Here is a 112,541-nt window from a genome sequence, read left to right on the forward strand (position 1 = left end):
TGCACTACGCGGAGCTGGCCCGGCTGCTGGCCTGGGCGGCTGTGGACAGCGGTTTCACGGGCCCGCTGAACGCCTGCTCGCACGGCGCGTACGACGTGTACGAACTGGCGGCGGCGGTCGGTCGGCGGGCCGGGCGGGAGCCGGTCCTGCGGACCGTGGCCCCCGGCTCGCCCGCCTCGCCCTTCTCCTTCGACCGGCACTACGCCATGGACAACTCCCGTGCGGAGAAGCTGGGTTTCGGCTTCTCGAGCACGGCGGACTGGCTGCCGGGGGCGGTGGACGAGACCCTGGCCGCCCTGGTCTGACGCCGGGTCAGGGGCGGTCGAGCCCCCAGGTCTGCAGGAGGAAGGGGCGGCCCTTCTCCTCGCCTTCGATGAGCGGTACGTCGAGCAGCCGGAAGCCCGCCTTGCGGGCCACGGCCGCGCTCGCCGCGTTCTCGGCCTCCAGCTCCAGGACCACCCGGTCGGTGCCGAGCTCCCCGAAGGCGTACGCGGCCATGACCCGTACCGCGCGCGCCGCCAGTCCGCGGCCGCGGTGGGCCGGGCCGACGGTGTAGCCGAGCTCGGTGCCCTCGGGGGAGCGCCGCAGCATGATCTCGCCGAGGGGCTCGCGGCCGTCCTCGGTGACGGCGAGCAGGACCGTGGAGCCCTCTGCCCGCAGCGTGCGGGCGCGCGCGAGGCGGGTCCGGGCCGCCTCCGCGTCGAAGGGGGTGACGATCGGGGTCCAGTGGGCGGTGTCGGGGTCGTCGAACAGGGCCGGCATCGCGGGCAGGTCCGCCTCCGTCCAGTCGCGCAGGACGAGACCCTCCCCGGTGAGTTCGATCCGGTCGGGGAACGCCGGGTGCGCTGCGTGCGCGGGCGCCCCGGGGGTGGGGGACGGTGTGCTGGACATGCGGTGGGACCTCCCTGGCCTGGCCGGACCGGCGCAGGATATCCCGGGCGGCGGGCCCGCGGCCGGGAGTTTCGGTCCCGCTTCAGGGCCCGGCCGCCGCGGCGGGGACGGCTCAGTCCGGGGCGTCGGCGTAGGGGCCGAGGAAGCGGAACCCGTCGGCAACGGCGCGGTAGAGGAACGACGTCTTCCGGTGTTCGAGCACATGGGTCTCCGGGCCGAACTGGAGCCGTTTGGCGACGCCTTCGTACGGGATGCGGAACATCCGCAGCCCGAGTGCGGTGCGGCTCGTGCCCTCCTCGTCCAGCCCGGTGAGGGCGGTGGCGAGCAGGCCGGCCGCGTCGTGGGCCTCCGCGGCCCAGCGGGCGGGCGCGGTCCCGTGGGCCTTCCGGTACGCGGCGGTGAACCAGGCGGCGGCCGGCACTGCGGCGGGATCGGAGAACACGGCGCTGAACAGCCAGCCCTCGGCGGCCCGGCCCGCGCCGGCGCGGAAGGCCGGCTCCATGACCTGCTGGACGGTGATGCGCGGCCCGGTGAACCCGGATGCGGCCAGCGCCAGGGCCAGCCGGGCGCCGCGCTCGGGCGAGGTGCCGGAGTACACCACCGCCTCGGCGCGGGCCGCACGCAGCGCGCGCACGGCCTCGTCGATCCCGGCGCCGTCCGCGCCGAGGCGGTGGACCGTCAGGGTGCCCCCGGCAGGAGGTGCGGTCTCCAGGGTGCCGGTGAGGGTGCGGGCGATGCGGCCGCCCCCCGGGTCGTGGACCACGGCGGTGCGCAGCTTGCCGGGGGCGCCCCCGCGGCTGAGGCGGTGGATGACGCCCTCGGCGTAGGCGTTGTCGCCCGCCCGGGTGGGGCAGACGGTGTCGAGTTGGACCGCGGTGAGGGCCGTGCCGTCCACGGAGGCGAAGACCACGGGCAGCCTGGTCTCGACGGAGACCGCGGTGACGGTGTCGGCGGCGCCCTGCCAGGTGGGTCCGATCAGGGCCAGGACCGCCGGGTCGGCGGCGAGCCCGCGCGCGGTGCGTTCGGCGAGGGCCCGGTCCCCGCGGTCGTCGGCCACGCGCAGGCGCAGCCGGAAGGCCGTGTCCGTACGGGCGTTGTGGCGGTCGACGGCGATGCGGGCGCCGCGCTCGTGGGCGAGTCCGGCGGCCCGGCCGGGGCCGCTCAGGTCGGCCTGGAGGGCGAGGGTGCGCACGGGCAGCGTGCGCGGGGTGCCGGAGGCGACGCCGGTGCCGTTGCCGGCGCCCGAGGAGCGGGGCCGGGTGGCGAACCAGGCCACGGGGGCGGCGACGGCCGCCAGTGCGGTGGCGGCGAGCAGGGCCCGGCGGGCCGGGCGGACGGGGGCGGCGGCGGGGGCGGCGGTGGGCAGTCCGGCCAGGTACCCGGCGGATCCGGCGCCGCCCCCGGTACGGGAGCCCGTACCGCCGCCCGGGGCGCGGGTGGGGTCGGGGGCCGGGAGGTCGAGGGCCCGGGCGGAGCGCTCGGCGATGAGGCGGGGCAGGGCGGGCGGGAGCCAGTCGGGGCCGGGTTCGCCGCGGGCGGCGAGGACGGCGCGCAGTTCGGGTGCGGTGGGGCGCTGGTCCGGGTCCTTGGCGAGGCAGGCGCGGACGGGGCCGGCGAGTTCCGCGGGGAGCCCGGTCAGGTCGGGGTCCTCGTGGACGGTGCGGAAGACCACGGCGGCCGCGTGCCCGGTGCCGAAGGGGCCCCGGCCGGTGGCCGCGTAGGCGAGGACGCAGCCGAGGGCGAAGAGGTCGGCGGCGGGGTCGGTGCCGGGGCCGCCGGTGCGGGCCTGTTCGGGTGCGAGGTAGCCGGGGGTGCCGACGACGGCGTCGGTGGCGGTGAGGGCGGTGGCGCCGGCGAAGCGGGCGATGCCGAAGTCGATGAGCCGGGGGCCGTCGAGGGCGAGGAGGATGTTGCCCGGTTTGACGTCCCGGTGGACGAGGCCCGCGGCGTGCACCTCGGTGAGGGCCTCGGCGAGGCGGATGCCGAGGACCCGTGCGGTCGGTGCGGGCAGCGGACCGTACCGGGAGACCGCCTCGGCGAGCGAGGGGGCTGGGTAGAAGGCGGTGGCCAGCCAGGGTTCGCGGGCCTCGGGGTCGGCTCCGACGATGTGGGCGACCCAGGGTCCGGCGAGCCGGCCGGCGGCCTCGGCCTCGCGCCGGAAGCGGGCGCGGAAGGCGGGGTCGGCCGCGTACTCGGCGCGGATGACCTTCAGGGCGACGAGGTTCCCGGCGGGCGAGCGCCCGAGGTAGACGGTGCCCATGCCGCCGGAGCCGAGGCGGCCGAGCAGCCGGTGCCCGGCGACGGCGGAGGGGTCCGCCCCGGTCAGCGGCCGCACGGACGGCCCATGCTGTGACCGGAGGGGTTCGCCGGGAGGCTCGCGGCGTCGGGTGCGGTGCATCGCGGGGCGGAGGACCGCCCTCGCGCCGGGCGTATCCGGGCGGCTCCGAGGACGCGGCGGGGTGCCGTGCCGGGCGGCGCGAGCCGGTGGCCCCTTCCGGTCACGGCACTAGCCCTTGGCGGGCGGGCTCTGCGGGACCGGCCCGGCGTAGGCGATCCGGCCGTCCCGGACCCGGTGCAGGAAGGAGGTGACGCCCTTGACGCGGCCCTCCCCGTCGAAGGCGTACTCCTTGACCAGTCCGCGGTGGCCGTCCCTGCGCAGGGCGGTGAGCAGTTCGGCGCGGGTGGGGCGGCGGCCGCCGCGGGCGGCTGCGGCGAGCCCGGCGGATACGAACTGGGCGAGGTCGTACGCCTCGGCCGTCCAGACGGCGGGGGCGGTGCCGTACTCGGCGCGGTGGGCGCGGGCCACGGCGGCGACCTCGGGGGCCTCGGGGCCGGTGTAGGGGGCGAGGAAGCACCAGCCCTCGGCGGCGGGGCCCGCGGCGGTGAGGAACTCCGGTACGGCGACGAGGTACTCGGCGGCGCGCGGGCCGCGGAAGCCCTGGGCCGCGAGAGCCCGGGCGGCCTCGGCGGCGCCCTGCGGGGTGCCGGTGTACAGGAACCCGTCGATGCCCTGGGCGAGCATGTCCCGTATCACCGGCGCGAGTTCGTCCTTGCCGCGCGGGACCACCCGCGGGTAGGCCCTGGCCTGCGGGACGAAGGCGTTCACGACGCGGTCGGAGAGGAAGGCGGTCTGCCAGGCGTCCGTGTCCCCGTCGCGGTCGCAGAGGACGCCGAGGGTGCGCACGCCTTCGTTGACGACGAGTTGGACGTTGATGGCGCCGATGTGGGTGCCGGAGGGCGGGCAGGCCTGGAAGAAGGAGCTGCGGTCCGCGACGCCGAAGACGGAGGCCGCGGCGGAGGCGGTGAGCAGGGGCAGGGAGGCCTCGGCGTACTGCTCCAGGACGGGCAGGACGGAGGGGTTGGCGGTGGGCCCGATGACGGCGAGCACGTCGGGGTCGCGGATCAGGGCGGCGGCCGCGACGGCGGCGCGGTCGGCGCGGCCCTGGTCGTCGGCGGTGCGCACGGAGAGGCTGAACGGCCTGTCCTTGCGGGAGTTGAAGGCGGCCGCGGCCAGCCGCAGACCGCGCTCCTGGGCGCGGCCGGCCGCGCGGCCGGGCCCGGTCAGGTCGGCGTGCAGGCCGATGGTCCAGCGGCGGGGCGCGGGGCCGGGGGCGGCCCGGCGGGGGGTGCCGTCCTCGCGCAGGGCCAGCCAGGCGGCCGTACCGCCGCCGGCGGCGAGCAGGGCGGCACCGCCCGCGAGGGCGAGGAAGCGGCGCCGGCCGGGGCGGGCGGGGGCGGCGGGTCCCGCTTCGCCGCCCGCGCCCCCTACGCCCCCTGCGCCCCTGTCCGCGAGGGTGTCCTCGATGCCGGGCAGGGCGAGCAGCAGGGCGGCGCGCGCGGCGATGGCGGCGACGACGGGGTCGGGCAGCCAGTCGGAGCCGCCGGGGACGTCCTCGGCGAGCCGCTCGCCGACCTCTTCGGCGGTGGGCCGGTCCGCCGGGTCCTTGGCCAGGCAGGCGCGCAGCACGGCGAGCAGCCCGGGGTCGAGGGGGGCGCGGGCGCCGGGCTCCGCCGGGGTGAGGTCGGGCTCGTCGTGGACGGTGCGGTAGAGCAGGGCGTCGACGGCTCCGGTGCCGAACGGCGCGGCGCCGGTGGCCGCGTGGGCGAGCAGGCAGCCGAGGGAGAAGACGTCGCCGGCGGGGCCGACGGGCCGGCCGGAGGCCTGCTCGGGCGAGAGGTAGCCGGGGGTGCCGATGACGGCGTCGGCGGCGGTGAGGGCGGTGTCCTCGCCGCCGCGGGCGATGCCGAAGTCGATGAGCCGCGGCCCGTCCAGGCCGAGGAGCACGTTGGCGGGCTTCACGTCCCGGTGGACCAGGTCGCGGGCGTGGAGCACGGACAGGGCGCGGGCGAGCGCGGAGCCGAGTACGCGGGTGCTGTGCAGGGGCAGCGGGCCGTGTGCGGCGACGGCCTCGGCGAGGGAGGGGCCGGGGACGAAGGCGGTGGCGAGCCAGGGTTCGGGGGCGTCGGGGTCGGCGCCCATCACCTCGACCACCCAGGGGCTGCGGACCCGCGCGGCGAGGGCGGCCTCGCGGCGGAACCGGGCGCGGAAGTCGGCCTCGTCGGCGTGCTCGGCGCGGATCACCTTGACGGCGGCGAGGGCGCCCTCGGCGGTCCGGCCGAGGTAGACCACGCCCATTCCGCCGGAGCCGAGGCGGCCGAGCAGGCGGTACCCGGCGATGCGGGAGGGATCGGAGGGGAGGAGGGGTTCCATCAGCCTGCCCTGCCGATCTCGTTGCGGGCGCGCTGCATCATCCAGGTGAGCCCGTAGGCTCCGGGCTGCTGGAGGTCGTCGCGGACGATGCCGGAGGAGCCCTTGAGGGCGATGGCGACGGTGACGGGCCCGTACTGGGCCTGGGTCCAGGTGTACGGGTGCGGGCCGCCCTCGCGGGTGCCGTGGAAGTTCCCGTACTCCGTGAAGGTGTCCTCGGTGGTGCGGTTGGTGTACTCGCCGCCCTGGAGGGTGGTGCCGAAGAGGTCCTTGACCTGCTGGTCCGCGCGCAGTTGCTGGTCGGGGCAGCGCATGACCTCCTCCATGGAGCGGGCGATCTCCCAGGCGGACTCGGCGCGGGTGCGGTGGACGGTGACGGTGGCGCTGATCTGGACGGCCCCCTTGCCGTCGGCGGCGGGGATGTGGAAGTACCGGCTCCCGGTGGCGAGGACGTCGGCAGGCGGCGCCCCGGTCTGCCAGACGCAGTCGCGGTCGAGGTACGGCATGATCCCGGGCGCGCTCTCGTACGGGGTGCTCGGCACCACGTCGGGGCCGATCATCTGCGCGGTGGCGATCACCTTGGCGAGCAGCGCGCGGGCCGCGGCGGGATCGCGGGGCACCTTCGCCTCGTCCACGACCGGGAGCGGGATGAGCCCGGTGGAGCCGGGGGCGGGCGGCGACTGGCCGGCGCCCGGCACGGCGGAGGGGGCGGGGGACGCGGGCCCGCTGCCCGACGGGGACGGCGCGGAGCGCTCCGGGGCGGAGGTGCAGGCGGCCAGCGCGGCGAGGGCCGCGAGGGAGACGGCCGCGGCCAGGGGGGCGCGGGCGGGCCGCGTACGGATCAACCGGGGTGCGTACGGACGGAGTTCGCTCGGCCCGGCTCCGGGTAATGCGGATTCGCGTGAGCCGGTGTCACGCGCTCCGGCCTGACACGACCGGGCTACGGGCTTGGAGCGCGGGCCCGCGGAAGTGCCCTCCGCGCCGCGTCTGTTGTATTCGTGACCCCCCACGGCGCCGATGCTAGCGGCGCGGCGGCGCCCGCGCGGGGAATCCCGCCAATCCCCCGAAGGCGGCCGATACGATCTTCGGGCCGCGCCCCGGGCCTGCGGGGACGTACCCCGCGCGGGCCGCGGCCGGGGCGGCCGGGTACGTACAGCGGCCCCCGCACCGGTCGCGCCGGGACGGCAGGCGGCACGTGGCACGTGGCAAGTGGCAGGCGAGGCACGGGGACGGAGCATGGAGATGGTGGACGGCGTGGCGTACCCGGGTGACCCGGACCGCACGGGAGCGGCGGGGGCACCCGCCGGGCCGCCCGGGCCCCTCGTGGACACGGCCTGGCTCGCCGCCAGGCTCGGCTCCCCCGGCCTGGTGGTGCTGGACGCCTCCGTCGGGGCCCACCGCGGCACGGACCGCCGGATCCCGGGGGCGCGACCCTTCGACATCGACGGGGCGCTGTCCGACCACGGTGCGCCGGTCCCCCACACGATGCCCGCGCCCGGCGCCTTCGAGGAGGAGCTGCGGGCCCTGGGGGTCGACGGCGGCGACACCGTGGTCGTGTACGACGCGGCGGGGGTGTACTCGAGCGCCCGCGCCTGGTGGATGCTGCGCGCCATGGGCTTCGACGGCGCGGCGGTGCTGGACGGGGGGCTGCCCGCGTGGTGGGCGGCCGGGCTGGCGGTGGAGCCGGAGCCGGCCGCGTACTCCGGGCCCCGCGGCGGGTTCACCGCCCGGCCGCGGCCCGGTCTGCTGCTCGGCAGCGGTGCGGTGGCGCGGGCGCTGGCCGATCCGGCGGCGGCCGTGCTGGACGCCCGTACCCGCGGCCGGTACGCGGGTACCGAGCCCGAGCCCCGTGCGGGGCTGCGCGGCGGCCACATGCCGGGTGCCCTGAACCTGCCCTTCGGTGAACTCCAGGACGGCGGGGGCCGGATGCTCCCGGCCGGGCGCCTGCGGGAGCTGTTCGGGGAGCGCCTCGGGGCGGGTCCGGAGCGGCTGGTGTTCAGCTGCGGCTCCGGGGTGACGGCCTGCGTGCTGGCCCTGGGCGCCGTGCTCGCCGGGTACGGGGAGGAGCAGCTGGCGGTGTACGACGGCTCGTGGAGCGAGTGGGGACGGCCGTCGGAACTGCCCGTCGCACGGGGCACCGAACCTCTGGGCGGGGCGCCGGAGTCCGGTGCGGCTGGCGGGGCTGCGGCGGCCGGGGTCTCCGGTGCCGGACGGTAGCGGCGGCGGGGCCGGGCGCGGTGGGCCGGTAGTGGTGGTGATGGGCGTCTCGGGCACGGGCAAGACCACCGTGGGCCGGCTGCTCGCGGTTGCGCTGGGCGTGCCGTACGCCGAGGGGGACGCGTTCCACCCCCCGGCGAACGTGGCCAAGATGGCGGGCGGCACCCCGCTGGACGACGCGGACCGCGCCCCGTGGCTGGACGCGGTCGGCCGCTGGGCCCGCGGGCGGGCGGGGTGCGGCGGGGTGGTGTCGGCGTCCGCGCTGAGGCGCCGCTACCGCGACCGGCTGCGGGCCGCGGACCCGGACCTGGCCTTCGTCCACCTCACGGGCGAACGGGCCCTGATCGAGTCCCGGATGGCCGCGCGCAGCGGGCACTTCATGCCCGTGTCGCTGCTCGCCTCGCAGTTCGCGGCACTGGAGCCGCTGGGCGCGGACGAGCCGGGCGTGGCGGTGGAGGTGTCCGACGCGCCGGGCCGGGTCGCGGAGCGGGCCCTCGCGGGGCTGTACGCGGCGGGGCTGCTGCCGGACCCGCCCCCGGATCCCCACTGACCCGACCGGTCCCGTTGCGACCCGCGTCCCCCGGTCTTGTTGCAGCCCGGCCCCGTCGCCGCCTGCCCCCGCAGCAGCCCGGCCCCGTCACCGCCCGACCCCGCCCCGTCCCGGCCTGACCCGCCCGGTGCCCGTGCGGCGCAGGCCGACCCCGTCCCGGATCGGTACCCGCCCGGCCCCGGGCGACCGGGATCGTGCAGACTCGGGCCAGCCCGGCCCGGTCCGGCCCGGTCCGCTCAGGATTCCGGGGTGCGCGGGAGGCGCAGGGCCTCCGGCGGGGCGCCGTCGATGCCCGAGGTGTCGGCGGTCTCCCGATGCACAGTCAGGCGTCGTTCCCGGGGCGGGACACGCTCACCTTCGGGTGACCGTCCGCACCTGCGGCCGGAAGGGCCGCAAGGGTGGCTTCATGATCACTTCCGTACTGCGCCGTCGCGCCCTCTTGTTCGCCACGGCCCTGGCCGCCGCCCTGCTGCCCTCCGCCGCGGATGCCGCGGCCACCTCGGCGGGGTCCGCGGCACCCGCCGCGTCCGCCGCCCCCGGCGCCGCGCCCTCCGCCGCGCGGGCCGCCTCCTTCGCCGCGCGGGCGGCCGCCGCGGCCGCACCGGCCAACTCCTGCCCCCGCGTCCACGACCACCTGTTCGCCGCCGCCGATCTGCGGGTCGAGCTGGACCGGGTCACTCCCTCGCCCTCCTGGCGGATCAACTGCAAGCAGCTGTACCGCGCGGACAGCCGCCCGCCCGCGGTGGTGTTCGAGGAGGGTTTCCTGCCCCGGGACACCGTCGGCGGACAGTACGACTTGGAGCAGTACGTCCTGGTCAACCAGCCCTCGCCGTTCGTCTCCACGACGTACGACCACGACCTGTACAAGACCTGGTGGAAGAGCGGCTGGAACTACTACGTCGACGCCCCGGGCGGAATCGACGTCAACCACACCATCGGCGACACCCACCGGTGGGCCTCCCAGGTGGAGGTGGCGTTCCCCGGCGGGATCGCGCGGTCGTTCATCGTCGGGGTGTGCCCGGTGGACAAGGTGAAGAAGACCGAGGTCATGGCGGAGTGCGTGGACAACCCGCACTACCGGCCCTGGCGCGAGACCTACCCCGGCTGACCCGGCGGCCGCCCGGCCCGGTGGGCCGAGGCGAGCGCCGCGGTCTCGGGGAACCGCGGTACGCAGCCGGTGCCGCCGTTCCCCGAGACCGAGAGGGAGGCGGCGGCCGCGGCGTAGCCGAGGGCTTCGGGCAGGGGGTCGCCCAGGGCGAGGCGGGCGGCGGCCGTGCCCGCGAAGCAGTCCCCGGCCCCGGTGGCGTCCACCGGGGCCGGGTTGGGGGGTACGGGCAGGCTGCGGACGCGCTCGCCGTCGTGGAGCAGGACGGACGCGGCCCCCGCGGTCACGGCGACGGCCCGGGCTCCGAGGGCGAGGCCGCGGTCGGCCGCGGTGCGCGGGTCCCGGGTGCCGAGGAGCGCGGTCGCGTCGGCGGGGCAGGAGAGTTTGAGCAGGTCGGCGTACGGGGCGAGACGGGCGAGGAGGTCCGCGGCCGGAGCGGGATCCGTGAGCCGGGCGCGGTAGTTGGCGTCGTAGACGAAGCGACCGCCCGCGCGGGTGACGGCCGCCGCGGCGGCGAGCACGGCCTGTCGGCTGTCCGGGGACAGGGCCCCGGTGATCCCGCTGGTGAGCAGGCAGCGCGCCTGTGCGAGGAGGGGGTCCCACGCGGCGACGTGCGCGGGCGAGAGCGTCGAACCGGCGCTGCCGGTGCGCCAGTAGACGAACTCCCGGTCGCCCTCGGTGTCGGGGGCGAGGAGGTAGGCGCCGTTGGGGCGGGGGGCTGTACGGACGGCGGTGACGTCGATGCCGAGGGCCGCGGCGCGGGCCAGCAGGGGGCGGCTCAGCTCGTCCTCGCCGACGACCGCGAGGAGTGCGGTGCGCGCGCCCGCCGCCGCGGCGGCCGCGGCGGCGTTCAGCGCGTCCCCGGAGAAGGAGATCCGCGCGGCGCTCCCGCCTCCCGCCCCGCCCCACGGGCCCTCGGTCAGCACTTCGACGAGCACCTCCCCGAGCACGAGTACGTCGTACCCGTCCCGGCGGTCCCGGCCGGCGGGGCGGGCGGCGCCGGTGGGGCGGGCCTGTCCGTGGACCTGTCCGCAGGCATGTCCGTCCGCCGCCCCTCCCGGGCGGTTTCCCGCCGCCCCTCCCCCGCCCGTGTCCGCGCTCACCGGGCGTCACCCCCGCAGGCCGGGACGCCGCCCGGTTCCGCCAACTCGGCTACCAGTGAGGCCAGTTCGGCCGGGTCCTCGGGCAGGCCGGAACCGACGCCCACCGCGTCGGCGCCGGCCGCCAGCCAGGTGCGGACCTCGTCCGGCGCGATGCCGCCGGTCGGCACGAGGAGGGCCCGCGCCGGCAGGACGGCGCGCAGCGAGCGCAGGTAGTCCGGGCCCACGGCGTGGGCCGGGAAGACCTTCGCCGCGCCGCGTCCGGCCGCTGCCGCGACCTCCCCGGGGGTGAACCCGCCCTCGATGAACACCGCCCCGCGCCGGGCCGCGTACGCCCGCACCCCGGGGGCGGGGAAGGGCGAGACCAGGAAGGCGGCGCCCGCGTCCAGGGCCCGTTCGGCCTGGTCGGCCGCGGTCACCGTGCCGAGCCCGATCAGCGCGGGTCGCCCGGCGGGGTCGGTGAGCAGGGCCGCCCGCGCGACGGCCCCCTCCCACCCGGGGGTGGAGGTGGTGAGCTCGACGGCCCGGCACCCGGCGGCGAGGAACCCCTCGGTACGGGCCACCGCCCGGTCGGCGTCCGCACTGCGCAGCACCGGCAGCAGCCGCTGCGCGGCCAGCACGGCGTACGGGTGGCACGCGGCACACCGCACCCCGGACCCGCCGCCCGCCGTCCCGCCACCCGCCGGCCCACGGCCCCCCGGACCCGGATCCGCACCCGGCACCGCTCCCGAACCCGCACCTGAATCTCGACCCGCACCGGGCTGACAGGGCACGACCCCTCCCCACTTGTTCCACGTAATGGAACTCGGTACTGCGTAACGGAACGAACGCGAGTCATGACTGTACTCGCGCAGGGCGAAGCGGTGTCAAGGCCGCCGCACAGCGCGGGGGTTCAGGCGTCCGTACGCCCCCGGAAGGTGCGGCGGTAGTCGCGGGGCGGGACGCCCACGCGGCGGGTGAAGGGCGGGCGCAGGGAGACGGAGGAGGCGAAGCCGCAGCGGACCGCGATCTCGTCCACCGGGAGGTCGGTCTCCTCCAGCAGGTGCTGGGCCGCCAGGACGCGCTGGTCGAGGAGCCAGCGCAGCGGGGTGGTGCCCGTGGCCCCGGCGAAGCGGCGGGCGAAGGAGCGCTCCGACATCAGGGCGAGGGCGCCCATGGCCCGTACGGTCCACGGGCGGTCCAGTTCGGCGAGGACCCGCTCCCGGGCCAGCGCGAGCGGGTCCTGCGCGTCCGCGGCCTCCGGGACCGGGGAGGGGATGAACTGCCCCTGCCCGCCGGCCCGGAAGGGCGCGGTGACCATGGCGCGGGCGATGGCCGCCGCGGCCTGCTGGCCGTGGCCCGAGCGGACCAGGTGCAGGCACAGGTCGATGCCCGCCGCCACCCCCGCCGAGGTCCAGATCCCGTCGTCCTCGGTGAACAGCACCTCCGGCCGGACCTCCGCCGCCGGGTGGCGGCTCGCCAGCCGGGCGGCGAGGGACCAGTGGGTGGTGACGGTCCGCCCGTCGAGCAGCCCGGCGTCCCCGAGGACGAACGCGCCCGCGCACAGGGAGGCGAGCGGGATCCCGCGGGCGTGGACCTCCCGGAGGGCGTCGAGCAGGCCGGGGGGCCGGGCGGCGAGCGGGTCCGCCACCCCGGGTACGAGCACGAGGTCACAGTCGAGGAGGGCGTCGAGCCCGTGGTCGGGGATGCGCTCCAGCCCGCCCGCGAGCCTGACCCGCTCCCCCGCCGGTCCGCAGATCCGCAGGTCGAAGCGGGGGCCGCCCAGCGCCGTCGACCTCTCGGCCCAGACCTCCCCGATCACCGCGTAGTCGAAGGCGCGGATCCCGTCGAACACCACGCAGCCGACCGTGCGGAACGCCTCGATACCCATGGCGGGAATCTATCGATCGGCGGCGGTCGGGACGGTCACGGCCCCCGCCCGCGGCGCCACAGGATGGGCGCATGACGAACACCAGTGCATTCGACGCCCCCCTCGCCCTCGACTCCGACGCGGTCCTCGTGCTCGTCGACGTCCAGCAGGGCTTCGACGACGCGGACTACTGGGGAGAGCGCGACAACCCCGCCGCCGAGAAGAACATCGCCGCCCTGGCGGCCGCGTGGCAGGAGACCGGCCGCCCGGTCGTGATCGTGCAGCACGCCTCCGGGTCCGGCCCGCTGGAGCCCGGCACGCCCGGTTTCGCGCTCAAGCCGGAGGTCGCGGACGTCCGGGCCGACCTGCGCGTCACCAAGCAGGTCAACAGCGCCTTCTACGGCACCCCCGACCTGCACGCCTGGCTCCGGGAGCGCGGCGCCCGCCAGGTGGTGGTCGCCGGGATCATGACCAACGTGTGCAACGAGACCACCGCCCGGATGGCGGGCAACCTCGGCTACGACACCGTCTTCCCGCTCGACGCGATGCACACCTTCGGGCTGACCGGCCCGGACGGGGTCACGATCTCCGCCGCCGACCTCACCCGGGCGACGGCCGCGACCCTGCACGCCATGCGGTTCGCGAAGGTGGTCACCACGGACGCGGTGCTCGCGGCAGCCGTGTAGCGGCGGGGCCGGGGGTGCGGGGCCCGGCGGCGGTGCGCGCCGCAGATCACCCCTCGGCGCGGCCGGCCGCCCCCAGCTGCGGGGGTACGGCGGCCCGCAGGGCGGCCGCGGCGGCCCCGACGGCGGGGTGCGCGGCGGCGCCGCTGCGAAAGGCGATCCGGGTGCGCCGCCGGATCGGCAGCCGGGCGAACCGCACCCCGGACACCGGCTCCGCCAGGCCGAGCTGCGGGACGAGGGCGACCCCCTGACCGGCCGCCACCAGGGCCAGGACGGTGCCGAAGTCATCCACCTGGTGCCGGACCCGGGGGCTGAACCCGGCGGCCTGGCAGGCCCGTACGGTCATGGCGTGGCACAGGGTGCCGGGGGTGGCGGTGATCCAGGGGGCCTCCCGCCAGCGGGCCAGCCCGCCGACCCCGGCGTCCGGGCCCCCGTCCGTACGGGACCCGTCGCCCGTTGGGGACCCGTCGGCCGTACGGGACCCGTCGCCCGTACGTCCGCCAGGGCCGGCCCCTCCGCCCTCGCCCGACTCGCCCGCCCCACCCGCCCCGCTCGAACCACCCGCCCCCGCGAGGGCCTCCGGGGCGGCCAGGTACAGCGGTTCGGCGAAGAGCTCCCGGCTCTCCAGCCCCGGCTCCTCCGGGAACGGCACGAAGTCGTAGACGTGCACCAGCGCCACGTCCAGCTCCCCCGCCCGCAGGGCGTTGCCCACGGCGGCCGGGTCGGTCTCGGAGACCATCGGCTCCAGCGCCGGGTGCCGCTCGGCCAGGTCCGCGAGGGCGGCCGGTACCAGGGCGCGGGTCGCGCTCGGGAAGGCCCCGATGCGCAGCGGTCCGGCCAGTCCGCGGCGGGCCTCGGCGAGTTCGGCCGAGGCCTGCTCCAGACGGGTGAGGACGGCCTCGGCGTGCCGGACCAGGTTCCGTGCGGCGGGGGTGAGGGTGACGCGGCGGCCGGTGCGCTCCAGCAGGGGCAGGCCGGCTTCCCGTTCGAGGGCGCTCAGCTGCTGGGACACCGCCGACGGGGTGAAGGCGAGCGCTTCGGCGACGGCGGCGATGGTGCCGCGCAGGGCGAGTTCGCGCAGCAGGCGCAGGCGTCGTACGTCGAGCATCAGCTCAGCTTACGCCCAGCACGAGAAAGGCGAACTGGACCTGAGGTACGGCCCGCTGCGACCGTCGTTCCCATGACCCACACGACTCGGGGGCTCCCCCCGCACGGGATCCGCGTACCGCTCGACGGGATCCACGTACCGCTCGTCACCCCCTTCGAGGCCTCGGGGCGGGTGGCGTACGCGGCCCTGGAGGCCCTGGCCCACGAGGTCCTGGACGCGGGCGCCGCCGGGATCGCCGCCCTGGGCACCACCGCCGAGGCGGCCGCCCTCGAACCGGACGAGCGCGAGGGCGTGCTCGACGTCTGCGACCGGGTGTGCCGGGAGCGCGGCGCAGTGCTCCTCGCGGGGACGGGCGGGAGCGACACCCGGTCGGCGGCGGCGGCGCTGGCGCGCCTGGAGCGGTGGCCGGCGGTCTCGGCGGCGCTGGTGACCGTGCCCGCCTTCACCCGGCCCTCGCCCGCCGGGGTGGTCGAGCACTTCCGGCACCTCGCGGCCGCAGCCCCCGTACCGCTGGTCGTCTACCACATCCCGTACCGGACGGGGCTGCCGCTGGACGCCGCGGCCCTGCGGGCCGTCGGCGCGCTGCCCGGGGTCGCGGGGACGAAGTACGCGGCGGGGCTGGACGAGCAGGCGGTGGGGCTGCTCGGGGAGCTGCCGGACGGGTTCGCGGTGCTCGCGGGGGACGACGTGTTCCTGTCCCCGCTGCTGGCCCTGGGGGCGCGCGGCGGGATCCTGGCCTCCGCGCACCTGGCCACGGACCGCTTCGCGGAGCTGTACGCGGCCTGGCGGGACGGGGACCCGGGGCGGGCCCGGCCGCTGGGGCACGCGCTGGCGCGGCTGTCGGGCACGCTGTTCGCCGAGCCGAACCCGACGGTGCTGAAGGCCGTCCTGCACGCACAGGGCCGGATCCCCACCCCGGACGTGCGGCTCCCGCTGCTGCCCGCGGGTGCGCGGTCGCGCGACGCGGCGCTGCGGATGCTGGCGGAGCTCCGGCCCGCGCCCGTACCGGCCTGAGGCCGGGGCTGTACCGGCTTGAGGCCGTGCCGACTTGAGGCTGTACGGGCCCCGGAGCCGTACGGGCCCGCCACCGGACCCTCGCTCCCCCGGCCCGCTACCCGGCCGCGCCCCGGCCGGAGCCCGGACCGGACCCCGCGTCCGCGGCCGCCTCGGACTCGGCGGCCGCGTCGAGGGCCGTGGTGAGCCGGTCGAGGCGGGCCTGGAGCTCGCGGATCTCGGAGATCTCGAAGCCCGTGGACCGGGCGATGCGCAGCGGCACCTCCTCGGCGCGCGAGCGCAGGGCCGCGCCGGGGTCCGTCAGGGAGATGCGGACCGAGCGCTCGTCCTCGGCGCTGCGCTCGCGGCGCACCAGGCCCGCCGCCTCGAGCCGCTTGAGCAGCGGGGAGAGGGTGCCGGAGTCCAGGCGCAGCCGACGGCCGAGCTCCTTGACGGGGAGGGTGCCGTGCTCCCACAGGGCCAGCATGACCAGGTACTGCGGGTAGGTGAGGCCCAGGTCCCTGAGGACCACGCGGTAGAGGCCGCCGAAGGCGCGCGTGGCCGCGTTCAGGGAGAAGCAGACCTGGCCGTCCAGGCGCAGGAAGTCCGGCGCGGAGCCCCCGGCGGGTACGGCTCCGGAGACGGGGTGCGCGGGGTGCTGGGTCATGGGACCAGGGTAACCCGCGAGCCATTTAGTTGTGCACAACTGAATTGTGTGCTTCATTAGTGGGGCGGCGCCGATCCCGCCGCCCGGGACACCCCGGACCCCACCGCGAGAGGAACACCTCCGATGGACGCCCTGTACACCGCTGTCGCCACCGCCAACGGCCGTGAGGGCCGCGCCGTCAGCTCCGACGGCCAGATCGACCTCGCCCTGGCGATGCCCCCGGCCCTGGGCGGCAGCGGCCTGGGGACCAACCCCGAGCAGCTCTTCGCCGCCGGGTACGCGGCCTGCTTCGCCAGCGCGCTGGGCCTGGTCGGCCGGCAGGAGAAGGTGGACACGAGTGAGGTCTCCGTGACCGCCGAGGCCTCCATCGGCAAGGACACCGACGGCGGCTTCGGCCTCGCGGTCACCTTGCGCGTGGAGCTGCCCGAGGAGCTGCAGGGCGAGACCGGCGAGCTGCTGGTCAAGAAGGCCCACCAGGTCTGCCCGTACTCCAAGGCCACGCGCGGCAACATCCCGGTCGAGCTCGTCGTCGAGTAGGCGTCGAGCAGTCGCCGGGCGGTACCGGGGCCCGTACGGCTCAGGCGGAGGCCAGCACCGTTTCGACGGTGTCGGCCTCCGCCGCCGTCTTGTCCGGCCGGTAGCGGACCACGCGGGCGAAGCGCAGGGTCACCCCGGCCGGGTAGCGCGAGGAGCGCTGGAGCCCGTCGTAGGCGATCTCCACCACCAGTTCCGGTCGCACCCGCACCACGTACCCGTCGTCGGACACCGCCAGCGCGCCGAGCTGCTCCGTCTGCTCGCGCAGCACCGCGTCGGTGAGCCCCTTGAAGGTCTTGCCCAGCATCACGAACCCGCCGTCCGCGGCCCGCGCGCCCAGGTGCAGGTTGGACAGCAGACCGGTGCGGCGGCCGTGGCCCCATTCGGCGGCGAGCACCACCAGGTCGAGGGTGTGGACCGGTTTGACCTTCAGCCAGGAGCGTCCGCGGCGGCCCGCCGTGTACGGCGAGTCCAGGGACTTCACCACCACCCCCTCGTGCCCGCGCCGCAGGGTCCGCGCCCAGAACTCCCCCGCCTGCGCGCCCTGGTCCGCATCCTGCGGGTCCGTGACGGTGAACCGGCCCACCCGGGCCTCCTGCGGCACCAGCCGGTCGAGGACGAGGTGCCGTTCGGCCAGCGGCAGCGCGAGCAGGTCCCGGCCCTCCGCGGCGAGCACGTCGAAGAACACGGGGAACAGCGGCAGCGCGCGGCGGGCCGCGGCCACGTCCCGCCGGGAGCCGACCCGGCCCGCCACGTCCTGGAAGGCCGCGGGCCGGCCGCCGGGCCCGTCCAGGGCGACCACCTCGCCGTCGAGCACCAGGTCCCCGCCCGGCAGCCCCGCCACCAGCGCGACCACCTCCGGCAGCCGGCCGGTCAGCTCCTCCAGCGAGCGGCTGTACGCGCGCACCCCGTCCGCCGTGCGGTGGACCTGCACCCGGATCCCGTCGAGCTTCTCCTCCACGCTGCACGGGCCGAGCGCCGCCAGCGCCTCGGCCACCGAGCCCGCCGTGTGGGCGAGCATCGGCTGCACCGGCCGCCCCACCCGGAGCGCGAAGCCCTCCAGCGCCGCGGGCCCCTGCGCGAGCACGGCCCGCGCCACCGGCGGCAGCGCCCCGGCCAGCATCACGGCCCTCCGCAGCTCCGCCGCCGGCACCCCCGCGGCCCGGGCCACGGCCTCGGCCGCGACGGCGTCCAGCGCGCCCTGGCGCACCTCCCCGCCCAGCAGCCGCCGCAGGAACTCCTGCTCAGGACCGGTCGCGGCACCGAGCAGCCCGTCCAGCAGGCGCCTGCGCTCCGCCTGCGCACCGGGTCCCGCGACCGCGGCGAGCGCGGTGAGGGCCGCGTCCACGTCGGCGACCCGGAGGGTGGGGCGGTCCGCCGCGGGGACGGGGGCGGAGAGCAGCTTCCAGCCCACCCCGGTGCGCCCCTGCGGGGGCCGGCCGGCGAGGTAGGCGATGACCAGGGCGGCGTCCTCGGCGGGAGCGGCCCGGAACAGCCCGGCGAGCAGGGCGGTCTTCCCGGACCGGGCGGAGGTCCGCGCCACCTCCCGGGACACCTCGACCAGCTCGGCGAGCAGCATGCGGCCATCCTCCCGCCGCGGGGCGGCGGGCGCACCCGCGGCCCGGACCCGGGTCCTGGGACCGGCCTGGCGGCGGCCCGCTGGCCCCCGGGGCGCCCGGCGGGCAGGCTGGGGGGATGGAGCAGCCGGAGCCGGCCCGGGAGCCGGAGACGGGCGCCGGACCGGGCGCCGCGGACGGTACGGGCGGCACTGCCGGCGCCGCGGACGCGGACGGCACGGGAGGCACGGGCGGTACGGACGGCGCCGACGGCGCGGACGGGGGCTCCGGCGGGGCCGGGCGGGTGCGGCTCGGCAGTGCGCAGGGGCGGTGGGTGCTGCTCACCACGGTGCTCGGGTCGACGATGGTGCTGCTCGACTCGACCGTCGTGAACGTGGCGCTCCCCCGGATCGGCGAGGACCTCGGCGCCGGTCTCGCGTCCCTCCAGTGGACGGTCAACGCGTACATGCTCACCCTCGCGGGGCTGATCCTGGTCGGCGGTGCGCTCGGCGACCGGTACGGCAGGCGCCGCGTCTTCGTGCTCGGGGTGGTGTGGTTCGCGGCGGGCTCCCTGCTGTGCGGGCTGGCGCCCAACGCGCCCGTACTCATCGCCGCGCGGGCCCTGCAGGGGGTCGGCGGGGCGCTCCTGACCCCCGGCTCGCTGGCCCTGATCCAGGCCTCCCTGCGGCCCGGGGACCGGGGGCGGGCGGTGGGGCTGTGGTCGGGGCTGGGCGGGGTGGGGGCCGCCGTGGGGCCCTTCCTCGGCGGCTGGCTGGTGGACGGGCCGGGCTGGCGCTGGGTGTTCCTGCTGAACGTGCCGGTCGCCGCGCTGTGCGTCCCGGTGGCCCTCAGGCACGTACCGGAGTCCCGGGATCCGCAGGCGCACGGCCGCTTCGACCTCGCGGGCGCGGCGCTGGGGGCGGCGGCGCTGTCGCTGGTGACGTACGCGCTGATCGAGGCGCGGTCGGGGGCGCCCGCGGTGTACGCGGCGGCGGGGGCCGGGCTGGTGCTGGCGGCGGTGTTCACCGCGGTCGAGCGGCGGCGCCGGCATCCGATGGTGCCGCCGGACATCTTCGCCTCGCGGCAGTTCACCGCGGTGAACCTGGTGACCCTGTGCGTGTACGCGGCCTTCGGCGGGTTCTTCTTCCTCGCGGTGCTCCAGCTCCAGGTGGTGGCCGGCTGGTCGGCGCTGGGCTCGGGCGCGGCCCTGCTGCCCGCCACCGTGCTGATGCTGCTGTTCTCGGGCCGGTCGGGCGAGCTCGGGGAGCGGATCGGCCCGCGGCTGCCGCTCACGGCGGGCCCGCTGCTGTGCGCCGCCGGGATGCTGCTGATGGTCCGGGCCGGGCCGGGTGCCTCGTACGCGGCGGACGTGCTGCCCGCGATGCTGGTGCTCGGGCTGGGGATGGTGACGCTGGTGGCGCCGCTGACGGCGACCGTGCTGGCCTCGGTGCCCACCGCGCGGGCCGGGCTGGCCAGCGGGATCAACAACGCGGCGGCGCGGGCGGCGGGCCTGCTGGCCGTGGCGGCGCTGCCGCTGCTGGCGGGGATGGGCCAGGAGGCGTACCGCTCGGCGGAGCAGTTCGACGCGGCCTTCGGGCGGGCGATGGGCTGGTGCGCGGGGCTGCTGGTGCTGGGGGCGGTGCTGGCCTGGACGACCGTGCGCGGTCCGGGGCGGGCGGACTGCCATCCGCAGTGCCGCACCCACTGCACGGTGTCGGCGCCGCCGCTGGAACCGCCGCCGGACCGCGGCCCCGCCTGATCCTCGGATCGGCGGGGCGCGGTCCGGCGTGCGCACCCGGTGCGGCCGGCCGGCCGGTCCGCGGGTCAGCCCGCCCAGGGGGCCATCGGGTACCAGATGAGGTCGCGGCGGGCGAGGATGCGCACGTCCCAGTACAGGACCATGAAGACGCCCGCGGCGATGAAGGACGCGGCCGTGACGGCGGAGATGCGGCTCGGCTTGGAGGTCAGCCAGCGGTGCAGCCGGTCGCCGGCGATGCCGGTGACGATCAGGAAGAGCACGGCGACGATGACGATGTTGCCGAGGGCCTGGAGGCTGAAGGCCGCGGCCCCGTAGAGGATGTTGCCGCTCTCGGCGGCGTCCCGGAAGAGCTGGCGGAAGAGCCCGTACGGGCGGCCGAGCAGGAAGGCGCCGATCAGGGCGCCCATGAACACCATCGGCGCGTTCGGGAAGCGGGCCGTCAGCCGGGCCAGGGGGTCGCGGGTCAGGCCCGCCGCGGCGAAGCCGAGGTAGGTCATGAGCAGGCCGAGGACGCCGTACACGACCATCGCCTGGACCAGCCGGGGCGAGAAGCCGGAGGACGCGGCGCCCTGCACGGACTCCTGGAACTGCGGCATCCCGGTGCCGACCAGCGCGGCGACCACTCCGTACGCGGCGGAGACGGATATCGCGCCGACCGCGAGCCAGCCCAGCGGGCGCAGCATCCGGGCCATCCGGCCGCGCCGGGTCGGGACCTGCCCGGCCAGCGGGGCCATGGCGGTGAACACGGCGATGTTGCAGGCGGTGAAGGTGCCGCCGATGCCGGTGGCCAGGGCGAAGGCGATGCCCGCCAGGGCGCCGGTGATCGGGGCGTCCTTGGGGTCGTGGCCCAGGAGGGTGCCGGCGACGTTGCCGCCGATGGTCTTGTCCACGAACTCCGCGGACCAGACGACGGTGAGGGCGAATCCGAAGAGGGCGCCGAGCACCAGGACCAGGGTCCGGCGGCGCGGGGCGTGCCCGTTGAAGAGGAAGGAGCGTCCGGGGGCGGTGCCGGTACCCGTGCTGCCGGAGCCGGTTGCGGAGGTGCGCGGCTGCGTGGCCGGGCCGTTCGCGAGCTGGGTCATGGGGGTTCCCTCGCCGAGATGTCGGTCGGGCGCCGCGGGGTGTGGTCCCCGGGGCGCATGGGCCGGTCGGTGCGACACGCTAGAGGGGCGGGGGCGCCCGGCGGCAGGGCGCCCGGCACATTGAGCAATCTGGAAGAAGTCACGGGGAACCTTTCCGGACTCTCCCAGGTCAGAGGGGGGGTCGAGGCGGGCCGCAGGGGCGGTACGGGGCCCGGATACTCGCGTGCGGCCCGGGCGGGGGCCTGGCTAGGCTCCGCACATGAACATGCCTGAACACCCGCCCAAGCCCGTTCCGGGCGACCGGATCGCCGTCCTCTCCCCGTCCTCGGGGCTGGCCGGAATACTCCCCCTGCCGCACGAGCTCGGACTGCGGCGGCTGAAGGAGGAGTTCGGGCTGGAACCGGTGGAGTACCCGACCACGCGCAAGCCCGGCTCCACCCCGCAGGAGCGGGCCGACGACCTCCACGCGGCCTTCGCCGACCCGCAGGTGAAGGCCGTCATGGCCACGATCGGGGGCGACGACCAGCTCACCCTGCTGCCGCTGCTGGACCGGGAGCTGATCCGCGCGAACCCGAAGCCGTTCTTCGGCTACAGCGACAACACCAACCTGCTGCTGTTCCTGCGCAACCTCGGCATCGTCTCGTACCACGGGGCGAGCGTGATGACGGAGCTCGGCCGGCCCGGCGCCCTGGAGCCGATGACCGCGGCCTCGCTGCGCGCGGCCCTGTTCACCCCGGGCCCGTACGAGCTGGAGCCCGCGGCGCGGTTCCGCGATGTGGACCGGGACTGGGCGGATCCGGCCACCTTCGAGGAGGAGCCGGAGACCGAGCCGGGCGGCGGCTGGATCTGGCACGGCCCGCAGCGGGTGGTCGAGGGCCCGGCGTGGGGCGGGAACGTGGAGATCCTGTCCTGGATGCTGATGGCCGACCGGGAGATCGCCCGGGATCCGGCCGAGTACGCGGGCGGGGTGCTGTTCCTGGAGACCTCGGAGGAACTCCCGCGCGGCGAGGAGGTGTTCCGGATCCTGCGCAACATGGGCGAGCGGGGACTGCTGGCGCAGTTCCCCGCGGTGCTGGTGGCCCGGGCCAAGGCCTGGTCCTTCGAGAAGCCCAACGGGCCTCAGGAGAAGGCCCGTTACGCGCAGGAGCTGCGGGAGGCGGTGCTGCGGGCGCTGGCCGTGTACGCCCCCGACGCGGTCGCGGTCTTCGACGTGGACTTCGGGCACACGGACCCGCAGGTCGTGATCCCGTACGGCGGCCTGGTGCGCGTGGACTCCGCCGGGCGGCGGATCACGGTCACGTACTGACGGGCGGCTGCCGGCGCCCGCCCCGAGGGGGCGCCGGCCCCCGGTTCAGGGGAGGTAGCGCTCGACCGCCGCGCCGCCCTTCTCCTCGATGAGACGCCGTGCCCGCTCGACCCGCTCCGGTGTGACGTCGCGGCCCGAGGCCATCACGAGGTCCTCGGGGTCGAAGGGGCGCTCACCGCCGCTGTAGTAGTTCTGCGGCCGCGACGCGGTCTTCTTGTCCTCCGGCGCATCCTTCATGGCGATCAACCTCACTCATACTGCCGAGGAGAATTTCCTTGCCCCGAGCCTAGACGTCCCGATCCGTCTCAGCCACTCCCTTTGTCCGGTTTATTTCGGATATGCGGGGCTTCAGCGGGCATTCACCTCCGCGTACCTTTTCGAGCACCTGCCCGCGGCTTCCGGTGGCTACCGTCTCCCCATGCACATCGACTGGGCCGCGCTGACGGCCGTCTACGCCCTGAGCTTCTCCGCCACCGTCGGCCTGATCACCCTCGGCGCCGTGGCGGTGCGCCTGCGCCGGCGCACCGCCGGGCGGCCCGGCTCACCCCCGTAGCCGCTTCGCCTGCCCGATCGCCTCGGCCAGCCGCCGCACGTCGGCTCCCCCGGCGCCCTCACCGCTGCCGGCGTCCTCGGCCGTTCCGGCCAGCCGCAGCGCCTCCTCCCGGAGGGCGCCCAGCGGCAGCCGCCCCGGCAGCGGCTCCCAGGTCCCGGCCGGGGCCCGCAGCTCCGAGGCGAAGTACGCCGCCACGGCCGCGAGCCGCAGCGAAGCCGGGCCCTGCGACCACAACCCGCCCGCCAGCGCCCCCGCCCCGATCCGCCGGGCCTCCTCGTACGGGGCCCGGGTGCGCGGGTCGAGCCAGCGCACGGTGGCCGTGGCCACGTGCCCCTCGGCCCCGGGCCGCAGGCGTACGGCGTACAGGGCGGTCACGGTGTGCCCGGGGCCGACCTCGCCGCCGTCCACGGCGTCGTTGCGGAAGTCCTCGTCGGCCACCTTGCGGTTCTCGTAGCCGATCAGGCGGAACCGCTCCACGTTCCGCGGGTCGAAGGCCACCTGCGCCTTGGCGTCCCGCGCCCGCAGCTCGACCTGGGCCGGCAGCTCGTCGCAGAAGACCCGGCGGGCCTCGCGGAGGTCGGAGACGTACACGGTGTGGCCGTCGCCGCGGTCCGCGAGCCGCTCCATCAGCTCGTCCCCGTAGTCGCTGCCCACGCCCACCCCCGAGAGGGTGATCCCGTGGCTGCGGCGGGCGTCGGAGATCCGCTCCAGGATGGCGTCGGCGGAGGTCTCGCCGGTGTTGGCCAGGGCGTCGGAGAGCAGCACGACCCGGTTGGTGGCCCCGGCGCGCCGGCCCTCCACGGCCACCTCGTAGCCGCGCGTCACCCCGGCCTCGACGTTGGTGGACTGGGACGGGACCAGGCCGTCGATCACCTCGTGGACCCGGCCGCGCCTGCCGTCGAGGCGGGTCATGGGCAGCCGGGTCTCGGCCTGGTCGCTGAAGGCGACCACCGCGACGGAGTCGTCGCCGCGGAGCCGGTCGGCCATGGTGTGCATCGCCTCGCGGACCAGGTCGAGGCGGCCGGGCTCGGCCATCGAGCCGGAGATGTCCACGACGAAGGTCAGGGCGGCGGGCGGGCGCTCCCCCTCCTCCTGCGCGGCGCGGGTGGCGAGGCCCACGCGGACCAGGGACCAGCCCCCGTCGCCGGTGCGGGCGCCGTCGAGGGCCACGGAGAAGCCGTCCCCCTCGGGCCGCGGGTAGTCCTGGCGGAAGCTGTTGACGAACTCCTCGGGGCGGACGGTGTCCGGGTCGGGGAGCCGGCCCTCGGAGAGGGTGCGGCGGGCGTAGCCGTAGCTCGCCGTGTCCACGTCGAGGGCGAAGGTGGAGAGGTAGTCGGCCGGTGCGGGCCGCCGGATCCCGTCCTCCTCGCCCTCGGCGGCCGGGAGCCCGGTGCCGCCGCCCGTGCTGCCGGTGCCGCCGGTGGAACCCGTGCCGCCCGTCGAGCCCCCGTCGGGCTGGACGTACCCGGTCCCGCCGCCCCGCGCGCGGGACCCGTCACTGCCGGAGCCGCCCCCGCAGCCCGTCAGCAGCAGTGCGGCCGCGGCGAGTGCGGCGGAAACCCCCTTGCCTGGAAAGGCTGTTGAACGTCTGCCTGCCCCGGCGTGCGTGCCTGCTCGGATCGTCATGCGGGCCCCCTCGGATCGTCGACATCTGTGAATGTGACGTCCGAGGGGGCCCGTTGGCGCGCTCGAAGGGGTTGCGAATGGGTCTCGAAGCGACAACGCCAGGCGGAATGTCAACCTCGCGGCACGATCGGGACACGAACCCCTCACGGAGGGAACCGGGTCAGAACCGCGCGGAGGCCCCCGGGAAGCCCGGCGTCTGAGGCAGCGTCATGCGCTCGCTCTGCGGGACCTGTACGGCCTTGCAGACCTGGTTGCGGGCCGGGAGCTTTCCGGTCAGCAGGTAGCCGTCGACCTTGGTGTCCACGCACGGGTTCTGCCCGAACAGGTAGACGCCGTGGCCCTCGCCCTCGTCCACGGTCAGCAGACGGGAGCCCTTCAGCGCGCGGTGCAGGCCGACGCCGCTGGTCAGCGGGGTCTGGGAGTCCCACTCGTTCTGGACCACGAGCTGCGGGACCTTGTTGCCGAACGGGGTCGCCGGCTCGATGCCCTTCTTCCAGAAGGCGCACGGGATGATGTTCGACGCGAAGTCGCCGTACAGCGGGAAGCGCTTCTTGTCGGCGACGGCGTCGCGCGCGTACACCGCGGGGTCGCGCGGGGCGGTGGTGTCGGAGCAGATCACGGCGAGGAAGACGGCCGTGCCGTTGTCGGCGGGGACCTCGGGGCGGCTGTCGCCCGCGGGGGCCGCGGCCAGCAGCCCGGCCGGCAGGCGGGCGGCGCGGCCCTCCGCGGCCTTCTTCAGCGCGACCACGAGCTCGGTCGCGTCCTTGTTGCTGAAGAACACGTGGCGGGCGCTGCGGATGTCGTCACCGGTGATCTTCTGGCCCTCGAAGACGAGGGGCTCGCGGTCGGCGCGGGCCACGATCGACCAGAAGGTCTTGGAGACCGCGGCCGGGGTCCTGCCCAGGTGGTGCTGCGCGTCGCGCTGGGCGGCGTAGCCGCTCCAGCGGCGGAAGGCCGGCTCGGCGCCCTCGGCCCAGACCTGGATCATGCCGCGCCAGATGCGCTTCGGGTCCACGCCGCTGTCGAGCACGAAGCGGTCGGCGCGCTTGGGGAACATCTGCGTGTAGACGCCGCCGAGGTAGGTGCCGTACGAGTAGCCGATGTACGAGATCTTCTTCTCGCCGAGCACGGCCCGGATCACGTCCATGTCGCGGGCGGTGTTGCGCGTGGTGATGAACGGCAGCACGTCGCCGGCCTTGGCGCGGCACTTGTCGGCCACGCGCTTGGCCCAGGCCGTGTCCCGCTTGAAGGTCTCCTTCTTGTAGACCCGCGGGAAGCTCTGGTCGGCGTCGGACAGGCCGCAGGTGATCGGCGTGCTCCGGCCCACGCCGCGCGGGTCGAAGCCTATGAGGTCGTAGCTCTCGCGGACCTTCTTGGCGAGCATCTGCTGCCCGAGCACGGGCATGTCCAGTCCGGAGCCGCCGGGGCCGCCCGGGTTGAAGAGCAGCACGCCGCGGCGCTTGGCCGGGCTCTCGGCCTTGATCCGGGAGATGGCCACGTCGATCGTGCGGCCGGCGGGCTTGCGGTAGTCCAGCGGGACCTTGACGGTCGCGCACTGCCAGACCGCGGGAGCCTGCGGGTCGCAGCGCTTCCACTTCGGGGTCTGGCGCAGGAGGCCGTCCGCGGTGACGGCGGAGGCGGCTGCGGAGGAGGCCGCGGGAGCGGGGGCGGCCTGGGCGGGAAGGGCGGCCGGGACCAGGGTCGCCGTGATGCCGACGGCGAGGAGCGACGCGGTGTGGCGCATGCGCACGGGAGCCGGTTCCTTTCGGGTGGGAGGTGGGACAGGGCCACCCTCATATACGGAAAGGTCGCGGCGAATCAGCCCACGGGCCGGTGCCCGTACATCCTGAGGATGAGCAGATGACGCGTCAGGTATGAGGCGAATTCCGGCCATTGGGGGAGACCGCGGGGGCTCGGGTCCGGAGCGGACGGATCCGCTCCGGGGCGCGCGTAGGATCGGCCGGATGCACGACCCCGTACCGCGGCCCCAGGCCCCCGCTCCCCCGCCGCCCGCCGTGCCGCAGGCGGCCGCCGACCCCTTCGTGCGGGTGCGCGGGGCCCGCGAGCACAACCTCCGCGGGGTGGACGTGGACATCCCCCGCGACGCCGTCACGGTCTTCACCGGGGTCTCCGGGTCCGGCAAGTCCTCCCTGGCCTTCGGCACCCTCTTCGCCGAGGCCCAGCGGCGGTACTTCGAGTCCGTGGCCCCGTACGCCAGGCGGCTGATCCACCAGGTCGGAGTCCCCGACGTGGACGAGGTGACCGGCCTGCCGCCCGCGGTCTCCCTGGAGCAGCGGCGCAGCGCCCCCGGCTCCCGCTCCTCGGTGGGCACGGTCACCCTGCTCTCCAACTCCCTGCGGATGCTGTTCTCGCGGGCCGGCACCTACCCGGCCGGGGCGCCGCGGCTGGACTCGGACGCGTTCTCGCCGAACACCCCGGCCGGGGCCTGTCCCGGCTGCCACGGGCTCGGCCTGGTGCACGGCACCACCGAGGAACTGCTCGTACCGGACCCCTCCCTGTCCATCCGCGAGGGGGCGGTGGCCGCCTGGCCGGGGGCCTGGCAGGGCAAGAACCTGCGCGACGTGCTCGACGCCCTGGGCTACGACGTGGACCGGCCCTGGCGGGAACTCGACCCCGCGGACCGGGAGTGGATCCTGTTCACCGGGGAGCAGCCGGTGGTGACGGTCCACCCGGTGCGGGACGCGGACCGGATCCAGCGCCCGTACCAGGGGACGTACACGAGCGCCCGGCGGTACGTGCTGAAGACCTTCGCGGAGAGCCGCAGCACCGCGCTGCGGGCCAGGGCGGAGCGCTTCCTGACCAGCACGGGCTGCCCGGAGTGCGGGGGCCGCAGGCTGCGCCCCGAGGCGCTGGCCGTCACCTTCGCCGGGCGGACGGTCGCCGAACTGGCCGCGCTGCCCCTGACGGAGCTGGCGCAGGTGCTCGCCGGGGAGCGGCGGGCGGCCTCCGGAGCGGGGGCGGAGACCGCGCGGGTGCTGACGGAGGACCTGCTCGCCCGGATCTCCCCCGTCACCGACCTGGGCCTGGGCTACCTCTCCCTGGACCGGACGGCGCCCACCCTCTCGGCGGGCGAGCTCCAGCGGCTGCGGCTGGCGACCCAGCTGCGGTCGGGGCTGTTCGGGGTGGTGTACGTGCTCGACGAGCCCTCGGCGGGACTGCACCCGGCGGACGCGGAGGCGCTCCTCGGGGTGCTGGACCGGCTCAAGGCGGCCGGGAACACGGTGTTCGTGGTCGAACACCACCTGGACGTGGTCCGGCACGCGGACTGGCTGGTGGACGTGGGCCCGCGGGCCGGGGAGCAGGGCGGGCTCGTCCTGCACAGCGGCCCGCCGGCCGCCCTCGCCGGCGTCCCGGAGTCCGCCACCCGCCGCTTCCTGTTCCCGGAGGGCGGCGGGAGGGCCCCGCGGACCGTGCGCGCGCCCCGCGGCCGGATCGCGCTGCGCGGGGTGACCCGGCACAACCTGCGCGCGGTGGACGTGGACTTCCCGCTCGGCGTGCTCACCGCCGTGACGGGGGTGTCCGGTTCGGGGAAGTCCACCCTGGTGGGCCGGGTCCTCGCCGGGGAGGTGGCGGAGCGGATCGCGGCGGACGGCGCCGGCTTCCCGGTGTCCCGGCTGGTGGAGGTGGACCAGAAGCCGATCGGGCGCACCCCGCGCTCCAACCTGGCCACGTACACGGGGCTGTTCGACGCGGTGCGCAAGGTCTTCGCGGCGGCCCCGGAGTCCCGGGCGCGCGGCTACCGGGCGGGCCGGTTCTCGTTCAACGTGCCGGGCGGGCGCTGCGAGACCTGCGAGGGCGAGGGCGCGGTCACCGTCGAGCTGCTGTTCCTGCCGACGGCGTACTCCCCCTGCCCGGACTGCGGCGGCGCCCGCTACAACCCCGAGACCCTGGAGGTGCGGCACGGGGGGCGCACCATCGCGGAGGTCCTGGACCTGACGGTGGACGCGGCGGCGGAGGTCCTCGCCGGGGTCCCCGCGGCGGCCCGCAGCCTGGCCGCCCTGCGCGGGATCGGGCTGGGCTACCTGCGGCTGGGGCAGCCCGCGACGGAGCTGTCGGGCGGGGAGGCGCAGCGCATCAAGCTCGCCGCGGAGCTCCAGCGGCCCCGCAGCGCCCCCACCCTGTACCTGCTGGACGAGCCGACCACCGGCCTGCACCCGGCGGACGTGGAGGTGCTGGCGGCCCGGCTGCACGGGCTGGTGGACGCCGGGCACTCGGTGGTGGTGGTCGAGCACGACATGGCGGTGGCGGCGGACGCGGACTGGGTGATCGACCTGGGTCCGGGCGGCGGCGGTGCGGGCGGCCGCGTGGTGGCCGCGGGGCCCCCGGCGGAGGTGGCTGCGGGCGGCGGGCGCACGGCGCCCTACCTGGCCCGCGCCCTGGCCGGCAGCTGACGGCGGCCGCGGTGGTGAGCTCCGCCGGGAGGCCGGGGCCGCCGGGCCTCAGCGTTCGGAGAGCTCCGTGGGCGCCTCCTGGACCACCCAGCCGTTGCCGTCGGGGTCCTCGAAGGAGAGGAAGGAGTTCCAGGTCTCGCCCCGGCCCTCCGCCCAGCCCTCGGCCCCGACGTGGCGCACCGGGGAGGTCTCCACACCGCGGTCGGTCAGTTCGCGGCGGGCGGCCTCGATGTCCGTGACGCACAGCTGGAGGCCGTGCAGGGTGCCGGGGGCCATCTCCTTGGCCCCGGGCAGCGAGGGCATCCCCTCCAGCAGGGTGATCGAGCAGCGGGAGCCCGGCGGGGTCAGCTGGATGATCCTCATGCCGGGGGCCACCTCGTCGTCCGTGTCGACCTTGAACCCGAGCCGGTCGGCGTAGAACTCCTTGGCGCGGTCCATGTCGGCTACGGGCACGTTGACGACTTCGAGCGTCCAGTTCACGGGGTCCTCCTCGGTCCGTGGTCCGCGCGCGGTTCGGGGCGCGCGGTTCCACCCTCCCCCGGACGGCGGCCTCCCCGCACCCGGAAACGCCGATTCGCCACGGTTCGCCTAGGCTGACGAAGCCCGGTGAACCGTACTTTCCACGGGCAAACTCCAAGGAAAGGGCTGATCTCGTGTCTTCTCGCCTGAACCCCTACATCAGCTTCGCGGGCGAGGCCCGCGAGGCGCTGGAGTCCTACCAGGCGGTGTTCGGCGGCACGCTGCACCTGAACACCTTCGGCGAGTTCGGCGCCGCCGAGGCCGGTGACGCGGCCGACCAGATCATGCACGGGATGCTGGAGACCCCGGCCGGGTTCACACTCATGGCGGCCGACACCCCGCCGGGCATGGACCACCGCCCGGGCAACAACATCTCGGTGAGCGTGAGCGGCGAGGACGCCGGGGAGCTGCGCGGCTACTGGGAGAAGCTGTCGGCGGGCGGCACGGTCACGGTCCCGCTGGAGCAGCAGATGTGGGGCGACGTGTTCGGGATGTGCACGGACCGGTTCGGGATCGTGTGGATGGTCAACATCGTCAGTACGGAGGGCTGACCCGCCGGGGACGCGGGGGCCGCCGCCCGGCACCGCAGGGCCCTACGGTGCGGCGTCCCCCGGCAGCAGGGCCTGCGGGAGCTCCGCGAACCGCCAGCGGCCCCGCTGCCGGGTGAGGGTCCACACCAGGTCGTAGCGGTCGGGCCAGGTGCCGGGGGCGCCCGGCGCCCGGTCGGCGCCCAGGGCCCGGACCAGCCGCGGGATGCCCGCGTGCTCCCAGCAGACGAGGACCGGGCCGGGCGCGGCCAGCACCTGCCGGGCCGCCTCGGCCTCCCGGCCCGCCGGGACCGCGGCGCTGACCCCGGTGCCCAGCTGCTCGGACAGGGTGGCGAGGGTCTGCCGGGAGCGCGCGGGGCCCGCACAGGCGAACAGGGAGGCCGGCTGCGGCAGCCGGGCGCCGCGCACCGGTCCGAAGAGGGCGGGCAGCGCCAGGGCCCGGCGGTGGCCGCGCTCGGCGAGGGAGCCGGGGTCGGGATCGCCGTACTCGTCCGTGCCGGAGCCGCCCGCGTACGGGTGCTCGGCGTGTCCGATCAGCATCACGAGGGCGTCCCGGCCGGTGTCCGCGGCGGCGCCGGGCGGGCCGGGGGCCGGGGCGGCGGGCCGCTGCCCGCCGGCCGAGCAGCCGGCGGCCGCGAGCGGGGCCAGCACAGCAAACACCGCCAGCAGGCTCCGGCGGGGCAGTCCCGCGGGAGCACGGCCGCCGCGGAGGGCCGGGGCGCCCGGCGCTCCGGGCCCGCCCGCCCCGGCGGCGGGCCCGCCGTCCTCCCTGCGGGTCGCCGTACCGGCTGTCGTACCGCCCCACCTGTCGCTGCCCCCGGTGCTGCTGCCCGTGCTCTGGTCCATGGGGGCCACTGTCGGCCAGGCCCGGCGCGCACCCGGTGCGCGGCGCGGTCGGCCCGGGGCCGGTCAGCCGATCGGCCGACTACTGGCGCCGGGCTCCGGGCGCCGGGCGGGGCAGGATGCGGGCAGGCCGCGGGCAGGCCGCGGCCAGGGGGGTGCGCGGGCCGCGGGTCAGCGGCGGGCCTTGCGGGTGGCGCGCAGCCACTCCCTGTTCATCGCGGAGATGGAGGGCAGGGGGATGCCCTTGGGGCAGGCGGTGGCGCATTCGCCGGTGAGGGTGCAGCCGCCGAAGCCCTCCGCGTCCATGGCGGCCACCATGTCCAGTACCCGGGTCTCCCGCTCGGGCGAGCCCTGCGGCAGCACGTTGAGGTGGTTGACCTTGGCGGAGGTGAACAGCATCGCGGAACCGTTGGGGCAGGCCGCCACACAGGCACCGCAGCCGATGCACTCGGCGTGCTCGAACGCCGCGTCCGCGTCGGCCTTGGGCACGGGGGTGGCGTGGGCCTCGGGGGCGGAGCCGGTCGGGACGCTGACGTAGCCGCCGGCCTGGATGATCCGGTCGAAGGCGCCGCGGTCCACGACCAGGTCGCGGACCACGGGGAAGGCGGCCGCCCGCCAGGGTTCCACGTCGATGGTGTCGCCGTCCCGGAAGGAGCGCATGTGCAGCTGGCAGGCGGTGGTGCGCTCGGGGCCGTGGGCGTCGCCGTTGATGACGAGGCTGCACGCCCCGCAGATGCCCTCGCGGCAGTCGTGGTCGAAGGCCACGGGGTCCTCGCCGCGCAGGAGGAGGTCCTCGTTGAGGGTGTCGAGCATTTCGAGGAAGGACATGTCCCGGGAGATGCCGTCGACCTCGTAGGCGACCATGGCGCCCGGTTCGGCGGGGTTCTTCTGGCGCCAGACGCGCAGGTTGAGCCTCATGCGTAGCTCCGCTGGGTGGGGTGGACGTAGGCGAAGGCGAGCTCTTCGCGGTGCAGGACGGGGGCGGCGCCGGGGGCGGTGAACTCCCAGGCGGCGGCGTAGGAGAAGGACGCGTCGTCGCGGGCGGCCTCGCCGTCGGCGGTCTGGGACTCCTCGCGGAAGTGGCCTCCGCAGGACTCCGTGCGGTGCAGGGCGTCGAGGCACATCAGCTCGGCGAGTTCGAGGTAGTCGACGATGCGGTTGGCCTTCTCCAGGGTCTGGTTGAACTCGGCTCCGGTGCCGGGTACCTTGACGCGGCGCCAGAACTCCGCGCGGATCTCGGGGATGCGGGCCAGCGCCTTGCGCAGCCCGGCCTCGGTGCGGGCCATCCCGCAGTACTCCCACATGAGTTCGCCGATCTCGCGGTGGAAGGAGTCCGGGGTGCGGTCGCCGTCCACGGCGAGCAGCCGTGCGATGCGCGCGCGGGTCTCCGCGAGGGCCTCCTCGGAGGCCTGTGCGAGGCCGGGGTCGGCGGCGCCGGGGCCGGCCGCGGGGTGGCGGGCCAGGTAGTCGTTGAGGGTGGCGGGCAGGACGAAGTACCCGTCGGCGAGGCCCTGCATGAGGGCGGAGGCGCCGAGCCGGTTGGCGCCGTGGTCGGAGAAGTTGGCCTCTCCGACGGCGAACAGGCCGGGCACGGTGGTCTGGAGGTCGTAGTCCACCCACAGGCCGCCCATCGTGTAGTGCACGGCGGGGTAGATCCGCATGGGGACCTCGTACGGGTCCTCGGCGGTGATCCGCTCGTACATCTCGAAGAGGTTGCCGTACTTCTCGGCCACCTTCTCCCGGCCCATGCGGCGGATGGCGTCGGCGAAGTCGAGGTAGACCCCCTGGCCGCCCGGTCCGACCCCGCGGCCCTCGTCGCAGACGTTCTTGGCGGCGCGGGAGGCGATGTCGCGGGGGACGAGGTTGCCGAAGGCGGGGTAGAGGCGCTCCAGGTAGTAGTCGCGCTCCTGCTCCGGGATCTCGGCGGCCGGGCGGGTGTCGCCCTGGGCGCGGGGGACCCAGATGCGGCCGTCGTTGCGCAGGGACTCGCTCATCAGCGTCAGCTTGGACTGGTGGTCGCCGGTGCGCGGGATGCAGGTGGGGTGGATCTGGGTGAAGCAGGGGTTGCCGAAGTACGCGCCGCGCCGGTGGGCCCGCCAGACGGCGGTGGCGTTGGAGTTCATGGCGTTGGTGGAGAGGTAGAAGACGTTCCCGTAGCCGCCGGTGGCCAGGACGACGGCGTCGGCGTGGTGGGTGGTGATCCCGCCCGTCACCAGGTCGCGGGCGACGATCCCGCGGGCCCGGCCGCCCGCGGTGACCAGGTCGAGCATCTCGGTGCGGGCGTGCATCTCCACGTTCCCGGCCGCGATCTGGCGCGACAGGGCCTGGTAGGCGCCGAGCAGGAGCTGCTGGCCGGTCTGGCCGCGGGCGTAGAAGGTCCGGGAGACCTGGACCCCGCCGAAGGAGCGGGTGTCGAGGAGGCCCCCGTACTCGCGGGCGAAGGGGACGCCCTGGGCCACGCACTGGTCGATGATCTCGACCGAGATCTGCGCGAGGCGGTGGACGTTGGACTCGCGGGCGCGGAAGTCCCCGCCCTTGACGGTGTCGTAGAAGAGGCGGTGCACCGAGTCGCCGTCGTTGCGGTAGTTCTTGGCGGCGTTGATGCCGCCCTGGGCGGCGATGGAGTGGGCGCGGCGCGGGGAGTCGGAGTAGCAGAACTGCACGACCCTGTAGCCCTGTTCGGCGAGGGTGGCCCCGGCGGAGGCGCCGGCGAGTCCGGTGCCGACGACGATGACGGTGTACTTGCGCCGGTTGGCGGGGTTGACGAGTTTCGCCTCGAAGCGGCGGCGGTCCCAGCGCTCGGCGATGGGCCCTTCGGGCGCCCTGGTGTCGGCGACGGGGTCGCCCTCGGTGTACTGCGCGTACGTGCTCATGGTCAGTTCACCACTCCGGTCATGACGGCGACGGGGACGGAGGCGAACCCGGCGAAGAGGACGAGGGCCAGGGCGCCGGCCGCGGTGCGCAGGGCCCGGTCGCGGCGGGCCCGGCCCGCGCCGAGGGTCTGGGCGGCGGCCCAGAGGCCGTGGCGCACGTGCAGGGCGAGGGCCGCGACGGCGAGGAGGTAGACGGTGTTGCCGTACCAGGTGGAGAAGGTCGCGAGGACGTTCTCGTACGGGTGTCCCGCCCAGGCGCGTTCGTTGACCGTGAGGGTGGTCAGGTCGAGGATGTGCCAGACGATGAACAGGCCGAGGATCACCCCGCCCCAGCGCATGGTGCGGGTGGCGTAGCCCGCCCGGCGGCGCTTGTGCGCGTACCCGACCGGGCGGGCGCGCAGGTCGCGGCGGCTGAGCTGGTACGCGGAGACGGCGTGCGCGGCCACGGCGGCGACGAGGAGCACGCGGACCCCCCACAGGGCCCACTCGTAGTGGAGGAAGGGCGCGCCGAGGGTGCGCAGCCAGTGGGCGTAGCCGTTGAACTCCGCCGGTCCGAAGAAGATCTTCAGGTTGCCCAGCATGTGCGCGACCAGGTAGCCGAGCATGACCAGTCCGGAGACCGCCATGACGGCCTTCTTGCCGACGGTCGAGCGCCAGAACCCGGGGGCCGGGGGGCGCGGGGTGCGCGGGGTGGTGGACGGCCGGGGGGCGGTCCGCGGTGCCAGAGCCATGGGTACGACGCTAGGGACCGAAGACCCGAAAGGTCCAAGACATGATCCGGCTCATGTCCATAGGATGGATCTATGGAAGCGTAGGGTGGCGCCATGCAGTTCCAGCAGCTGGTCTACTTCGTGGCCGTGGCCGAGACCCGGCACTTCACCCGGGCCGCCGAGCGGGTGCACGTGGCGCAGCCCTCGCTCTCCCAGCAGGTCAAGGCGCTCGAACGGGAGCTGGGGGCCGAGCTGTTCAGCCGGGCGCGCGGCAACATCTCCCTCACCGAGGCCGGCGAGGCGCTCCTGCCGCTGGCCCGGCGGATCCTCGCCGACGCCGACACCGCCCGGCTGGAGGTGCAGGAGCTGGCGCAGCTGCGGCGGGGCCGGGTCCGGCTGGGGGCGACGCCGAGCCTGTGCACGGGCCTGCTGCCGGAGGTCCTGCGCACCTTCCACTCCGCGCACCCGGGGATCCGCCTGCTGGTGCAGGAGAGCGGCTCCCTGGACCTCGTACGGGAGCTGGCGCGCGGGGCGCTGGACCTGGCGCTGATCGCCCTGCCGCTGCCGCCGTCGGCGCCGGCGCTGACGACGGTGGAGCTGCTCACCGAGGACCTGGTGGTGGTCTCCGCGGCGGACCGGCCGGACCCCGGGGGCGGGGGGCCGCTGCCGGTGCGGGCCCTGCGCGGGCATCCGCTGGTGATGTTCCGGCACGGCTACGACCTGCGGGAGCTGACGGTCGCCGCGTGCCGGGCGGAGGGCTTCGAGCCGGCGTTCACGGTGGAGGGCGGGGAGCTGGACGCGGTGCTGGGGTTCGTGCGGGCGGGGCTGGGGGTGGCGGTGGTGCCGGAGATGGTGGCGGAGCGGGCGCGGCCGGCGCTGCGGGTGACCCCGCTGGCGGGGTCGCCGCTGCGGCGGACGATCGCCCTCGCCCACCGGACGGACGTGGCGCCGCCGCGGGCGGCCCGCGAACTGATGCGGGTCCTCCTGCCTCCGGCCGACCACTGACCCCGGGTCCCGCTGCGCGGGGCCTGTTCCCCACCCCGCCCCTTCCCGAAACCGGGGGCAAGCCCCCGGACCCCCGGACCGCGCGCTCCGCGCCCGGTGCGCTCAAACGCCGCGCGGGCTGGATTTGCGCAGCAAATCCCAGCCCCCCCCCCGGCGCTTGAGGCGCGGGGTCTGGGGCGGAGCCCCAGGAACAGGGACGCGCGGTCAGGTCGGGACGGCGTCCGCCATGGAGAGGGCGTGGATGCGGTCCGGGGCGCCGGGGCGCGCGTAGTACCAGCCCTGGGCCGTATCGCAGCCGAGCGCCCTCAGCTGCGCCGCCTGCGCCCCGGTCTCCACCCCCTCGACGGTGACGGCGAGTTCGAGGCTGTGGGCCAGCGCCACGATGCCCTCGACGATCTTCACGTCCACGGGGTCCGCCGGCAGCCTCTGCATCCCCTGCGTGAAGGAGCGGTCCAGCTTCAGGACGCTGACCGGCAGCCGCCGCAGGTTGGCGAGGTTCGAATAGCCCGTACCGAAGTCGTCGAGCGCGATGTCCACGCCGAGGGCCGCCAGCCGCCGCAGCGGTTCGAGGAGTTCGTCGTCCGCGCCGATCAGGGCGGACTCGGTGACCTCGAGGCACAGGGCCCCGGGGGCCAGCCCCGAGCTCTCCAGGACGCGGACGGTGTCCGCGACCAGGCCGGGGTGGTGCAGCTGGGTCGGGGAGAGGTTGACGTTGATGCGCAGGGGCCCGCCCCGCTCGCGCTGCCAGGTGCGGGCCTGGCGAACCGATTCCTCCAGCACCCACCGCCCGAGCGGCACGATCAGCCCGGTCCGCTCGGCGAGCGGGATGAAGCGGTCGGGTCCGAGCACCCCGTACTGCGGGTGCGACCAGCGCACCAGCGCCTCCGCCCCGTGCACGCTGCCGTCGTTGAGGTGCACGAGCGGCTGGTACTCGATGAAGAACTCGCCCCGCTCCAGGGCCGCGGGCAGCGCGTTGGTGAGCCCGTGCCGGGTGATGGCCCGCGCGTCGGCCTCGGCGTCGGCGACCTCGAAGCGGTTGCCGCCCGCACCCTTGGCCCGGTACATCGTGATGTCGGCGCTGCGCAGCACCTCGGCCGGGCCGCGCTCCCCCGCCGGCCCCTCGACGATGCCGACGCTGCCGCGCACGGTCAGCTCGCGGCCCTCCAGCCGGACGGGGGCGGACAGGGCGGTGAGGATGCGCACGGCGAGGTCGGTGACGTCCTCCGGGCCTGACGCTGCGGTGGTGAGGGCGACGAACTCGTCGCCGCCGAGCCGGGCCACCATCTCGCCGGGCCCGGTGGCGCAGCTCTGGAGCCGGTCGGCGACCTCCACCAGCAGCCGGTCGCCCGCGGAGTGGCCCATGCTGTCGTTGACGGCCTTGAACCCGTCCAGGTCCAGGTAGCACAGGCCGAAGCGGGAGTCCTTCCCGGCGGCGAGGGCCTTCTCCAGGCGCTCGAAGAACAGGGTGCGGTTCGGCAGTCCGGTCAGGGCGTCGTGGGTGGCCTCGTAGCGCAGCCGCAGGGTGAGCAGCCGGCGCTCGGTGGTGTCCTCCATCAGGGCGAGCTGGTACTGCGGCTTGCCCTCGGCGTCGCGCAGCAGGGACACCGTCAGATTGGTCCAGAGCACGGTCCCGTCGTGCCGGTAGTACGGCTTCTCGACGTGGTAGCTCTCGCGTTCGCCTCGGACGAGTTCGCCGTACATCTTCCAGACGTGGGGGGTGTCCTCGGGGTGCTGCCAGTCGCCGACGTTGCGGCCGCGGACGTGCCCCTCCAGTCCGCCGAACATGCGGGTGAGGGCCTCGTTGACCTCCAGGACGTTGCCGTCGAGGTCGGCGATGCCGATGCCGACGGCCGCGCCCTCGAACACCGCGCGGAAGCGGGCCTCGCTGGCGTGCAGGGCCTCCTGGGCGTCGGTGCGGGCGTGCAGCGCGGAGCGGGCGATGGCCTCCTGCTCGCTGAGGGTGCGCTCGCGCAGGGCCCGGGCGAACCCGGCCGCCAGGGCGTGCTGGATGCGGGCGCAGCGGGCCCGGTACTCCTCGGCGGCCTCGCGCTCGCCGGGGCCGCAGTACAGGACGAGGTACGACTCGATGACCCCGAGCGTCTGGGAGAGCGCGTCGGGGTCGGTGCAGTGCGCGGCGATCAGCTCGGCGCCGACCCGCTGGGCGGGCGAGGGGTCGAAGGGCTGGGCGGCGAGCGCGGCGGAGAGGGTGCGGACCAGGGGGACGAGGTGGACCTCCAGCTCCTGGCGGGTGAGGGAGGTGGCGGTGACGGGGAAGATGGCCCGGCTCCAGATCCGCGCGAAGCGCTCGATCCGGTCCTCCGGCCCGTCGGGGGACACCGCGGGCCCCCCGGAGTGCGCGGGCTGCGCCGACTGCCCGGGGAGTCTCACGCCTTGCGTCCCACACCCGCGAAGCCCGCGAAGGCGTACGGGTCCTCGGCCGGGCCGGCCGCCTCGGCGGCGCCGTCCTCCCCGGCGGCGGCAGCGGGCGCACCGGCCGGCTCGGCCGGGTCGAGCGGGTCGGGGCGCCACAGGGGCATGGGCACGACCCCCGGCTCGAGCAGCTCGAAGCCCGCGAAGAAGCCGGTGACCTCCTCGCGGCTGCGCATCACGAGGGGGTTGCGGGAGTCCCGGTAGACCTGCACGGTTCCGCCGGCCACCTCGCGGGGCAGCGGGATGCCCTCGTACGAGGCGTGGGTGAGGACGATCAGGCTGCCCGGGGCCAGCGCGTCGCGCAGGGCGGCGACGGCGGCGCGGGGCTCGTCGGCGTCCTCCAGGAAGTGCAGCACCGCGACGAGCAGCAGGGCCACGGGGCGGTCGAGGTCGAGGAGTCCGGAGACCTCGGGGCTGCCGAGGATCTCGGCGGGCTTGCGGAGGTCGGCGGGGACGATGGCGCTGCGGTCGTCCCCGGCCAGGACGGCCCGGCTGTGGGCGACGGCCACCGGGTCGTGGTCGACGTACACGACGCGCGCCTCGGGGCTCAGGGACTGGGCTACTTCGTGGACGTTGCCGAAGGTCGGGATGCCGGAGCCGATGTCGAGGAACTGGGTGACGCCCCCGGCCACCGCGTGGCGGACGGCGCGGCGCATGAATGCCCGGTTCGCCTGCATGATCTTGGGGAGGCCCGGCATGAATTCCATGGCCCTGCGGGCCGTCTGCCGGTCGACCTCGAAATTGTGGGAGCCGCCCAGGTAGTAGTCGTAGATACGGGACACGCTCGGCACGGATATGTCGATGCCGGGCGGTGCCCAGTCCGGGCGCTCCATCACGGTCTCCAAGGCTTGGTCGTTCGGCTGTCCGAGCAGAATCTACTGATCATTGCCCAACCGGGCGAGCCAAAGCGGAAATTGGCGGTCCGTTCTTCGTCACACACCAAAGGCACGTGCACGTACTCCCGCCCCCTTTGACCGAATCCGACACATCCCTTTTGGGGATTAACGACCGCGCCTCAGATCCCGACCGTCTTTGGCTCAAACCTATCCGGTGCAAAGATCGCACGATCAGGCGAATCAGCGGCGGTCGCCGCGTGCACGGGAGGCCGCGGGCCCATGCTCCCCGGGTGAACAGACCCACTGCCAGACGGGTGACGGCGGTCTCGGTCCTGCTGTGGGCCGCGCTGTCCGTCGCTCCCGCCGTGGCCGATAGCTGTGCCTGCGCCTCGGTCTCCGGCGCGGGCCTCCCGGTCACGGCCCACGCCGCCGCGGGCGGCGCCGAGTTATCCGGGCGTGGCGGCAATCACAGCCGCAGCGGCGCCGCGGAGAGCTCCGGCATCCCGGACGCTTTCGGCAGGGACCGGGGCAAAGGCGGGGACAAGGGCAAGGGCCGGGGCCGCGGCCGGTGCCGCGGGAAGGGCCACGGGCACTGCACGTGCCACGGCAAGGGGCACGGCAAGGGGCACGGGCACTGCACGTGCCACCGCCCGTGCCCGCCCGAGCCGAAGCCCACCCCGACTCCGACCCCGAAGCCCACGCCCACCCCGAAGCCGACCCCGACGCCCAAACCCACCCCCAAGCCCACCCCCACGCCGACGCCCACGCCGACGCCCACGCCCACTCCCCCGCCGAAGCCCACGCCGCCGCCGCAGAAGCCCGCGCCCAGGCCGGTGCCCAAGCCGAAGCCCCCGCAGCCGGAGCCCCCCGCCCCGCGCCCGACGCCGCCGCAGACCCGGCCCGCGCCCGCGCCGCCCGTGGTCCGCGCCCAGCCGGCCCCGCCGCCGCCCGTGCGCCCCTCGGCCACCCCGGCGCCGGCGCCCTCGGCCACCCGGGAGATCCCGCGGCCCGCCTACCGGGCCCCGGCCCGGAAGCTGCCGCAGCACAGCATCTCGCCGGTGACCTTCACCCTGCTCGCCACGGCGCCCGCGGTACTCGCCATCGCCGCACTGCGGCCGCGCTGACCGCCGCGAACCGCACGCCCCGCACGGCCGGTACGCCCTGCACTACCCGTACGCCCCGCGCCCTGCGCACCACCCGCACCACCCGTCCCGTTCCCCCGGCTCCCCGACCCATCCCTTCCGGAGACACCCTTGTCGCAATGGCTCGTCCTGACGCTCGCGATGCTGGCGGCCTGCACCGTGGTCCTGTCCATCGCCTTCCTCAACCACCGGCGGATCGGCGAGGACGACGACCCGACGGAGACCCCCGACGTCATCGAGTACATGACGATGATGATCGGCGTGATCTACGCGATCGTGCTGGGCCTGGCCATCGCCGGGGTCTGGGAGGCCCGCGGCGCCGCACAGGAGACCGTCCGCGCGGAGGCCCAGGCACTGCACGAGGTCAGCGTGCGCGCCCGGGTCTACCCCGCGCCCGTCCGCGACCGGATCCGCGCCGACGTGGACGCGTACGTCTCGTACGTGGTCGACACCGAGTGGAAGGTGATGGCCGACGGCGGCGGGGTGACCGACCGCGGCACGGCCCTGCTGGACAGGGTCCGCCGGGACGTCACCGACTACGAGCCGAAGACCGACCACGAGGGGCAGGCGTACCAGCCGCTGGTGGACCAGGTGGCCGCGGCGGACGACGCCCGCAGCTCACGGGCCGAGGGGGCCAGCGAGACCATGCCCGGGGTGGTCTGGTTCGGCCTGATCACCGGCGCGGTGGTGACCGTCGGGCTGGTCTTCACCCTCCAGATCCGCCGGTCCTTCCGGGAGATGCTGCTCGCCGGGCTGTTCAGCGCGCTGATCGCGTTCCTGCTCTTCCTCATCTGGAACTTCGACGCGCCCTTCGGGCGGGGGGTCGCCGCGACCGTAGACCCCTTCCTGCGCCACTTCCCCCACCTCGGGGACTGACGGGACGACGGGCGGGCCGCGCCTGCTCCCCCACACGGAGCACACCGGTCCCCCGTTCGCCTGACCCTGATCGCGGGTCACCGGCCCGCCACCTAGCGTGGCGGGCATCGAGGTGCACTCCCCCCACATGTGGAACCGGTTTCCGCAGCTGCTCCTCGGGGACCCGGAGGATTCATCATGCGTGCGATACGCACCGCTTCCACTCTTCTCGCCGCGGGCTCCGCCGCCGCGGTGCTGGCCTTCGCGGCGCCCGCCGCCGCGGCCGGCACCGGCAGCGGCAGCGGCTCCGCGGCCCAGCCCATCACCTCGTTCGGCTTCGCCATCACCCCCTCGACGGTGCGGGCCGGCGGCCAGGTGACCCTCACCGTCACCGGCTGCGACGCCTCCTACGCCACCGCCTCCTCCGGGGTCTTCGACACCGTCAGCATCCCCAAGGGACAGCCCGTCCGCGTGACCGTGGACCGCGACGCCCGCCCCGGCGCCCGCTACTCCGTCTCGTTCACGTGCAGCGCGGAGACCGGTTCGGCCGACCTGACGATCGCCACCTCCAGCACGCCCACGACCAGCTCCACCACGGTGGCCGGGGTCCGCGGCGGACTGGGCGGCAGCGTGGCGGGGGCGAACCCGCTGGAGATCGCCGGCGGAGCCGCGCTCTTCCTCGCGGCGGCCGCCGGGACCACCTTCGTCCTGCGCCGCAAGGTCGCCTCCCGGCTGCACTGACGCCGCGGCCCCGCGGGGACCGGCAGGAGACGATCCAGCCCGGAGCCCCGGGTCCCCGAGGGGGACCCGGGGCTCCGGGCTGTGCGGCCGGCCCCCGGCCGGCCCGTGGTGCTCCCCGGGCGGCTGCGCCCGGGGAGCGCTCAGACCCCGGCGCGGCGGCGGCGCATGACGTACACGCCGGCGCCGAGTGCGGCCGTGCCCACGAGGCCCGCGCCGATGGCGGTCTCGGCGGTGGTCGGGCCGAAGGAGCCGCCGATACCGCCCTGGGCGCCGTTGCCGCGCAGCACCCGGAACTCGTGGGTGCCGGTGCCGTTGCTGCCGTGGCAGCGGACGGTCAGCGTGTGGGTGCCCGGGGTGGCGTCGTCGAAGATGCGGACCGTCGCGAAGCCGATGCGGCCCGAGGAGAGCGGGGTGTCCCGGAAGTTGCCGCGCGAGGAGACGGTCCCGCCCTCGCGGCAGCCGGTGGCGCTGACGTCCATCCGGGCCCCCTGGTGCACGCTGAGCGGGTTGACGGTGATGTCGCGCGGGACGTGGTGGCCGTCACCGCCGCCGTTTCCGCCGCCGCCGTTGCCGCCGCCGGGCGAGCCGCCCGCACTGGCAAGGGGGGCCGCTACGGCAAGGGCGGCGAACGCGACGGCGGTCACCGGGAGAAGGCGTGCAGCACGCATGGTGGAACCTCCTGCGGAAAGGCGCCCCGGGGCAGTGGCCACGGGATGATCGACGAGTACGCCTCCCATGACGAACCATCAGGGACCGCTGCGGCGCCCGCATTCCGGACGGGACGGGGCCTTGGGCCGCAAGGCTGAGGCGACACGCCGAGCGGATCTGACGGTTGTGCAGGTCACGGGCCGTCAGGGGATTTGTGTGATGTTTACTCGGATGGCTGCATCCCTCCCCGCCCCCGTCCGGTCCGCCGCGCTCCCCCGCCACTCGTTCGCCCCGCCCCGGTCGCCGCCGCCGCGGCCCGGCCCTACGTTGCCTGGAGGAGGGGGCACAGAACGCGGGATGGGACCCCGCGTCGGGAAGGGAGAGCCATGACCGGGGACGAGACCGAGCAGCAGCCGAGGCGGCGCTCCCCCTGGGGAGTGCTGGCGCTGGTCATGCTCACCGGCCTCGCCATGATCAGGAACGGTGCGGACACGGAGACCGGTCCGCCCCAGCCCGCCGCGGCCGCCGCGGTCGGAGTCCACCCGCAGACGCTCGCCACGGCTGCGCCCACCCCGCCCGCCGGCATGGAGGTGCTCGAGCACTCGACGGTCGACCGCATCAGGATCCCCACCCTCAACGTGGACGCCCCCGTCATGGCCGTGGGGCTGGACGCGGAGGGCTGGATCGACGCCCCGCCGCCCCAGGACCCCAACCTCGCCGGCTGGTACCTGAACGGCATCGCCCCGGGCCAGCGCGGTTCGGCGGTGGTCGTGGGGCACGTGGACAACCAGCGCGGACCCGCCGTCTTCTTCGGCCTCGGCTCCATCCGCAAGGGCGACCGCGTCGAGGTGTCGCGCTACGACGGGCGCACCGCGGTCTTCGAGGTGTACGGGGTCGAGGTCTTCTCGAAGGACGACTTCCCCGGACCCCGGGTCTACGGGGACACGGGCCACCCGGAGCTGCGGGTGATCACCTGCGGCGGCGGCTACACCAAGGCGAAGGGGTACGACGGAAACGTGGTCGTCTTCGCCCGCATGGTGGAGACCCGCTAGCGGCAGGGGAGTTGCGGGGTGCGCCCCGGTGCGGCGGGAGTCCGTCGCACCGGGGCGCACCCGTGCCCGTACGCCGGGCCGCTACCGGCGGGGCGGCAGCTCCGGCAGGGTCATCCGGTAGCCGCGGTCCAGCAGCCGGGGCAGGTAGCTGCGCAGGGCGGCGACGCTCTGGGTGCGGTCGCCCCCGGCGTCGTGCGAGAGGACGACCACGCCGGGCGCGGCGCCGCGCAGGACGCGGCGGACGATGGCGTCGGTGCCGGGCTCCTGCCAGTCGAGGGTGTCGACGGTCCAGGCCAGGGGTTCCATGCCCAGTTCCGCGCCGATCTCGAACGCGGCGCGGTTCCAGGCCCCGTACGGGGCGCGGAACCACGCAGGGGCGCTGCCGGTGATCCGCTCGACGGTCTCGCTGGTGCGGCCGATCTCGCGGGCGATGCCGGGCCGGCTCAGCTTGGGGATGAGCGGGTGGCTCCAGGTGTGGTTGCCGATGACGTGGCCCTCGTCGGCCATCCGGCGGACCAGCGCGCGGTGTTCGGCGGCCATCTCCCCGCAGACGAAGAACAGGGCGCGGACGCGGTACCGGGCGAGGGTGTCGAGGATGCCCGGGGTGTAGCGGGGGTCGGGGCCGTCGTCGAAGGTGAGGACCATGTCGCGGTCGCCGGGCGGGACGCCGAGCAGCGGCCGGGTGCGGACGGGCGGCCGGGCGGGGAGGCTGCGGGGCGGCAGCTCGTCGTACATCGGGCGGAGCCGGTAGCTGGAGGGCAGTCGGGGGCGGGCGGCCTGCGGGGGGCCGGCGGCGGGCGGCGGGAAGGCCGGGGTCCCCGCTCCGTGCCCGCGGGGGCCGGCCGCACCGGCGGGCCCGGTCGGCGCGGGTCCGGGCGGGCCGGGGGTGAGGGCCTCTCCCCCGGCGAGCAGCCCGGCGGCCGCGGCGGCTCCGAGGAACGCGGTGGCGCGGCGCAGCAGCACCCGGCGCCCCGGAGTAGGCTCTTCAGATTTCATTACCAACAGCTCGCACGCCCGACAGCGTGGAGCGGACATCGACACTGGTCAAGCCCCCCGGGCGGCCTTGGAATGCACCCGTTGGGATCAGCGGGGCGGACGGCTCAGTGGCGGCGCACCAGGGGGAACGGCAGCGTCTCGCGGATCGTCAGCCCCGTCAGGAACATGACGAGCCGGTCGACCCCGATGCCCAGTCCGCCGGTGGGCGGCATGGCGTATTCGAGGGCGTCGAGGAAGTCCTCGTCGATCTCCATGGCCTCGGGGTCGCCGCCCGCGGCGAGCAGGGACTGGGCGGTGAGGCGGCGGCGCTGCTCGACGGGGTCGGTGAGCTCGGAGTAGGCGGTGCCCAGTTCGGTGCCGAAGGCGACGAGGTCCCAGCGCTCGGCGAGGCGGGGGTCGCGGCGGTGCTGGCGGGTGAGCGGGGAGACGTCCGTGGGGAAGTCCTTGTAGAAGGTGGGCAGCTGGGTGCGCTCCTCCACGAGCCGCTCGTACATTTCGAGGACGACGTCGCCGCGGGTGTCCTCGGGGGTGTGGGGGACCCCGGCGCGGTCGCAGAGCCTGCGCAGGACGTGCTCCCCGGTGTCGGCGTCCACCTCCTCGCCGAGGGCCTCGCTCACGGCCCCGTACAGGGTCTTCACCGGCCAGGGTCCCGAGATGTCGTGGACGGCGAGCTTTCCGTCCGGGCCCGCCTTGTGGGCGACGGGCGAGCCGAAGGCGGCGGTGGCGGCGCCCTGGATCAGCTCGCGGGTCAGGTCGAGCATGACGTCGTAGTCCGCGAAGGCCTGGTAGGCCTCCAGCATCGTGAACTCCGGGTTGTGCTTGTACGAGACGCCTTCGTTGCGGAAGGTGCGGCCCATCTCGAAGACCTTCTCCATGCCGCCCACGCAGAGCCGCTTGAGGTACAGCTCGGGGGCGATGCGCAGGTAGAGGTCGAGGTCGTAGGCGTTGATGTGGGTGGTGAAGGGGCGGGCGTTGGCGCCGCCGTGGATCTGCTGGAGCATCGGGGTCTCGACCTCCAGGTAGCCGCGGTCCAGCAGCCCCTGGCGCAGCGCCTGGACGGCGGCGGACCGGGCCCTGACCACGTCGCGGGCCTCCGGGCTGGCCACCAGGTCGAGGTAGCGGCGGCGGACCCGGGCCTCGGGGTCGGACAGGCCCTTGCGCTTGTCGGGCAGCGGGCGCAGGCACTTGCCGGTGAGCTGCCAGGAGCGGACGAGGACGGAGGGCTCGCCGCTGCGGCTCGCGGTGACCGCGCCGGTGGCGACCACGTGGTCGCCGAAGTCCACGTCGGAGGTGAAGGAGGCGAGGGCCTGCGGTCCGGAGCCGTCCCGGGTCAGCATCAGCTGGAAGTCCCCGGACCAGTCGCGCAGGACGGCGAAGACCACCCCGCCGAGGTCGCGCACGACCATCACCCGGCCGGCGACGGTCACCTCCCCGCCGGCCGCGGGCCCGGAGTGCGTACGGCGCAGTTCGGCGAGGGTGTGGGTGCGCGGGGGGATGCCGACGGGGTACGGGTCGGTGCCCGCGGCCCGCAGCCGGTCGAGTTTGCGGTGGCGGACGCGGACCTGCTCGGGGAGTCCGGCGGCGGCGTCCCCGGCGGCCTCCTCCCCGCCCTCCGCGGCCAGGCCGAGCTGGTCGATGGGCGGCAGGCCCGCGGTGGTGGCGGGCGCGGTGACCCCGGAGGGGTGCCCCTTGCCCCAGAGCTTGCGCAGGCTCGGTACGGAGACGAAGCCCTCCGCGATCCCGCTGGCGAGGCTGATCCGGGCCAGGGAGCCGGCGTCCCCGTAGCAGAGCATCCGGGGGTACCACTCGGGCCCGTACTTCACGTTGGAGCGGTAGAGGGCCTCCAGCTGCCACCAGCGGGAGAAGAACAGCAGCAGCCTGCGCCACAGCCGCAGCACCGGTCCGGCGCCGATGCGGGCGCCCTCCTCGAAGACGGAGCGGAAGACGGCGAAGTTCAGGGAGACCCGCCGGATGCCGAGCCGGGGGGCGGCGGCGCACAGGTCGGCGACCATGAACTCCACGACCCCGTTGGGCGCCCTGCGGTCGCGGCGCATCAGGTCGAGGGAGATGCCGTCCCTGCCCCAGGGGACGAAGGACAGCAGGGCGATCAGGTTCCCGTCGGTGTCGAAGGCCTCGACGAGCAGGCAGTCCCCGTCGGCGGGGTCGCCGAGCCGGTCGAGGGCCATGGAGAAGCCGCGCTCGGTCTCGGTGTCGCGCCAGGTGTCGGCGCGGTCGATGATGCGGTTCATCTCCTCATCGGTGAGGGCGGAGTGGCGCCGGATGCGGGTGGTGCAGCCGGCCCGCTTGACGCGGTTGACGGCCTGCCGGGTGACCCGCATGTCGCGGCCGTCGAGGTCGAACTGCGCCACGTGCAGGATCGCCTCGTCGCCCAGCTGGAGGGCGCCGAGCCCGGAGCGGGCGTAGGCCGTGGCCCCCTCCTCGGAGGCGCCCATCACGGCGGGCGCCCAGCCGTAGGTGCGGGCCACGTCGAGCCAGGCGTCCACGGCCGGGGTCCAGGCCCCCGGGTCGCCCACCGGGTCCCCGCTGGCCAGGCAGACCCCGGCCTCCACGCGGTACGTCACGGCCGCCTTGCCGTTCGGCGCGAACACCACGGCCTTGTCGCGGCGGGTCGCGAAGTAGCCCAGGGAGTCGTTGCGCCCGTACGCCCCGAGGAGGGCGCGGATCCGGGCCTCCTCGTCCCCGTGCAGGGCGGCCGTCAGGCGCTGGGAGCGGAAGAGGGTGGCGGCGGCGTTGAGGAGGGCGAGGGCGCCGAAGAGGCCGAGCAGGAAGTACAGGGGCCGGGGCGGGCGGCCGTCGAACTGCCGGGCGGAGAAGAGCCCGCCGAAGACCTGCTTCGCCGACCAGTCGAGCCACTGCCCGCGGGGCAGGGTGCCGGGCCAGATCGCGACGAGCCCCCAGCCGACGAGTACGGCGGCCAGCAGCCCGAGCCCGAGCACCAGCAGCGCCCGCCAGAAGGCCCCCGGCCGGGAGGCGGCGTCGAACTCCCCGCGGGCCGCGACGAGCACCGCCATGGCGGCCACGGCGATGGCGAACGAGCAGGCCGAGACGACGTAGTCCCCGTCCGTGAAGAAGACCACGTCCACGAGGACCAGCAGGGTCAGGTACGCGACGACGATCCACCAGGCGACCTTCTTGCGGGCGCCGAGCGCGGCCGCGAGGAGGAAGAGGAAGACGGCGTAGGCGAGGTTCCCGCTGACCGGGACGACGAAGTCGTCGAGGAAGCGGACGACGGGGCGCAGGAGGCGGCGCAGGCCGGGTGAGAGCGCGAGGAGGGCGCAGAGCAGGCCGAGGGCGCCGAAGAAGGCGCCGAAGGCGTCGGGGACGCGGTTGAGGAAACGTTTCCGCGCACCGGGGGCGGTGCCGCCTCCGCCGCCCGTGCCGCCCCCGGCCTGCGCGGCCGCCCCCCGCGCGCCGCCGCCGCGCCCGCCGTCGACCCCCGGATCCCGCGTCCCGCTCGCACGCACGCTCATGCTTGGCACTCTAAGGAGCACCACGCCACGGCGCGCGCCGGAACCCGGGCCTCCTCCGCTGCGCGGGGCTTGTTCCCCACCCCGCCCCTCCCCGATCCCGGGACTCCGCCCCGGACCCCGTTTCCGTGCGCTCCGCGCCCGGCGCGCTCAAACGCCGCGCGGGCTGGGATTCGCTCCCCTGAGCCGGAAAAGTGCAGCATCGCAATCCAATCCGCCGTGGTGCCCGGCCGAGGCCTTGGACCCGGGAGATTCGGGCCCCGGGCGGGGACCCACCGGGCCGGCAGCCACACCACCCGACACCCCGCACCCGACCCGCCGGCCCCAGCCATTCCCAGCCCCGCCAGGGGGTCCCCCCCCGGACGAAGTCCGGGGGAGCTTGAGGCGCGGGGGCGCGGGGGCGGAGCCCCCGCTTCGGGCAGGGACGGGGTGGGGGAAGGGCTCCGCGCAGCGGATGGGCCGGTTGCCCCGGGCCCGGGCGGGGAAGTGGGAGGGCATCGGGGCCTGGGGAGGCCCCCGATCGGGGGTGGGCATCGTGACGTGGCGGAACGGCATCCCGGACCGCGCAGGCCCGTACAGGCTGATCCGCGAACTGGGCGTCGGCGGCATGGGCGGCGTCTACCTGGGCGAGACCGATGCCGGCGAACCGGCAGCCGTCAAGTTCCTCCTTCCCGAGCACCTCGACAACGAGAAGCTCCGCAAGCGCTTCCTCCGAGAGGTGGACACCTCGAAGCAGCTCCGCGGCCGCAGCATCGTCCCTTTCCTCGCCGCGGAGCCGGAGGCACCCGTGCCCTGGCTGGCCACGAGGTACGAGAGCGCTCCGACGCTGGGCGCCCTCGTACACGGCCGAGCTGCCGACGGTGGCGGTGTCCTCGAGGAGGACCGGCTGTACCGGCTGGGGGCCGACCTGGCCGAGGTACTGGTGTACATCCATCGGCGACGCCTGGTGCACCGGGACATCAAACCGAGCAATGTGCTGATGGCCGACCCGGCCCTGCTGATCGACTTCGGCCTGGTCAAACCCCTCGACCGGTCTTCGATCACTGAGGCCGACGCCCGGATGGGCTCCGTCCCGTACATGGCGCCGGAGCAGCTCGAGGCCCGTGCTGTCGAGCCCGCGACGGATGTGTGGGGGCTGGGCGGGCTGCTGGTGTTCGCGGCCTGCGGCCACCCGCCCTTCGGCTACGGCGAGATGGACGAGCTCCGCAAACGGGTGCACCGCGAGCGCCCCCGCCTCGACGGGGTGCCGGCCCGGCTGCGCCCGGTGGTCGCGGCCTGCCTGGCGAGGGATCCCGCCCGGCGCCCGTCTGCCGACCGCCTCGTAGCGGCGCTGCACCTGCGCGACGGCTGGGCGGATGCGGTCCCCGTGCCGCGCCGCGGCCACGGGGCGGCGGCCCTCCCCGGGGACGGCCGGACACCCGGCCCCGATCCGGTACCGCGTGTTCCGTCCGAGTCGGTACCGCCCACGCAGGCCGATCCGCTACCGCCTACAAGGGCCTATCCACGCCCCGGCCGCACCGGCGGAGACCGGGTTCCCGGCGGCCTGCCGTCGACCGAGTCCTCCGCCCCCGCGCGCCGTACCCTCCGGGACCCGGTCCCGTCCGGGGGGAGCGCACCCGCCGAACGGGAGGCCGGGGCCGCGCCGCCACCCGCGGACGGGCCGAAGGGGCCCGACCCGGCGCCCGGTCAGCCGACGGCCGCGCCGCCTCGCGTGGCCGGGCCACCGCCTCGGCACCCCCGCCGGATGCGCGTGTGGGCCGCGCCGTCACGCGCGGACCGGCCGGGCGTGACGTTCACACCCGTGCCCGGGAACCCGTCCCGCATGAGCTTCAGGTTCGCCTGCTTCACGGCGCTGCTGTGCGTCGCCGTCGCGGCCGGTGGTGCGATCGCCCTGTCCGGGGTCGGGCAGGGGTTCGCGTCCGGTGCGGCTGCCGCGTTCGGGTGGACCCTGCCCCTCGCCGCCTGTGCGGGGCTGAACCGCCTCCGGCAGCGGTAGGCCGTCATTTCCTGCGGCCCGCCCCGGGCAGTCACCCGGCCAGCCGCCCGGTCATCGGGCGCCGGTCACCGCCCCTCCGTCAGGCCGTCCGCGGCCGCCCCGCGCCCCAGGACCGCCCCGCGGATCGACGCGCGGGCCTCGCGGTAGTCCGTGCGGTCCGGGGACTCGGCCAGGGCGGCCGGCAGGTGGACCAGGCGGCCCGCATCGGTGTCCATCAGCTGCGGGACGAACTCCGCCTTCACCACCCGCCACCGCGCCCCCGCCGCGGCGGGCGGCTCGAAGCGGAAGCGGGCCAGGGAGCCCTGGTTGCCGCGCGGGTCGAAGGATCCGGAGTGGTTGACCATGCGGCCGGAGATCTGGTCGCCCATCCCGTAGACGATCCACGAGCCGTTGACCTTCTCGTAGGCCTGCGGGACGTGGGCGTGGGTGCCCAGGATCATGTCGATGTCGGGGCGGCCGCCCGTCTTCGCGGCGGTCAGGGAGCGGCCCAGGGCCACCTGGGTGCCGTCGGCCTCCGTCTGCCACTCCGTGCCCCAGTGAAGACTGACGAGGACCACGTCGGCACCGGCCTTCCGGGCGGCGCGCGCGTCGGCGAGGATCTCCTTCTCCTCCATCAGGTTGACGGCCCAGGGGCGGCCCTCCGGCATCGGGTAGCCGTTGGTGTCGTACGTGTAGGCCAGGTGGGCGACCTTGGCGCTGCCCGCGGTGTACAGGCGCACCCGGGCGGCCTCCTCGGCGGTCCGGGCGGAGCCCGCGTGTCCGAGGCCGGCCCGGTCGAAGGCGTCGAGGGTGCGGGCGAGGCCCTCGGCGCCGTCGTCCAGGGTGTGGTTCGAGGCGGTGGAGCAGCCGTCGTAGCCGGTGGCCTTGAGGGCCTCGGCGATCTGGGGCGGGGACGTGAAGGCCGGGTAGCCGGTGAAGGGGCCGCCGTCCTTCCCGTAGACCGTCTCCATGTGGCACAGGGCCAGGTCCGCCGCCGAGACCACCGGCCGGACCGCGGCGAACATCGGCTTGAAGTCGTAGCCGTCGCCGTCCGCGTCCGCCGCGGCCCTGCGGATGACGGAGTCGTGCGGGAGGACGTCCCCGCTGGCGACCAGGGTGAACCCGCGGGCCGCCGCCGATCCCGCGGCGGCCGGGGGGCGCTGCCCGCCGGGGGGTTCGGCCAGCCGGGCGGGGGCCTGCCCGGCGCCGCTGCAGCCCGCCGCGGCGGCGGCCAGGACAGCGGCGAGGGCCGCGAGGACCACCGCGGGCGGTGGTCCGCCGCGGCGTGCGCGACGTGTGGTCAGCCGGTTCGGTCCGGTCATCTGCCCGACTCCCCGTTAGTAGGACTATCCGATCTTCACAGTCCAGATGAATCCATCTACGGAGAAGCGGAAAGTCAAGGAGCCGTCCCGTCCGCACCGCCGGATCCGACCCGTACGGAGCCCCGCCCCCGCCCAGCCCCTCCCGCCGCCCCTCCCCGACCGTTCGGCGCACCGATCGACCGCTCACCGCGGCCCCCGCCCGTCCGCCGGACCCCCGCAGCCGCTCGGGGGCGCGGCCCGTACCGGACGGTTCCCGCCCGACCGGCCGCAGGTCAGGGTGGGTGCGCCGGGGCAGGCCCGGCGGCTGCGGGCCCGCGGAGGGAGCCACCGGTGAGCACGTGCACGGTCCTCGGACGAACGGAACGAACGGAACGCACAGAACGAGCGGAACGAGCGCCACGAACGGAGCCGGCGGGACGGCCGGAGCGGACAGAACAGCCGGGACGGCCGGAGGGGTCAGAGCGCTCGGAGCCCTCAGACCGGTCCCAGCGATCGGGGCGGTCCGACGCGGCAGCCCTCGCCTCCCTCCAGCGGGAGCACGGCCGGGCCCTGTTCGGATTCCTGCTCGGACTCGCCGACGGGGACGCGCAGCGCGCCGAGGACCTGGTGCAGGAGACCCTGGTACGGGCCTGGCAGCACCCGGAGGTCTGGGACAGCGGCCACGCCTCCATGCGCCCCTGGCTGTTCACCGTCGGCCGCCGGCTGGCCATCGACGCGCGGCGGGCCCGGCTCGCCCGACCCCGGGAGGTGGACGCCGAGGCCCTGGACCTGGCCCCCGCCGCCGCGGACCCGGCCGCCGACCCGGCTGCGGGCGCGGTCACCGCCCTCGACGTGCGCCGGGCCGTCGGCTCCCTGGGCCGCGAGCACCGGGACGTGCTCGTCGAGGTGTACTTCCGCGACCGCTCGGTGAGCGAGGCGGCCCGCGAGCTCGGCATCCCGGCCGGCACGGTCAAGTCGCGTACGTACTACGCCCTGCGCGCGCTGCGGCAGGGCCTCCCCGGCTACGGGCGTTCGTAGCCTGCGCCGTTCGGCTGACCGGAACCGTCCGCATTCGCACCGTTTCCGACCGTCCGACGCATCGAATGCGCCATCAGACCGTCCAAGTTGAGTAAACGGCCCCCGCCCGGCGCGCCGCGCCGTGAAGGCTCGTCCACGACGGCCGGACACACGGAGCGCGGGGAGAGGGTGGCACGGTGCATCCCGAGGGGACGAACGGCACCAGCGGCGGAGGGCTGGCGGTGCCCATGGCGTGGCTGTACGCCGAGTACATCGCGGACGAACTGCTGCGCACGGGGCGGCTGATCCCGGCCGGCACCCTGGAGTTCCGGGCGGGGCGGGACACCCTGGCCCTGACGATCTACCTGTCGGACGCGGCGGGCGAGCTCTCCGGCATCCGGGTGGTCTCGCAGCTGGACGAGTGGCTGTGCCTCACGGCGTACGGGCACCCCTGGCGGGACTGGGTGCACACCCGGTTCCTCGAACTGGGCGAGGCGGAGCGGGAGTCGGGCGGCGGAGGCGACCCGGACGCGGCCGGGGACCTGGAACTGGCCCGGGCGGCCTGGCGCTGGCTGGACGGCACCGAGCTGTTCGCCACCCGCCTGGAGCCCGGCAGGATCACCGGTCCGCAGGAGGAGGGGGCGCCGCCCGCGGTGGACGAGAACTCCCGGGTGTGGACGCCGGCCTGGCAGCTGGGGCTGCCCCTGGGACATCTGGCGATGCACCTGTTCTGATCCCCCCGCCGGGCTCCGGATGCACTCCGGCCCGGTACTTGGGCACGCGCACGGTGACCTTCATCCCCGCCCCCACCGCGGTCTCGATCACGAGCCCGTACGCGTCCCCGTAGGCCTGGCGCAGCCGCTCGTCCACATTGCGCAGGCCGATCCCCGATGCGGCCGGACCCTGACCCGCCAGCAGGGCCCGCAGGGCCGCCGGGTCGGTGCCGACCCCGTTGTCCTCGATGCTCACCACGGCCTCCGCGCCCTCGTCGCGGGCCGCGATCGTGATCCGGCAGCCCCCCGCCGAGTCCTCCAGGCCGTGCTTGACGGCGTTCTCCACGAGCGGCTGGAGGCACAGGAACGGCAGGGCGACGGGCAGCACCTCCGGGGCCACCTGGAGGGTCACCTTCAGCCGCTCCCCGAACCGCGCCCCCGCCAGCGCCAAGTACTGCTCGATGGAGCGCAGTTCGTCGGCGAGGCGGGTGAACTCCCCGCGCTCGCGGAAGGAGTAGCGGGTGAAGTCGGCGAACTCCAGTAGCAGTTCCCGGGCCCGCTCCGGATCGGTGCGGACGAACGAGGCGATGGCGGCGAGCGAATTGAAGACGAAATGCGGGGAGATCTGCGCCCGCAGGGCCCGGATCTCCGCCTCGATCAGCCGGGTCCGCGACTCGTCCAGCTCGGCGAGTTCGAGCTGTACGGACACCCAGCGCGCCACCTCGGTGGCGGCCCGCACCAGCACCGCCGACTCCCGCGAACCGTAGGCGACCAGGGCGCCGAGCACCCCCTCCTCCCCGGTGAGCGGGGCGATCACGGCCCATTTGAGCTCGCAGCCGGGCCGCTCGCAGCCGGTGCGGAAGCTCTGGCTGCGCCCGGAGTCCAGCAGCCGGCCCACCCGGGCCATGACCCGGTGCGCGTGGTGCCCGCTGCCCGGCCCGTCCCAGGCGAGCACGCCCCCGCGGTCGGTGAGGCACAGCGCCTCGGTGCCCAGCAGCGGGCGCAGCCCGCGCACCGCCCGCCGGGCGGTGTCCGCGGTGAGTCCGGCGCGCAGCGGCGGGGCGGCGAGGGAGGCGGTGTGCAGGGTGTGGAAGGTGGCCCGCTCCACGGGGGTGCCGAGGTCGAGGTCGGAGGGGTCGCCGCGGCGGGCGCCCCACCAGCGGCCCAGCAGCACCCCGGCGCCGAGCAGGGCCCCGCCGCAGACGGCGAGGACGGCCGGGGCCTGGCCGGCCAGCAGGTCGGTGAGTGCGCTCATGTCCGCAGCTGCTCCGGGAGGTGGAGGCGGGTGAGGGTGGCGGCGGTGCCGGCCGGGATCCGGTGCCGGGTGGCGAGCGAGACCGCGGCCATGGTGAGGAAGCCGAGGGGGACCGACCATACGGCGGGCCAGGCCAGCAGGGTGTGGGACCAGCCGCCGCCGGGCAGCCCTGCGCGGGTGGCCAGGACCGCACCGAGGGCGGAGCCGCCGCCGACGAGCAGCCCGCAGGCGGCGCCGGGCGCGGTGAGCCCGCGCCACCAGATGCCGAGGACCAGCAGGGGGCAGAAGGAGGAGGCGGAGACGGCGAAGGCGAGGCCGACCGCGTCGGCCACGGGCACGCGGGGCGCGAACAGGCTGACGGCCAGCGGCACGGCCATCGCGGGCACGGTCGCCAGCCGGAAGGCGCGGACCCCGCGCGCGGGCAGCACGTCCTGGCAGAGCACCCCGGCCACGGCCATGGCCACGCCGGAGGCGGTGGACAGGAAGGCCGCGAAGGCCCCGCCCGCGAGCAGGGCGCCGAGCAGGTCGCCCGCGGTCCCGCCGAGCATCCGCTCCGGGAGGACGAGCACGGCGGCGTCGGCGGTGCCGGTGAGGGCCAGTTCGGGGGCGTAGATCCGGCCCAGGGTGCCGTACAGCGGCGGCAGCAGGTAGAAGGCGCCGACGAGGGCGAGTACGGCGAGGGTGGTGCGGCGGGCGGCGGTGCCGTCGGGGCTGGTGTAGAAGCGGACGGCGACGTGCGGGAGGCCCATGGTGCCGAGGAAGGTGGCGAGGATCAGGCCGTACGTGGCGTACAGCGGGTGCTCCTCGCGGCTGCCGGACAGCGGCGGGGAGCGGCGGGAGTCCCCGTCGCCCGCGGGGGCGGCCCGCTCGGGCACGCGCGCCCCGGCGGGGAAGCGGAGCGAGGTGCCGGCCTCGAAGCGGTGGGTGCCGGGGGCGAGGGTGAGCGGCTGCCCGTGGTGGGCGCGGCCGTCCACGCGGCCGGTGGCGGTGACGCGCAGGGGCGCGTCGATCCGGACGTCCACGGTCTCGGGGATGCGGACGGCCGTGTGGGAGCGGAAGGCGGGCGGTTCGGCGAAGGCGGCGCGCGGGGCGCCGTCGCCGAGCCAGGCGGCCGCGAGGAAGAGGGCGGGGACGAGCAGGGCGGTGAGCTTCAGCCAGTACTGGAAGGCCTGGACGAAGGTGATGCTGCGCATCCCGCCCGCGGCCACGGCCCCGGTCACGACGAGGCCCACGACCAGCGCGCCCGTCCAGTCGGGTGCCCCGGTCAGGATCCGCAGGGTCAGCCCGGCGCCCTGGAGCTGGGGCAGCAGGTACAGCCAGCCGATGCCGACGACGAACAGTCCGGCGAGGCGGCGCACGGCAGCCGATTCGAGCCGGGCCTCGGCGAAGTCGGAGAGGGTGTAGGCCCCGGAGCGGCGCAGCGGGGCGGCGACGAGGACGAGCAGCACGAGGTACCCGGCGGCGTAGCCGACGGGGTACCAGAGCATCTCGGGGCCCTGGAGGAGGACGAGTCCGGCGATGCCGAGGAAGGAGGCGGCGGAGAGGTACTCCCCGCTGATGGCGGCGGCGTTGAGCCCGGGGCCGACGGTCCGGGAGGCCACGTAGAAGTCGGAGGTGGTCCGGGAGATCCGCAGGCCGAGCGAGCCGAGCAGGAGGGTCCCGAGCACGACCGCGGCCACGGCGGGGACGGCGTAGGCGGGGTTCACCCGGCGGCTCCGCCGGGCCCGCGCGACCCGCCCGACCCGCCCGGCCGTCGGACCGCGGGCGTCGGCCGCCACACCCGGCCCTTCTCCCCCACTGAACCCTTCTCCCCCACCGGCCCCCGCTGCCCCGCCGCCTCGGCCGGGCCCGCTATCAGGCCGGTGAAGTCCCGTTCGTTGCGCTCCGCGCGGCGTACGTAGCGGCGGGCCAGGAGCCACAGGACCGGGTAGACGCCGAGTCCGAGGAAGGCCCAGACCAGGGGGGCGGGTGCGGGCCCCGGGCCGCCGCCGCGCGGGAGGGCGAAGAGCAGCGGCAGGCTGCCGACGAGCAGCACCAGGAGCGCCAGCGTGCCGAGCGCGGCCCGCAGCTGACTGCGCATCAGGGCCCGTACGTACGTGGCCCCCAGGCTGGTCTGCTCGGTGATCTCGGACCGGGCCGGGGTGTGCCCGGGGGCGGCGCGGCGGCGGGCCAGGGGCACCCCGGTGACGGTCTCGCGGCGGGGCGGCGGGCTGTCGGCCGGGCCCATCAGCCGCGGGCCCGGCGCATGAGGAGCTCGCGCAGCTCGCGGGCGTGGCGGCGGCTGACGGCGAGTTCGGCTCCGGCGACGCGTACGGTCGTCACCCCGGAGTCTACGCGCAGCTCCTCGATCCGGCCGAGGGCGACCAGGTGGCGGCGGTGGATGCGGACGAACCCGCGGGCGGCCCAGCGCTCCTCCAGGGCGGACAGGGCCGCGCGGACCAGGTGGCTGCCCCCGGCGGTGTGCAGCCGCGCGTAGTCCCCCTGCGCCTCGACGTAGGCGATCTCGTCCACGGGCACGAAGCGGGTGACCCCGCCCAGTTCGACGGCTATCTCCCCGGGGGCGGGACTCCGCTCGGGGTGCGGTTCCGCGCCGGCCGGGGGCTCTCCCGACCCCGCGCCTGCTCCCCCGCCCGCCGCAGCCGCCCCCGCTGCGGCCACCCGGTCGCAGACCCGCCGCACCGCCTCCGCGAGCCGCTCCCGCCGGACCGGCTTGAGCACGTAGTCCACGGCCTTGAGGTCGAAGGCCTGGACGGCGAACCCCTCGTGGGCGGTGACGAACACCAGGTGCGGGGGGTGCGCGAAGCCCGAGAGCAGCCGGGCCACGTCCAGCCCGGTGAGCCCGGCCATGTGGATGTCGAGGAAGACCACGTCGACGCCGTCCTCCCCGCCGGGGCCGGACTCCAGCGCCCGCCCGATCCGCCGCAGCGCACCGGTGGCGTCCCCCGCCCCCTCGGCACTGCGGATCCGCGGGTCGGCCCGCAGCAGGTACAGCAGCTCCGCCAGGGCGGGTTCCTCGTCGTCGACGGCCAGCGCTCGCAGCATCCCCGGAGTGTAAGGGGGCTATTTGAGCAGACGGGAGAGCCGCCGGTCGGCAAGCGGTTTCCCGCCGGTCTGACAGGTGGGGCAGTACTGGAGGGAGGAGTCCGCGAAGGACACCTCGCGGACGGTGTCCCCGCACACGGGGCAGGGCTGCCCGGTACGGCCGTGCACGCGCATCGCGCTCTTCTTCTCGGCCTTGAGCCGTCCGGCGTCCAGCCCGCGGGCGCGCTCCACGGCCTCCGCGAGGGTGGTGCGGACGGCCCCGTACAGCCGCTCCACCTCCTCCGGGCCGAGCCGGTCGGCGCGCTTGTACGGGGACAGGCGGGCGGCGTGGAGGATCTCGTCGCTGTAGGCGTTGCCGATGCCCGCGAGGACCGACTGGTCGCGCAGCACCCCCTTGACCTGCCGGCGCTCGGCGGCCAGGAGGGCGGCGAAGTCCTCCTGCGCGAAGCCGTCCGCGAGGGGGTCGGGGCCGAGCCGGGCGATACCGGGGACGGCGGCCGGGTCGGTGACCACGTACACCGCCAGGCGCTTCTGGGTGCCGGCCTCGGTGAGGTCGAAGCCCCCGCCGCCCTCCAGGGCGATCCGCAGCGCGAGGGGGCCACGGCCCGGTGCGGGAGGCAGCCCGGGGAGCTCGTCCTGCCAGCGCAGCCAGCCGGCGCGGGCGAGGTGGGTGACAAGGTGGAGGCCGCCGAAGGGCACGGCCAGGAACTTGCCGTACCGGGCGGCGCGGCCGGCGGTGCGGCCGATGAGGGCGTCGAGCGGGGGGTCGTACGTCTTGAGCACGCTGACGGCGACCGGCCAGGCCTTCGCCACGGTCCGCCCGGCGAGGTGCGCGTCGAGGAACCCCCTCAGGGCCTCGACCTCCGGCAGCTCCGGCATGCTCCCAGCCTGCCGCACGCGCGGGCGGTCCGCCAGGCGCGCGGGCCCGTACGGACGCCGTACCGGGCCCCGAGCCCCGCCCCGGCCCTCCGGGCCCCCCGCCCCCTCAGTCCATGACGAACTCGCACCACACGCACTTGCCGCTGCCGCGGGACTCCACGCCCCAGACGTCCGCCAGCCGGTCCACCAGCATCAGCCCGCGCCCCGAGACCCCCGCCTCCCCCGCCTCGCGGCGGCGCGGCAGGGCGCTGGAGCGGTCCTCGACCTCCACGCGCAGCCGCCGCTGGGGGCCGCTGAGGACGCGCAGGGTGACGATGGCGGGGCCGTCGGTGTGCATGAGGGCGTTGACCATGAGCTCGTCGGCGACGAGCTCGATCTCGTCGGAGCGCTCGCGGGCGCCCCAGGCCCGGACGGCGGCGCCGATCATGTGGCGGGCGGAGGCCAGGGCCTCGGGGTCGCCCTGGGCCACGTGCTGCTGGAGCCGGCCGCCGCCCTGCGGGGCGTCCTCGACGCGGCGGCGCAGCAGGAGGAGGGCCATGTCGTCGTCCCCGCCGCGCTCGTCGACGATCTCGCAGAGCCGGTCGGCGAGCTGCTGGAGGTCGGCGGGGCCGCTGCGGATGAGGGAGGTGAGCAGCCGGATGCCGTCGTCGAGGTCGGCGCCGGGCTGTTCGACCAGCCCGTCGGTGCACATCAGCAGGGTGGCGCCGGGGTCGAGTTCGACCGTGGTGACGGGGTATTCGAGGCGGCCGAACTCGGCGGACAGCCCGAGCGGCATCCCGCCCGCGACGGACAGCCGGCGGCAGTCTCCGGCGCGGGTGCGCAGCAGCGGGTCGATGTGCCCGGCGCGGACGAGCTGGACCACTCCGGTGCTGAGGTCGGCCTCGGCGTAGGTGCAGGTGGCGAAGCGGTCGGTGTCGAGTTCGTGGAGGAACACGGAGGCGCGGGCCATCACGGTGGCCGGGGCGTGGCCCTCGGCGGCGTAGGCGCGCAGCACGATGCGCAGCTGCCCCATGACGGCGGCGGCGTGGGTGTCGTGGCCCTGGACGTCCCCGATGACGGCGCCGACGCGGCCGCCGGGCAGGGGGATGACGTCGTACCAGTCGCCGCCGATATCACGGCCCATGCGGGCGGAGCGGTAGCGGACGGCGATGTGCGCGCCGGGGACGGAGGGGATGCGGCGCGGCAGCATGGCCTGCTGGAGGCCCTCGGCGAGGTCGTGCTCCTGTTCGAGGAGCATGGCGCGCTGGAGGCTCTGGGCGATGCTGCTGCCGAGGGCGACGAGGAGGTTGCGCTCCTCCTGGGTGAACCCGTCCTTGTCCTGGTAGAGCAGGCCGATCGCGCCGATGGGGCGGGCCTGGGCGATCAGCGGCAGGTAGGCGGCGGCCGAGATCTGCATGTACGAGATCTTCGACCAGAGCCCGGGGTACCGGGCGGCGAACTCCTCCTGGGAGACGATGAACCGGGGCTGGAGGGAGCGGACGACCTCGCTCATGGGGTACTGCTCGTCGATGCGGGTGTAGCGGGTGCCGGGCACGAAGCTGCCGGCCGGGCCCTCGGCGACCAGGTGGATGCGACCGGACTCGACCAGGCCCATGACCATGCCCATGGAGCCGAGGCGCTCCAGTCCGTGGTTGTCGCTGAGGGCGTCGATGACGTCCTGGACGGTGCGGGCGTGGGCGAGGGCGGCGGTGGTGCCCTCGACCACGCTGGTCTGGCGGCGGCGCTCCTCGTCGAGGCCCAGCCGTTCGGCCGAGTGGCTGAGCTCCTGGGTGGCGTCGCGGACGATGCCGATGATCCGGTACGGGCGGCCCCCGCCGTCGCGCAGCACCCGGCCCTGGGTGTGGGTCCAGCGCAGCCGGCCGTCGCGGCAGCGGATCCGGAAGTAGGCGCCGTAGCTCTCCGCGCCGCTCTTGAGGGCGCTGGAGACGAGGGCGTCGAGGCGGACCGCCTCGGCGGGCGGCACCCGGCCGGAGAGGGACGCGGGGGTGCCGTCGTACTCCTCGGCGGTGGTGTCGAAGACCTCCAGGCCGGGGCCGTCGAGGTGCATGAGCCCGCCGACCAGGTCCCAGTCGAAGGACCCCATCCGGTTCAGTGCCAGGCTCTGGTCCGGGTGTGCGGGCCAGTCATCCGGCAGCGATACGGTCGTCGGCACCGGTCCACCATGACACTGTTCGCCGGATTCCTCGACAGGAGGACGGGTGGTTCAGGCGCTCTCCAGCAGGGCGCCGTCACCGCTGCCGGAGCCGCTGCCGGGGCCGTCGGGTCCGTCCGGGGCGGAGTCGCCGCCGTAGCGGTCGTCGCGGCGGTTGTCCCCTTCTTCCGGGGCGTACTCCGGGGCCCAGGGGTCCTGGGGCTCGGCACTGCCGTAGGGGTCCTCCGGGGCGTACGGGTCCTCGGGGGCGTACGGGTCCTCGGGGACGTAGCCCTCCGGGTGGCCGGCGCCGGGGTCCGCCGGGTCGGCCGGGGCCGCCGGGCCGAACGGCGCTGCGGGGTCGGCCGGGGCTGCGGGGTCGGCCGGGTCGGCCGGTACGGGTTCCGCGGCCGGGGCGCAGGGGGTGGGCCGGGGGGCCGGGTCGGCGGTGCGGGCCAGGCTGTTGCGGGGGGTGGCGCAGGGGTCGTCGGGGGCGGCCGGGGTGCGGCCCCCCTCGACGGGTCCGCTGGGCACCGGACCGCTGGGGTCGTAGGGCGGCGGGACGGCGGGCAGGGCGTCCTGGGCCCCGTCGTCCCCGGCCCGGCGCTCGATCCAGGTGTTGTTGGTGATGTTCACGATGACCAGGCTGTCCACGGGCTGCGTGGTGGGCTTGATCGCCACGAGCTGGCCGGGCCGGAAGCCGGGCCAGGGCGGGCCCTGGAGCAGGGCGCCGGCACGGTCCTCGGTGGGCGGCATCAGCGGGTTTCCGCAGGCGCAGCGGACCCGGGGCAGGCCGTGGGAGTCGACGAGCACGGCGGTGCCGGCCTGGAGCACGGCCTGGTACGGCACGGCGCGGCCGCCGCGGAAGCCGTGGTTCGTCATGCGGGTGTCGGCGCGCAGCACCACCGGGGTGAGCTCGCGGAGGAACTCCGCGACCCGGGCCGGTTCGACCCCGGCGGCCGCGGCGAAGGCGCGGGAGCGGGTCCGGTCGGCGGCGAGGTGCGCCACCTGCTGCTCCACGTCGCAGCTGCCTCTTTTATGCGTACCCCCGTACAAGCCCGGGGTGGAGCCCGTGACGGCGCGGGCGGCTGCGGGGGTCTGCTGCGCCCCGGCCTGGGGCGTGCCGGCCGGGGGCTGCGGGGGCGGGCCGTCCCGGGGCGGGTCCGCGGGGCCGCGGCCGTCCGGCGGGAGGGCGGCGAGGGAGGTGGCCGAAGAGGGGGTGAAGGGGTCGGGTCCGGCCGCGGCGAGCGGCTGGAGCAGGATCTGCGCCGCGGGCGGGCCGGGCAGCGGCTCCGGGTCGCTGCCGCAGGCGGTGGCGAGGAGGCCGAGCAGGGCCGTACCGGCCAGTGCGTAGCGGTGTACCGGTCTGTGCACGTGCTCTCTCCCGCCTCGTCCTGGATTGCCCTTCCTGTCTTGCCGCAGTTCGGCGGGGCCCGCAACCGGATCCGGTCCCGGAGCCCGCGACACCCCGGTCTTGAACGCGTTCAACTGAACCCGTATGGTGCAACCCAAGGAACTTGAACACGTTCAAGGATGCAGGGGGGTGAGGGTCGTGTCCGCACTGGCGGCCCTGGTCAACCCGGTCGTGACCCTCGGAATGCTGGTGGTCGTACCGGCCGGACTGAGGCTCATCGACCCGGACGGATTCGGTCGGGTACGCCGGATGTGGCTGCTGTTCGCCCTCCCGGGCGCCGTGGCCCTGTGGCTGCCGCGCGGCCCCGACGCCACGGCGGCGGCCGCGGTCTACGCGGTGGGGGCCCTGCTGCTCGCCGCCCACGCGCCGCTGCGCCTGGCGCGGCGCGCGGACGCCCCGGCGGCGCCGGGGCGGGCCCGCAGCCGCCTCCCGGGACCCGGCGAGCTCGCCGTGGCGACCGCGCTCGCCTCGCCCGCGGTCGCCGCCACCGCTCTGGTCGCGGAGCGGGCCGGGCACCGGCTGTGGGGGTTCGACCTGGACATCCTGGCCCTGACGGTCCCCCACTTCCACTACGCGGGCTTCACCGCGGCCCTGGTCGCGGGGCTGGTCTGCCGCACCTCGGGGGCCCGCTTCGCCGGGTACAGCGTGCCCGCCGGGACCCTGCTCGTCCTGGCCGGCTACTTCACCGACGACTGGGTCGAGCTGGCCGGGGCCGTGGTCCTGACCGCCGGCATGTGGTCGGTCGCCCGGCACACCTGGAACGGCCCGCGCACCCGGGCCCGCGGCCCCCTCACCCGCGCCCTGTTCACCACCGCGGCCGCCGTCCTGCTCGCGACCATGCTGCTCGCCCTGTGGTGGGCGGCGGGCGAGGCGACGGGGATCCCGCACCCCACCCTGACCTGGATGGCCGCCACCCACGGCCTCGGCAACGCCCTCGGCTTCGCACTGTGCTCGGTGCTGGCCTGGACCCGGCTGAAGGAGACCGCACGATGACCCGCCTGACCAGCATCCACCGGGACAGCATCAACTACACCGAGCGCGGCGCCACCCGCGAGCGCCCGCTGCCCGCCGGATACCACCACCTCCACCACCGGCAGGCCGTCGGCCGCGGGCGCGAGGCCTTCGAGCGGGCCGGCACCGCCGTGACCACCTTCGCGATGCACCGCGCCGCCGGGGTCCGGGTGCGGGCCGACCGGGAGCCCGCCACCCCCGGGGACTCCGTCGAGTGCTCGGCGGGGATCGGCCCGCTGCGGCTGACCGCCCCCTGCGAGGTGATCTGGACGGCGTACCGGCCCACGCTCACCGGGTTCGCGTACGGCACCCGGCACGGCCACCCCGAGCAGGGCGAGGAGTCCTTCCTCGTGGAGCTGGGCGCGGACGGCACCGTCTGGTTCGAGGTCACCGCCTTCAGCAGGCCCGGCCGCTGGTACACGCGGCTCGCCGGACCGCTGGTCCCCTTCCTCCAGCTCCGCTACGCCCGGCACTGCGGGCGCACGCTGCGCCGGATCGCCGCGGGCGGCTGATACTGGAGCCGGGGGCACCCGGCGGGCGGCGGCGGCATGGAGTGGTTCACGGCATCCGAGTACTGGCTGGGGCGGCTGGTCTTCCAGCGGATCCTCGCCCTCGTCTACCTCGCCGCCTTCCTGTCCGCCGCCCTCCAGTTCCGGGCGCTCATCGGCGAGCGCGGGATGACGCCCGTCCCCGCCTACCTGCGCCGGGTGCCCTTCCGGCGGGCTCCCGGACTCTTCCAAGTGCACTACTCCGACCGGCTGTTCGCCGCCGTGTCCTGGGGCGGGGCCGCGCTCGCGGCGGCCCTGGCCGCCGGGGCCGGGGACGCGGTCCCGCTGGGCGCGGCGATGGCGCTGTGGGCCCTGCTCTGGGCGGCGTACCTGTCGATCGTGAACGCGGGCCAGACCTGGTACGCCTACGGCTGGGAGTCCCTGCTGCTGGAGGCCGGCTTCCTCGCGGTGTTCCTCGGCAACTCCCGGGTCGGGCCGCCGGTCCTGGTGCTGTGGCTGCTGCGCTGGGTGCTGTTCCGGGTGGAGTTCGGGGCCGGGCTGATCAAGATGCGCGGGGACCGCTGCTGGCGGGACCTGACCTGCCTCTACCACCACCACGAGACCCAGCCGATGCCGGGACCGCTGAGCTGGTTCTTCCACCGGCTGCCGCGACCGCTGCACCGGGTGGAGTGCGCCGCCAACCACGTGGCCCAACTGCTCGTGCCCGTACTGCTGTTCACCCCGCAGCCGGTGGCATCGGCGGCGGCCGCACTGATCGCGGTGACCCAGCTCTGGCTGGTCCTGTCGGGGAACTTCTCCTGGCTGAACTGGCTGACGATCGCCCTCGCGCTGTCCGCAGTCGACGCCGCCTCCTTCGGCGGGCCGTCCCGCGAGCAGCCGCCGGCACCGCTCTGGTACGCGGTCCTCGTCGTCGCCCTGGTCGTCCTGGTGCTGCTCCGCAGCCGCGGCCCGGTGCGCAACCTGCTCTCGCGCGGGCAGGTGATGAACCGCTCCTTCGACCCCCTCCACCTGGTCAACTCCTACGGGGCCTTCGGCACGGTGGGCCGGATCCGAGACGAACTGGTCGTGGAGGGCACGGCTGATCCGGTGCCGCGGGAGGAAGGCGACTGGCGGGCCTACGAGTTCCACGGCAAGCCGGGCGATCCGCGGTACTGGCCGCGGCAGTTCGCCCCGTACCACCACCGGCTCGGCTGGCAGCTGTGGTTCGCCGCCCTCCATCCGGCGTACGGGGAACCCTGGTTCGACGGGTTCGTGGAGCGGCTGCTGCGGGCGGACCGGGACCTGCTGCGGCTGGTCCGCCACGACCCCTTCGGGGGCGCCCCGCCCGCGTACCTCCGGGTCCGGGTCTACCGGTACCGCTTCACGACCCCGGCCGAACTGCGCGCGACGCGCGCCTGCTGGCACCGCACGTACCTGCGCGAACTGGTGCCGCCGGTCCGGCTGGACGCTCCGGACCGGCGGCACTGACGCGCGGGGCGCCCGGGGCGGGCAGGCGGGGCGGACGGGATCAGGGGACCCCGGGTCAGGAGCCCAGGAGGGCGGCCTCCCGCTGCGGGTCGAGGCCCGGGGTGATGCGGTCGGCGCGCTGCGGGGCCCGGCCGCCGAGGCCCTCCAGCCAGCGCCAGGTGTCGGCGACGGTCTCCTCCACGGGACGGCAGTGCAGCCCGGCGGCGAGGGCCTTGCCCACGTCTCCGCCGTGCATGTGCCCGTGCAGTTCGCCCTCGGGGAGCCAGACGGGCAGCTCCGTCCAGGGCTCGATCCCGGCGGCGAGGATGGCCCCGGGGGGCGTCCAGCACAGTTCGGCGCGGCCGCCGGTGACCCGCGCGCAGGCCTCCAGGAGGCTGCCCATGGTGGCGTGGCCGGGCGGGGAGACCAGGTTGTACGCCCCGCCGAGCCCCTGCCCGGCGGCGTCGAGGGTCCATCGGGCGAGGTCGCGCACGTCGACGTACTGGAGCGGCAGCTCGCGGGGGCCCGGGGCGAGGACCCGGCCGCCGCGGGCGGTCCGGCCGAGCCACCAGGGCAGCCGGCCCACGTTCTCGTACGGGCCGAGGATGGTGCCCGCGCGCACGAGCAGCGCACGGTCGCCGAAGGCCCCGAGGGCGGCGAGCTCCCCGCCGCGCTTGTCCTCGGCGTAGGCGGTGGACCCGGCGTCGGGCGAGCCCTCGACGAGCGGGCCGTCCTCGGCGGTGCCGGCGGGGGCCGGGTAGCGGTAGACGGAGCGGCTGGAGACGTAGGCGTAGCGGGCGGCCGCGGCGGCGAGCAGGCGGGCGCTGTCGCGGACGGCGGAGGGGGCCCCGCTCCAGGTGTCGACGACCAGGTCCCAGCCCGCGGCCGGGTCGGACAGGGCGGCGAGGGCGGCGAGCCCCGAGCCCGAGGTCCGGTCGCCGCGCACGGAGGCGGCGCCGGGGGGCGGGGCGTGGTGCCCGCGGTGGAGGACGGTTACCTGCCAGCCCCTGGCCAGGGCTTCCTCGGTGATGGCGCGGCCGACGAACTCGGTGCCGCCCAGCATCAGCAGTTTCATGCCCCCAGACTGCCGGGGCGGACCCCCTCGGGGGCCGGGTTCGCCGAAAGCCCGCCGCGCCCCCGCGGCGTGGCGCTGCGGGGGCGGGGGTCCCGGTGCCGGCGGACCCGTTGCCGGTGGAGCACCGGCCGGCGCGTCCCGTCGGCGGTACGCCGCCGTGCGGTCGGGCCGGTCCGGCCGGACGGTCCTGGCGGGCCGTCCGGCCGGGTGCTCAGTCGATGCCTGGCAGGATGTGCGGCTCCGCGAGGTCGTCCTCGTAGCCGGCGAGGCGGATGGGGGCCGACCGCGCCCACACCTCCAGGCTGCCCAGCTTGTCGGACCGGGCGGGCCGCCCGGACCCGGTGGCGGTATCGGTCTGGGTCTGTTCGCGCTGCTTGAGATCTGGTGTCACCGCGCACTCCTTTGTGTCGCGTAACCCGCCGGGCGCTCCGCCGAGGGCCGCTGCCGGCCGCTGGCCGTCCGTCGGGACAGGGGAAAAGGGCAGTCCGGTCGCGGTGGCGCCGTGTGTTCTCGTACGGGTCGGCCGTGGTGGGGCCTTCCGCGTGTGGCTCAGAGTACACATTTGAGCGCCCTTCCGCTCGATAGGGGGGCCGATTCCGGCCCGTTCCCGTCTCGTCGCTCTGCGTTCAGCATGCATTCGGACGCCGTGTTCACCCACTCGTGCCGTGCTCCCCAAGGGCTCCCGCGGGGCGCTCGGGCGACCTCCCGGGCCTGCGGGCGCTGGCCGCAGGCCGTTCGGTGTGACCGTTTTCACCTGCGGCAACCGGGTGACGGGGGCCCGTACGGGGCATGCGTGCGCGGCGCGCACACGCGTACGGCGTTCAGCTGCCGGCCGTGTGAACGGCACGGGCGGGCTGAACGCCGTACGGGGTGCTGCGCAGGGAGGGGGCGGGACCGGCGGGAGGCCGGGGCTACCGCCGGGTCACCACTTGGCGGGGGCGTAGTCCTTCAGGAAGACGCCGAAGAGGTCCTCGCCCTCCTCGCCGCGGATGATGGGGTCGTAGACGCGGGCAGCGCCGTCGACCAGGTCGAGCGGGGCGTGGAAGCCCTCGTCGGCCAGGCGCATCTTGTCCGGGTGGGGGCGCTCGTCGGTGATCCAGCCGGTGTCCACGGCGGTCATCAGGATCCTGTCGGCCTCGAACATCTCCTGGGCGCTGGTGCGCGTGAGCATGTTGAGGGCGGCCTTGGCCATGTTGGTGTGCGGGTGGCCGGCCCCCTTGTAACCACGGCTGAAAACGCCCTCCATGGCCGAGACGTTGACCACGTACTTGCGCTCGGCGGTGGAGGCTGCCATGGCCGCGCGCAGCTTGCTGATCAGGATGAACGGCGCGGTGGAGTTGCAGAGCTGCACTTCCAGCAGCTCCACGGGGTCCACCTCGGAGACCGTCTGCACCCAGCTGTTGGTGTCGTGGAGGTCCGGGACCAGGCCGCCGGCGTCGATGGCGGTGCCCGCCTCGATGCGCGCGGGACTGGCGGAGCCGGAGACCAGGGCCAGGTCGGTGACCTCCTGGGCGCTGAGGCCCTCACCGCTGCGGGCGGCGGGCAGCGCGGCGACGCGGTCGACCGTGCCGCTGCCGAAGGTGCCGATGACCTCGGAGCCGGGCAGCTCGCCCGCGGGCAGCGGGGCGCTCTCGGCGGCGACGAGTTCGCTGTAGGCCTGCGGGGAGCGGCGGACCGTCTGGGCGGCGTTGTTGATCAGGATGTCGAGGGGGCCCTCGGCGGCCACGGAGTCGGCCAGGGCCACGACCTGGGCGGGGTCGCGCAGGTCGATGCCGACGATCTTCAGGCGGTGCAGCCACTCGTGGCTGTCCGGCATGGCCTTGAAGCGGCGGACGGCGTCGTTCGGGAAGCGCGTGGTGATGGTGGTGTGCGCGCCGTCGCGCAGCAGCCGCAGCGCGATGTACATGCCGATCTTCGCGCGGCCGCCGGTGAGCAGGGCGCGGCGGCCGGTCAGGTCGGTACGGGCCTCGCGGCGGGACCGGTTGAACGCGGCGCAGTCCTGGCAGAGCTGGTGGTAGAACGCGTCGACCTCGACGTACCGGGTCTTGCAGACGTAGCAGGAGCGGGGCCGCTGGAGTATCCCGGCGATGGGGCCCTTGGTGGCCGTGGTGAGGGCCAGCCCCTGGGTCTCGTCGTCGATGCGCTCGGCGGAGCCGGTGGCGGTGGCCTCGGTGACGGCCTTGTCGTTGGCGGTCTTGGCGGCGCGGCGCTCCTGGCGGCGGCGCTGCTTGACCGTCCGGTAGATCCCGGCGGTGGCGCGGCGCACCATGATCGCGTCGGGGTGGTCCACGTCGAGGGTGTCGAGCTCCTGGAGCACGCCCAGGCAGACGGCCAGGCGCTCCGGGTCGATTCCCGGCCCGTACACCTGGGTCTCTTCAGTCACCGTCATGGCCGTCGCCGTTCCTCGATCGCTCGTCGTGCGGAAAGTCCCAAAGGCAGAACTTTACGGAGCCGCGCCCGCCGCTCAAAACCGGTCACGGTGGGTGAGGGGGCGATGACGGCTCCTACCTGCGGATAGAGGAATATTCAAGGGAGGTTCCGCATTCTGGAGAGCATGTACGGACCGAGCCCGAAGTACCCGCGCCCATGAGTGCGCTCGCGCTGGCGGTGCTGCTGTCGCTGGTGTCGGCCGTGGCGTACGCGGGCGGTGCGATCGTCCAGGAGCGGGTGGCCGCGACGACCTCCGGGCGGGCGTACGCGCCGCTGCGGCGGCCCGGCTGGTGGGTGGCCGTCGGGCTGAACTGCCTGGGAGCCGTGCTCCACGTCTTCGCCCTCGCCTTCGGCCCGCTGAGCCTCGTCCAGCCGCTCGGCGCCCTCACCATCGTCTTCGCCCTGCCGCTGGCCGCGGTCTTCGCCGGCCGGCGGGCGGGGCGCACGGCCTGGCGCGGGGCACTGCTGGCCACCGGCGGGCTCGCGGCGCTGCTGGCGCTGACGGGTTCGGCGCCGCCGGACGGACTGACGGACGGGGAGCGCGGCCTGCTGGCCGGGCTCACCGCGGCGGCGGTGCTGCTGCTCTTCCTCGCAGCCGAGGCCGTGCGGGGGGCGGCGGCGCGGGCGGTGGTCCTGGCGGCGGCGGCCGGTACGTCCTTCGGCATCGCGTCGGTGTTCACCAAGTCCGTGGCCGAGGAGTGGACGGCGGCCCGGCCGCTGGCCGAGCTGGGCGGCATGGGCCTGATCGCGGTGTTCGCGACGGCCGGGCTGCTGCTCTCGCAGGCCTCGTACCGGGGTGCGGGGCTGACGGCCCCGCTCGCGACGGTGACCGTGGTCAACCCCGTGGTGGCGGCGACGGTCGGGCTGACCCTCTTCGGCGAGACCTTCCGCTTCGGTGCGGCGGGCGCGGCCACGGCGCTGGTCAGCGGCGCCCTGGCGACGGCCGGCATCGTGCTGCTGACGCGGGAGCGGCTGTCATCGGGGCCCTCGGCACCTGCTGCGGCCCGGTCGGCTCCGGCTCCCCCGGCTGCGGGGGCTCCGGCTTCCGCGGCGGGGGCCGCCGCCGGGCCCGCGGGGGCCGCGGCGGCGTCCGCAGGGGCTGCTGCGGCGGCGTCCGCCTCAGATCGCGACCCCCCGGCCCCGCAGGTAGGCGAGCGGGTCGATGTCCGAGCCGTAGCCGGAACCGGTGCGCATCTCGAAGTGGAGGTGCGGCCCGGTGCTGTTGCCCGTGGACCCCGAGCGCGCTATCCGCTGGCCTCCGGAGACCTGCTGACCCGCCCGGACGTTGAGCGCTGACAGGTGGGCGTACTGGGAGTACTTCCCGTCGGCGTGCCGGATCACGACCTCGTACCCGTACGCGCCCGCCCAGCCGGCGGAGACCACGTGCCCGGCGGCCACAGCGCGCACGGAGGTCCCGGTCGGGACCCGGAAGTCGACGCCGGTGTGGTAGCCGCTGGACCAGGAGGAGCCCGAGGCGTGGTACGGCGTGCCGATGCTCGCCTGCACCGGCGCGTACCAGCCGCCGCCGGGTCCGCGCGGGGTCTCCGGCTTCGGCTTGGCCACCTTGACCGGCTTGGCCGGTACCGGCTTCGCCGTGCGCGGGGGCTTCTCCTGTGAGGGCGCGGGGCGCACCCCGGGCCGGGCTTCCACGGTCAGGCTGAGGCGCTGGCCGGGGAGGATCAGGTTGGGGTCGTCGCCGATGACGGCCCGGTTGGCCCGGTAGACGGCCTGCCAGCCGCCGCGCACGTCCTGCTGCGCGGCGATCCCGGAGAGGGAGTCGCCGGGCACCACGGTGTACGGCGAACCGGGCGCGGGCCGGGCGGCCTTGGTGATCCGGTCCGCCAGGGCCGCGCCCGGGGAGACCTGTCCGCCCGCCTGCTTGCCGCCGCCGGCCTCTCCGGCCTTCCTGCCCTGAGCGCCCTTGCCGCCTGCGGGCGTGCCGGTCTGCGTGTCCCCACCGCCGCCGAGCCGGGGCTCGGGGCCCCCGCGGGCCAGGCCGGCCCGCTGGCCGCAGACGGGCCAGGCACCCGGCCCCTGGCCGTCGAGCACCTTCTCGGCGATGGTGATCTGCTGGCCCTTGGTGGCCTGGTCGGCGCGCTGGGCGTAGACGGTGCCGCCGAACTCGCGCCAGGTGCTCTGCGCGAACTGGAGCCCGCCGTAGTAGCCGTTGCCGGTGTTGATGTGCCAGTTCCCGCTGGACTCGCAGGCGGCGACCTTGTTCCAGGTGTCCACGGAGGCGGCGTGCGCGGAGCCCGCGCCGATCAGGGGGAGCACGATCCCGGCACCGCCCGCGGTGACCGTGAGCGAGGCCCGGTTGATGCTGCTCGGCTGGTACCGGCGGTGCCGGCCCCGTACACCCATGGGAGCCCCCTTGAAGACATCAGGAGTCTCGCAACCTAACGGCGGGACCCCCTCGTGACAAGGGGGTCGCCGGGGGCTCAACGGCGCACGCACAAATGACAGTTGACATTCCATCCCGCCGGGCGACCGGGTCCGGCCGGGTTGCGACCGGGTGGGGCGCACGGGCTTGCGCCCCACGCTCCCCCCTGACCGCTCCCGACCACTCCTGCACCACTCCTGCACCCCAGCCGCCCCACCACTGCGCCGCGATGCGCACACCGCCCGGAATCAGCCGAAGGGGCCCGGGGGCGGGAGGGGAGCGGGCGGCGGCGGGGCCGGGACCGGGGAGGGCTCGGGGACCGGCTGCGGCACGGGCGAGGGCTCCGGCTCGGGCGGCGGCTCCGGGATCGGGGAGGGTTCCGGCTCGGGGGGCTGGGTCAGTCCGGGGGTGCGTACCATGCGCCCCACTGTGCCGGGACGGGCCGCAAGCCGCCTCCCGGCACCGCCGACCGGGTGGGCGCTGACGGACGGACAGGGATGGACGCACGGGGAAGGCCCAACGGGGGCGGACGGCGGCTCCCGCACGTCAGGGGCGGCCTCGCCCTCTGGTCGCACACCGGGAGTCCACCCCCCGCCTGAAGGCTGAGTCCTTAGTCCTCCTGGGAGTTGAAGACCGGACCCGCCGTGCACCCCTAACTTCAAGGCCATGACGACCCGATACCTCACGGCCCTCGCCGCAGCCGCGTTATGCACCGCCGTCCTCCTGCCGCTCCCGCTGGCCGCCGCGGGCACCGCGGCGGCAGCCACCACCGCCACCGCCACCGGCACCGCCACCGGGACGCGCGCCGCAGCCGCCACCGACCAGCAGGTGACGCGCCTCCAACTGCCGCGCCCGACCGGCCGGTTCGCCGTCGGGCAGGAGACCCTCCACCTCGTCGACCGCAGCCGCACCGACCCCTGGGCGGGCTCGGGGCCGCGCGAGCTGATGGTGACCCTGCGCTACCCGGCGCGTCCCGGTACCGGGACGCCCGCCCGCTACCTCCGCCTCGACGAGGCGCAGCAGCTGCTCGCCGCCCGGGACCTGGACGAGCTGATCCCGCCGGAGCTGTTCGCGGGGACGGGGCTGTACTCCCGGGAGGGGGCCCGCCCGCTCGGCGGCCGCTACCCCCTGGTCGTCCTCTCCCCCGGCTTCTCGGTGCCCCGCGCCACCCTGACCGCCCTCGCCGAGGACCTGGCCTCGCGCGGGTACGTGGTCGCCGCCGTGGACCACGCGTACGAGGCCGACGGCGCAGCCTTCCCCGGCGGCCGGGTCCTCTCCTGCGTGGCCTGCGAGAAGGCCGGCGACGATGTCCGGCAGGTCAGCGACGGCCGCGCGCGGGACGTGTCCTTCCTCCTGGACCGGCTGACCGGCCCGCGGCCCGTATGGCGGCACGCCGGGCTGATCGACAAGCGGCGCATCGCCATGGCGGGCCACTCCATCGGCGGGGCCTCCGCGGTCGCCGCGATGGCGGCGGACCCGCGCGTGCGGGCCGGGGTGAACATGGACGGCAGCACGCACACCCCGGTGCCCGGCACCGGCCTCGGCAAGCGGCCCTTCCTCCTGCTGACCGCCGCGCCCGGCGGGCCCGGCGTGGAGCCGACCTGGGACCGCGACTGGCCGCGGCTGGACGGCTGGAAGCGCTGGATCACCTTCGAGGGCTCCGCGCACTTCACCTTCACCGACTACCCGGCCATCGCCGAGCAGCTCGGCCTGCCCGACCCCGAGGCCCCGCTGGGCGGCAGCCGCTCGGTCGAGCTGACCCGCCGGTACGTGGGCGCCTTCTTCGACCAGCACCTCAGGAACCGGCCGCAGCCGGTCCTGGACGGCCCGACCCCGGACTCCCCCGAGGCCGTCTTCCACACCCCGTGACCCCCGGCCGCGCAGGCCCCGCCCACCGGCGGGCCTGCGCGGCCGGCTCCCGTCCTACGGCACTACAGGCCAGCAGCCCCGCCCGCGACCGCGAAGGGGCTGCGCTGCTGCCCGCTGCCCGGTACGGGCGCCGAGGCGTCCTCCCCGAGCTCCACGATCCGGTTCTCCCGGTCCACGTGCACGACCCGGGGCTTCAGCGCCCGCGCCTCGGCATCGTCCACCTGCGCGTAGCTGATGAGGATGACCAGGTCACCGGGGTGCACGAGGTGCGCCGCGGCCCCGTTGATCCCGATCACCCCGGACCCGCGCTCACCCTCGATGACGTACGTCTCCAGCCGCGCGCCGTTGTCGATGTCGACGATGTGCACGAGCTCCCCGGGCAGCAGGTCCGCCGCCTCCATCAGCTCGGCGTCGACGGTCACGGACCCGACGTAGTGCAGATCGGCCTGGGTCACGGTGGCCCGGTGGATCTTGGACTTGATCATGTTGCGCAGCAATTTGAGCTCCCAGAAGACGGCTCCCTGCCAGCTTTCTGCAGGTCAGGGGCGCTTTGACCCTACACCCAGAACGCTCGCGATCGAAGAACCAAAGGAAAATCTCTCTAGCCACCAACCGAGCTCCCCACCAGCGCTTTCGCGCAGGCTCGACACAACGGAACCCCGAACGGGCGTCCGACCAATCAACCGCACTCGGATCGCTCGGGCACCGATGCTGAGCACTTGCTGACTTAGCTGACGATATGTCAGCCATGCGTAACGCGGGCTCCTGCCTGAGCAGGACTGGCAACCAAAGGCCGCCGCCATGAATCACCACCTACGCCTGAGGCGTCTGGGCAATACGGCGCCAACAGAATCCTGTCGACCTCCACCGAATACGGCAACGGGGCCGCAGCCGAATGACTGCAGCCCCGTCGTCTCCCGCTCAGTTACCTTCCTTTACGCCCCTGGATGCGCTCGATGATCCAGGCGAGGCAAAAGAAGAACGCCGCACCCTCAAGGAAGGCCGGGTTCGATCCGCGGCCGTCCCGGACGGCGACCGCGATCGCGAATCCCGCACAGACGAGGCCGCAGATGAAGAGCGCCAGCGCCGATCGTTTGTCGTATCTCATTGAGTGTCCTCGGGTGCGATCAGCAGCGGTACTGCCACGGGAAGAAGAACGTGTTGTAGTTCTGCACGTACTTCCAGTACTTGTGGAACCAGATGCTCGCACCGGCCGATACCGCAAGGCAGCGGCCTCCCCGGTTGATCGCGTTGTGGGCCGTGTACTGGATCCACGCACCGTACCCGCCGATGGCGACGGCGACGAGCCAGCCGACCACCGGGATGCCCGCGGACAGCGCGCCGGCTACTCCGTAGGCGTAGTGCGAGTACTCCTTGACCCGCCAGGTCCACCGGTAGTTGAAGTATCCGGTGACGGCCACGTAACCGGAGCTCTTGCCCCAGCCCGGGATGTAGACCTGTGCGACGAGCTTGCCCCAGGAGCGGTACATGGTCCGCTTCCAGGTCCAGCGGCCGTCCAGGTCGTAGGCGTTGGCCGGGTCCGCGCCCACGTACTCGTAGGCGTTGCGGGCGCCACCCGGTACGGGGTCCACCTGCAGGAAGCGGCCGGAATCCGGGTTGTAGACGCGGGCGCCCATCAGCATGGTGCCGCCGAGGGTCTCGGAGGAGCGCTGGGCGGCGCCCAGCCACTGGTAGCGGGCGGCCTGCGAGCCCTCGCGGACCTTGCCGTACTCGTCGGTGCTCATGGCCGTCGGCGGCTTGGACGTGTCCAAGGGGAGCGCCAGGCTCACGTCGCCGTGCAGGTTGGCGAGCTGGAGGACCACCTCTCCGGTAGCCGACGTCGTGGCTGCAAGCCCTCCTGCGAGGCCCTGCACCATGCGCGTGACGCGGCCGGCGGCGTCCTCGGTGATCCACCGGGGACTGTCGGCGTCGCTCGCGTAGTGGTTGGTCCTCGATGCGGTCTGCGTCCAGGTGCCGCCGGAGTTGGCTTCGGTCTTGAAGCCGCGTACGCGCTGTGCCGGGTCGAGGGTCCAGGTCTGCCGCGAGCTGCCGGCGGTCTGCTGCTCGACCAGGTCGCTGTTGAAGTAGCCCAGGGCGGTGCCGCCCGGCAGCGAGGTGGTGCGGCCGAACTTGTCGTAGGCGTGGCCCGCGTCGACGATCCGGTCGGCGGTGTCGAAGACCGAGGTCTTCGTGGTGCCGCCGGCGGTGGGGCAGTCCGCCCCGGGCGCGCCCGCGGCCGTCGTGAGCGAGGTCCGGTTGGAGCGACTGTCGAAGCCGTAGCCCCGTACGGTGCACACGTCGGCATAGGTGTCGGCGACCTGGGTCAGGCGCCCGATCGCGTCGTAGGTGTACTCCTGCTGCTCGGTCTGGCCGGCCCCGCCGGTGCGGGTCAGGCGCTGCCCGTGGACGGATTCGGTGACCGAGTCGCCGAGGACGAGGGCGCCGTCGGAGTCGCGGGTGTAGGTGCGCTCCTGGAGCGCCCCGGCCCGGCCGAGGTTCTGGCGCATGGTGTAGCCGCCGGGCAGGGTCTCCTTGACCACGCCCCCGTCGGCGTCGTAGACCGCGCTGAAGGTGCCCGCGGCGGAGTCGGTCATCGAGGTGGCCAGGCCTCGGGGCTCCTTGGCGTGGTCGTAGCCGAAGGTGACCGTGGAGGGCACCGAGTCGGCCACCTTGGCCGGCCGGTCGAGGCGGTCGTATTCGGTGGTGGTGACTCCGCCGTCGGCGTCTCCGTAGGAGACCAGGCGGCCGAGGGCGTCGTACTCCTTGGTGACGGCACCGCCGGTGTTCGAAGTGATCTTGGAGACCCGGCCGGTGGCGGGGTCGTGCTCGGTGGTCGAGACGGGTGCCGCGGTGCCGACGCCACCGGTGACGGTGACCTTGGTCAGGCGGCTGGCTGCGTCGTAGGTGCTGGTGGTGGTGCGGGTGGTGCCGGCCGCAGTGTCAGTGATCTTGGTGATCTGGCCGAAGACGTTGTACTCGTACGTCTTCACGGGCAGCTCGGCAGGGTTGGCCCCGCCTCCGGTGATTGCAGCCGCCGGGCCGGTGCGGCAGATCAGGCCCTCCCACTCGGGGCGGCCCGCGCAGGCGCCGGTGCCGTCCGCCGTGTAGTACTCGGTGGTCGTCGTGGCCGCGTCGCTGCCGTTGGAGCCGGGCTGGACGGCCTTGACCACACGGCCGCGGCTGTCGACCTGGGTGCTCGTCTTGATCGCTAGCCCGCTGGGGTCCTCGATCGTGGCGGTGCCCACGCCCTTGGCCCAGTCGTACGTGCTCTTGGTCAGCCGGGCGTCGGCCTGCTTGGCGGGCAGGTCGCGCAGCTGAGCGGCCTTGACGGTGCTGGTGACCTGGTTCCGGATGACCGCCGAGCCGTCGGTGGGGCGGCCCTCGTCGTAGCTGTTGACGGTCCACGGGCGGGCCGCGACCGTGCTGCCGGCGGCGACGAGCGTCGTGGATCCCTCGACTACGGCCTTGGCCAGCGTCACCTCGCGCAGCGGTGCCAGGGTCTCCACGGTGCGCGTGCCGTCGCTGCTGAAGACCGAGCGGTCGGAGAGGAGCTCTGCCCGCTCGGCCGAGCTGAGCGCCATGATGCCGAGGCGCGTCAGGCGGTCCTTGTCCTCCTGCGTGGCGCCGAGGGCCAGGGCGCGGTTGCCGGCGGACAGGCGGCGCACGACGTTGCCGAAGCGGTCGTACTCGGTGAGGTCGGTGTTGCCGGCCTGGTCGCGGTGGTTGACCTCCAGCCCCGAAGCGTTCAGGTAGCGCACGGTGGCACGGCCGTAGGCAGTTGCAGGCAGGGCGGACCCGTCGTGGGAGGCGGGCGCGCTGTCCGCCGGGAAGACGGCGGTTGCGTCGGTCGGTGCGTTGGTCTGGCCCCAGGCCGCGATGTCACCGCTGCCCATGGCCTTGGGGGCGCCGGCGCCGGTCAGGGGCACGTTGTACACGAGGGAGGTCGTGGCGGTGCCGTCCGTCTCGGTCTTGCTGCCCTGCTTGAGCGTCGGACGGCTGACCTTCAGGAGCATGCCGTCGCCGCCCGCGGCTCCACCGGTGTTGCCGTAGGTGAACGTCCAGGCGAGTTCGCCGGGCGGGGTCAGGGAGGTGATCCGGCCTGCGGAGTCGTAGGCGTAGCCGGTCTTCAGCGCGGGGGTGATGCGGGGGTCCCAGGTCTCGCGGAGCCGGCCCGCCGTGTCGTAGGCGTACTCGGCGACCACCTTGGCGGTGGAGTTCGCGGCGCCGGGCTCGGTGGCCCACAGCCGGATCTGCCGGACCCGTTCCTTGACGTCGCCGAAGGCCTGGGCCGTGGCGGTGGTGGTCGTCGGGTAGACGAACTCCAGCAGGCGGCAGCCCTTCGTCGAGGGGGTGGTCGAGCAGGTCGCTGCGGGGACCTTGTTCCCGGGGGCGATGAGCAGCTTCGGACGGGCGAGCACCTTTCCGTCGACCGTGACGGCCTCGGAGACCACGTCGGTGTCGCTGTCAGCGACGCCGGCCTTGCCGGAAGAGGTGACCTGCCAGGTCTCGGCTGCGGGGTCGACCTTGCCGAACTCCGAGGCGCTGCCGTCGGCACCGGTCAGAGCGAACGTGGTGGCGAAGGTGCCGGTGAGGGTCCAGGCCTCGGCGCCGGGCTCGGGCGTCCAGGCATCGGCGGCAGGGGTCTTCGCAGTGAAATGGACCGCGCTGCCGTCCTCCATGACGAGATCGAGCGACGTGGCGGAGGTCTTGCGGATGTGGGTGAAGCCGGTCTGGCTGGTCTCGGCGACCGCGCCGGACAGCCATTCGTCACCGAAGATCGGGACCTGGCCCTTGGCCGCGGCACCCGCGCTCGGGCGGCGGGAGGAGGCGGTGCGGGTGGCTCCGACTCCGAAGAAGGTCTCCTCCGTGCCGGCGATCCGGTAGTCCCCGGTCAGCAGGTTCGCGGTTCCGGGGCCGATCTCGGTGGAGGCGGCGCCGTCGGCGTTGCGGTCGACGACCACGGTGAGAGGAGCGGTGGCTCCCGCGGCGGAGTTCGGGCCGGTGAAGTCGGCCTTGATCTGGACCGTGCCGTCGGGACTGACCGTGTCGGTGGCGTTCCACACCAACGCGGGGCTCTTCCCAGCGGTCAGGGGGACAGGCCAGGCGGTGAGTGCCGTGCCGTTCTGCGTGACGTGGCCGGCAGGGATCGCCGTCCAGGCATCCGCGTCGGACCGCCGCCAGGAGAACGAGGCCTTGTCGTACTTCGTCGCATCGCTTTCGGCCAGCAGCGGCAGGCGCTTGACGGTGCGCGCGCCCTCTCCCGGCTGGACGAAGCCGCCGGGGCCCGCGTGGAAGGTGTAGTCGGTGGTCTCGGACTTGTTGTCGGCCTTGTCCACGGCGCGCACCGACAGCACGTGCGTGCCGTCCTTGGGCGGCGTGACCGAGATGGCCTTGGCGCCGGCGGCGCCTCCGGTGGAGACCTTGGTCCAGGTGGTGCCGTCGAGGGACCACTCCAGCCAGTTGTGGTCGGCGGCCGGCGGGGTCACGCTGAACGTGCCCGCCTGCCCCGCGCCCTTGACCCACGCGTTCGACGGGTAGTCGGTCGAAGTGATGGCCGTGGGGGCGGAGGGGGCAGCGGTGTCGACCGTGAAGGTCTTCTCCGCGGACCAGCCCAGGTTGTAGTGCGTGCCGTCGTACGGAGATGTGCGGAAGCGGTACGTCTTGCCGTTGGCCAGGACGCCCGCGGGGACGGTCACCGCCGCCGGCTGCCCGGACGGCACGAACGCCGACCGCAGGACCTCGCCCACCTGCGCGTTGGTGGTGTTGTCGAAGATCTGGAACGCGCCCTGGATCGTGTCGCCGTTGGCGTCGACGAACGTGTCACGGAGGGTCGGCGTGAGGGTGTTGACCGTGTACGCACCACCGTAGGAGAAGAACGGCGGCCCCGCCTCCTGCCGGGTACCGGTACGGGGACGGTAGTTGTACGTCACCGTCAGCTTGGGCGGGTTCGTCGCGGCGTTGGAGGAGTTCACCCGCTTCCACTGCTTCGTGTTGTTCTCGTCGGCCGCACGCAGGCCCATGCCCGAGTGGCCCCACTTGTTGTTGGACCAGTGCTGCACGAGGTTCTTGACGTCAGCCGTGATCCAGCCGTCGGCCGAGCAGGCGGTGTTGCCCTTGGTCTGGGTGGAGGTGGCCATCTTGGTCACCATCGAGGGCTGGTTCGTCCACCGGGAGGCGGTGGAGGCGTTGTTGGCTGTCCACACCTCCCAGGTCTGGCCGGTGCACTCGGGGGCGTTGCCGGAGTGGAAGTTCCACAGCGACAGCGTCGCGCTGGAGATCAGCGCGTCGGCCACCGGAGCGGTGTTCCACGTGATGAAGGAGCGAGCGGTACGGAAGGTGCCGTTCGCGTTCTTCGTCCCCGGATTGCCGAGGTCGAGCTCGGTGTCGTTCGACCAGTCGACCGTCTCGCCCTGCTGGACGTACGTGTCGAAGAGGTTCCCGAGCACGGAGGTCGACGGGTCCACCGTCACGGGGTAACGGGTGGCGGGGTCGGCCAGGAACGCGGCGTCCGGGGTCATGACCAGGTCGACGCCGCCCTTGGTCTTCACGACCTTCATGGAGACCTTCGCGCGGCGGGTGTGCTCACCGGACGCGGCGTCGACTGTGGCGTCCCACATGACCGGGGCCGGCATGGTCGCGGACTTCTTGGACTTGCGGTCGGTGAAGAGGACGCTGCCGTCCGCCTGGGCCTGGACCTTCAGGCCCTTGGTCCGCAGCGGCAGGACGTAGGAGAAGCCGGGCGCGGGCCGTTCCTTCACCTCGACGAACTGCTCGAAGCCGGTGCGGGTGGCTTCGACGACCACGTCGGCGCCCGGGACGGCGTTGACGTAGGTGGCGCGCGTGCCGTCAAGCTCCGGCTTGGGCAGCCCGCCACGCCACTGCAGCGTGATGGCCTCCTCGCCCTGGCCCAACGTCACCAGGTCGGTCGCGGGAGCGGCCTGGGCTGCCTTGAGGGAGGCTGCGCGCGCTCCCGACTTGCCGGCGAGCCGCAGTCCCCGCGGGTGCGCCTTGGAGCGCACCGTCCCGTCCGTGTCGGACACGAGGGCGACGTCGACGCCGCGCCACTCCCCCGTGGCGGGGTCCCGGAAGCGGATCGGTCCGCCTGACAGCTCCGAGGTCAGGGAGCCGTCCTTGTTGACCCAGGTCGTAGAGGTTTCGGTGCGCTCCGACAGCGCCTCGACCCGCTGTCCCGACAGGCGGGCTGCAACCCGGGCGGAGGGGATGTCCGCCGCAGTGGTTGCGGGCTTCGGCGCGGCGGCGGCCGCCTTCTGCGAGGACGGCGCTGCAACGGCAGCCTCGGCCCCGTAGACGGTCGACACCGACATCAGCAGGGCCACGCCGGCTGCAATGGTGCGCAGGCCTCCTTGCTGATCAGGTCTTGGACGGCCCCGGAACTGGGTTCGCAGCCCTGCTATGTGACTGTTCATGGTTCTTTCCTTGTGCATCTTTCGGGGTGGGCCGGACATGCGAGCCCGGTCCGGCGCCCTCGCCTGGTGCTGAGGCGGGCGCGGATCGTGGGTCGGCAGCGTCAGGGGCATGCCGGGATAGCCGTGCGGCGAAGAGCCGGAGCGGCCTGGATCAGCGGGTGTGGGAAGGGGCTGCTACGGCTCGATCAGGCCGGTCCTGATCGCGTAGCGGGTGAGCTCGACTCGATCACGCAGGCCCAGCTTCTGCAGGAGGTTCGCACGGTGCCGCTCGACGGTCTTGGAGCTGATGAAGAGCAGGTCGCCGATCTCCTTGGAGCTGTGGCCTTCCGCAACCAGCTTCAGAATCTCCTCTTCACGCCGGGTAACGGCCTTCGACCTGGCGGCGCCCTGTTCCACCCTGTCCAGGTAGCTGCGGATCAGCGCGGCTTCGGCTCCCGGATAGATGAAGGGCTCGTCACGCATGGCCGCCCGGCAGGCTTCGACGAGGTCACGGTCGGCGACGGACTTCAGTACGTAGCCGCTGGCGCCCGCCTTGAGCGCCTCGAAGAAGTACTGCTCGCTGTCGTACATGGTGAGCATGAGGATGCGCAGCTGCGGCTGGGTCCGGGAGAGCCGCCGCGCCGCTTCCAGGCCGGTGAGTCCGGGCATCGCGATGTCCAGAATGGCGAGGTCCACGGAGTTCCGGCCCGCTGCCTCCAGGGCCGCGGCGCCGTCCCCGGCTTCGGCGGCCACCACGAGGTCGGATTCACGTTCCAGGATCAGCCGTACCCCGCGCCGGACCAGGGCGTGGTCGTCGGCGAGAAGGATGCGGATGGGGGGCGTCACAGCTCGGACTCCTCGTTCACGGACAGGTGCAGGGCCACTTCCGTTCCTCCCTCGGGCGCCGTGCCGACGGCGATTCGGGCGCCGATAAGCAGTGCCCGTTCGCGCATTCCGAGGATTCCGGACCCCTCTTCCGCGCCACCGAATCCGTCGCCGTTGTCCCGGACCACCAGCTCGACTCGCCCTGGGAACGGATGCCGCAGCTCCAGCACGATCCGGTCGGCGTGCGCGTGGCGCGCTGCGTTCGTCAGCGCCTCCTGCGCCACGCGGTAGAACGCCAGTTCTACTTCAGGCGTGAGACGGGGTAGCTGGGGATCGATGCGGTGTCCGACGGCCAGGCCAGGGGTGGTGAACTCGTCCGCCAGGGCACGCAGCGCACTGGGCAGGCCGAGGTCGTCGAGCACTCCGGGCCGGAGCCGCCGTGCGATGCGCCGGATTTCGTCCAGGCTGTCCCGGGTGGTCTCCTGGACTGCCGAGAGGTCGCCGCGCAGATCCACGGGAGCACGGCTGCTCAACCAGTTGAGCTGAAGCATCACCGCGGTCAGCGTCTGGCCGACCTCGTCGTGCAGTTCCCGGGCAATGCGCTTCCGCTCGGCCTCCTGTGCCCGTGACACACGGGCGGCGCTGGCGGCTCGCTCGTGCTCGAGGCGATCGAGCATCGCGTTGAACGACTCCACGAGCTCGGCAACCTCGTCGTGTCCCTTTGACGAGGTACGCACTCCGGGCCTCAGGAGGTCTGCGGCGGCCATGGCACGCGACAGGCGCTTGAGCGGGGCCAGCCCGACGCGGAAGAGCGCCGCGTTGGCCAGCAGCATCGCCCCGACCCCCGCCGCCACCACCAGCGCCTCGCCGAGGAGGACGGGAGTGGACACGGTCACCAAGGGGCTCAGCAGCAACACTGCGGCCGTCACGAGCACGAGCGTGTTCATGACGAAAATTCGCCAGAACAACGACACGGCAGACCCCCCTTCGCCCCTTGTTCCAGACCCAGCAGCTCGTCCGACGGTAGGGTCGTGACCTGCGCAAACTGATCGAGACGCAGTCTGCAAGAACGGAATCCTCCCGTCCATACATGCTGACACCCATATTCGGCCACGCACGCGCGACCGGCCGGTCCACTCGGAAGGGAGTGAAGACCGGCCGGTCGCAGGGCGAGGTGTCAGAGGCGGCGCAGCTTCGTCGTGTAGACGTGGTGGGCGACCTTGTCGCCGAGGGTCAGGCCGTCTTCGGCGTCCCAGGGGAAGTGGACGCCGAGCCAGATGCGGCTTTCGGCGTCCTCGCGCGCCGCCTGGCTGAAGCTGGTGAAGGAGCGGGACTTGACGGGGGACTGCGGGTCGTCGGTCGTCATGGTGAAGGCGATGCTGTCGCTGCCGAAGTAGCGCTTCATCACGCCGGCCCACGCTGCCCCGAAGGTCGCGTGGCCGGAGGTCCAGGCGGGGAAGCAGGGGTTGACGTTGACGCCCGAGCGGGTCTTCAGGAGGGGCTTCCACTCCGGGTCCAGGCCGCCTTCGCGGATCGCCGAGACGGGTCGCCAGAGGTCGATCGGGGTCAGGAACTTCACGTCCCGTACTGCGATGCCGGCGTCGGCCATCGCGGCGGAGACGAGGGCGAAGAGCCGGGCGTTCTCGTAGGTGGTGAGCTTGCGCTGGGTTGCGACCTCGCGGGTGGCCTGGAGCAGCTGGCCCGGCGGCTTGTACGTGCCGTCCTCGTCGTTGGCCCAGAACCAAGCCGCTGCCTCCTGGTCGGGGGTGCGGTTGACCACCGGTGTGGCGCTCGTGGGCTTGTCGGCGCCGGCGGTCCGTACGGCCTCGACCTGCCGCTTGTACTCGTCGCTGGCGAGCAGCTTCTCGTACGTGCCGTAGAGGCCCGGGGTCGCGGGCCTGAACTGCGAGCCGGAGGTCAGGGCGAACGGCTTGACCAGGCCCCAGAAGGGGGCCACGGCCTGGCTGTGCTGGGAGCAGGCCGGGTCCACCATGTCGGGGTAGCTGGTAGGACGCCAGGCTCCCGGCTTGTCGTCGCCGACGTACACCTGGTCGTTGTCCGAGCCGTCGCCGCTGCGGGCGTCGCGCATCTGGGTCACCATCTTGTTCACGACGGTGGCGTCGAGGATGTCGAAGGCCGTGGGCTCCGCTCCGAAGCGGGCGCGGAACCGGGCGTCGAGGTAGTGGGTCTGGCCCGGGTAGAGGCCGAGCAGGACGTTGTAGGCGGTCCGGCCGATGACCCGCTCCTCCTCGTCGGGCCCCTCGAACCAGCCGGCGTACTTCTCGGCGTGGAGGTAGGGCTCGGAGGTGATCTTGCCCTTCCACTTCAGCTGGTACGAGGACTCCGCGTCGTAGACGGCCAGGTTGAGCATGGCGGCCGACCGGGCCATGGGGCCAGGGCCGCCGCCCTCCCTGCGGATGATCTCCAGCAGGACGTCGTTCCAGTAGTGCACCGGGTCCGCGATGGTCTGCGGCGGGAGAGCCGCCTGCGCCGGCTGCGGAGCTGCCGACAGGAGGGTTCCGGTCGCGGCCAGTACTGCGGCGACGGCCAGCGCGCGCAGGCGGCGCGGAGAACGGCGAACTGATTTGGCGTTCGTGGACATGCGGAAACTCCCCGTGGTCCCTGCAGGTGAAGGATGGCCACCGGCGGTGGCTGCGCGATCATCGCGCTCCGTGCGCGCGCGTTCGACCGCAGCCGCGCGGAATGGCCGACCCCGCGCGCGCCGTTGACCGGAACCGCACTCCGAGCTCTAGGCGTGCGCCGATATACGGAGCCCCTGCCCCGGTATGCGCACTCCGGTGCCGCCCCGCGCGCCAGGCGTTAAAGGGGCGTAAAGATTGCCGGTGACCGGCAGTGCCGAAATCTCCGGAGGCAGGACAGTATGGGGATTCCAGGGCCCGCTCGGATTCGAACTGCCGGGCACTGGAATCAAGCGGCGGTTAGGGAGGACAGGTGGCCTGCCTGCTCCGTTCACCGTGTGGCTCCGGCAGGCGGGCCGTCACCAGCCCTCGGCCGTCGCCACCGTCCGGCGTGTCGCGCACGCCACGCCGGCACTGACTCTCAAGGGGGGATTCCTGATGGATGCCATCACGTCGGGCCTGGGGCTGCTCGTCGTCGGTCTGACCGTCCTCGCGTTCGCCGTGCTGGTCGTCCTGACGCGGCTGTTCCGCAAGGTCGAGCAGGGCAAGGCCCTGATCGTCTCGAAGATGCGCAAGGTTGACGTCACCTTCACAGGTCAGGTCGTCCTGCCCGTCCTGCACAAGGCCGAGGTCATGGACATCTCGGTGAAGGCCATCGAGATCTCCCGGACCGGCCGGGACGGCCTGATCTGCAGGGACAACATCCGGGCGGACATACGGATCTCGTTCTTCGTCAGGGTGAACAAGACCTCCGAGGACGTCATCAGGGTCGCGCAGGCCATCGGAACTGCACGGGCGAGCGACAAGGAGACCCTGCAGGAGCTGTTCAGCGCCAAGTTCTCCGAGGCGCTCAAGACCGTCGGCAAGCAGCTGGACTTCACGGACCTCTACACCAAGCGCGAGGAGCTCCGTTTCAAGATCATCGAGATCATCGGCATCGACCTCAACGGCTACAGCCTGGAAGACGCGGCCATCGACTACCTGGAGCAGACCCCGCTGGCCCAGCTCGACGCCGGCAACATCCTCGACGCCCAGGGCATCCGCAAGATCACCGAGCTGACCGCCATCGAGAACGTCCGCACCAACGAGTACCGGCAGCACGAGCAGAAGGAGATCACCCGCCAGAACGTCGACGCCCGCGAGACCATCCTGGAACTGGAACGCCGCCAAGCCGATGCCGAGATCAAGCAGCGCCGCGAGATCCAGACGGTACAGGCCCGCGAGGAGGCCGAGACCGCCCGTGTGGTGGAGGAGGAGCGGCTGCGCGCGCAGACCGCCTTCCTCAAGACGGAGGAGCAGCTGGGCGTCCAGCGGGAGAACCAGGCCCGCGAGGTGGCGGTCGCGGCGAAGAACCGCGAGCGGGTCATCGCCATCGAGAACGAGCGGATCGAGAAGGACCGCCTGCTGGAGGTGATCGCACGGGAGCGGGAGACCCAGCTCTCCCGGATCGCCGCCGACAAGGAAGTCGAGACCGAGAGGCGGGAGATCGCCGAGGTCGTGCGCGAGCGGGTGGCGGTCGACCGGACGGTCGCCGAGCAGGAGGAGTCCATCAAGCGGCTGCGCGCGGTGGAGGAGGCCGACCGCACCCGGCAGGCGGTCGTCATCGCCGCCGAGGCGGAGGCCCAGGAGAAGCTGGTCAAGGACATCAAGGCCGCCGAGGCCGCCGAGCAGGCCGCCGTGCACCGGGCCGCGGAGGAACTCACCCTGGCCGAGGCCCGCAACAAGTCCGCCGAACTCGACGCCCGCGCCAAGATCCGCCTCGCCGAGGGCATCCAGGCGGAGGCGGCAGCCGAGGGCCTGGCAGCCGTCGCCGTGCGGGAGAAGGAGGCGCACGTCATCGAGAAGACCGGCCGGGCCGAGGCCGCGGCCACGACCGCCAGGCTGAAGGCCGAAGCAGACGGCGCCCGCGAGATGGCCACGGCCGAGGCAACCGGCATCGGCGAGAAGCTCAAGGCGGAGGCAGCCGGTCTGACCGAGAAGGCGGCCGCGATGGCGGCCCTGGACGAGGCCTCGCGCACCCACGAGGAGTACCGGCTGCGACTGGAGGCGGAGAAGGAGATCCGGCTCGCCGGGCTCGACGCCCAGCGCCAGGTCGCGGAGGCCCAGGCCACGGTGCTCGCCACCGGCCTGGAGAGCGCCGACATCAGCATCGTCGGCGGGGAGTCCGCCTTCTTCGACCGCATCGTCGGAGCGATGTCGATGGGCCGTGCCGTCGACGGGTTCGTGGAGAGCTCACGGACGGCGAAGGCCCTGACCGCCGACTGGCTGGACGGCAGCGGCTCGTTCACCGGGGACCTCACCCGCGCCCTGGGTGCCGTCTCGACCACCGACGTGCGCAATCTGACCGTCTCCGCCCTGCTGATGAAGCTCATGCCCACGGGTTCGGGACAGCTGGACGAGCTCATGGCAAGGGCGAAGGACCTCGGACTGGCCGACCTGACGGTCAGTGAACTCACCGGCAAGGGAACGGCGTCGGCTGTGAACGGCGCCGCCAAGAGCTGACCGCCACGGGGGTGCGGTCACCGGCCGGGAAGCCGCCGAGCGGGGGGCGGCGGCTTCCCGGCCACATCACGATCTTGTACGCGAGGGAGCAGAACGGATGACGACGGGCAGCGACACCGGGACGTACGGAATGCTGAGTGACCGGCTCGCGGCTCAGGCTGCGGAGCTGGCCAAGGGCGCCGAGGCACTCAACGGGGCCCGGATCGCCGCGTTCGGCTCCTCGGACCTGAAGCTGACCGGCTCCGGGTACCTTCCCACGGCCGGGAGCCGGATCCCCGTGGACCTGGCCGCCGTGGGGAACCTCCTCCTGCTCGGCTGCAACGGGGCCGGCGACCAGCGGGGCGAGAAGGCCGTCGGGGATGTCCTCGCCCTGTACGACCGCGACCTGAACCCGCTTCCCGAGGAGGCCGCCCCGGGACTCCTCGACGACCCCGCCTTCCGAGACGAGTTCGCCACGCTCCACCGCTACTACCACGCCGCCCGGCTGCAGCGCCTGCGGCACGTGGACGGCAAGCTCCTCGCCGTGTTCCGGATCGGCGACCAGGCGGACGACATCCGTGTCCTGCGCTGGTCCCTCGCTCCCTCCGGCGCGGCCCGCTTCCTGGACGCCCGAGGCGAACGCGACCACACCGCGCCTACCCCCGATGACGTCCGCTGGCAGGAGACCACTCGGGACGACCACGTCCTGAGCAGAATCCCGCACGTATCCGTCGACGGACGCATTCTCGTCTCCACCGTCGGCGGCGCGCTCACCATCAGCCCAGCGAGCGACACGGACGAGGTCCTGCACCGCGAGCCGGTGGACGAGCCGCTCCAGTCCCTCGCGGACGCGGAGATCTCCTACGCCGTCGCCGGACCGCTGGTCCTGCTCCGCGTCGTGCCGTACAGGGAGCAGACCCGGCGTCATCTCGTCTACAACCCGGTCACCGGCACCGTCGTCCGGCTGGACGGCATCGGACGCTCCTGCCGACGGCTCCCGGACGACGGGGGAATCGTCTTCCCGGGCGGCTACTGTCTCGCCTCCGGCACGGTCAGAACCTTCGACGCGGACAGCTCCGACCTGGAGTTCGACCATTCCCTGCCGTCCCCCACCGGCGAAGACATGCTGTTCGCCTTCCGGCCCCGCGCCGGCGGCCCCAGTCTGCTCCTCCCCTACAACACGATCCGCAAGGAGATCCCTGCGCCGCTCCCCTGCCACGGCCACGCCCGGTTCGACGACGGCACCGTGGTCACACTGCGCCCGGACACCGATCTGCCGGGCCGGGCCCACCCGGTGCAGGTCTGGCGCACACCCTTCACCTCCGATGCCCTCCCCGTCACCCGGGTGGACAGTCCGCTCGGCCGCATCGGAAACGCCGGGCTGGTCCGGGCCGTAGCCGACACCCTGGCCGTCGCCCGGCAGGCCGCCGACACCCGGACCGCGGCCACCGGCACCGCCGCCGTCCGGTACGAGACGCTCCTTTCCGCCTGCGACCGCACCGCCGACCGATTTCCCTGGCTCGAAGAGGCCACGGCCACAGAGTCCGGCAGCCGCGACCTCGCCCGGCTGCTGCAAGCCGTGCGGACGACCGCGGCGCAGATCCTGGCGGAGTTCGAGACCGTCCGGATCCTGATCGGCCAGGCCGCCGACGCACTGGCCGAAGCCCACCGGACCACCACCGGCCTCATCCGGCGGATCCGGGGCGAATCACCGGCCGGAGCCCCGGAATGGATCGCCCGCCTCACTGAACTGCGCAAGGCACAGGGTCACCTGGTGACCCTCAAGGAGATGAGGTACGCCGACACCGCCGGCATCGACGCCCTGGCCGGGGAGGTGGCCGCGGCCCTCGACTCCACCGCACACCGGGCCCTCGCCCACCTCCAGCGCGAGGACGCCTTCGCCGACTACGCCGCTGAAGCCGAGCGGCTCATCACCGAGGCCGGGGCGATCACCACGGTCGCCGAGGCCGATCCGCTGCGCCGACAGCTGGACGGCCGAACCGCAGGCCTCCAGCAGCTCGCCGAGGTCGTGTCCGGCCTGGAGATCGCTGACACGAGCGTCCGCATCTCCCTCCTGGAACGCATCGCCGAGGCGACGGCGGGCCTGAACCGGGCGCGCGCCACACTCGACGCACACCGGCAGCGCCTTCTGCGGCAGGAGGACAGTGCCGAGTTCGCTGCCGAGTTCGCCCTGCTGGGCCAGACCCTCGCCGGCGCCCTGGGCGCTGCCGACACGCCTGAGGACTGCGACGCCCAGCTCTCCCGGCTACTGCTCCGGCTGGAGAGCCTGGAGGCACGCTTCGCCGAGCACGAGGACTTCCTCTCCCAGGTATCCGAGAAGCGCGCCGAGGTGCACGACGCCTTCGCTGCCCGCCGCCAGGGCCTCCAGGACGCCCGGACCCGGCGCGCCGAGAGCCTCGCCGGATCCGCCCACCGCGCCCTGGAGTCCGTGGTCCGCCGAGCCTCCGCCCTCTCCGACGAAGACGCGGTCAACACCTACTTCGCCTCGGACCCCTTGGTGGCCGGACTGCGCCGTACTATCGGCCGGCTGCGCGGGCTCGGCGACGGCGTACGCGCGGAGGAGCTGACGGGCCGGCTGGCGGCGGCCCGGCAGGAAGCGGGCCGCGCGCTGCGCGACCGCACCGACCTGTTCGCGGACGGCGGGGAGACGATCCGCCTGGGTCGGCACCTCTTCGCCGTCACCCGCCACCCCACCGAAGTCACCCTGGTGCCGGGCCGGGACGGCATCGAGTTCGCCCTGACCGGCACCGACTACCGGCGGCCCGTCACCGATGCCTCGTTCGCTGCCACCCGCCCTTACTGGGACCGAGCGGTTCCGAGCGAGTCGGCCGAGGTGTACCGGGCCGAACACCTGGCGGCCCGGCTGCTTGCCGAACACGGCACCGCGGCCCTGGCCAAGGCCGGCGACGCACTCGACGGCCTGGTCCGGCGGGCCGCCGAGGCATCGTACGACGAGGGCTACGAGCGTGGTGTCCACGACCACGACGCCGCCGCGATCCTGCGCGTCCTCCTCCGACTTTGCAGCGGAGCCGGCGCACTGTCGCACCCGGGTCGGGACCGGGCGGCCGCCGTCCTGTTCTGGGTCCACGGCCTGGCCGAGGACGCCCGTGCGTCCCTCCTGCGCCGTGCGGCCTCCCTGGGGCGGGCCCGCTCCCTCTTCGGCACCGCACCGGCGCTCGAAGCCCTCCGGATCGAACTCGGGCACTCCATCGCGTCGTTCTCGCCAGACCAGGCCCGTCCGGAGTCTGCCGCCGCGTACCTGCTCGACGAGCTGGCGTCGGGGCGGACCGGCTTCGCGGTCTCGCCAACCGCCCGGAAGCTGCTCGACGCCTTCCGCACCGGCGCGGGTACGCCCGGCAGCAGTCCGTACGCCGAGGACCTCGCGGCCCTCCCCGGACTGGCCGAACGCCGACAGCTCGTGGAGGGCTGGCTCGGCGCCTACGCAGGAGCGGCGGACGACCCGGTCCACGAGGGGGACATCGCCGAGGCGACCGCCGTGGAGCTGTGCCCCTCCCTGCCCCGTTACGAGGTCGAGGGCGCCACGACGGGGACTGTCACGGGCCTGCTCGGAGCCCACCCGCGGGTCCGCGGAGGCACGCTCGGCATACGCCTGGACGAGTTCCTGGCCCGCACGTCACAGTTCGCCACCGTGGATGTCCCGGGGTTCCGCTCCTACCAGCGAGCGCGCACCGCCCTGGTCGAAGCCGAGCACACCCGGCTGCAGCTCGACGCGCACCGGCCTCGCGCCATGTCCTCCTTCGTCCGCAACCGCCTGATCGACGAGGTCTACCTCCCCCTCGTCGGCGACAGCCTCGCCAAGCAGCTCGGTGCCGCCGGTGACACCAAGCGCACCGACTCCCACGGCCTGCTGCTGCTCCTCTCCCCACCGGGCTACGGCAAGACGGCCCTCATCGAGTACGTCGCCCAGCGCCTCGGTCTGCTCCTGGTCAAGATCGACGGCCCGGCCCTCGGGCCGGCGACCGCCTCGCTCGACCCGGCCTCCGCCCCCGACGAGGCCGCTCGCCGCGAACTGGAGAAGATCGCTTTCGCCCTGGAGGCCGGGAACAACGTCCTCCTCCACGTCGACGACATCCAGCACACCTCCCCCGAGCTGCTCCAGAGGTTCATCCCGCTCTGCGACGCCACCCGCACCCTGAACGGGCGCGACCTGCGCGGAAAGCGCTTCGCCGTGTGCATGGCCGGCAACCCGTACACCGAGTCGGGGCAGCGCTTCCGTGTACCCGACATGCTCGCCAACAGGGCCGACGTGTGGAACCTCGGAGACGTCCTGACCGGCAAGGAGGACGCCTTCGCGCTCAGCTTCGTCGAGAACGCCCTCACCTCGAACCCTGTCCTCGCACCCCTCGCCGGACGCGACCGCGCCGACCTCGAACTCCTCGTCCGGCTCGCCGAGGGCGACCCCACCGCCCGCGCCGACCGGCTGACCCGGGCCTACGCTCCGGCCGAGCTGGAGGAGGTGCTCGCCGTACTGCGGCGGCTCGTGGCCGCGCGCACCACCGTCCTCGCCGTCAACACCGCCTACATCGCGTCGGCCGCACAGCGGGAGGACAGCCGGACCGAGCCCCCGTTCCTGCTCCAGGGCTCCTACCGCTCCATGAACAAGATCGCGGCCCGGCTCTCGCCCGCCATGCACGACGGCGAACTGTCCGCCGTCATCGACGACCACTACACGGCCGAGGCACAGACACTCGCCACAGGCGCCGAGGCGAACCTCCTCAAGCTCGCCGCCCTGCGCGGCACCCTCACCCCGCCGCAAGCCGCCCGCTGGTCGGAGATCACCGCCTCGTACGTCCGGGGTCGGGCGGTCGGCGGCTCCTACGGGGATCCGGTGAACCGGGCCGTGGCCGCTCTCGGCCTCCTTGCCGACCGGCTCGCCGCCGTTGAAAGCGCCATCCGGAAGGACAGGACGGAAGAGATATGGCCAAACGGGTACACGCCTCCCTCGGGGACACATGGATCCGCTGTCTGATCTGCCAGGGCGACGAGTTCCGCGAGAGGGGCGTGAAGCTCAACAGCTCCGGCCTCGAACTCTTCAACCTCGCCTGGGCCGACGAGACCGCCACCGGGCTCATCTGCCTGTCCTGCGGATACGTCCACCTCTTCGTCAATCCCGACGTCCGCCTGCACCGCGCCCGCAGGTAGGAGCCGGCGACCGTTCATGCACCGTCCGGGTCGCCGTGGTCCCGGGCGAACGCCTCGAACACCTCGCGCGCCCTCCCCCCGGTGTGGAGGAAGCGGTCGTCGAGGACGGCGGCCAAGTCGTCCAGGGCGGCGCGGAGTACGGCCGCAGACGTCCGGACGTCGGAGTGGCGGGCGGCCGAGGCCTGACCTGCGAGTTCGACGGCCTTCCCGATCTGGTGGGCGAGGGAGATGCGGCCGTCTCCGTCACGGAAGTAGTACGACTCGGCGTACTGGAGGAAGTCCACGCAGGCCACGGAGACGTCAGCGGCCAGGTTGTCGAGAATCGCGGCGCCCGCGCCCGCGTCGACCTGGTCCGCGGTGGGCCGGGTGCGGGCGAGATGCGAGATCCGCAGGGCCAGGGAGCGCCGGCGTGCCAGCGCCGGGTAGATGCCCAGGGTCCAGGCGACGGTCGCACTCAGCAGGGCGAAGCCGACCAGGGACTCCATCGGCGCGACGATCCTGAGCCAGCCGTCCCCGGGGGCGATGTCACCCAGACCGAGTGTCGAGACGTGGACCAGCGACACGTACAGGGCGTCCTGGAATCCGGCGTGGTCGGCGGGCTTCAGGCCCGGGGCGTACGTGAAGGCATGGGGCATGTGCGGCCAGTAGACGAGTGCCCATCCCACGACGGCCGTCAGGGACCACGCGACCACGACCACCGCCATCCCTACGGGGCCGGCCAGCCCTGCGGCACGGCGGCGCGGGAGTGCCTTCGACAGGCGCCACACGGCGGTCATGGCCAGGCGGCTCAAGCCGCCGTGGCGGGTGGGGTGCCACAGGGTGTGGAACACGTCCCGGAGGACGAGCAGCACCAGTGCCGCACCAGCGGCGGCCGCCCACCAGCCCATTCGGATTCCTCTCCACGGAGCGGGGGCCGACCGGGTCCGGTGCGGCCCGACCAGTGGCGCCGCATCCGGCTCCGGGCCGGGCAGCCGCGGTCAGCACCCCCTGGGTGTCCTGCCTACCAGCGGGCACGCCGGGGCGGACGGGGGCTCGCCGGGGGCCGCTCGGTCCGGGAACACTCGACGGCCCCGGTCGGGGGCGACGGCTACGGCGTGCGGCTTCGGGGGCTGGGGCGGGGCGTGCCCGTTCGCTCAGCAGAACCTCAGATCCGGATAACGATCGCATCACCAGACCTGGGCAAACACCGCAAACTTTCAGTCAGTGTGAATCCCGTCACTAAAGACGACGTAAAGAGCGTGCTAGGAATACGCAACTCCGCTCCGGCCCACCCCTCGCCGGACACCCGGAGTTCCGGCCGCACCAGGCCGCGGCACCACCTGCAGTGCTCGCTCCACCTGCACGACCAAGGCGCTTCACACCCGTCCGCATCCGCGGACCGGTGGCGCCACGGGTCGCCGATCGGACAACGGCGTTCGCTCCCCGCCCGCCTTCACACACCGGCCTTCCGCACTGGGCCGGTCTGCGCCATCGAGGTTTTGCCACATGTCTCTCGACTCCTTCACCGACTCCGTCGACTCTGCGGTCAGCGGATTCTTCGAGCCCATCGCCACATGGCTCGGGGAGGTCGTCTTCTACTCCGTGCCCGTCAACGGCACCCAGCTCCCGCTGATCGTCGCCTGGCTGGTCGTCGCAGGTCTGGTCTTCTCCGCCTGGTTCGGCCTGATCCAGATACGCAAGTTCCCGCTCGCGCTGAAGGTGGTCCGCGGCAAGTACGACGAGAAGGGCTCGACCGGCGAGGTCAACCACTTCCAGGCGCTGACCGCCGCTGTCTCCGGAACCGTCGGTCTCGGCAACATCGCCGGTGTCGCCGTCGCCGTGTCCATCGGCGGCCCCGGCGCCACGTTCTGGATGATCCTCTGCGGTCTGCTGGGTATGGCGACGAAGTTCGTCGAGGTGACCCTCGGTGTGAAGTACCGCGAGGTGCACGCCGACGGATCCGTCTCCGGCGGCCCGATGCACTACCTTCCCAAGGGCCTCGCCGAGCGCTTCGGCGCCCGCGGAAAGACCCTCGGCAAGGTCCTCGCCGTCCTGGCCTCCGCGTTCATCCTGTTCTTCGGCGTCTTCGGCGGCAACCTCTTCCAGGTCAACCAGTCCTACGCCCAGCTGGTCTCCGTCACCGGCGGCGAGGACGGCATGATGGGCTCCTCGGCCGGCGCGCTGTTCTTCGGCATCCTCATCGCCGCCCTGGTCGGCATCGTCCTCCTCGGCGGCATCCGCTCCATCGCCTCCGTCACCAGCAAGCTGGTCCCGGCCATGGCCGGCATCTACATCGCCGCCTGCCTCGTGGTGATCGCCGTCAACGTCACCGCCGTCCCGACCGCGGTCTCCAGCATCATCGAGGGCGCCTTCAACCCGCAGGGCGTCGCCGGCGGTGTCCTCGGCGCGCTGATCATCGGCTTCAAGCGGGCCGCGTTCTCCAACGAGGCCGGCCTCGGCTCCGCGCCGATCGCCCACTCCGCGGTCAAGACCAAGCACCCCGCCAGCGAGGGCCTGGTCGCCCTGCTGGAGCCCTTCATCGACACGGTCGTCATCTGCACGATCACCGCGCTGACCATCGTCATCGCCAACCCGGCCAGCTACGTCGAGCTCCGCAACGGCGGCGACTCCATCGGCGGCGTGACCATCACCTCCGACGCCTTCGCCACCGTGCTGCCCTGGTTCCCGTACATCCTCACCATCGCGGTGATGCTGTTCGCCATCTCCACCGTGCTGACCTGGGGCTACTACTGCATGAAGGCCTGGACCCACCTCTTCGGCCGCAGCAGGGCCAGCCAGCTCACCTTCAACATCATCTACACCCTGTTCGCGGTCGCCGGCTCCCTGCTGACCCTGCAGACCCTCATCGACATGGCCGACGCGGTGCTCTTCATGCTCGCCGTCATCAACATCATCGGCCTGTACCTGCTGGCCCCCGTCGTTAAGCGCGAGCTCAACCACTTCCTCGACTTCGCCCGCCGCCGCGACGCCGGCCAGGACACCGAAGCCGACGGGGACGAAGACCAGGAGCCGGTGAAGACCACCGTCTGACCGCATCCCCGCGGCCCGGCTCCTTGAGCGGGCCCGTACCCACCCTCGCGCCTTGGGTGGGTACGGGCCCCCTCGCCTGACCTGGACCCATCACCGCACGTCAGACCCCTCTGGCGACATCCCGGGCCTCCCGATAGGGTGTAAAGAACGCGTCAAAACGCTCACCGCACCGGCGAGCGGACGCGGGGTGTGCCGGGAAGTCTGGTCGGCGTCCCTGGGGCCGTGTGCCCATTCACAGCCGACGCCCCGGAAGGCACCCCGCCATGAACGCTGCCCCGCCCCCGCCGCGCGCCCCCTTCCTCGGCCTGCTCCCCTGGCCCGAGCGGCGCGCCATCGCCGCAGCCCTGCGCACCGAGACCATCGGCGGACTCGTCCTGCTGGCCGCCGCCGCGATCGCCCTCCTCTGGGCGAACAGCCCTGTCGGCGACACGTACGAGCAGATACGCGACTTCCACTTCGGAATCCCAGCCCTCGGACTCGACCTCTCCGTCGGCCACTGGACCGCCGACGGCCTCCTCGCCGTGTTCTTCCTCGTCGCCGGCATCGAACTCAAACGCGAACTCGTCGTCGGCGAGCTCCGCACCCCGGCCACGGCCGCCCTGCCCGTCATCGCCGCGGTCTGCGGCATGGCCGTACCCGCCGCCCTCTACGCACTCACCGCAGGCCTCGGCGGCGGCAGCCTCGACGGATGGGCCGTCCCCATGGCCACCGACATCGCCTTCGCCCTCGCCGTCCTCGCCGTCATCTCGACGCACCTCCCGGCCGCCCTGCGCGCGTTCCTGCTCACCCTGGCCGTCGTCGACGACCTCGGCGCCATCCTCATCATCGCGGTGTTCTTCACCAGCGATCTGAACTTCCTCGCCCTCGGCGGAGCCTTCGCCGGGCTCGCCCTCTTCTACGCCCTGCAGCGCTTCCGGGTCCGCGGCTGGTGGTGGTACGTCCCCCTCGGCCTCGCGATCTGGGCCCTGATGTACAACAGCGGCGTCCACGCCACCGTCGCCGGCGTCGCCATGGGACTCATCCTGCGCACCACCCCCGACAAGGGCGAGGAATCCTCCCCCAGCGCCCGCGTCTCCCACCTCGTCCACCCCTTCTCCGCCGGTGTGGCCGTCCCCCTCTTCGCCCTCTTCGCCGCCGGGGTCACCCTCTCCGGTGATGCCCTGGCCGACGTGTTCACCCGCCCCGAGCCCCTCGGCGTCGTCATCGGCCTCGTCGCCGGCAAGATCCTCGGCGTGTTCGGCGGAACCTACCTCGCCGCCCGCTTCACCCGCGCCCGCCTCAACCCCGACCTCGCCTGGGGCGACGTCCTCGGACTCTCCGTCCTCGCAGGAATCGGGTTCACCGTCGCCCTGCTGATCGGTGAACTCGCCTTCCCCGGCCAGGACGTCACCGAACAGATCAAGGCAGCCGTCCTCATCGCCTCCGTCACCGCCGCCGCCCTCGCCGCTCTCCTCCTCCTGCGCCGCAACAAGGTGTACAAGCGTCTCTACGAGGAAGAGAACGTCGACGCCGATGCCGACGGCATCCCGGACATCTACCAGCGCGACGCCACCGCCCGAGAACACTGATCGGAGCCGCCATGGGACCGGCCCTGCTCACCGCGGCGGTCGTCGTCGCAGCCTGGATCATCCGGACCGCCGTGACGGAACTCCGGCACCCGGGCACCGCTCGTGCGGAATGGGCGTTCCTGCGGGACGCCCGTGCGCTGGCCACAGGGGGGGCGACGGCCTGCCTGCTGGGACTTCTCGGCTGGCTGCAGGCGGGCCCGGAAGGGCTCATATGGGCCCTGCTCGCCTCCGCCCTCGTCGCATACGCCGTGTCGAACCTCCGGGCTGGCTAGCAGCCCGCAAGGCCGTCCTCATACCTCGCGGCCGTCTTCCGCGGTCGGCCTCGAGGAGGCCACCCGCCGCACGCGGCGCGCCATCAGCACGAGGAGGCACGGCGCCGTTGCCACCCAGACCGCCGAGAAGGACCAGAGGAGGAGGCGGGAACCGGTCGCGGAGGCGGCCACGAACAGCACAAGGCAGACACCCAGGAGCAGGGTCGTCAGCAGACGCAGCGAGCCGGCCCCGGCCCTACCGGGCACCGGCGCCTTTTCGTGGCGGGCCCGCATCGTACGGAGCTCACGATCGATGCTCTCGTCCCCCCGGAGCTGCTCCTCGATGCCGTCGAGGATCCTCTGCTCCCGGCGGGAGAGACGGGGGTCCTTCATGGCAGCCCCTCTCCGAATGGGCGAACGGCCCTGTAGGGCGCGTACCCGGCCCGCGGGGTCCGCAACCCCACGACCGGACAGCCCACGGCGCAGCCGTACACGGCCCAGGTGTACCGCGCGGGCATCGATGCCGTACCGCGGGGGCAGTGGGAGGCGTGCGTCGCGCTGTCGCTGCCGCGCCGGCGGGCGTGGTGGGCCGTGGTGCTGCCGCAGGCGCTGCGCAACGTGCTGCCCTCGCTCGGCAACTACGTCGTCTCCATGTTCAAGAAGACCCCCTGGCTGGCCGTGATCGCCGTGCCCAAGATGGTCCACCGGGCGAACGAGTACGGCAGCACCCATTTCGCCTACCTGGAGGCGTACACGACAGCGGCGGTGATCTTCCTGCTGGCCAGCTGTCCCACCTCCCTGCTGATGAGACGTCTGGAGAAACGACTTGCCCGCTGACGAAGCAACACGCCGCTCCGAGATGATCCGCTTCGAGAACGTGGTGAAGCGGATCGGCGCGCGCACCGTGCTGGACGCCTCGAACTGAGCGTCGCGCCCGGCGAGCGGGTGACGCTGATCGGGCCGAGCGGGTCGGGCAAGACCACGATCCTGCGCCTGCTGATGACCTTGGAGCGGGTCACCGAGGGCTTCATCCACCTGGCTGGCGTCCGTACCCCATATGCCTCAGGGCCCCGCCGGAGTACTGGTGCCGACCGATGACCGCTACCTGCGTGCCGCCCGGCGGCGCGTCGGCATGGTGTGGTGGAGGCTCCGGTGCGCGTACTCGGCACCGATCGGGCGCAGGCGGAGGCCCAAGCCCGGGAGCTGCTCGACCTGGTCGGCCTCCAGGCCCACCTGCAGGCCCGCCCGGCCCGGCTGTCCGGTGGCGAGCAGCAGCGGGTGGCCATCGCCCGCGCCCTCGCCATGCGTCCCGAGGTGCTCCTGCTCGACGAGGTCACCTCGGCCCTCGACCCGGAGCTCGCGGCAGGGGTGCTGGACGTGCTGCGGGCGCACCCGGTCGTTCCTCCGCGCCGTGCTGTGACCCGCGGGCACGCGCCAGCCGCGGGCGGCGGCCACCGCACACTTTGCGCTGCCTCCAGCGCCTACCCCGCTCCTGGCAGGGTAGGCGCCGAGTGGGGACGCCAAGGGGCCCGTCAGCCTCCCCGGAGGAGCAGTCATGAAGACACAGCTGATCGGGACCACCGCAGCCGTCGTGGTGTCCTGGTGGCCATGGCTGCGATCAAGGTCGTACCCGGGTACGAGCAGGACGAGATGACCCCCGCCGACCGCCGCGCCGCCGGGCGCACGACGCGAAGCGCGGGCCGCCGATGACCGGCTGGCGGCCGCTGCCACCGGCCGAGCGGCAGCTGCCCATCGAGGACCACGGCCTCATCGGGGACGGGGCCACCTGCGCACTGGTCGGACGGGACGGGTCGGTCGCGTTCCTGTGCGCTCCGCGCTTCGACTCACCGCCGCTGGTGTGTCCGCTGCTGGACCCGGAGCGGGGCGGATACTTCCGGTTGACGGTCGCCGGAGCCACGCACAGCCGACAGCGGTACCTGACAGGAACCGGTGTCCTGGTCACGGAGATCCGGTCGGGGGACGGGACCGTCGAGATCACGGACGGGATGCCCCTGCGCCCCGACGCGGTGCTGGAGGAGGACAGCCCGGCCGGCACGGGAACCCTGCTCCGGCTCGTGCGCGTCCTGCACGGCCGGCCGGACGTCTCCCTGCGCTTCGAACCACGGGGTGGTGCGGCCGTGGAAGGATCGGCCGGCGAACTGCGGCTCCGATGCCCTGACCAGGGGTTGGAGGTCCTGCTCCGGTGCTCCCGGCCCCTGCCCGTACGGCCTGGGGAGGCCGCCCTCCGCGAAGGGGAGAGGATATGGATCGCGCTTCAGTGGCAGCCTGGGGAGCGGCTTCCGGGGCGGGTGGCCGACGACCCGCTCGCCGACACCGTCCGTCAGTGGCGGCGGTGGTCCGGTCAGCTCGTCCAGGACGTGCCCCAGCGGCGGCTCGTCCACCGGTCCGCCATCACCCTCAAGCTGCTCGACCACTTCGCCAACGGCGCCATCGTGGCGGCGGCGACCTCCTCGCTGCCCGAGAGGATCGGCGGCGACCGCAACTGGGACTACCGCTACGCCTGGATCCGGGACGCCGCCTACACGGTCTTCGCCCTGCGCCGCATCGGACTGCCGATGGAGGCCGGCGGGTTCCTGACCTGGGTCCTGGACGCCGTGCACGCCTCCGGCGGCCCGCGGGTCGTCTACGACATCGACGGGCGCCCCGCCCCCCGGGAGGCCGTCGACCCTGCCCTGGCGGGATATCGCGGATCGCAGCCGGTGCGCTGGGGCAACGACGCCGCCCGCCAGACGCAGCACGACGTCTACGGGGAGGTCCTGGACTGCGCCTTCCAGTGGGCGGCCACGGGCGGGACATTCTCCCCCGGCCTCTGGGAGGGGCTCGCCTCCCTCGCCGAGGCCGCACGCACCGCCTGGGCCAGACCCGATCACGGCATCTGGGAGGTCCGCTCGCCGCCCCGCCCCTTCACCTACTCCGCGGCCATGTGCCACGTCGCCTTGGACCGCGCGGCACGGCTGGCCCGCCGTCTGGGCCTACCCGGCGACGCCGACGGCTGGGAGCAGGACGCCCGGGCCATCACGCGGCACATCCTCGACGCCGCCTGGGACCCGGCGCAGCGGGCCCTCACCGAACACCTGGCCCCCGGCGGCGGGCTCGACGCCTCGGTACTCGCACTGCCGCTGCGCCGCGTCCTTCCCGCCGACGATCCGAGGATGGTCGCGACGTGCCGGGCGGTCTCCGAACGGCTCGACGCCGGCGGCGGGCTCCTCTACCGGTACCTGCCCGACGAGTCCCCGGACGGGGTGGGAGGACCGGAAGGGGCCTTCCTGCTGTGCTCCTTCTGGCTGGTCGACAACCTCGTCGGACAGGGACGCATCGGAGAGGCCCTGGAGCTGTACGACCAGCTGTGCTCGTACGCGAACGAACTCGGCCTTCTTCCGGAACAACTGGCGCCAGGCGACGGCATGTTCCTCGGCAACTTCCCCCAAGGCCTCAGCCACGTCGGGCTCGTCTCGTCGGCGGTACTGATCGCCCGGACCACGCACGGCCTCAGTCCCGAACTGTCCACGCACGCCTGGTTCTCGTGACCAGCCGAGGACAGGAGCCCTTCACCCGCCGGCAGGGCAGGTTCCGAGGTTGCGGCCGGACGCTCCGCCGGGCGCGGGCTCGACGCCGCGTGTGACGGGTCGCGGCAGGAGGGGCATTTCCATGCCCTGGTAGGCGATGACGTAGGCCCGGCCCGCCTGCAGGGTCTCGTACTGCTGGGCGGCCGTCCTCTCCGGCACGTCGCCGAGCCTGAAGTCGCCCTCGCTGGTGCGGATCCGCCGGTCCTGGCCGTCCTCCTCCTTGCCGCACAGGATGGCCGTCACCGTGCGGACCTCGTCGCGCTTGAGGAACTCGCTGCCGTAGAACCATGCGGCGAGAACCGCCACGATCACGAGCAGCAAGCATCCGCAGCCGGCACATCCGCCCTTTGAGGACTGCGAAGACCTCGGCGGTCCTGACGACCCTCGCGAGGAGGCGAACGGCGACTGGGGCCCTGTGAGATTCTCCGCCGCCTCCTTGTCGCGCTCCCACTCCTCCTTGCACCTGAGCTCACGGAAGTACTCATCGGAAGAGCTCACAGTCCCCACCCCCACGAGTGCCACACCGCTCCCCGGAGCCGTAGCGGTAACCTCGTGGGTGAGAACCCGGCGGCCCGGTCGGGCCCCTACCGGTCTCCGTCCTGCCCAGACAGGGCCATCGCCACTCCTGTCAGGAGAAGACTCGCGCCGATCACCAGGACGGGGAAGCCCGGACCCGGGAGAACGTACATTGCCGCCCCCAGGCAGGTGATCGGCAAGCCGACCGCCGCGAGGACCAGGCCGAGGCGCCGTTCGGCCCTGATCCAGCGGTAGAGGGTGGCGCGGTTCCACCCGGCGCGCAGCCGCTTCATCCGGCGCTCCCCGTACCACCCGAAGGCATCCAGCCGGACAGCAACGCCGACGCGGGCTGGAGCAGCAGGAGCGCCGTGCCGCCGGGCGCCGTCGCGTGGATCATGGGACTTCCGTTCGTCGGTGCCGTTCCGGAATGCGGCGCTCACCTTACCGGGGTTCGGCTGACGCGTTCATGCCGGTGACCGGCAGATCTGCGGGCAGAGCACTGCCGTCAGGAACCGTCAAGGCGGCGTAAGGGGTGCATCAAATCCGCTGCGGTGTGCCGGGAAGCCTGGTCGGCGGTCAAGGGGAGACTCTCCTCTCGCCGATAGGGGCTTGCTTTCCATGGTGCTCGTCGCAGTGTTCGGGGTCGTGCTGCTCGTCGCGGTCCTGCTGTCCGGGCTCGCCGCCCGCACCGTCCTGTCCACCTCCCTGCTCTTCCTGCTCGGCGGCGCGCTGGTCAGCGACGGCTTCCTGGGCCTGATCCGCATCACCCCGGAGAGCGGGATCGTCGCGGTCACCGCGGACCTCGCACTGTTCGCCGTGCTGTTCACCGACGGCATGCACGTCTCGTTCCCGGCACTACGCAGGAACTGGAGGAACCCGGCGCGCGCCCTGGGTCTGGGCATGCCGCTGGCTTTGGTCGGCATGGCCCTGATCACGCACTACCTGGTGGGTCTCGACTGGACGACGTCGTTCCTGGTGGGAGCGGTGCTGGCGCCGACGGACCCGGTGTTCGCCTCGGCGATCGTGGGCCGCAAGGAGGTACGCGCCAAGCTGCGGCAGCTGCTGAACGTGGAGAGCGGCATCAACGACGGCCTCGCCCTTCCGGTGGTTCTCGTCCTCATCGCCGCCACCGGCCCCACCTCGGCCCACGCGGAGGCCTCGATCGGCATGATCGGGCTGGAGCTGCTGCTGGGACTGGGGCTCGGCGTGGTGCTGCCGCTGCTGGTGGCGGGCCTGGTCCGGGTACGCAACCTCGGTGCCGAGCCCCGCCTCCAGCCACTGCTGCCGCTCGCCACCGGCATCATCCTCTACGGGCTGTGCCACATCACCCACGCCAACCCCTACCTGGCGGCCTTCTCCGCGGGAGCGGTCCTGGCGGCGGTCGCGCCGGAGGCCAAGGAGGTTTTCGAACCGCTGGGCGAGGCGGTGGCGGAGCTCGCCAAGTTCGCCGCGCTGCTGGTCTTCGGCGCCCTGCTCACGCCGGCGCTGTTCGGCGACCTGTCGTGGGGCGGCTACGCGGCCGTCGTGCTGGCGATCGTCCTCGTCCGGCCGGCCTCCCTGCTGGTGTCACTACTCGGTACCGAGTTCGAGCTGCGGGAGAAGCTGGTCGCGGCGTGGTTCGGTCCCAAGGGTTTCGCGTCGGTGGTCTACGGGCTGCTGGTCCTCCAGGCCGGCATCCCGCAGGGTGGGACCGCGTACACCCTGATCGCGGTCTGCATCGCCTTCTCGATCGTCGCCCACAGCAGCACGGACGTACCGGTCGCCCGCCTCTTCCACGTCGAGGGCGACGCCTCCGCCCCGAGCGGCGCACTCAAGTCGCCATCGGAACCGGCCGGGGATGCCTCCGACCAGGCGCAGACGGTTCCGCGACAGGGGGCTCGTGTTCGGACCTGAGACAGGTTCACCAGTCAGCCGGTACCTGCGGACGAGACGGCGTGACCGCGTCACCGGTGCCCTGGCCGGTCTCGGCGGACTGGCCTCGCTCGGCCTGACCGCTGTTGCGATCGCGGCCCTGCCGGCGGAGATCCCGGACGTTCCCGAAGAGCGGACCTACGCGGCGACGCTGCCGACCGGGGGTAGAACGGACGCACCGGCGTCGCACGAGGACATCGCGAGCAGCGGGGCGAGCGACATGGCCCAGGCAGCCGTTCCCCTCGCCGCCGACGGCCCGCTCCACTCCCTTGCGTTGACCGTCGTCACCCTGGTCATCGGCGCATTCGGCGTCCTCGCCGGCTGGCGTCTGCTCCGCCGACCCGGGTGGGGGCGGGTTGCCGGGTCGAGGAGCCTGACGACGGCCGGATGGGCCGCGCTGGGGATGATCGCCGACTCGTTCCTGATCCTGTGGCTGCTGCTCTGGTGCGGCGGACCGTACTGGCTGCATCCGCTGCTCTGGCTGCTGACGGTGGTGCCGGTCGGCATCGCGTGCACGGTGGGTATGCGGAGGGAAGGTGCTCGTGGATGACACCGACGAGAGCACTGCGGGTCCTGGGCTGGGCCGCTGCCTGGTGGTGCCTGGTGACAGGCGCGCTCTGGCTGGGCGGCCTCCTCGTAGGCCACTACGCGCCCTTGCCGGGATGTGCCTTCGGCGCGCTTTTGATCATCGCTGTCGGAGAGACCGGCGACCGCGTCCGCAGGGCGTGGACGGCCTCGGGGCGGCCCCACTGACCGTTCCGGGTTCCCGGCCCGGAGCGGCACTCGGGAGAGGCGGCCCCGTCAACGCGTCGAAGGCTTCACCGCGGTGCCGTCCGGCCAGTCCAGCAGCCGGGCGCCGATGGCAGCCGTCTGGAGGGTGTAGCGGTGCCGCGGGTCGCCGGGGTCCGCCCCGGTGAGCTTGTGGATGCGCTCCAGGCGGTACGTCAGGGCCCGGACGCTCAAGGACAGCAGACGGGCGGCCTCGGTGGCCACGCAGCCGGAATCGAAATAGGCGTGGAGCGTGTCGATCAGCGGCCCGGCACCGCCCCGGGCCTGCTCCAGCGGACCGAGGACGGTGTGGACGAGATCGGCCATGGCCTGCCGGTCCCGCCCGAGCACCGGGTAGACGAGCAGGTCCGCCGCATGCAGGACCGGACCGCCCAGGTCCATGCGTGCCGCCAGGTCGAGCGCGTTGAGGGCCTCCTCGTAGGAGTGCACCACTCCCCCGGCACCGGGATGGGGCCTGCCGATCGCTACCAGTCCTCCATCGGTGGCCGCGTACGCCTGCTTCGCGAAGTAGGCGAGGACCTCCGGCTGGTCGCCAGGGGCGACGCAGATCAGCCGGCCGTCCTTGGTCGTCAGCAGGATGTTCCGGTTGCCGAACCGGGCGAGGACGGCCGTCTCTATCCCGCGCACCATGCTGTAGCCGTCGTCGTACGGCTCCGCTCCCTGGGCCACCGCCACCGCATGGGCCTGGGACAGGCGCAGCCCGAACCGCTCGGCCCGCTCCGCGAGACGCCCGAGATCGCTGCCCCCGTACAGCAGGTCGTCGATGAACTCCCGCCGTGCTGCCTCCTGCTGCCGCACCGCCTGCTGCTGAGCCCTCTCGTACCCCTCCGCGAAGGCGTCGACCGCCTGCTCCAGAACACCCAGCAGATACGGCAGCTCCCGTACCGCCATCTCCGGCTGGATCTCCCGGGCAACGCTCAGGTGTGCCAGCACCAGGGCACGCAGCCCGATGCCGGCCTCGGCTGCCCGCTCACCCGCTGCGCGGCGGGCCTCCAGCTCCGTGCGGGTGAAGCGGCGCCCGGTGGCGCAGGCCTCCCGCAGGAGTTCCGCGCTGCCCTCCAGGTATTCGTCCGTCGTCCGCTGCTCGTCGCTCAACCCTCGCCCCGCCTGCCCCATCGCACCCGCCACTGGCCGGGGATCAGCCTGCCATGCCCCGGGCGAGGACAGGACCGCAGGTCGGGCAGCGCCTCGGAACGTCCGGGCACGACACCGGGCACCGGATGGATCCAGGCTGGGCATCGGGTCCCCCTGTCGCACAGGACCGATGACGCGCGCCGGCCCAGCCGCTCCGGCCGTCGGGGCCGGCCCGGCACTTCGCGGCACCGGCCCGGTACGCCGCACCTCCATCGCCCTCTCACGCGAGCCCGCCCGGGGCACGGGTACCGTGTCGGCCGAGCAGTTCCGCCAGCCCCCGGCGGGTGGCGGCGAGGACGACCCGGTCCTGGGCCCTGAGGACGTACCCGGGATGGAGGTCCCATACGAGGCCGGCCGCAGCCGCGGGCGACTCGACCGGAGTGGAGGCCAGGTCGGGCCGGCGGTCCTCCGGTGCGGCGGTGTCCAGGGCGACCACCCGCCAGGCACCGGGCCGGAAGGACTCCGCGATCGTCCGGCCCTCCAGTTGCGGATGGCCCGCGACTTCAAGGGCTGCGAAGAGCAGCACCCGGCGCTCTACGGGTACGGCTCCGAGGACCTGGCGGCCCATCATCGCCCCGGCGAACGCCGGGGCAGCCAGGTGCGTGACGCTGCGGCTGCGGGTCAGGGCCGCGGGGTGGGCGGCGCGCAGGGTGCGGTACACGGCCGTGGCGAAGTCGTCCTCGTACAGGCGCATGACGACGCGGAGGTCGGGCCGCACCACCCGGGCGTACAGGGCCGTCTCCAGATTGGTGGTGTCACTGCTGGTGAGGGCGAGCAGCGAGTGCGCGCGGTGGACGCGTGCCGATTCCAGGACACCCTCCTCCGTGACGTCGCCGAGAACGACGGGTACGCGCAGCCGCCGGGCAAGTGCCAGGCCCCGCGCCTCGGGGTCGGACTCCACACACACCACCGGGATGTCCAGTTCCCGGAGGCGGCCCAGCACGCGGGTGCCGATCTTGCCCAGGCCCAGGAGCACCACGTGGCCGGACAGCCCGCGCGGCGGGCGGCGCAGTGCCGTCGCCGTCCGGAAGTCCCCGAGGCCTTCGAGCGCGGCCGCGACGAGCACCGGGAGCAGGAGCAGACCGACGGTGCCCGCCAGGATCTGGAGCGTCTTGCGCTCGGTGGACTCGTCCACGGCCGGGTCGTTGATGGCGAAGATGTCCAGCAGGGTCATGTAGGCGGCGTGGAGCGGGTGGTCGCCGGTGGTCAGCCAGGCCGCCACCGCCAGGGCGGCCACGGCCGCGCCGATACCGGCCAGGGCCCAGCGCAGCCGGCGGGAGAAGAACGAGCCGACCGGGAAGGCGGCTGCCGCAAGGCGGGTCCCGGACCCCGCCTGGACCGGGCCCGTGTGGGCAACGGCTTCCAACGCGACGATGCCTCGTCCGGTGGCGGCGGCCACGGCCCGGTCGTCGGGCAGCAGTTGCGGTCCGCTGTCACCGCTGGCGTCGGATCCCTCGGCCCCGGCGGGGTCCCGGGTGGTCGCCGACAGCAGGGCGAGTGTGCACAGGCCGGGGTCGGCGACCTCTCCTCGCCCGGGCGGGGTCCGCTCCACGGCCCGCAGGAGGAGGCCGTCGGCCTGGACCACCTTGCTGGTTCCGGCGATCGCCGAGGCGGCCAGGGCGGGCGCGGCGGTGTCCGCGTCCGAGAGGACGGTGGTCGAGACGTCCAGCTCCCGCAGGTCGAGTCCCGGCTCGGCGACGATGGCGGCCTGGTCCAGCAGCTCCTCCAGGTGCTGGCCGAGGCGGCGGTTGTAGAGCCGGATGACCAGGCGGAGGCGCGGGTTCAGACGTCTGGCCACGAGTGCGGCCCGGACGTTGGTCTCGTCGTCCTCGTAGACCAGTGCCAGGGCGGCGGCACCGGACGCCCCCGCAGCGGCCAGCGCGTCCTCGTCGGGCTGCGCGGCCTCGACCACGCGCAGGTCCGCGATGGGCACCTGCTTCGCGGCCCGCGATCGTCGCGGCCCCGCCACCGGGACCCGGGCGAGCAGACCGGGGACGCGTCCCCGACCCCGCCCCACGGCCGGCTGCGGCTCACGGTCCTCGGGCACCACCAGGGTGACGGGTTCGCGGTAGACGTCACGAAGCTCCGCGGCCAGCCTCCGGGCCAGCCCGTCGTCACCGCAGACGATCATCCTGCCTGCGGAGTCGGGGAGTTGGCCTGTCGACGAATCGATCATCGGGCAAGCATGCCGTGGCCATCGGCCTGTCAGTCAACCGGGGCGGCAAGGGCGCGGGGGCGTGCGCGGCGGGTGCGGAGCGCGGCGCCGGCGAGTACGGCCAGGAGAGCAGCCGCGTACATCACGGTCCCGGCGCCGGGCAGCGCGCGCGAGGTGAGGTAGGCCGCGGCTCCCGCGACGGCCACGCCGAGCCATTCCCAGCGTCCGTCGAGGGCCACGAGCGCGATCAGGAGCAGGGCGTACCAGGAGTAGCCGGGGGTGGTCAGGAGGAAGGCGGTGCCGGTGGCGAGGAGTGCGCCGGACCAGGGCCGTGCAGGGTCGCCTCGGCGGATCACGTGGAGGCTGACGGCGAGCATGCCGATGAGCACGGCCGGCAGCGCCCAGGAGTCGGGCAGGACGAGGCGCAGCAGGGCGTACCGGTTGCCGGAGGCGGCGTCCTGGTAGCCCTCCTCCTCGGCGTATCCGGCGAGGTAGCCCAGGACCGAGGAGTCGGAGAGCAGGACGTACGGCAGGTAGAGGGCCGTGAGCACACCGGCGGCGGGCAGCAGGATGGCGGCGAAGTCGCGGGGCCTCCGTACGCCGGAGAGTGCGCCGGGGAGCAGTACGGCGGGCAGCAGCTTGGCTGCCGCGGCCAGCCCCAGCAGTGCGCCGCCGAGTGCCCGGTGGCGGACCGTCAGGACGAGGGCGGCGACGGACAGGAGGACGGCGAGGACATCGACGTGGGCATTGTTGACCGCTTCCACGGCCACCGCCGGACACCAGGCCCACCAGGCGGCGTTGCGCGGATCGCCGCGGCGGCGCAGCACCCGCAGCAGCACCAGGGTGGTGGCCACGGCCAAGAGCACGCCGCCGGCTTGGAGCGCCTTGTGGCGGACCCCGTCAGGGGAGAGTACGTGGACGGTGAGGAAGTACACCTCGCCGGCCGGCGGATAGATGGTGTGCACCCGGGGCCGGTTGATGCGGGTGCAGCCGCCGTCCGGCAACGACGAGAGATCGGGCCGACCGCAGTGGTCGCGGGACGGGAAGAGCCAGTCGTCGCGGAGCGGGCTGAGGGCAGGGTCCGCCGGGGCATGGTCGTACGGGGAGGTTCCGGCGGCCTGTACCCGGCCGTCCCACGCGTAGCGGAAGGAGTCAGTGCTGGTCCCGGGGCCGGCCGCCAGGCCGGTGGCAGCTACGGCGATGCCGCCGGCCAGGACCAGGGCCGCGACGTGCCGGGCGGGGGTGCGGCGCAGCCACCAGGCCGCCGCTGCGAACAGCGCCCAGCAGGCTGCGTACCGCCAGGAGAGTCCGGCCGGGTCGGCGTAGTAGCCGTCGTAGCGGACGGTGAGCACGAGCGCGGTGGTGAGGCCCGCCAGCAGGAACGCGGTCGCCGCGGTGGCACCGAGGCCGCGGCGGCTGCCGCCGCGGGGACGGGTCTCGCGGATGGCGGGCGCCGGGGCCGGCGGTTCAGGGGGCGAGTCGGTCGGATCGGGGCGGGGATGGCTCACGGGCCCACCCTGGCAGGGGCTCTCCCGCCCGACCGGTCGGCGCGGCAGGCCGTTCGTGTTCCGTAAGGTGTCGGAAACGCCGGCCGACCCGGTCGAGGCGGTTGCATGAGGGCATGGACACCCACACCGCCCGACGGCGCCCCCACCGCCCGCGGCTGCGGCCGCCGGCCGTGCGCCCGCCCTCGTTCTCCGGCCGACTGCACGACCCGCGCACGGCGACGGCGATCGGGCGGTGGCTGGGCGCGGCCCTGGCGGTGTGCTTCCTGACCGGGCTGTTCAGCCACGTTCTGCAGCAGCCGCCGCCCTGGCTCGCCGGCTACCTTCCGTCGCGGCCGGTCTGGGGCTACCGGCTGACTCAGGGACTGCACGTCGCAGTCGGGCTGGCGGCGATCGTGCTGCTGCTGGCCAAGCTGTGGGCGGTCTACCCGCGGTTGTTCCTGTGGCCGCCCGTCCGGTCGGTGCGGCACGGACTGGAGCGGCTGTCAGTGGCGGTACTGGTGGCGGCGGCCCTGTTCCAGGTGCTGACGGGGCTGCTGAACATCGCCCAGTGGTACCCGTGGCCGTTCTCCTTCGTACCGGTGCACTACGCCGTCGCGTGGGTGGTGGCCGGGTCCGTGCTGCTGCACCTCGCGGTGAAGGCCCCCGAGATCCGCGCCCACTGGAGCCGCAGGTCCACAGGGACGCTCGCCCTGCCGGACGAGGAGCGGGACGGACCCGACCGGCGGGCGCTGCTGCTCGGCGTGGGCACGGCCGTGGGAGCAGTCACGGTCACCACGGTGGGTCAGTCGTTCACCCCGCTCGCGCCCCTGGACCTGCTGGCACCCCGGCACCCCGGTTACGGGCCGCAGGGCCTTCCGGTGAACCGGACGGCGGCCGCGGCCGGGGTGACGGAGGCGGCCGTACGGGAGTGGCGCCTGGAGGTGCTGGGCCCGGACCCCTACCGGCTGACGCTCCCGCAGCTCGCCGCCCTGCCGCAGCGGCGGGTCCGGCTGCCGATCGCGTGCGTGGAGGGCTGGAGCATGGACGCCGAGTGGCGCGGCGTACCGGTCCGCGACCTGGTCCGGCTGGCCGGGGGGCGGCCGGGCTCCGCGCTGCGGGTGGTGTCACTGGAGGTGGCCGGAGCGTACCGCGAGATGCACATGGGCCGGGAGTACTCCGATGACCCGCTGACGCTGCTGGCGCTGCGGCTGAACGGCGAAGTCCTCTCGGCCGACCACGGGTACCCGGCCCGCGTCATCGCACCGAACCGTCCCGGCGTGCTGCAGACCAAATGGGTCACCCGGCTGGAGGTCGTGTGATGTCCGCGTCCGAGCCGGGGCCGGGGCACCAGTCGGACCCGGGGGACGCACCGGAGGCGGATGCGCAGGCCTCCGTGTCGCCCAGTCGCTGCGTATCCGGGGCGTTCGGGCTGCTGCTGATCGGGATCGGCGGATGGCACCTGGCCGAGCGACCGGACCCGCACGACGTACTGGTGTGGCTGGGCGGGGCGCTGATCCTGCACGACGTCCTCATCGGACCCCTCGTACTCGCGGGCGGGCTGCTGGTGGCGGCCGGGCCGGCGCGGCCGGTGGTGCGCGGGGCTCTGATCACGGCGGGGTCGCTCGTGCTGATCGCGTTGCCGCCTCTTCTGCGTCCGGGGGCACCGCCGAACCCGTCGGCGCTGCCCCTGCCCTACGCCCGCAACCTGCTGCTGGTGCTGGCGGCGACGGCCGTGGTCGCGATCGCGGTTCGGCTCTCCCTGCGGCGGCGCGGCGGGCCCCGGCTCCGGGACGGCGCCCGGCCCGCGGACGACCCGCCGCGTGGAGTGCGTCGAAATCTGTAGAACCGTGCGGGAAGGCTGCTGCCCCGGCCGTCCACCGGCGCGGTTAGGATCGACCGCCAGGATGCCGCACGGCGTCAGGAAGAGGCCGCGGTGAATCTGTACGGAGTACTCGGTCCGCTGCTGTTGCTGGCCTCGGGGGCGGCCGGCGGGCGGCTGGCCGCAGCTCTCGACGACGCTGCCCGGCGCCGCCGGCGGTCCCGGCGGCGGCGGCTGCTGTTGCAGCCGGTCTTCGCTTCCGGCACGACGGCCTTGATCGCCGGGGTGCTCACGGTGTCCGGCGGGTGGTCGCTTCTCCTCTTGACCGCGCTCCCGTGGTTCCTCGGGGCGCTGGCGCTGGGGGTACCGGCGGCCTGCCGATCGGCGGCTCCGCCCCCGAACGTGACCAGTCCCGCAATGGGGCTTGGGTCGGGGGACTGACAGGGAGGCGTCTGCTCATGGTGGTGAGCTGCCGAACCGGCGGGTAAAAATCCGCATCCATCGGGCCATAAGTGGGTAAATCGGCAAGTGAGTCCCCCTGGGTTATCGAGTTCCCCGAAGGAGGCCGATGCGATGCCGTGGTTCGTATGGCTGCTCGCCGCCGCGGCGCTCGGCGTAGGGGAGTTCTTCACCCTGTCGCTGGTTCTCGGGCTGCTGGCGGGCGCTGCGCTGGTGGCTGCCGTGGTCGCCGGAGTGGGTATCGGCCTTCTCGGCCAGCTCGTGGCGTTCGCCGTGGCAGCGGCAGTCGGCCTCGCCGTCATGCGTCCTGTCGCGCTGCGTCATATGTCGCGGTCGCCCCTCACCCGTGAGGGCAGCGATGCGCTGATCGGCAGGCGCGCCGAGGTCATGCAGGAGGTCACCGCGACCCGCGGCCTGATCAAGGTGTCCGGCGAGGAGTGGTCCGCCCGCGCCCTCGACGAGAGCCAGGTGATCCCGGTGGGCGCTCTGGTCGACGTCATGGAGATCGAGGGCGTGACCGCTGTCGTGTACCCGCGCGAGCTTCTGCCGTGAACGACAGAGCACACCGGACGGAGGAAGTATGGACCCGCTCGTCATCCCGATTCTCGTGGCGGCGCTGGTCGTCGTCTTCCTCGTCGCTGCCACGGTGCGGATCGTCCCGCAGGCGCGCCGCTACAACATCGAACGGTTCGGCCGCTATCACCGGACCCTGCAACCAGGCCTGAACTTCGTCCTGCCGGTGGCGGACCGCGTCAACACCAGACTCGACGTGCGCGAGCAGGTGTACTCCTCCGACCCGAAGCCGGTGATCACCGAGGACAACCTCGTGGTGAACATCGACACCGTGCTCTACTACCAGGTGACCGATCCGCGGGCGGCGGCCTACGAGGTCGCCGACTTCCTGCAGGCGATCGATCAGCTCACCGTGACCACGCTGCGGAACGTCATCGGCTCCATGGACCTGGAGCAGACGCTCACCTCACGCGAGGAGATCAATACGCGGCTCCGTACCGTCCTCGACGACGCCACCGGCAAGTGGGGCATCCGGGTCAACCGCGTCGAGATCAAGGCCATCGATCCGCCGGCCACCATCAAAGAGGCGATGGAGAAGCAGATGCGGGCCGAACGCGACAAGCGCGCGGCCATCCTGCACGCCGAAGGAGAGCGGCAGGCCAAGATCCTTACTGCGGAAGGAACGAAGCAGAAGGACATCCTGGAAGCACAGGGCGCGCAGCAGGCCATGATCCTGCGGGCGGACGGTGAGGCCAAGGCAGTGGAGCTCGTCTTCCAGGCCGTCCACCGCAACAACGCCGACCCGAAGGTCCTGGCCTACAAGTACCTGGAGACCCTGCCCCACTTGGCGAAGAGCGACAACAACACGTTCTGGGTGATCCCCGGGGAGCTGACCGAGGCGGTTCGCACGGTCACCAGCGCCTTCGGCGACCGGTCGGCTACAGGGTTGCCCAGGTCGGCGAATCCGGAAGAATCAGCCGCTCCTCACGGCGTCCGGGCGTCGGAAGGCGGGACAACGAAACTCGACGAGGCGGACTGGCCGCTTTCACTGGACGCTGTCTCGGCTGCCGACGAAGCCGCGAAGCAGGCGGCCACCGCAGTGAGCGCCGCGAAGGCCGAGGCCGAAGCCGCGGGGGCGCCCCAGCTGCCGAGCCGGGACGTCACCTCCGGCGAGTGAGCCGACCGTCGACTGCCACCGGGTCCCCGTCCTGGCCCCCGGCGCTTCGAGGACGCCGTCGAACCCGGCCTGCCCCGGAAGAGGCGGCTGGGGGCGGCCGTGGGCGGTGTACCCGGTCGCCCTGCCCGGCGGAGGGTTCAGGGAACGAGTTCGGCGAAGCTCCGGCCGGATACCGTCCAGGCGTGCGCAGCCGTCCACCCCGCCCGGCCGGCATGGCGGCGCAGCGCCTCACGCCCCACCCGAGCCCACGGGAAAGGGATGCCGGGGTCGCCGCGTCCGTCGTCGAGGCGGACCTCGCACCGCTCGTCCACCTCCACCGAAGCGGCTTCCACGATCACCCGGCCGCAGCCTCCCAGCAGTTCGGCGGCCCGGCCGAGCAGGGCGGTCGGGTCTCCGCCGATGCCGATGTTGCCGTCGATCAGAAGGACCGTGCTCCAGCGCCCCTCGCCCGGCAGCAGGCCGAAGACCGACCGGCACAGGGCCGTTCCTCCGCGCTGGACGGTCCTGGTCACGGCAGCCGGGCTGACGTCCACGCCCAGGGCCGGGTGGCCGCGCTCGGCCAGAGCGGCGACCAGCCGACCCGGACCGCAACCGACGTCGAGCACGGCTCCCCGGCACCGGGCGAGCACGCTCTCGTCGGCGGCGTCCGCGCCGGCGAGCCACCGCTCCACCTCCAGCGGCATCAGCCATCCGTCCGGCCGACGCAGGAAGAGCGGACCCTGCCCGGCGCGCAGGGCCCTGGCGTACGGGTCGTCCCGCCAAGGTGCCTGTGCTGTAGCCGGACGGGGCATCTCGCCGGGTACCGTCACCGGAACGCCTCCGGCGACGCTGTCAGCCGGGCATGCAGGACAGCGAACCGGCCGTAAGGTGCCGCGGCGGCCACGTCGTCGGCATCGGCCGCCGTGTCCACGTCCCGGAGTACCGGCAGCAAGCCGACCCGCAGACCCGCCGCCCGCAGTCGCTCGTACTGCACGGCTCCGGTCTGCGGCGTCGACATCGGTACGCCCAGCAGCAGGGCCGGATCGGGGGCGGCCAGTCCCAGAGCCCAGAACCCGCCGTCGGCTGCCGGTCCGAACCAGGCGTCGTGCCGCTCGAAGCCGAGGGCTGGGGCGAGGAGACCGGGTGTGACCTGCGGGGTGTCCATGCCGATGAGCAGGGCCGCCTCGCCCGCACAGTCGGCGAAGGCCGCGGCGAGACGCGCGTCCAGTCCACCGGTGCTCTGCGGCCGGACTTCGAAGCAGGGCGGCAGCCACCGTCCTGGGGAGCCGTCGATGACCAGCACGTGCCGGGTCGCCGGGGTGGCGGCCGCCGTCTCAAGGGTGTCCGCCAGCGCCGCCTCGGCCAGCGCCGCCGCCTCCTCGGGGGTGAAGGGCGGCGTCAGGCGAGTCTTGACCCGGCCCGGTACGGGTTCCTTCGCGATCACCAGCAGTGCGGTCACCGGGCACCCCGGGCGGGCGTCGGCCGAACGGCGCGAGGCGGCTCGGCGAGGACGGCGCGCATGTCGCGGACGGCTTGCCAGGTGCCACGCCAGGTGCCGGTGACCTTGGACTTCCCCGCCCGCGGGAGGTAGGGGACATCCTGCTCGCGGATCCGCCAGCCGGCGTCCGCGGCCCGGACCACCATCTGGAGCGGGTACCCGCTGCGCCGGTCGGTGAGGTCTAGGGCGAGCAGCGCATCCCGCCGGGCGGCGCGCAGCGGCCCGAGGTCGTGCAGCCACAGGCCGGTCCGGCGGCGCAGTATCCGGGACAAGGCGAGGTTTCCGGCGCGGGCGTGGACCG

General features: G+C 74.2%; 89 protein-coding genes and 4 pseudogenes (2 of these 93 cut by a window edge). 40 read left to right on the forward strand and 53 right to left on the reverse strand.

Features of this window, described 5'->3' with window-relative positions; genetic code table 11:
- Positions 1 to 305: the 3' portion of a Rossmann-fold NAD(P)-binding domain-containing protein gene (locus tag ACZ7JZ_RS12045; RefSeq protein ID WP_470936714.1), read on the forward strand. The gene continues 661 nt to the left of window position 1, outside the view; only the last 305 of its 966 coding nucleotides appear in the window; its start codon lies off the left edge, out of view; the stop codon is at positions 303 to 305.
- Between the two features lie 7 nt (positions 306 to 312).
- Here ACZ7JZ_RS12045 and ACZ7JZ_RS12050 read toward each other — a convergent pair whose 3' ends face one another.
- The 4 genes from ACZ7JZ_RS12050 to ACZ7JZ_RS12065 form a co-directional block, all read right to left on the reverse strand.
- Positions 313 to 891, reverse strand: a complete 579-nt coding sequence (locus tag ACZ7JZ_RS12050; protein ID WP_470936717.1) for a GNAT family N-acetyltransferase — start codon at positions 889 to 891, stop codon at positions 313 to 315.
- 112 nt (positions 892 to 1,003) lie between these two features.
- The gene (locus ACZ7JZ_RS12055; RefSeq protein WP_470936720.1) at positions 1,004 to 3,226 is read right to left on the reverse strand and encodes a bifunctional serine/threonine-protein kinase/ABC transporter substrate-binding protein; all 2,223 of its coding nucleotides are present in this window, start codon (positions 3,224 to 3,226) and stop codon (positions 1,004 to 1,006) included.
- A gap of 171 nt (positions 3,227 to 3,397) precedes the next feature.
- The gene (locus ACZ7JZ_RS12060; protein ID WP_470936723.1) at positions 3,398 to 5,602 is read right to left on the reverse strand and encodes a bifunctional serine/threonine-protein kinase/ABC transporter substrate-binding protein; all 2,205 of its coding nucleotides are present in this window, start codon (positions 5,600 to 5,602) and stop codon (positions 3,398 to 3,400) included.
- Positions 5,602 to 6,444: a hypothetical protein gene (locus ACZ7JZ_RS12065; RefSeq protein WP_470936726.1), complete on the reverse strand. Its 843-nt coding sequence runs from the start codon at positions 6,442 to 6,444 to the stop codon at positions 5,602 to 5,604. The genes ACZ7JZ_RS12060 and ACZ7JZ_RS12065 overlap by 1 nt, the downstream gene beginning before the upstream one ends.
- A gap of 391 nt (positions 6,445 to 6,835) precedes the next feature.
- Here ACZ7JZ_RS12065 and ACZ7JZ_RS12070 point away from each other — a divergent pair, with 391 nt between their 5' ends.
- The 3 genes from ACZ7JZ_RS12070 (at position 6,836) to ACZ7JZ_RS12080 (ending at position 9,474) form a co-directional block, all read left to right on the forward strand.
- Entirely contained in the window at positions 6,836 to 7,816 is a 981-nt protein-coding gene (locus ACZ7JZ_RS12070) for a sulfurtransferase (protein ID WP_470936729.1), read from the forward strand.
- A 40-nt stretch (positions 7,817 to 7,856) separates the two neighbouring features.
- Positions 7,857 to 8,366, forward strand: a complete 510-nt coding sequence (locus ACZ7JZ_RS12075) for a gluconokinase (RefSeq protein ID WP_470937416.1) — start codon at positions 7,857 to 7,859, stop codon at positions 8,364 to 8,366.
- A gap of 406 nt (positions 8,367 to 8,772) precedes the next feature.
- Positions 8,773 to 9,474 (forward strand): ADP-ribosyltransferase, encoded by a 702-nt coding sequence (locus tag ACZ7JZ_RS12080; RefSeq protein WP_470936732.1) that lies wholly within the window; start codon positions 8,773 to 8,775, stop codon positions 9,472 to 9,474.
- Here the strand turns inward: ACZ7JZ_RS12080 and ACZ7JZ_RS12085 are convergent.
- The 3 genes from ACZ7JZ_RS12085 to ACZ7JZ_RS12095 all read right to left on the reverse strand — a co-directional run bounded on the left by ACZ7JZ_RS12085 (position 9,462) and on the right by ACZ7JZ_RS12095 (position 12,441).
- On the reverse strand, positions 9,462 to 10,574 hold the full coding sequence (locus ACZ7JZ_RS12085) for a PfkB family carbohydrate kinase (RefSeq protein WP_470936735.1): 1,113 nt from the start codon (positions 10,572 to 10,574) through the stop codon (positions 9,462 to 9,464). The genes ACZ7JZ_RS12080 and ACZ7JZ_RS12085 overlap by 13 nt on opposite strands.
- Positions 10,571 to 11,191: a bifunctional 4-hydroxy-2-oxoglutarate aldolase/2-dehydro-3-deoxy-phosphogluconate aldolase gene (locus ACZ7JZ_RS12090; protein WP_470936737.1), complete on the reverse strand. Its 621-nt coding sequence runs from the start codon at positions 11,189 to 11,191 to the stop codon at positions 10,571 to 10,573. The genes ACZ7JZ_RS12085 and ACZ7JZ_RS12090 overlap by 4 nt, the downstream gene beginning before the upstream one ends.
- A 272-nt stretch (positions 11,192 to 11,463) precedes the next feature.
- Positions 11,464 to 12,441 (reverse strand): GlxA family transcriptional regulator, encoded by a 978-nt coding sequence (locus ACZ7JZ_RS12095; protein WP_470936740.1) that lies wholly within the window; start codon positions 12,439 to 12,441, stop codon positions 11,464 to 11,466.
- A gap of 71 nt (positions 12,442 to 12,512) precedes the next feature.
- Here ACZ7JZ_RS12095 and ACZ7JZ_RS12100 point away from each other — a divergent pair, with 71 nt between their 5' ends.
- On the forward strand, positions 12,513 to 13,106 hold the full coding sequence (locus ACZ7JZ_RS12100; RefSeq protein WP_470936743.1) for a cysteine hydrolase family protein: 594 nt from the start codon (positions 12,513 to 12,515) through the stop codon (positions 13,104 to 13,106).
- A gap of 46 nt (positions 13,107 to 13,152) precedes the next feature.
- Here ACZ7JZ_RS12100 and ACZ7JZ_RS12105 read toward each other — a convergent pair whose 3' ends face one another.
- Positions 13,153 to 14,211 carry a LysR family transcriptional regulator gene (locus ACZ7JZ_RS12105; RefSeq protein WP_470936746.1) on the reverse strand — a complete coding sequence of 353 codons (1,059 nt, stop codon included), beginning with the start codon at positions 14,209 to 14,211 and terminating at the stop codon, positions 13,153 to 13,155.
- Between the two features lie 72 nt (positions 14,212 to 14,283).
- Between ACZ7JZ_RS12105 and ACZ7JZ_RS12110 the strand changes: the two genes are divergently transcribed.
- A complete protein-coding gene (locus ACZ7JZ_RS12110; protein ID WP_470936749.1) occupies positions 14,284 to 15,225 on the forward strand; it encodes a dihydrodipicolinate synthase family protein in 942 nt (313 codons plus the stop codon).
- A 97-nt stretch (positions 15,226 to 15,322) separates the two neighbouring features.
- Here ACZ7JZ_RS12110 and ACZ7JZ_RS12115 read toward each other — a convergent pair whose 3' ends face one another.
- The gene (locus ACZ7JZ_RS12115; protein ID WP_470936752.1) at positions 15,323 to 15,871 is read right to left on the reverse strand and encodes a MarR family winged helix-turn-helix transcriptional regulator; all 549 of its coding nucleotides are present in this window, start codon (positions 15,869 to 15,871) and stop codon (positions 15,323 to 15,325) included.
- Between the two features lie 123 nt (positions 15,872 to 15,994).
- Between ACZ7JZ_RS12115 and ACZ7JZ_RS12120 the strand changes: the two genes are divergently transcribed.
- A complete protein-coding gene (locus ACZ7JZ_RS12120; RefSeq protein ID WP_470936755.1) occupies positions 15,995 to 16,408 on the forward strand; it encodes an organic hydroperoxide resistance protein in 414 nt (137 codons plus the stop codon).
- A 40-nt stretch (positions 16,409 to 16,448) separates the two neighbouring features.
- Here the strand turns inward: ACZ7JZ_RS12120 and ACZ7JZ_RS12125 are convergent, their stop codons facing one another.
- Positions 16,449 to 17,984, reverse strand: coding sequence for an ATP-dependent DNA ligase (locus tag ACZ7JZ_RS12125; protein WP_470936758.1), 1,536 nt, complete (start codon positions 17,982 to 17,984; stop codon positions 16,449 to 16,451).
- A 116-nt stretch (positions 17,985 to 18,100) separates the two neighbouring features.
- On the opposite strand from ACZ7JZ_RS12125, the gene ACZ7JZ_RS12130 reads away from it, so the two are divergent.
- Positions 18,101 to 19,720: an MFS transporter gene (locus ACZ7JZ_RS12130; protein WP_470936761.1), complete on the forward strand. Its 1,620-nt coding sequence runs from the start codon at positions 18,101 to 18,103 to the stop codon at positions 19,718 to 19,720.
- Between the two features lie 65 nt (positions 19,721 to 19,785).
- Here ACZ7JZ_RS12130 and ACZ7JZ_RS12135 read toward each other — a convergent pair whose 3' ends face one another.
- A complete protein-coding gene (locus ACZ7JZ_RS12135) occupies positions 19,786 to 20,802 on the reverse strand; it encodes a hypothetical protein (RefSeq protein WP_470936764.1) in 1,017 nt (338 codons plus the stop codon).
- 259 nt (positions 20,803 to 21,061) lie between these two features.
- Between ACZ7JZ_RS12135 and ACZ7JZ_RS12140 the strand changes: the two genes are divergently transcribed.
- Positions 21,062 to 22,108 (forward strand): S66 family peptidase, encoded by a 1,047-nt coding sequence (locus ACZ7JZ_RS12140; RefSeq protein WP_470936767.1) that lies wholly within the window; start codon positions 21,062 to 21,064, stop codon positions 22,106 to 22,108.
- A gap of 45 nt (positions 22,109 to 22,153) precedes the next feature.
- On the opposite strand, the gene ACZ7JZ_RS12145 is transcribed toward ACZ7JZ_RS12140, so the two are convergent.
- Entirely contained in the window at positions 22,154 to 22,345 is a 192-nt protein-coding gene (locus tag ACZ7JZ_RS12145; protein ID WP_470936770.1) for a hypothetical protein, read from the reverse strand.
- A gap of 181 nt (positions 22,346 to 22,526) precedes the next feature.
- Between ACZ7JZ_RS12145 and ACZ7JZ_RS12150 the strand changes: the two genes are divergently transcribed.
- A complete protein-coding gene (locus tag ACZ7JZ_RS12150; protein ID WP_470936773.1) occupies positions 22,527 to 22,661 on the forward strand; it encodes a hypothetical protein in 135 nt (44 codons plus the stop codon).
- On the opposite strand, the gene ACZ7JZ_RS12155 is transcribed toward ACZ7JZ_RS12150, so the two are convergent.
- Positions 22,650 to 24,287: a vWA domain-containing protein gene (locus tag ACZ7JZ_RS12155; protein ID WP_470936776.1), complete on the reverse strand. Its 1,638-nt coding sequence runs from the start codon at positions 24,285 to 24,287 to the stop codon at positions 22,650 to 22,652. The two genes, ACZ7JZ_RS12150 and ACZ7JZ_RS12155, sit on opposite strands and share 12 nt — an antisense overlap.
- Positions 24,288 to 24,447: 160 nt before the next feature.
- Positions 24,448 to 26,031 carry an alpha/beta hydrolase gene (locus tag ACZ7JZ_RS12160; protein ID WP_470937419.1) on the reverse strand — a complete coding sequence of 528 codons (1,584 nt, stop codon included), beginning with the start codon at positions 26,029 to 26,031 and terminating at the stop codon, positions 24,448 to 24,450.
- A gap of 220 nt (positions 26,032 to 26,251) precedes the next feature.
- Between ACZ7JZ_RS12160 and ACZ7JZ_RS12165 the strand changes: the two genes are divergently transcribed.
- Positions 26,252 to 28,699: an excinuclease ABC subunit UvrA gene (locus ACZ7JZ_RS12165; protein WP_470936779.1), complete on the forward strand. Its 2,448-nt coding sequence runs from the start codon at positions 26,252 to 26,254 to the stop codon at positions 28,697 to 28,699.
- Between the two features lie 48 nt (positions 28,700 to 28,747).
- On the opposite strand, the gene ACZ7JZ_RS12170 is transcribed toward ACZ7JZ_RS12165, so the two are convergent.
- A complete protein-coding gene (locus ACZ7JZ_RS12170) occupies positions 28,748 to 29,179 on the reverse strand; it encodes a VOC family protein (RefSeq protein ID WP_470936782.1) in 432 nt (143 codons plus the stop codon).
- A gap of 173 nt (positions 29,180 to 29,352) precedes the next feature.
- On the opposite strand from ACZ7JZ_RS12170, the gene ACZ7JZ_RS12175 reads away from it, so the two are divergent.
- Positions 29,353 to 29,769: a VOC family protein gene (locus ACZ7JZ_RS12175; RefSeq protein WP_470936785.1), complete on the forward strand. Its 417-nt coding sequence runs from the start codon at positions 29,353 to 29,355 to the stop codon at positions 29,767 to 29,769.
- Positions 29,770 to 29,811: 42 nt separating this feature from the next.
- On the opposite strand, the gene ACZ7JZ_RS12180 is transcribed toward ACZ7JZ_RS12175, so the two are convergent.
- The 4 genes from ACZ7JZ_RS12180 to ACZ7JZ_RS12195 all read right to left on the reverse strand — a co-directional run bounded on the left by ACZ7JZ_RS12180 (position 29,812) and on the right by ACZ7JZ_RS12195 (position 34,213).
- The gene (locus ACZ7JZ_RS12180) at positions 29,812 to 30,612 is read right to left on the reverse strand and encodes a hypothetical protein (RefSeq protein WP_470936788.1); all 801 of its coding nucleotides are present in this window, start codon (positions 30,610 to 30,612) and stop codon (positions 29,812 to 29,814) included.
- Positions 30,613 to 30,780: 168 nt separating this feature from the next.
- Positions 30,781 to 31,527: a succinate dehydrogenase/fumarate reductase iron-sulfur subunit gene (locus ACZ7JZ_RS12185; RefSeq protein WP_470936791.1), complete on the reverse strand. Its 747-nt coding sequence runs from the start codon at positions 31,525 to 31,527 to the stop codon at positions 30,781 to 30,783.
- Positions 31,524 to 33,482, reverse strand: coding sequence for a fumarate reductase/succinate dehydrogenase flavoprotein subunit (locus tag ACZ7JZ_RS12190; RefSeq protein WP_470936794.1), 1,959 nt, complete (start codon positions 33,480 to 33,482; stop codon positions 31,524 to 31,526). The genes ACZ7JZ_RS12185 and ACZ7JZ_RS12190 overlap by 4 nt, the downstream gene beginning before the upstream one ends.
- Positions 33,483 to 33,484: 2 nt before the next feature.
- Complete coding sequence (locus ACZ7JZ_RS12195; protein ID WP_470936797.1) at positions 33,485 to 34,213, reverse strand: succinate dehydrogenase; 729 nt, start codon at positions 34,211 to 34,213, stop codon at positions 33,485 to 33,487.
- 93 nt (positions 34,214 to 34,306) lie between these two features.
- Here ACZ7JZ_RS12195 and ACZ7JZ_RS12200 point away from each other — a divergent pair, with 93 nt between their 5' ends.
- Positions 34,307 to 35,197 carry a LysR family transcriptional regulator gene (locus ACZ7JZ_RS12200; protein WP_470936800.1) on the forward strand — a complete coding sequence of 297 codons (891 nt, stop codon included), beginning with the start codon at positions 34,307 to 34,309 and terminating at the stop codon, positions 35,195 to 35,197.
- 204 nt (positions 35,198 to 35,401) lie between these two features.
- Here ACZ7JZ_RS12200 and ACZ7JZ_RS12205 read toward each other — a convergent pair whose 3' ends face one another.
- Both ACZ7JZ_RS12205 and ACZ7JZ_RS12210 read right to left on the reverse strand, forming a co-directional pair.
- A complete protein-coding gene (locus tag ACZ7JZ_RS12205) occupies positions 35,402 to 37,585 on the reverse strand; it encodes a putative bifunctional diguanylate cyclase/phosphodiesterase (protein ID WP_470936803.1) in 2,184 nt (727 codons plus the stop codon).
- Positions 37,582 to 38,460 (reverse strand): SAM-dependent methyltransferase, encoded by an 879-nt coding sequence (locus tag ACZ7JZ_RS12210; protein ID WP_470937422.1) that lies wholly within the window; start codon positions 38,458 to 38,460, stop codon positions 37,582 to 37,584. Before ACZ7JZ_RS12210 ends, ACZ7JZ_RS12205 begins: the two co-directional genes overlap by 4 nt.
- Before the next feature lie 836 nt (positions 38,461 to 39,296).
- On the opposite strand from ACZ7JZ_RS12210, the gene ACZ7JZ_RS12215 reads away from it, so the two are divergent.
- The 3 genes from ACZ7JZ_RS12215 to ACZ7JZ_RS12225 all read left to right on the forward strand — a co-directional run bounded on the left by ACZ7JZ_RS12215 (position 39,297) and on the right by ACZ7JZ_RS12225 (position 41,201).
- Positions 39,297 to 39,587 carry a hypothetical protein gene (locus tag ACZ7JZ_RS12215; RefSeq protein WP_470936805.1) on the forward strand — a complete coding sequence of 97 codons (291 nt, stop codon included), beginning with the start codon at positions 39,297 to 39,299 and terminating at the stop codon, positions 39,585 to 39,587.
- A gap of 129 nt (positions 39,588 to 39,716) precedes the next feature.
- A complete protein-coding gene (locus ACZ7JZ_RS12220; protein WP_470936808.1) occupies positions 39,717 to 40,481 on the forward strand; it encodes a bestrophin-like domain in 765 nt (254 codons plus the stop codon).
- 177 nt (positions 40,482 to 40,658) lie between these two features.
- Positions 40,659 to 41,201, forward strand: coding sequence for a hypothetical protein (locus tag ACZ7JZ_RS12225; protein WP_470936811.1), 543 nt, complete (start codon positions 40,659 to 40,661; stop codon positions 41,199 to 41,201).
- A 140-nt stretch (positions 41,202 to 41,341) separates the two neighbouring features.
- On the opposite strand, the gene ACZ7JZ_RS12230 is transcribed toward ACZ7JZ_RS12225, so the two are convergent.
- Positions 41,342 to 41,869: a hypothetical protein gene (locus ACZ7JZ_RS12230; RefSeq protein WP_470936814.1), complete on the reverse strand. Its 528-nt coding sequence runs from the start codon at positions 41,867 to 41,869 to the stop codon at positions 41,342 to 41,344.
- A 366-nt stretch (positions 41,870 to 42,235) separates the two neighbouring features.
- On the opposite strand from ACZ7JZ_RS12230, the gene ACZ7JZ_RS12235 reads away from it, so the two are divergent.
- Positions 42,236 to 42,901 (forward strand): class F sortase, encoded by a 666-nt coding sequence (locus ACZ7JZ_RS12235; protein ID WP_470936817.1) that lies wholly within the window; start codon positions 42,236 to 42,238, stop codon positions 42,899 to 42,901.
- A gap of 81 nt (positions 42,902 to 42,982) precedes the next feature.
- Here the strand turns inward: ACZ7JZ_RS12235 and ACZ7JZ_RS12240 are convergent, their stop codons facing one another.
- Together ACZ7JZ_RS12240 and lysX are read right to left on the reverse strand one after the other, a co-directional pair.
- A complete protein-coding gene (locus ACZ7JZ_RS12240; protein WP_470936820.1) occupies positions 42,983 to 43,897 on the reverse strand; it encodes a polysaccharide deacetylase family protein in 915 nt (304 codons plus the stop codon).
- Between the two features lie 104 nt (positions 43,898 to 44,001).
- On the reverse strand, positions 44,002 to 47,388 hold the full coding sequence (lysX, locus tag ACZ7JZ_RS12245; protein ID WP_470936823.1) for a bifunctional lysylphosphatidylglycerol synthetase/lysine--tRNA ligase LysX: 3,387 nt from the start codon (positions 47,386 to 47,388) through the stop codon (positions 44,002 to 44,004).
- A 532-nt stretch (positions 47,389 to 47,920) separates the two neighbouring features.
- Between lysX and ACZ7JZ_RS12250 the strand changes: the two genes are divergently transcribed.
- Entirely contained in the window at positions 47,921 to 49,381 is a 1,461-nt protein-coding gene (locus ACZ7JZ_RS12250; RefSeq protein WP_470936826.1) for a serine/threonine-protein kinase, read from the forward strand.
- Positions 49,382 to 49,446: 65 nt separating this feature from the next.
- Here ACZ7JZ_RS12250 and ACZ7JZ_RS12255 read toward each other — a convergent pair whose 3' ends face one another.
- Positions 49,447 to 50,682, reverse strand: coding sequence for a CapA family protein (locus ACZ7JZ_RS12255; RefSeq protein ID WP_470936829.1), 1,236 nt, complete (start codon positions 50,680 to 50,682; stop codon positions 49,447 to 49,449).
- Between the two features lie 330 nt (positions 50,683 to 51,012).
- Here ACZ7JZ_RS12255 and ACZ7JZ_RS12260 point away from each other — a divergent pair, with 330 nt between their 5' ends.
- Positions 51,013 to 51,699, forward strand: a complete 687-nt coding sequence (locus tag ACZ7JZ_RS12260) for a sigma-70 family RNA polymerase sigma factor (RefSeq protein WP_470936832.1) — start codon at positions 51,013 to 51,015, stop codon at positions 51,697 to 51,699.
- A gap of 227 nt (positions 51,700 to 51,926) precedes the next feature.
- Complete coding sequence (locus tag ACZ7JZ_RS12265; protein ID WP_470937425.1) at positions 51,927 to 52,412, forward strand: hypothetical protein; 486 nt, start codon at positions 51,927 to 51,929, stop codon at positions 52,410 to 52,412.
- Here the strand turns inward: ACZ7JZ_RS12265 and ACZ7JZ_RS12270 are convergent.
- The 7 genes and pseudogenes from ACZ7JZ_RS12270 to ACZ7JZ_RS12300 all read right to left on the reverse strand — a co-directional run bounded on the left by ACZ7JZ_RS12270 (position 52,297) and on the right by ACZ7JZ_RS12300 (position 61,165).
- The gene (locus tag ACZ7JZ_RS12270; RefSeq protein ID WP_470937428.1) at positions 52,297 to 53,625 is read right to left on the reverse strand and encodes a histidine kinase; all 1,329 of its coding nucleotides are present in this window, start codon (positions 53,623 to 53,625) and stop codon (positions 52,297 to 52,299) included. The genes ACZ7JZ_RS12265 and ACZ7JZ_RS12270 overlap by 116 nt on opposite strands.
- Positions 53,626 to 53,642: 17 nt before the next feature.
- Positions 53,643 to 55,352, reverse strand: a complete 1,710-nt coding sequence (locus tag ACZ7JZ_RS12275; protein ID WP_470936836.1) for a sodium/solute symporter — start codon at positions 55,350 to 55,352, stop codon at positions 53,643 to 53,645.
- A gap of 140 nt (positions 55,353 to 55,492) precedes the next feature.
- Positions 55,493 to 55,873, reverse strand: a pseudogene (locus ACZ7JZ_RS12280) (hypothetical protein); the annotation flags it as partial.
- Entirely contained in the window at positions 55,873 to 56,688 is an 816-nt protein-coding gene (locus ACZ7JZ_RS12285) for a LytR/AlgR family response regulator transcription factor (protein ID WP_470936839.1), read from the reverse strand. The gene ACZ7JZ_RS12285 and the pseudogene ACZ7JZ_RS12280, both read right to left, overlap by 1 nt.
- Before the next feature lie 18 nt (positions 56,689 to 56,706).
- A complete protein-coding gene (locus ACZ7JZ_RS12290; RefSeq protein ID WP_470936842.1) occupies positions 56,707 to 57,567 on the reverse strand; it encodes an Fpg/Nei family DNA glycosylase in 861 nt (286 codons plus the stop codon).
- A 106-nt stretch (positions 57,568 to 57,673) separates the two neighbouring features.
- Entirely contained in the window at positions 57,674 to 59,719 is a 2,046-nt protein-coding gene (locus ACZ7JZ_RS12295) for a SpoIIE family protein phosphatase (RefSeq protein ID WP_470936845.1), read from the reverse strand.
- A gap of 51 nt (positions 59,720 to 59,770) precedes the next feature.
- A complete protein-coding gene (locus ACZ7JZ_RS12300; protein WP_470937431.1) occupies positions 59,771 to 61,165 on the reverse strand; it encodes a DUF6777 domain-containing protein in 1,395 nt (464 codons plus the stop codon).
- Positions 61,166 to 61,259: 94 nt separating this feature from the next.
- Between ACZ7JZ_RS12300 and ACZ7JZ_RS12305 the strand changes: the two genes are divergently transcribed.
- Genes ACZ7JZ_RS12305 through ACZ7JZ_RS12315 form a run of 3 tightly spaced genes read left to right on the forward strand, consistent with a single transcriptional unit; the run spans position 61,260 to position 64,099 of the window.
- A complete protein-coding gene (locus ACZ7JZ_RS12305; RefSeq protein WP_470937434.1) occupies positions 61,260 to 62,105 on the forward strand; it encodes a YndJ family protein in 846 nt (281 codons plus the stop codon).
- A complete protein-coding gene (locus tag ACZ7JZ_RS12310; RefSeq protein WP_470936848.1) occupies positions 62,102 to 62,635 on the forward strand; it encodes a DUF1990 family protein in 534 nt (177 codons plus the stop codon). Before ACZ7JZ_RS12305 ends, ACZ7JZ_RS12310 begins: the two co-directional genes overlap by 4 nt.
- 36 nt (positions 62,636 to 62,671) lie before the next feature.
- Positions 62,672 to 64,099 (forward strand): lipase maturation factor family protein, encoded by a 1,428-nt coding sequence (locus tag ACZ7JZ_RS12315; protein WP_470936851.1) that lies wholly within the window; start codon positions 62,672 to 62,674, stop codon positions 64,097 to 64,099.
- A gap of 55 nt (positions 64,100 to 64,154) precedes the next feature.
- Here the strand turns inward: ACZ7JZ_RS12315 and ACZ7JZ_RS12320 are convergent, their stop codons facing one another.
- The 3 genes from ACZ7JZ_RS12320 to ACZ7JZ_RS12330 all read right to left on the reverse strand — a co-directional run bounded on the left by ACZ7JZ_RS12320 (position 64,155) and on the right by ACZ7JZ_RS12330 (position 67,542).
- Complete coding sequence (locus ACZ7JZ_RS12320; RefSeq protein ID WP_470936854.1) at positions 64,155 to 65,153, reverse strand: NAD-dependent epimerase/dehydratase family protein; 999 nt, start codon at positions 65,151 to 65,153, stop codon at positions 64,155 to 64,157.
- 211 nt (positions 65,154 to 65,364) lie between these two features.
- Complete coding sequence (locus tag ACZ7JZ_RS12325) at positions 65,365 to 65,544, reverse strand: hypothetical protein (RefSeq protein ID WP_470936857.1); 180 nt, start codon at positions 65,542 to 65,544, stop codon at positions 65,365 to 65,367.
- A gap of 531 nt (positions 65,545 to 66,075) precedes the next feature.
- Positions 66,076 to 67,542, reverse strand: coding sequence for an SDR family NAD(P)-dependent oxidoreductase (locus ACZ7JZ_RS12330; protein ID WP_470936859.1), 1,467 nt, complete (start codon positions 67,540 to 67,542; stop codon positions 66,076 to 66,078).
- Between the two features lie 197 nt (positions 67,543 to 67,739).
- On the opposite strand from ACZ7JZ_RS12330, the pseudogene ACZ7JZ_RS12335 reads away from it, so the two are divergent.
- Positions 67,740 to 68,540: pseudogene (locus ACZ7JZ_RS12335) on the forward strand (DMT family transporter); the annotation flags it as partial.
- A gap of 162 nt (positions 68,541 to 68,702) precedes the next feature.
- Here the strand turns inward: ACZ7JZ_RS12335 and ACZ7JZ_RS12340 are convergent.
- Positions 68,703 to 69,944 carry a transglycosylase family protein gene (locus ACZ7JZ_RS12340; RefSeq protein WP_470936862.1) on the reverse strand — a complete coding sequence of 414 codons (1,242 nt, stop codon included), beginning with the start codon at positions 69,942 to 69,944 and terminating at the stop codon, positions 68,703 to 68,705.
- Between the two features lie 267 nt (positions 69,945 to 70,211).
- Positions 70,212 to 70,382, reverse strand: a complete 171-nt coding sequence (locus ACZ7JZ_RS12345; RefSeq protein WP_470936865.1) for a hypothetical protein — start codon at positions 70,380 to 70,382, stop codon at positions 70,212 to 70,214.
- 247 nt (positions 70,383 to 70,629) lie between these two features.
- Here ACZ7JZ_RS12345 and ACZ7JZ_RS12350 point away from each other — a divergent pair, with 247 nt between their 5' ends.
- A complete protein-coding gene (locus tag ACZ7JZ_RS12350) occupies positions 70,630 to 71,832 on the forward strand; it encodes an alpha/beta hydrolase family protein (RefSeq protein ID WP_470936868.1) in 1,203 nt (400 codons plus the stop codon).
- A gap of 62 nt (positions 71,833 to 71,894) precedes the next feature.
- Here the strand turns inward: ACZ7JZ_RS12350 and panD are convergent, their stop codons facing one another.
- From panD to ACZ7JZ_RS12380, 6 genes are all read right to left on the reverse strand, one after another.
- On the reverse strand, positions 71,895 to 72,329 hold the full coding sequence (gene panD / locus ACZ7JZ_RS12355) for an aspartate 1-decarboxylase (RefSeq protein ID WP_470936871.1): 435 nt from the start codon (positions 72,327 to 72,329) through the stop codon (positions 71,895 to 71,897).
- 428 nt (positions 72,330 to 72,757) lie between these two features.
- On the reverse strand, positions 72,758 to 72,940 hold the full coding sequence (locus ACZ7JZ_RS12360) for a hypothetical protein (protein ID WP_470936874.1): 183 nt from the start codon (positions 72,938 to 72,940) through the stop codon (positions 72,758 to 72,760).
- Between the two features lie 19 nt (positions 72,941 to 72,959).
- A complete protein-coding gene (locus tag ACZ7JZ_RS12365) occupies positions 72,960 to 79,157 on the reverse strand; it encodes a DNRLRE domain-containing protein (protein ID WP_470937437.1) in 6,198 nt (2,065 codons plus the stop codon).
- 276 nt (positions 79,158 to 79,433) lie between these two features.
- Entirely contained in the window at positions 79,434 to 80,084 is a 651-nt protein-coding gene (locus ACZ7JZ_RS12370) for a response regulator (RefSeq protein ID WP_470936877.1), read from the reverse strand.
- Positions 80,081 to 81,037: a HAMP domain-containing sensor histidine kinase gene (locus tag ACZ7JZ_RS12375; protein ID WP_470936880.1), complete on the reverse strand. Its 957-nt coding sequence runs from the start codon at positions 81,035 to 81,037 to the stop codon at positions 80,081 to 80,083. Before ACZ7JZ_RS12375 ends, ACZ7JZ_RS12370 begins: the two co-directional genes overlap by 4 nt.
- Positions 81,038 to 81,240: 203 nt before the next feature.
- Positions 81,241 to 82,665, reverse strand: a complete 1,425-nt coding sequence (locus ACZ7JZ_RS12380; RefSeq protein WP_470936883.1) for a vanadium-dependent haloperoxidase — start codon at positions 82,663 to 82,665, stop codon at positions 81,241 to 81,243.
- Positions 82,666 to 83,140: 475 nt separating this feature from the next.
- On the opposite strand from ACZ7JZ_RS12380, the gene ACZ7JZ_RS12385 reads away from it, so the two are divergent.
- From ACZ7JZ_RS12385 to ACZ7JZ_RS12395, 3 genes are all read left to right on the forward strand, one after another.
- Entirely contained in the window at positions 83,141 to 85,204 is a 2,064-nt protein-coding gene (locus ACZ7JZ_RS12385; protein ID WP_470936885.1) for a flotillin family protein, read from the forward strand.
- Between the two features lie 97 nt (positions 85,205 to 85,301).
- Entirely contained in the window at positions 85,302 to 90,194 is a 4,893-nt protein-coding gene (locus tag ACZ7JZ_RS12390; RefSeq protein WP_470936888.1) for a DNA repair ATPase, read from the forward strand.
- The gene (locus tag ACZ7JZ_RS12395; RefSeq protein WP_470936891.1) at positions 90,143 to 90,367 is read left to right on the forward strand and encodes a hypothetical protein; all 225 of its coding nucleotides are present in this window, start codon (positions 90,143 to 90,145) and stop codon (positions 90,365 to 90,367) included. The genes ACZ7JZ_RS12390 and ACZ7JZ_RS12395 overlap by 52 nt, the downstream gene beginning before the upstream one ends.
- Before the next feature lie 14 nt (positions 90,368 to 90,381).
- Here the strand turns inward: ACZ7JZ_RS12395 and ACZ7JZ_RS12400 are convergent, their stop codons facing one another.
- Complete coding sequence (locus ACZ7JZ_RS12400) at positions 90,382 to 91,254, reverse strand: potassium channel family protein (RefSeq protein ID WP_470936895.1); 873 nt, start codon at positions 91,252 to 91,254, stop codon at positions 90,382 to 90,384.
- A 598-nt stretch (positions 91,255 to 91,852) separates the two neighbouring features.
- Here ACZ7JZ_RS12400 and ACZ7JZ_RS12405 point away from each other — a divergent pair.
- The 3 genes from ACZ7JZ_RS12405 (at position 91,853) to ACZ7JZ_RS12415 (ending at position 95,237) form a co-directional block, all read left to right on the forward strand.
- Positions 91,853 to 93,397 (forward strand): alanine/glycine:cation symporter family protein, encoded by a 1,545-nt coding sequence (locus tag ACZ7JZ_RS12405; protein WP_470936898.1) that lies wholly within the window; start codon positions 91,853 to 91,855, stop codon positions 93,395 to 93,397.
- Positions 93,398 to 93,660: 263 nt separating this feature from the next.
- Positions 93,661 to 94,965: a Na+/H+ antiporter NhaA gene (gene nhaA / locus ACZ7JZ_RS12410; protein ID WP_470936901.1), complete on the forward strand. Its 1,305-nt coding sequence runs from the start codon at positions 93,661 to 93,663 to the stop codon at positions 94,963 to 94,965.
- Positions 94,966 to 94,976: 11 nt separating this feature from the next.
- Positions 94,977 to 95,237, forward strand: coding sequence for a hypothetical protein (locus ACZ7JZ_RS12415; protein WP_470936904.1), 261 nt, complete (start codon positions 94,977 to 94,979; stop codon positions 95,235 to 95,237).
- Positions 95,238 to 95,255: 18 nt separating this feature from the next.
- On the opposite strand, the gene ACZ7JZ_RS12420 is transcribed toward ACZ7JZ_RS12415, so the two are convergent.
- Positions 95,256 to 95,609, reverse strand: a complete 354-nt coding sequence (locus tag ACZ7JZ_RS12420; protein WP_470936907.1) for a DUF3040 domain-containing protein — start codon at positions 95,607 to 95,609, stop codon at positions 95,256 to 95,258.
- A gap of 96 nt (positions 95,610 to 95,705) precedes the next feature.
- Between ACZ7JZ_RS12420 and ACZ7JZ_RS12425 the strand changes: the two are divergent.
- From ACZ7JZ_RS12425 to ACZ7JZ_RS12435, 3 genes and pseudogenes are all read left to right on the forward strand, one after another.
- Positions 95,706 to 96,053: pseudogene (locus ACZ7JZ_RS12425) on the forward strand (ABC transporter permease subunit); the annotation flags it as partial.
- Positions 96,054 to 96,161: 108 nt separating this feature from the next.
- Positions 96,162 to 96,497, forward strand: a pseudogene (locus ACZ7JZ_RS12430) (ATP-binding cassette domain-containing protein); the annotation flags it as partial.
- Between the two features lie 425 nt (positions 96,498 to 96,922).
- Positions 96,923 to 98,764 carry a glycoside hydrolase family 15 protein gene (locus ACZ7JZ_RS12435; protein ID WP_470936910.1) on the forward strand — a complete coding sequence of 614 codons (1,842 nt, stop codon included), beginning with the start codon at positions 96,923 to 96,925 and terminating at the stop codon, positions 98,762 to 98,764.
- Positions 98,765 to 98,785: 21 nt separating this feature from the next.
- Here the strand turns inward: ACZ7JZ_RS12435 and ACZ7JZ_RS12440 are convergent, their stop codons facing one another.
- Both ACZ7JZ_RS12440 and ACZ7JZ_RS12445 read right to left on the reverse strand, forming a co-directional pair.
- A complete protein-coding gene (locus tag ACZ7JZ_RS12440) occupies positions 98,786 to 99,115 on the reverse strand; it encodes a hypothetical protein (protein ID WP_470936913.1) in 330 nt (109 codons plus the stop codon).
- Positions 99,116 to 99,387: 272 nt separating this feature from the next.
- On the reverse strand, positions 99,388 to 99,612 hold the full coding sequence (locus tag ACZ7JZ_RS12445; RefSeq protein WP_470936916.1) for a hypothetical protein: 225 nt from the start codon (positions 99,610 to 99,612) through the stop codon (positions 99,388 to 99,390).
- A gap of 325 nt (positions 99,613 to 99,937) precedes the next feature.
- Between ACZ7JZ_RS12445 and ACZ7JZ_RS12450 the strand changes: the two genes are divergently transcribed.
- Positions 99,938 to 101,212 carry a cation:proton antiporter gene (locus tag ACZ7JZ_RS12450; RefSeq protein WP_470936919.1) on the forward strand — a complete coding sequence of 425 codons (1,275 nt, stop codon included), beginning with the start codon at positions 99,938 to 99,940 and terminating at the stop codon, positions 101,210 to 101,212.
- Positions 101,199 to 101,780 (forward strand): hypothetical protein, encoded by a 582-nt coding sequence (locus ACZ7JZ_RS12455; protein WP_470936922.1) that lies wholly within the window; start codon positions 101,199 to 101,201, stop codon positions 101,778 to 101,780. Before ACZ7JZ_RS12450 ends, ACZ7JZ_RS12455 begins: the two co-directional genes overlap by 14 nt.
- Positions 101,781 to 102,031: 251 nt before the next feature.
- On the opposite strand, the gene ACZ7JZ_RS12460 is transcribed toward ACZ7JZ_RS12455, so the two are convergent.
- The 3 genes from ACZ7JZ_RS12460 to ACZ7JZ_RS12470 form a co-directional block, all read right to left on the reverse strand.
- Complete coding sequence (locus tag ACZ7JZ_RS12460; protein ID WP_470936925.1) at positions 102,032 to 103,114, reverse strand: PucR family transcriptional regulator; 1,083 nt, start codon at positions 103,112 to 103,114, stop codon at positions 102,032 to 102,034.
- A 259-nt stretch (positions 103,115 to 103,373) separates the two neighbouring features.
- Complete coding sequence (locus ACZ7JZ_RS12465) at positions 103,374 to 105,284, reverse strand: potassium channel family protein (protein WP_470937440.1); 1,911 nt, start codon at positions 105,282 to 105,284, stop codon at positions 103,374 to 103,376.
- 74 nt (positions 105,285 to 105,358) lie between these two features.
- Positions 105,359 to 106,660 (reverse strand): glycosyltransferase 87 family protein, encoded by a 1,302-nt coding sequence (locus ACZ7JZ_RS12470; RefSeq protein ID WP_470937442.1) that lies wholly within the window; start codon positions 106,658 to 106,660, stop codon positions 105,359 to 105,361.
- A 269-nt stretch (positions 106,661 to 106,929) separates the two neighbouring features.
- Between ACZ7JZ_RS12470 and ACZ7JZ_RS12475 the strand changes: the two genes are divergently transcribed.
- The 4 genes from ACZ7JZ_RS12475 to ACZ7JZ_RS12490 all read left to right on the forward strand — a co-directional run bounded on the left by ACZ7JZ_RS12475 (position 106,930) and on the right by ACZ7JZ_RS12490 (position 110,763).
- Positions 106,930 to 108,114, forward strand: a complete 1,185-nt coding sequence (locus tag ACZ7JZ_RS12475; protein ID WP_470936928.1) for a molybdopterin-dependent oxidoreductase — start codon at positions 106,930 to 106,932, stop codon at positions 108,112 to 108,114.
- On the forward strand, positions 108,114 to 108,638 hold the full coding sequence (locus ACZ7JZ_RS12480) for a hypothetical protein (protein WP_470936931.1): 525 nt from the start codon (positions 108,114 to 108,116) through the stop codon (positions 108,636 to 108,638). Before ACZ7JZ_RS12475 ends, ACZ7JZ_RS12480 begins: the two co-directional genes overlap by 1 nt.
- Positions 108,639 to 109,187: 549 nt before the next feature.
- On the forward strand, positions 109,188 to 109,625 hold the full coding sequence (locus ACZ7JZ_RS12485; RefSeq protein ID WP_470936934.1) for an NfeD family protein: 438 nt from the start codon (positions 109,188 to 109,190) through the stop codon (positions 109,623 to 109,625).
- 28 nt (positions 109,626 to 109,653) lie between these two features.
- On the forward strand, positions 109,654 to 110,763 hold the full coding sequence (locus ACZ7JZ_RS12490) for an SPFH domain-containing protein (protein WP_470936937.1): 1,110 nt from the start codon (positions 109,654 to 109,656) through the stop codon (positions 110,761 to 110,763).
- Between the two features lie 137 nt (positions 110,764 to 110,900).
- Here ACZ7JZ_RS12490 and ACZ7JZ_RS12495 read toward each other — a convergent pair whose 3' ends face one another.
- The 3 genes in view from ACZ7JZ_RS12495 to ACZ7JZ_RS12505 are tightly spaced (at most 14 nt apart) and all read right to left on the reverse strand, a layout consistent with a single transcriptional unit that may run on beyond the window.
- On the reverse strand, positions 110,901 to 111,554 hold the full coding sequence (locus tag ACZ7JZ_RS12495; RefSeq protein ID WP_470937445.1) for a class I SAM-dependent methyltransferase: 654 nt from the start codon (positions 111,552 to 111,554) through the stop codon (positions 110,901 to 110,903).
- Between the two features lie 14 nt (positions 111,555 to 111,568).
- A complete protein-coding gene (locus ACZ7JZ_RS12500) occupies positions 111,569 to 112,201 on the reverse strand; it encodes a TIGR04282 family arsenosugar biosynthesis glycosyltransferase (protein WP_470936940.1) in 633 nt (210 codons plus the stop codon).
- On the reverse strand, positions 112,198 to 112,541 hold the end of the coding sequence (locus tag ACZ7JZ_RS12505) for a glycosyltransferase family 2 protein (protein ID WP_470936943.1). Its footprint extends 391 nt past the window's final position; only the last 344 of its 735 coding nucleotides appear in the window; its start codon lies beyond the right edge, outside the window — the gene reads right to left on this strand; it ends in the stop codon at positions 112,198 to 112,200. Before ACZ7JZ_RS12505 ends, ACZ7JZ_RS12500 begins: the two co-directional genes overlap by 4 nt.

The organism is Streptomyces sp. NPDC038213 (assembly GCF_055600495.1).

Excerpts from the sequence above, each read along its gene's own strand:
- ACZ7JZ_RS12310 (WP_470936848.1), top strand. The coding sequence starts at position 62,102 with ATGACCCGCCTGACCAGCATCCACCGGGACAGCATCAACTACACCGAG.
- ACZ7JZ_RS12100 (WP_470936743.1), top strand. The coding sequence starts at position 12,513 with ATGACGAACACCAGTGCATTCGACGCCCCCCTCGCCCTCGACTCCGAC.
- ACZ7JZ_RS12465 (WP_470937440.1), bottom strand. The coding sequence starts at position 105,284 with ATGATCGTCTGCGGTGACGACGGGCTGGCCCGGAGGCTGGCCGCGGAG.
- ACZ7JZ_RS12130 (WP_470936761.1), top strand. The coding sequence starts at position 18,101 with ATGGAGCAGCCGGAGCCGGCCCGGGAGCCGGAGACGGGCGCCGGACCG.
- ACZ7JZ_RS12145 (WP_470936770.1), bottom strand. The coding sequence starts at position 22,345 with ATGAAGGATGCGCCGGAGGACAAGAAGACCGCGTCGCGGCCGCAGAAC.
- ACZ7JZ_RS12420 (WP_470936907.1), bottom strand. The coding sequence starts at position 95,609 with ATGAAGGACCCCCGTCTCTCCCGCCGGGAGCAGAGGATCCTCGACGGC.
- ACZ7JZ_RS12190 (WP_470936794.1), bottom strand. The coding sequence starts at position 33,482 with ATGAGCACGTACGCGCAGTACACCGAGGGCGACCCCGTCGCCGACACC.
- ACZ7JZ_RS12315 (WP_470936851.1), top strand. The coding sequence starts at position 62,672 with ATGGAGTGGTTCACGGCATCCGAGTACTGGCTGGGGCGGCTGGTCTTC.
- ACZ7JZ_RS12105 (WP_470936746.1), bottom strand. The coding sequence starts at position 14,211 with ATGCTCGACGTACGACGCCTGCGCCTGCTGCGCGAACTCGCCCTGCGC.
- ACZ7JZ_RS12350 (WP_470936868.1), top strand. The coding sequence starts at position 70,630 with ATGACGACCCGATACCTCACGGCCCTCGCCGCAGCCGCGTTATGCACC.
- lysX (WP_470936823.1), bottom strand. The coding sequence starts at position 47,388 with ATGAGCGTGCGTGCGAGCGGGACGCGGGATCCGGGGGTCGACGGCGGG.
- ACZ7JZ_RS12160 (WP_470937419.1), bottom strand. The coding sequence starts at position 26,031 with ATGCGCCACACCGCGTCGCTCCTCGCCGTCGGCATCACGGCGACCCTG.
- ACZ7JZ_RS12320 (WP_470936854.1), bottom strand. The coding sequence starts at position 65,153 with ATGAAACTGCTGATGCTGGGCGGCACCGAGTTCGTCGGCCGCGCCATC.
- ACZ7JZ_RS12340 (WP_470936862.1), bottom strand. The coding sequence starts at position 69,944 with ATGGGTGTACGGGGCCGGCACCGCCGGTACCAGCCGAGCAGCATCAAC.
- ACZ7JZ_RS12435 (WP_470936910.1), top strand. The coding sequence starts at position 96,923 with ATGACCGGCTGGCGGCCGCTGCCACCGGCCGAGCGGCAGCTGCCCATC.
- ACZ7JZ_RS12475 (WP_470936928.1), top strand. The coding sequence starts at position 106,930 with ATGGACACCCACACCGCCCGACGGCGCCCCCACCGCCCGCGGCTGCGG.
- ACZ7JZ_RS12290 (WP_470936842.1), bottom strand. The coding sequence starts at position 57,567 with ATGCCGGAGCTGCCGGAGGTCGAGGCCCTGAGGGGGTTCCTCGACGCG.
- ACZ7JZ_RS12210 (WP_470937422.1), bottom strand. The coding sequence starts at position 38,460 with ATGGAGCGCCCGGACTGGGCACCGCCCGGCATCGACATATCCGTGCCG.
- ACZ7JZ_RS12060 (WP_470936723.1), bottom strand. The coding sequence starts at position 5,602 with ATGGAACCCCTCCTCCCCTCCGATCCCTCCCGCATCGCCGGGTACCGC.
- ACZ7JZ_RS12255 (WP_470936829.1), bottom strand. The coding sequence starts at position 50,682 with ATGACCGGACCGAACCGGCTGACCACACGTCGCGCACGCCGCGGCGGA.
- ACZ7JZ_RS12330 (WP_470936859.1), bottom strand. The coding sequence starts at position 67,542 with ATGACGGTGACTGAAGAGACCCAGGTGTACGGGCCGGGAATCGACCCG.
- ACZ7JZ_RS12400 (WP_470936895.1), bottom strand. The coding sequence starts at position 91,254 with ATGGGCTGGTGGGCGGCCGCCGCTGGTGCGGCACTGGTGCTGCTCGTC.
- ACZ7JZ_RS12050 (WP_470936717.1), bottom strand. The coding sequence starts at position 891 with ATGTCCAGCACACCGTCCCCCACCCCCGGGGCGCCCGCGCACGCAGCG.
- ACZ7JZ_RS12365 (WP_470937437.1), bottom strand. The coding sequence starts at position 79,157 with ATGTCGGTGTCGACCGTCTACGGGGCCGAGGCTGCCGTTGCAGCGCCG.
- ACZ7JZ_RS12265 (WP_470937425.1), top strand. The coding sequence starts at position 51,927 with ATGGCGTGGCTGTACGCCGAGTACATCGCGGACGAACTGCTGCGCACG.
- ACZ7JZ_RS12395 (WP_470936891.1), top strand. The coding sequence starts at position 90,143 with ATGGCCAAACGGGTACACGCCTCCCTCGGGGACACATGGATCCGCTGT.
- ACZ7JZ_RS12115 (WP_470936752.1), bottom strand. The coding sequence starts at position 15,871 with ATGACCCAGCACCCCGCGCACCCCGTCTCCGGAGCCGTACCCGCCGGG.
- ACZ7JZ_RS12195 (WP_470936797.1), bottom strand. The coding sequence starts at position 34,213 with ATGGCTCTGGCACCGCGGACCGCCCCCCGGCCGTCCACCACCCCGCGC.
- ACZ7JZ_RS12480 (WP_470936931.1), top strand. The coding sequence starts at position 108,114 with ATGTCCGCGTCCGAGCCGGGGCCGGGGCACCAGTCGGACCCGGGGGAC.
- ACZ7JZ_RS12225 (WP_470936811.1), top strand. The coding sequence starts at position 40,659 with ATGCGTGCGATACGCACCGCTTCCACTCTTCTCGCCGCGGGCTCCGCC.
- ACZ7JZ_RS12380 (WP_470936883.1), bottom strand. The coding sequence starts at position 82,665 with ATGTCCACGAACGCCAAATCAGTTCGCCGTTCTCCGCGCCGCCTGCGC.
- ACZ7JZ_RS12075 (WP_470937416.1), top strand. The coding sequence starts at position 7,857 with ATGGGCGTCTCGGGCACGGGCAAGACCACCGTGGGCCGGCTGCTCGCG.
- ACZ7JZ_RS12135 (WP_470936764.1), bottom strand. The coding sequence starts at position 20,802 with ATGACCCAGCTCGCGAACGGCCCGGCCACGCAGCCGCGCACCTCCGCA.
- ACZ7JZ_RS12240 (WP_470936820.1), bottom strand. The coding sequence starts at position 43,897 with ATGAAATCTGAAGAGCCTACTCCGGGGCGCCGGGTGCTGCTGCGCCGC.
- ACZ7JZ_RS12125 (WP_470936758.1), bottom strand. The coding sequence starts at position 17,984 with ATGCTGCTCGCCGAGCTGGTCGAGGTGTCCCGGGAGGTGGCGCGGACC.
- ACZ7JZ_RS12080 (WP_470936732.1), top strand. The coding sequence starts at position 8,773 with ATGATCACTTCCGTACTGCGCCGTCGCGCCCTCTTGTTCGCCACGGCC.
- ACZ7JZ_RS12285 (WP_470936839.1), bottom strand. The coding sequence starts at position 56,688 with ATGCTGCGAGCGCTGGCCGTCGACGACGAGGAACCCGCCCTGGCGGAG.
- ACZ7JZ_RS12185 (WP_470936791.1), bottom strand. The coding sequence starts at position 31,527 with ATGAGGCTCAACCTGCGCGTCTGGCGCCAGAAGAACCCCGCCGAACCG.
- ACZ7JZ_RS12070 (WP_470936729.1), top strand. The coding sequence starts at position 6,836 with ATGGAGATGGTGGACGGCGTGGCGTACCCGGGTGACCCGGACCGCACG.
- nhaA (WP_470936901.1), top strand. The coding sequence starts at position 93,661 with ATGAACGCTGCCCCGCCCCCGCCGCGCGCCCCCTTCCTCGGCCTGCTC.
- ACZ7JZ_RS12155 (WP_470936776.1), bottom strand. The coding sequence starts at position 24,287 with ATGACGATCCGAGCAGGCACGCACGCCGGGGCAGGCAGACGTTCAACA.
- ACZ7JZ_RS12230 (WP_470936814.1), bottom strand. The coding sequence starts at position 41,869 with ATGCGTGCTGCACGCCTTCTCCCGGTGACCGCCGTCGCGTTCGCCGCC.
- ACZ7JZ_RS12495 (WP_470937445.1), bottom strand. The coding sequence starts at position 111,554 with ATGCCCCGTCCGGCTACAGCACAGGCACCTTGGCGGGACGACCCGTAC.
- ACZ7JZ_RS12180 (WP_470936788.1), bottom strand. The coding sequence starts at position 30,612 with ATGGACCAGAGCACGGGCAGCAGCACCGGGGGCAGCGACAGGTGGGGC.
- ACZ7JZ_RS12110 (WP_470936749.1), top strand. The coding sequence starts at position 14,284 with ATGACCCACACGACTCGGGGGCTCCCCCCGCACGGGATCCGCGTACCG.
- ACZ7JZ_RS12140 (WP_470936767.1), top strand. The coding sequence starts at position 21,062 with ATGAACATGCCTGAACACCCGCCCAAGCCCGTTCCGGGCGACCGGATC.
- ACZ7JZ_RS12165 (WP_470936779.1), top strand. The coding sequence starts at position 26,252 with ATGCACGACCCCGTACCGCGGCCCCAGGCCCCCGCTCCCCCGCCGCCC.
- ACZ7JZ_RS12385 (WP_470936885.1), top strand. The coding sequence starts at position 83,141 with ATGGATGCCATCACGTCGGGCCTGGGGCTGCTCGTCGTCGGTCTGACC.
- ACZ7JZ_RS12235 (WP_470936817.1), top strand. The coding sequence starts at position 42,236 with ATGACCGGGGACGAGACCGAGCAGCAGCCGAGGCGGCGCTCCCCCTGG.
- ACZ7JZ_RS12490 (WP_470936937.1), top strand. The coding sequence starts at position 109,654 with ATGGACCCGCTCGTCATCCCGATTCTCGTGGCGGCGCTGGTCGTCGTC.
- ACZ7JZ_RS12390 (WP_470936888.1), top strand. The coding sequence starts at position 85,302 with ATGACGACGGGCAGCGACACCGGGACGTACGGAATGCTGAGTGACCGG.
- ACZ7JZ_RS12450 (WP_470936919.1), top strand. The coding sequence starts at position 99,938 with ATGGTGCTCGTCGCAGTGTTCGGGGTCGTGCTGCTCGTCGCGGTCCTG.
- ACZ7JZ_RS12120 (WP_470936755.1), top strand. The coding sequence starts at position 15,995 with ATGGACGCCCTGTACACCGCTGTCGCCACCGCCAACGGCCGTGAGGGC.
- ACZ7JZ_RS12360 (WP_470936874.1), bottom strand. The coding sequence starts at position 72,940 with ATGAGATACGACAAACGATCGGCGCTGGCGCTCTTCATCTGCGGCCTC.
- ACZ7JZ_RS12095 (WP_470936740.1), bottom strand. The coding sequence starts at position 12,441 with ATGGGTATCGAGGCGTTCCGCACGGTCGGCTGCGTGGTGTTCGACGGG.
- ACZ7JZ_RS12345 (WP_470936865.1), bottom strand. The coding sequence starts at position 70,382 with ATGGTACGCACCCCCGGACTGACCCAGCCCCCCGAGCCGGAACCCTCC.
- ACZ7JZ_RS12200 (WP_470936800.1), top strand. The coding sequence starts at position 34,307 with ATGCAGTTCCAGCAGCTGGTCTACTTCGTGGCCGTGGCCGAGACCCGG.
- ACZ7JZ_RS12485 (WP_470936934.1), top strand. The coding sequence starts at position 109,188 with ATGCCGTGGTTCGTATGGCTGCTCGCCGCCGCGGCGCTCGGCGTAGGG.
- ACZ7JZ_RS12415 (WP_470936904.1), top strand. The coding sequence starts at position 94,977 with ATGGGACCGGCCCTGCTCACCGCGGCGGTCGTCGTCGCAGCCTGGATC.
- ACZ7JZ_RS12445 (WP_470936916.1), bottom strand. The coding sequence starts at position 99,612 with ATGAAGCGGCTGCGCGCCGGGTGGAACCGCGCCACCCTCTACCGCTGG.
- ACZ7JZ_RS12150 (WP_470936773.1), top strand. The coding sequence starts at position 22,527 with ATGCACATCGACTGGGCCGCGCTGACGGCCGTCTACGCCCTGAGCTTC.
- ACZ7JZ_RS12405 (WP_470936898.1), top strand. The coding sequence starts at position 91,853 with ATGTCTCTCGACTCCTTCACCGACTCCGTCGACTCTGCGGTCAGCGGA.